This window comes from Micromonospora sp. DT229 (assembly GCF_049844505.1).
Lineage (GTDB): Bacteria > Actinomycetota > Actinomycetes > Mycobacteriales > Micromonosporaceae > Micromonospora.
This window is the reverse complement of sequence record NZ_JBNCLD010000002.1, coordinates 368,487-482,597: the sequence shown is the minus strand read 5'-3', so window position 1 is coordinate 482,597 and position 114,111 is coordinate 368,487. Positions and strand designations below refer to the sequence as shown.

The 114,111-nt window shown below is 71.6% G+C and carries 101 protein-coding genes and 1 pseudogene (1 of these 102 cut by a window edge); 62 read left to right on the top strand and 40 right to left on the bottom strand.

The window, feature by feature from the left end; translation table 11 throughout:
* Positions 1-2,111, bottom strand: the 5' portion of a protein-coding gene (locus tag ACLQ2T_RS05025) for a penicillin-binding protein (protein ID WP_425764779.1). The gene continues 346 nt to the left of window position 1, outside the view; 2,111 of the gene's 2,457 nt are visible here — the first part of the coding sequence; its start codon is at positions 2,109-2,111; its stop codon lies off the left edge, out of view.
* Between the two features lie 401 nt (positions 2,112-2,512).
* Between ACLQ2T_RS05025 and ACLQ2T_RS05020 the strand changes: the two genes are divergently transcribed.
* Positions 2,513-2,845 (top strand): WhiB family transcriptional regulator, encoded by a 333-nt coding sequence (locus tag ACLQ2T_RS05020; RefSeq protein ID WP_013736324.1) that lies wholly within the window; start codon positions 2,513-2,515, stop codon positions 2,843-2,845.
* Positions 2,846-2,902: 57 nt separating this feature from the next.
* Here ACLQ2T_RS05020 and ACLQ2T_RS05015 read toward each other — a convergent pair whose 3' ends face one another.
* Genes ACLQ2T_RS05015 through ACLQ2T_RS05005 form a run of 3 tightly spaced genes read right to left on the bottom strand, consistent with a single transcriptional unit; the run spans position 2,903 to position 5,736 of the window.
* Positions 2,903-4,054, bottom strand: coding sequence for an ArsA family ATPase (locus tag ACLQ2T_RS05015; RefSeq protein ID WP_425764778.1), 1,152 nt, complete (start codon positions 4,052-4,054; stop codon positions 2,903-2,905).
* A gap of 54 nt (positions 4,055-4,108) precedes the next feature.
* Positions 4,109-5,086, bottom strand: coding sequence for an ArsA-related P-loop ATPase (locus ACLQ2T_RS05010; RefSeq protein ID WP_425764777.1), 978 nt, complete (start codon positions 5,084-5,086; stop codon positions 4,109-4,111).
* A 26-nt stretch (positions 5,087-5,112) separates the two neighbouring features.
* Positions 5,113-5,736: a hypothetical protein gene (locus ACLQ2T_RS05005; protein WP_425764776.1), complete on the bottom strand. Its 624-nt coding sequence runs from the start codon at positions 5,734-5,736 to the stop codon at positions 5,113-5,115.
* A 326-nt stretch (positions 5,737-6,062) separates the two neighbouring features.
* Here ACLQ2T_RS05005 and ACLQ2T_RS05000 point away from each other — a divergent pair, with 326 nt between their 5' ends.
* The 7 genes from ACLQ2T_RS05000 (at position 6,063) to ACLQ2T_RS04970 (ending at position 13,839) form a co-directional block, all read left to right on the top strand.
* Positions 6,063-6,464 carry a hypothetical protein gene (locus tag ACLQ2T_RS05000; RefSeq protein WP_425764775.1) on the top strand — a complete coding sequence of 134 codons (402 nt, stop codon included), beginning with the start codon at positions 6,063-6,065 and terminating at the stop codon, positions 6,462-6,464.
* 77 nt (positions 6,465-6,541) lie between these two features.
* Positions 6,542-6,697, top strand: coding sequence for a DUF4177 domain-containing protein (locus ACLQ2T_RS04995; RefSeq protein ID WP_012184767.1), 156 nt, complete (start codon positions 6,542-6,544; stop codon positions 6,695-6,697).
* On the top strand, positions 6,694-7,155 hold the full coding sequence (locus ACLQ2T_RS04990) for a RidA family protein (protein ID WP_425764774.1): 462 nt from the start codon (positions 6,694-6,696) through the stop codon (positions 7,153-7,155). The genes ACLQ2T_RS04995 and ACLQ2T_RS04990 overlap by 4 nt, the downstream gene beginning before the upstream one ends.
* Before the next feature lie 135 nt (positions 7,156-7,290).
* Entirely contained in the window at positions 7,291-8,133 is an 843-nt protein-coding gene (locus ACLQ2T_RS04985) for an MBL fold metallo-hydrolase (RefSeq protein WP_425764773.1), read from the top strand.
* The gene (locus ACLQ2T_RS04980; protein WP_425764772.1) at positions 8,130-11,684 is read left to right on the top strand and encodes an adenylate/guanylate cyclase domain-containing protein; all 3,555 of its coding nucleotides are present in this window, start codon (positions 8,130-8,132) and stop codon (positions 11,682-11,684) included. The genes ACLQ2T_RS04985 and ACLQ2T_RS04980 overlap by 4 nt, the downstream gene beginning before the upstream one ends.
* Positions 11,685-11,852: 168 nt before the next feature.
* Entirely contained in the window at positions 11,853-12,329 is a 477-nt protein-coding gene (locus ACLQ2T_RS04975) for a hypothetical protein (RefSeq protein WP_425764771.1), read from the top strand.
* Between the two features lie 31 nt (positions 12,330-12,360).
* Positions 12,361-13,839: a serine/threonine-protein kinase gene (locus ACLQ2T_RS04970; RefSeq protein WP_425764770.1), complete on the top strand. Its 1,479-nt coding sequence runs from the start codon at positions 12,361-12,363 to the stop codon at positions 13,837-13,839.
* Positions 13,840-13,853: 14 nt separating this feature from the next.
* On the opposite strand, the gene ACLQ2T_RS04965 is transcribed toward ACLQ2T_RS04970, so the two are convergent.
* Positions 13,854-14,180, bottom strand: coding sequence for a hypothetical protein (locus tag ACLQ2T_RS04965; protein WP_425764769.1), 327 nt, complete (start codon positions 14,178-14,180; stop codon positions 13,854-13,856).
* 236 nt (positions 14,181-14,416) lie between these two features.
* On the opposite strand from ACLQ2T_RS04965, the gene ACLQ2T_RS04960 reads away from it, so the two are divergent.
* The gene (locus ACLQ2T_RS04960; RefSeq protein ID WP_425764768.1) at positions 14,417-16,195 is read left to right on the top strand and encodes an alpha/beta hydrolase; all 1,779 of its coding nucleotides are present in this window, start codon (positions 14,417-14,419) and stop codon (positions 16,193-16,195) included.
* Positions 16,196-16,266: 71 nt separating this feature from the next.
* On the opposite strand, the gene ACLQ2T_RS04955 is transcribed toward ACLQ2T_RS04960, so the two are convergent.
* The 6 genes from ACLQ2T_RS04955 to ACLQ2T_RS04930 all read right to left on the bottom strand — a co-directional run bounded on the left by ACLQ2T_RS04955 (position 16,267) and on the right by ACLQ2T_RS04930 (position 24,466).
* The gene (locus tag ACLQ2T_RS04955; protein ID WP_425764767.1) at positions 16,267-17,430 is read right to left on the bottom strand and encodes an acyl-CoA dehydrogenase family protein; all 1,164 of its coding nucleotides are present in this window, start codon (positions 17,428-17,430) and stop codon (positions 16,267-16,269) included.
* Positions 17,430-19,481, bottom strand: a complete 2,052-nt coding sequence (locus tag ACLQ2T_RS04950) for a biotin carboxylase N-terminal domain-containing protein (protein WP_425764766.1) — start codon at positions 19,479-19,481, stop codon at positions 17,430-17,432. Before ACLQ2T_RS04950 ends, ACLQ2T_RS04955 begins: the two co-directional genes overlap by 1 nt.
* Before the next feature lie 70 nt (positions 19,482-19,551).
* Positions 19,552-21,153: an acyl-CoA carboxylase subunit beta gene (locus ACLQ2T_RS04945; protein ID WP_425764765.1), complete on the bottom strand. Its 1,602-nt coding sequence runs from the start codon at positions 21,151-21,153 to the stop codon at positions 19,552-19,554.
* Positions 21,150-22,868 (bottom strand): acyclic terpene utilization AtuA family protein, encoded by a 1,719-nt coding sequence (locus tag ACLQ2T_RS04940; protein ID WP_425764764.1) that lies wholly within the window; start codon positions 22,866-22,868, stop codon positions 21,150-21,152. Before ACLQ2T_RS04940 ends, ACLQ2T_RS04945 begins: the two co-directional genes overlap by 4 nt.
* A gap of 73 nt (positions 22,869-22,941) precedes the next feature.
* On the bottom strand, positions 22,942-23,577 hold the full coding sequence (locus ACLQ2T_RS04935; protein WP_425764763.1) for a TetR/AcrR family transcriptional regulator: 636 nt from the start codon (positions 23,575-23,577) through the stop codon (positions 22,942-22,944).
* A gap of 211 nt (positions 23,578-23,788) precedes the next feature.
* Positions 23,789-24,466: a Crp/Fnr family transcriptional regulator gene (locus tag ACLQ2T_RS04930; protein ID WP_013736306.1), complete on the bottom strand. Its 678-nt coding sequence runs from the start codon at positions 24,464-24,466 to the stop codon at positions 23,789-23,791.
* A 212-nt stretch (positions 24,467-24,678) separates the two neighbouring features.
* On the opposite strand from ACLQ2T_RS04930, the gene ACLQ2T_RS04925 reads away from it, so the two are divergent.
* From ACLQ2T_RS04925 to ACLQ2T_RS04900, 6 genes are all read left to right on the top strand, one after another.
* Entirely contained in the window at positions 24,679-25,344 is a 666-nt protein-coding gene (locus ACLQ2T_RS04925; RefSeq protein ID WP_425764762.1) for an adenosylcobinamide amidohydrolase, read from the top strand.
* A 59-nt stretch (positions 25,345-25,403) separates the two neighbouring features.
* Complete coding sequence (locus ACLQ2T_RS04920) at positions 25,404-26,552, top strand: CapA family protein (protein WP_425764761.1); 1,149 nt, start codon at positions 25,404-25,406, stop codon at positions 26,550-26,552.
* A 28-nt stretch (positions 26,553-26,580) separates the two neighbouring features.
* Positions 26,581-27,390, top strand: a complete 810-nt coding sequence (gene nth, locus ACLQ2T_RS04915) for an endonuclease III (protein WP_425764874.1) — start codon at positions 26,581-26,583, stop codon at positions 27,388-27,390.
* Positions 27,387-28,007, top strand: a complete 621-nt coding sequence (locus ACLQ2T_RS04910) for a TlpA family protein disulfide reductase (protein WP_425764760.1) — start codon at positions 27,387-27,389, stop codon at positions 28,005-28,007. The genes nth and ACLQ2T_RS04910 overlap by 4 nt, the downstream gene beginning before the upstream one ends.
* A gap of 14 nt (positions 28,008-28,021) precedes the next feature.
* The gene (locus ACLQ2T_RS04905; protein ID WP_425764759.1) at positions 28,022-28,735 is read left to right on the top strand and encodes an NUDIX hydrolase; all 714 of its coding nucleotides are present in this window, start codon (positions 28,022-28,024) and stop codon (positions 28,733-28,735) included.
* Between the two features lie 63 nt (positions 28,736-28,798).
* Entirely contained in the window at positions 28,799-29,977 is a 1,179-nt protein-coding gene (locus ACLQ2T_RS04900) for a MarP family serine protease (protein WP_425764758.1), read from the top strand.
* Between the two features lie 3 nt (positions 29,978-29,980).
* Here ACLQ2T_RS04900 and ACLQ2T_RS04895 read toward each other — a convergent pair whose 3' ends face one another.
* The 3 genes from ACLQ2T_RS04895 to eccCa all read right to left on the bottom strand — a co-directional run bounded on the left by ACLQ2T_RS04895 (position 29,981) and on the right by eccCa (position 36,138).
* On the bottom strand, positions 29,981-30,736 hold the full coding sequence (locus ACLQ2T_RS04895; protein ID WP_425764757.1) for a phosphatase PAP2 family protein: 756 nt from the start codon (positions 30,734-30,736) through the stop codon (positions 29,981-29,983).
* 54 nt (positions 30,737-30,790) lie between these two features.
* Positions 30,791-32,101 (bottom strand): type VII secretion-associated serine protease mycosin, encoded by a 1,311-nt coding sequence (mycP, locus tag ACLQ2T_RS04890; protein WP_425764756.1) that lies wholly within the window; start codon positions 32,099-32,101, stop codon positions 30,791-30,793.
* Between the two features lie 86 nt (positions 32,102-32,187).
* Positions 32,188-36,138: a type VII secretion protein EccCa gene (gene eccCa, locus ACLQ2T_RS04885; RefSeq protein ID WP_425764755.1), complete on the bottom strand. Its 3,951-nt coding sequence runs from the start codon at positions 36,136-36,138 to the stop codon at positions 32,188-32,190.
* A gap of 100 nt (positions 36,139-36,238) precedes the next feature.
* On the opposite strand from eccCa, the gene eccD reads away from it, so the two are divergent.
* Positions 36,239-37,636, top strand: a complete 1,398-nt coding sequence (eccD, locus tag ACLQ2T_RS04880) for a type VII secretion integral membrane protein EccD (RefSeq protein WP_425764754.1) — start codon at positions 36,239-36,241, stop codon at positions 37,634-37,636.
* 31 nt (positions 37,637-37,667) lie between these two features.
* Here the strand turns inward: eccD and ACLQ2T_RS04875 are convergent, their stop codons facing one another.
* Positions 37,668-38,174, bottom strand: coding sequence for an inorganic diphosphatase (locus ACLQ2T_RS04875; RefSeq protein WP_425764753.1), 507 nt, complete (start codon positions 38,172-38,174; stop codon positions 37,668-37,670).
* A 153-nt stretch (positions 38,175-38,327) separates the two neighbouring features.
* Here ACLQ2T_RS04875 and dacB point away from each other — a divergent pair, with 153 nt between their 5' ends.
* Genes dacB through tilS form a run of 3 tightly spaced genes read left to right on the top strand, consistent with a single transcriptional unit; the run spans position 38,328 to position 42,163 of the window.
* Entirely contained in the window at positions 38,328-40,046 is a 1,719-nt protein-coding gene (gene dacB, locus ACLQ2T_RS04870) for a D-alanyl-D-alanine carboxypeptidase/D-alanyl-D-alanine endopeptidase (protein WP_425764752.1), read from the top strand.
* A gap of 50 nt (positions 40,047-40,096) precedes the next feature.
* Positions 40,097-41,164 carry a zinc-dependent metalloprotease gene (locus tag ACLQ2T_RS04865; protein ID WP_425764751.1) on the top strand — a complete coding sequence of 356 codons (1,068 nt, stop codon included), beginning with the start codon at positions 40,097-40,099 and terminating at the stop codon, positions 41,162-41,164.
* Between the two features lie 9 nt (positions 41,165-41,173).
* Complete coding sequence (gene tilS / locus ACLQ2T_RS04860) at positions 41,174-42,163, top strand: tRNA lysidine(34) synthetase TilS (protein ID WP_425764750.1); 990 nt, start codon at positions 41,174-41,176, stop codon at positions 42,161-42,163.
* Between the two features lie 2 nt (positions 42,164-42,165).
* Here tilS and ACLQ2T_RS04855 read toward each other — a convergent pair whose 3' ends face one another.
* Positions 42,166-43,131 (bottom strand): GlxA family transcriptional regulator, encoded by a 966-nt coding sequence (locus ACLQ2T_RS04855; protein ID WP_425764749.1) that lies wholly within the window; start codon positions 43,129-43,131, stop codon positions 42,166-42,168.
* 151 nt (positions 43,132-43,282) lie between these two features.
* Here ACLQ2T_RS04855 and ACLQ2T_RS04850 point away from each other — a divergent pair, with 151 nt between their 5' ends.
* From ACLQ2T_RS04850 to folE, 4 genes are all read left to right on the top strand, one after another.
* The gene (locus ACLQ2T_RS04850; protein WP_425764748.1) at positions 43,283-43,420 is read left to right on the top strand and encodes a hypothetical protein; all 138 of its coding nucleotides are present in this window, start codon (positions 43,283-43,285) and stop codon (positions 43,418-43,420) included.
* Positions 43,421-43,518: 98 nt separating this feature from the next.
* The gene (hpt, locus tag ACLQ2T_RS04845; protein WP_327023752.1) at positions 43,519-44,094 is read left to right on the top strand and encodes a hypoxanthine phosphoribosyltransferase; all 576 of its coding nucleotides are present in this window, start codon (positions 43,519-43,521) and stop codon (positions 44,092-44,094) included.
* Positions 44,095-44,435: 341 nt separating this feature from the next.
* Positions 44,436-46,451, top strand: a complete 2,016-nt coding sequence (gene ftsH / locus ACLQ2T_RS04840; protein WP_425764747.1) for an ATP-dependent zinc metalloprotease FtsH — start codon at positions 44,436-44,438, stop codon at positions 46,449-46,451.
* A gap of 38 nt (positions 46,452-46,489) precedes the next feature.
* Positions 46,490-47,146 carry a GTP cyclohydrolase I FolE gene (gene folE, locus ACLQ2T_RS04835; RefSeq protein ID WP_425764873.1) on the top strand — a complete coding sequence of 219 codons (657 nt, stop codon included), beginning with the start codon at positions 46,490-46,492 and terminating at the stop codon, positions 47,144-47,146.
* 73 nt (positions 47,147-47,219) lie between these two features.
* On the opposite strand, the gene ACLQ2T_RS04830 is transcribed toward folE, so the two are convergent.
* On the bottom strand, positions 47,220-47,936 hold the full coding sequence (locus ACLQ2T_RS04830) for a hypothetical protein (RefSeq protein WP_425764746.1): 717 nt from the start codon (positions 47,934-47,936) through the stop codon (positions 47,220-47,222).
* The gene (locus ACLQ2T_RS04825) at positions 47,933-50,488 is read right to left on the bottom strand and encodes an FtsK/SpoIIIE domain-containing protein (RefSeq protein ID WP_425764745.1); all 2,556 of its coding nucleotides are present in this window, start codon (positions 50,486-50,488) and stop codon (positions 47,933-47,935) included. Before ACLQ2T_RS04825 ends, ACLQ2T_RS04830 begins: the two co-directional genes overlap by 4 nt.
* Positions 50,489-50,676: 188 nt before the next feature.
* Between ACLQ2T_RS04825 and ACLQ2T_RS04820 the strand changes: the two genes are divergently transcribed.
* Positions 50,677-51,243, top strand: a complete 567-nt coding sequence (locus ACLQ2T_RS04820) for a hypothetical protein (protein WP_425764744.1) — start codon at positions 50,677-50,679, stop codon at positions 51,241-51,243.
* An 18-nt stretch (positions 51,244-51,261) separates the two neighbouring features.
* Here the strand turns inward: ACLQ2T_RS04820 and ACLQ2T_RS04815 are convergent, their stop codons facing one another.
* The 7 genes from ACLQ2T_RS04815 to ACLQ2T_RS04785 form a co-directional block, all read right to left on the bottom strand.
* On the bottom strand, positions 51,262-51,861 hold the full coding sequence (locus ACLQ2T_RS04815) for a hypothetical protein (RefSeq protein WP_425764743.1): 600 nt from the start codon (positions 51,859-51,861) through the stop codon (positions 51,262-51,264).
* A gap of 13 nt (positions 51,862-51,874) precedes the next feature.
* Entirely contained in the window at positions 51,875-53,044 is a 1,170-nt protein-coding gene (locus tag ACLQ2T_RS04810) for a M23 family metallopeptidase (RefSeq protein ID WP_425764742.1), read from the bottom strand.
* Positions 53,041-53,598 (bottom strand): hypothetical protein, encoded by a 558-nt coding sequence (locus tag ACLQ2T_RS04805; protein ID WP_425764741.1) that lies wholly within the window; start codon positions 53,596-53,598, stop codon positions 53,041-53,043. Before ACLQ2T_RS04805 ends, ACLQ2T_RS04810 begins: the two co-directional genes overlap by 4 nt.
* Entirely contained in the window at positions 53,595-55,535 is a 1,941-nt protein-coding gene (locus tag ACLQ2T_RS04800; protein ID WP_425764740.1) for an MFS transporter, read from the bottom strand. The genes ACLQ2T_RS04805 and ACLQ2T_RS04800 overlap by 4 nt, the downstream gene beginning before the upstream one ends.
* A gap of 1 nt (position 55,536) precedes the next feature.
* Positions 55,537-58,794 (bottom strand): ATP-binding protein, encoded by a 3,258-nt coding sequence (locus ACLQ2T_RS04795; protein ID WP_425764739.1) that lies wholly within the window; start codon positions 58,792-58,794, stop codon positions 55,537-55,539.
* A 121-nt stretch (positions 58,795-58,915) separates the two neighbouring features.
* A complete protein-coding gene (locus ACLQ2T_RS04790; RefSeq protein WP_327023761.1) occupies positions 58,916-59,278 on the bottom strand; it encodes a hypothetical protein in 363 nt (120 codons plus the stop codon).
* A gap of 13 nt (positions 59,279-59,291) precedes the next feature.
* On the bottom strand, positions 59,292-59,609 hold the full coding sequence (locus ACLQ2T_RS04785) for a hypothetical protein (protein WP_327023762.1): 318 nt from the start codon (positions 59,607-59,609) through the stop codon (positions 59,292-59,294).
* Between the two features lie 344 nt (positions 59,610-59,953).
* Here ACLQ2T_RS04785 and folP point away from each other — a divergent pair, with 344 nt between their 5' ends.
* The 7 genes from folP to ACLQ2T_RS04750 all read left to right on the top strand — a co-directional run bounded on the left by folP (position 59,954) and on the right by ACLQ2T_RS04750 (position 64,657).
* On the top strand, positions 59,954-60,865 hold the full coding sequence (gene folP / locus ACLQ2T_RS04780; protein WP_425764738.1) for a dihydropteroate synthase: 912 nt from the start codon (positions 59,954-59,956) through the stop codon (positions 60,863-60,865).
* Entirely contained in the window at positions 60,862-61,221 is a 360-nt protein-coding gene (gene folB, locus ACLQ2T_RS04775) for a dihydroneopterin aldolase (RefSeq protein WP_425764737.1), read from the top strand. Before folP ends, folB begins: the two co-directional genes overlap by 4 nt.
* A complete protein-coding gene (gene folK, locus ACLQ2T_RS04770) occupies positions 61,218-61,745 on the top strand; it encodes a 2-amino-4-hydroxy-6-hydroxymethyldihydropteridine diphosphokinase (protein ID WP_425764736.1) in 528 nt (175 codons plus the stop codon). Before folB ends, folK begins: the two co-directional genes overlap by 4 nt.
* Before the next feature lie 103 nt (positions 61,746-61,848).
* Positions 61,849-62,334, top strand: coding sequence for a DUF3180 domain-containing protein (locus ACLQ2T_RS04765; RefSeq protein WP_425764872.1), 486 nt, complete (start codon positions 61,849-61,851; stop codon positions 62,332-62,334).
* A 131-nt stretch (positions 62,335-62,465) separates the two neighbouring features.
* Positions 62,466-63,686, top strand: a complete 1,221-nt coding sequence (locus tag ACLQ2T_RS04760; RefSeq protein WP_425764735.1) for an ABC transporter permease — start codon at positions 62,466-62,468, stop codon at positions 63,684-63,686.
* A gap of 60 nt (positions 63,687-63,746) precedes the next feature.
* Positions 63,747-64,052: a hypothetical protein gene (locus ACLQ2T_RS04755; RefSeq protein ID WP_327023767.1), complete on the top strand. Its 306-nt coding sequence runs from the start codon at positions 63,747-63,749 to the stop codon at positions 64,050-64,052.
* A gap of 113 nt (positions 64,053-64,165) precedes the next feature.
* Positions 64,166-64,657, top strand: coding sequence for a hypothetical protein (locus ACLQ2T_RS04750; protein ID WP_425764734.1), 492 nt, complete (start codon positions 64,166-64,168; stop codon positions 64,655-64,657).
* 57 nt (positions 64,658-64,714) lie between these two features.
* On the opposite strand, the pseudogene ACLQ2T_RS04745 reads toward ACLQ2T_RS04750, so the two are convergent.
* Positions 64,715-64,876, bottom strand: a pseudogene (locus ACLQ2T_RS04745) (ABC transporter ATP-binding protein); the annotation flags it as partial.
* A 156-nt stretch (positions 64,877-65,032) separates the two neighbouring features.
* On the opposite strand from ACLQ2T_RS04745, the gene ACLQ2T_RS04740 reads away from it, so the two are divergent.
* Positions 65,033-66,772: a hypothetical protein gene (locus ACLQ2T_RS04740; RefSeq protein WP_425764733.1), complete on the top strand. Its 1,740-nt coding sequence runs from the start codon at positions 65,033-65,035 to the stop codon at positions 66,770-66,772.
* A gap of 47 nt (positions 66,773-66,819) precedes the next feature.
* On the opposite strand, the gene ACLQ2T_RS04735 is transcribed toward ACLQ2T_RS04740, so the two are convergent.
* A complete protein-coding gene (locus ACLQ2T_RS04735; RefSeq protein WP_425764732.1) occupies positions 66,820-68,001 on the bottom strand; it encodes an NADH-quinone oxidoreductase subunit D in 1,182 nt (393 codons plus the stop codon).
* An 18-nt stretch (positions 68,002-68,019) separates the two neighbouring features.
* On the bottom strand, positions 68,020-69,504 hold the full coding sequence (locus ACLQ2T_RS04730; RefSeq protein WP_425764871.1) for an SAM-dependent methyltransferase: 1,485 nt from the start codon (positions 69,502-69,504) through the stop codon (positions 68,020-68,022).
* A gap of 139 nt (positions 69,505-69,643) precedes the next feature.
* Between ACLQ2T_RS04730 and ACLQ2T_RS04725 the strand changes: the two genes are divergently transcribed.
* From ACLQ2T_RS04725 to ACLQ2T_RS04675, 11 genes are all read left to right on the top strand, one after another.
* The gene (locus tag ACLQ2T_RS04725) at positions 69,644-70,597 is read left to right on the top strand and encodes a Rossmann-like and DUF2520 domain-containing protein (protein WP_425764731.1); all 954 of its coding nucleotides are present in this window, start codon (positions 69,644-69,646) and stop codon (positions 70,595-70,597) included.
* A 26-nt stretch (positions 70,598-70,623) separates the two neighbouring features.
* Positions 70,624-71,472: a pantoate--beta-alanine ligase gene (gene panC / locus ACLQ2T_RS04720; protein WP_425764730.1), complete on the top strand. Its 849-nt coding sequence runs from the start codon at positions 70,624-70,626 to the stop codon at positions 71,470-71,472.
* Positions 71,473-71,497: 25 nt separating this feature from the next.
* Positions 71,498-71,917 (top strand): aspartate 1-decarboxylase, encoded by a 420-nt coding sequence (gene panD, locus ACLQ2T_RS04715; RefSeq protein ID WP_425764729.1) that lies wholly within the window; start codon positions 71,498-71,500, stop codon positions 71,915-71,917.
* 138 nt (positions 71,918-72,055) lie between these two features.
* On the top strand, positions 72,056-72,952 hold the full coding sequence (locus ACLQ2T_RS04710) for a septum formation family protein (protein WP_425764728.1): 897 nt from the start codon (positions 72,056-72,058) through the stop codon (positions 72,950-72,952).
* Between the two features lie 61 nt (positions 72,953-73,013).
* Positions 73,014-74,708 carry an L-aspartate oxidase gene (locus tag ACLQ2T_RS04705; protein WP_425764727.1) on the top strand — a complete coding sequence of 565 codons (1,695 nt, stop codon included), beginning with the start codon at positions 73,014-73,016 and terminating at the stop codon, positions 74,706-74,708.
* A gap of 26 nt (positions 74,709-74,734) precedes the next feature.
* Positions 74,735-75,631 carry a carboxylating nicotinate-nucleotide diphosphorylase gene (gene nadC / locus ACLQ2T_RS04700; protein ID WP_425764870.1) on the top strand — a complete coding sequence of 299 codons (897 nt, stop codon included), beginning with the start codon at positions 74,735-74,737 and terminating at the stop codon, positions 75,629-75,631.
* A gap of 33 nt (positions 75,632-75,664) precedes the next feature.
* Positions 75,665-76,423, top strand: a complete 759-nt coding sequence (locus ACLQ2T_RS04695) for a type III pantothenate kinase (protein ID WP_425764726.1) — start codon at positions 75,665-75,667, stop codon at positions 76,421-76,423.
* Positions 76,424-76,705: 282 nt separating this feature from the next.
* Entirely contained in the window at positions 76,706-78,214 is a 1,509-nt protein-coding gene (lysS, locus tag ACLQ2T_RS04690) for a lysine--tRNA ligase (RefSeq protein ID WP_425764725.1), read from the top strand.
* A 114-nt stretch (positions 78,215-78,328) separates the two neighbouring features.
* The gene (locus ACLQ2T_RS04685; protein WP_327023783.1) at positions 78,329-78,679 is read left to right on the top strand and encodes a histone-like nucleoid-structuring protein Lsr2; all 351 of its coding nucleotides are present in this window, start codon (positions 78,329-78,331) and stop codon (positions 78,677-78,679) included.
* A 485-nt stretch (positions 78,680-79,164) separates the two neighbouring features.
* Positions 79,165-81,705, top strand: a complete 2,541-nt coding sequence (locus tag ACLQ2T_RS04680; RefSeq protein WP_425764869.1) for an ATP-dependent Clp protease ATP-binding subunit — start codon at positions 79,165-79,167, stop codon at positions 81,703-81,705.
* A gap of 391 nt (positions 81,706-82,096) precedes the next feature.
* Positions 82,097-82,741: a C39 family peptidase gene (locus tag ACLQ2T_RS04675; RefSeq protein ID WP_425764724.1), complete on the top strand. Its 645-nt coding sequence runs from the start codon at positions 82,097-82,099 to the stop codon at positions 82,739-82,741.
* 178 nt (positions 82,742-82,919) lie between these two features.
* Here the strand turns inward: ACLQ2T_RS04675 and ACLQ2T_RS04670 are convergent, their stop codons facing one another.
* On the bottom strand, positions 82,920-83,822 hold the full coding sequence (locus ACLQ2T_RS04670; RefSeq protein ID WP_425764723.1) for an A/G-specific adenine glycosylase: 903 nt from the start codon (positions 83,820-83,822) through the stop codon (positions 82,920-82,922).
* 97 nt (positions 83,823-83,919) lie between these two features.
* Here ACLQ2T_RS04670 and ACLQ2T_RS04665 point away from each other — a divergent pair, with 97 nt between their 5' ends.
* The 3 genes from ACLQ2T_RS04665 to ACLQ2T_RS04655 all read left to right on the top strand — a co-directional run bounded on the left by ACLQ2T_RS04665 (position 83,920) and on the right by ACLQ2T_RS04655 (position 85,867).
* Positions 83,920-84,432, top strand: coding sequence for a glycine cleavage system protein R (locus ACLQ2T_RS04665; RefSeq protein WP_425764722.1), 513 nt, complete (start codon positions 83,920-83,922; stop codon positions 84,430-84,432).
* Positions 84,429-85,022 carry a peptide deformylase gene (locus ACLQ2T_RS04660; RefSeq protein WP_425764721.1) on the top strand — a complete coding sequence of 198 codons (594 nt, stop codon included), beginning with the start codon at positions 84,429-84,431 and terminating at the stop codon, positions 85,020-85,022. Before ACLQ2T_RS04665 ends, ACLQ2T_RS04660 begins: the two co-directional genes overlap by 4 nt.
* Positions 85,023-85,147: 125 nt before the next feature.
* Entirely contained in the window at positions 85,148-85,867 is a 720-nt protein-coding gene (locus tag ACLQ2T_RS04655) for a hypothetical protein (RefSeq protein ID WP_425764720.1), read from the top strand.
* Between the two features lie 13 nt (positions 85,868-85,880).
* On the opposite strand, the gene disA is transcribed toward ACLQ2T_RS04655, so the two are convergent.
* From disA to ACLQ2T_RS04635, 4 genes are all read right to left on the bottom strand, one after another.
* Positions 85,881-87,059: a DNA integrity scanning diadenylate cyclase DisA gene (disA, locus tag ACLQ2T_RS04650; RefSeq protein WP_425764719.1), complete on the bottom strand. Its 1,179-nt coding sequence runs from the start codon at positions 87,057-87,059 to the stop codon at positions 85,881-85,883.
* A gap of 107 nt (positions 87,060-87,166) precedes the next feature.
* Complete coding sequence (gene radA, locus ACLQ2T_RS04645; protein WP_425764718.1) at positions 87,167-88,618, bottom strand: DNA repair protein RadA; 1,452 nt, start codon at positions 88,616-88,618, stop codon at positions 87,167-87,169.
* A gap of 102 nt (positions 88,619-88,720) precedes the next feature.
* Positions 88,721-89,449 carry a hypothetical protein gene (locus ACLQ2T_RS04640; protein ID WP_425764717.1) on the bottom strand — a complete coding sequence of 243 codons (729 nt, stop codon included), beginning with the start codon at positions 89,447-89,449 and terminating at the stop codon, positions 88,721-88,723.
* Between the two features lie 139 nt (positions 89,450-89,588).
* The gene (locus ACLQ2T_RS04635) at positions 89,589-90,476 is read right to left on the bottom strand and encodes a UbiA family prenyltransferase (protein ID WP_425764716.1); all 888 of its coding nucleotides are present in this window, start codon (positions 90,474-90,476) and stop codon (positions 89,589-89,591) included.
* Between ACLQ2T_RS04635 and ACLQ2T_RS04630 the strand changes: the two genes are divergently transcribed.
* The 4 genes from ACLQ2T_RS04630 (at position 90,475) to ACLQ2T_RS04615 (ending at position 94,152) form a co-directional block, all read left to right on the top strand.
* Positions 90,475-91,212 (top strand): class I SAM-dependent methyltransferase, encoded by a 738-nt coding sequence (locus ACLQ2T_RS04630; RefSeq protein WP_425764715.1) that lies wholly within the window; start codon positions 90,475-90,477, stop codon positions 91,210-91,212. The genes ACLQ2T_RS04635 and ACLQ2T_RS04630 overlap by 2 nt on opposite strands.
* Positions 91,213-91,302: 90 nt before the next feature.
* On the top strand, positions 91,303-92,466 hold the full coding sequence (locus ACLQ2T_RS04625; RefSeq protein ID WP_425764714.1) for an acyl-CoA dehydrogenase family protein: 1,164 nt from the start codon (positions 91,303-91,305) through the stop codon (positions 92,464-92,466).
* A 34-nt stretch (positions 92,467-92,500) separates the two neighbouring features.
* A complete protein-coding gene (locus ACLQ2T_RS04620; protein ID WP_425764713.1) occupies positions 92,501-93,550 on the top strand; it encodes a type III polyketide synthase in 1,050 nt (349 codons plus the stop codon).
* Between the two features lie 26 nt (positions 93,551-93,576).
* A complete protein-coding gene (locus ACLQ2T_RS04615) occupies positions 93,577-94,152 on the top strand; it encodes a hypothetical protein (protein WP_425764712.1) in 576 nt (191 codons plus the stop codon).
* Positions 94,153-94,164: 12 nt separating this feature from the next.
* Here the strand turns inward: ACLQ2T_RS04615 and ACLQ2T_RS04610 are convergent, their stop codons facing one another.
* Entirely contained in the window at positions 94,165-94,839 is a 675-nt protein-coding gene (locus ACLQ2T_RS04610) for a hypothetical protein (protein ID WP_425764711.1), read from the bottom strand.
* A 491-nt stretch (positions 94,840-95,330) separates the two neighbouring features.
* Here ACLQ2T_RS04610 and ACLQ2T_RS04605 point away from each other — a divergent pair, with 491 nt between their 5' ends.
* Genes ACLQ2T_RS04605 through ACLQ2T_RS04590 form a run of 4 tightly spaced genes read left to right on the top strand, consistent with a single transcriptional unit; the run spans position 95,331 to position 98,276 of the window.
* Complete coding sequence (locus tag ACLQ2T_RS04605; protein ID WP_007073334.1) at positions 95,331-95,816, top strand: CarD family transcriptional regulator; 486 nt, start codon at positions 95,331-95,333, stop codon at positions 95,814-95,816.
* A 56-nt stretch (positions 95,817-95,872) separates the two neighbouring features.
* Complete coding sequence (ispD, locus tag ACLQ2T_RS04600; RefSeq protein WP_425764710.1) at positions 95,873-96,568, top strand: 2-C-methyl-D-erythritol 4-phosphate cytidylyltransferase; 696 nt, start codon at positions 95,873-95,875, stop codon at positions 96,566-96,568.
* Positions 96,569-96,581: 13 nt separating this feature from the next.
* Positions 96,582-97,067 carry a 2-C-methyl-D-erythritol 2,4-cyclodiphosphate synthase gene (gene ispF, locus ACLQ2T_RS04595; RefSeq protein ID WP_425764868.1) on the top strand — a complete coding sequence of 162 codons (486 nt, stop codon included), beginning with the start codon at positions 96,582-96,584 and terminating at the stop codon, positions 97,065-97,067.
* Between the two features lie 9 nt (positions 97,068-97,076).
* The gene (locus ACLQ2T_RS04590; RefSeq protein ID WP_425764709.1) at positions 97,077-98,276 is read left to right on the top strand and encodes a tetratricopeptide repeat protein; all 1,200 of its coding nucleotides are present in this window, start codon (positions 97,077-97,079) and stop codon (positions 98,274-98,276) included.
* A gap of 28 nt (positions 98,277-98,304) precedes the next feature.
* Here the strand turns inward: ACLQ2T_RS04590 and ACLQ2T_RS04585 are convergent, their stop codons facing one another.
* On the bottom strand, positions 98,305-99,495 hold the full coding sequence (locus tag ACLQ2T_RS04585) for a homogentisate 1,2-dioxygenase (protein WP_425764708.1): 1,191 nt from the start codon (positions 99,493-99,495) through the stop codon (positions 98,305-98,307).
* An 83-nt stretch (positions 99,496-99,578) separates the two neighbouring features.
* Between ACLQ2T_RS04585 and ACLQ2T_RS04580 the strand changes: the two genes are divergently transcribed.
* The 4 genes from ACLQ2T_RS04580 (at position 99,579) to ACLQ2T_RS04565 (ending at position 103,415) form a co-directional block, all read left to right on the top strand.
* Positions 99,579-100,445 carry a hypothetical protein gene (locus tag ACLQ2T_RS04580; RefSeq protein WP_425764707.1) on the top strand — a complete coding sequence of 289 codons (867 nt, stop codon included), beginning with the start codon at positions 99,579-99,581 and terminating at the stop codon, positions 100,443-100,445.
* Positions 100,442-101,650 (top strand): fumarylacetoacetase, encoded by a 1,209-nt coding sequence (gene fahA / locus ACLQ2T_RS04575; protein WP_425764706.1) that lies wholly within the window; start codon positions 100,442-100,444, stop codon positions 101,648-101,650. The genes ACLQ2T_RS04580 and fahA overlap by 4 nt, the downstream gene beginning before the upstream one ends.
* Before the next feature lie 168 nt (positions 101,651-101,818).
* Positions 101,819-102,025 (top strand): DUF397 domain-containing protein, encoded by a 207-nt coding sequence (locus tag ACLQ2T_RS04570; RefSeq protein WP_425764705.1) that lies wholly within the window; start codon positions 101,819-101,821, stop codon positions 102,023-102,025.
* Between the two features lie 145 nt (positions 102,026-102,170).
* Positions 102,171-103,415: a PQQ-binding-like beta-propeller repeat protein gene (locus ACLQ2T_RS04565; RefSeq protein WP_425764704.1), complete on the top strand. Its 1,245-nt coding sequence runs from the start codon at positions 102,171-102,173 to the stop codon at positions 103,413-103,415.
* 129 nt (positions 103,416-103,544) lie between these two features.
* On the opposite strand, the gene hisC is transcribed toward ACLQ2T_RS04565, so the two are convergent.
* From hisC to hppD, 4 genes are read right to left on the bottom strand one after another with little or no spacing between them, the layout of a single operon-like run.
* Entirely contained in the window at positions 103,545-104,645 is a 1,101-nt protein-coding gene (gene hisC / locus ACLQ2T_RS04560) for a histidinol-phosphate transaminase (RefSeq protein WP_425764703.1), read from the bottom strand.
* Positions 104,642-105,550, bottom strand: coding sequence for an RDD family protein (locus ACLQ2T_RS04555; protein WP_425764702.1), 909 nt, complete (start codon positions 105,548-105,550; stop codon positions 104,642-104,644). Before ACLQ2T_RS04555 ends, hisC begins: the two co-directional genes overlap by 4 nt.
* Before the next feature lie 22 nt (positions 105,551-105,572).
* Positions 105,573-106,373, bottom strand: coding sequence for an RDD family protein (locus ACLQ2T_RS04550; protein ID WP_425764701.1), 801 nt, complete (start codon positions 106,371-106,373; stop codon positions 105,573-105,575).
* A gap of 11 nt (positions 106,374-106,384) precedes the next feature.
* A complete protein-coding gene (gene hppD, locus ACLQ2T_RS04545; protein WP_425764700.1) occupies positions 106,385-107,590 on the bottom strand; it encodes a 4-hydroxyphenylpyruvate dioxygenase in 1,206 nt (401 codons plus the stop codon).
* Between the two features lie 138 nt (positions 107,591-107,728).
* Here hppD and ACLQ2T_RS04540 point away from each other — a divergent pair, with 138 nt between their 5' ends.
* Complete coding sequence (locus tag ACLQ2T_RS04540; RefSeq protein WP_425764699.1) at positions 107,729-108,232, top strand: Lrp/AsnC family transcriptional regulator; 504 nt, start codon at positions 107,729-107,731, stop codon at positions 108,230-108,232.
* Between the two features lie 6 nt (positions 108,233-108,238).
* Here ACLQ2T_RS04540 and ACLQ2T_RS04535 read toward each other — a convergent pair whose 3' ends face one another.
* Positions 108,239-109,225, bottom strand: coding sequence for an ArsR/SmtB family transcription factor (locus tag ACLQ2T_RS04535; RefSeq protein WP_425764698.1), 987 nt, complete (start codon positions 109,223-109,225; stop codon positions 108,239-108,241).
* A 66-nt stretch (positions 109,226-109,291) separates the two neighbouring features.
* On the opposite strand from ACLQ2T_RS04535, the gene ACLQ2T_RS04530 reads away from it, so the two are divergent.
* The 3 genes from ACLQ2T_RS04530 (at position 109,292) to ACLQ2T_RS04520 (ending at position 113,985) form a co-directional block, all read left to right on the top strand.
* A complete protein-coding gene (locus ACLQ2T_RS04530; RefSeq protein ID WP_425764697.1) occupies positions 109,292-110,599 on the top strand; it encodes an MFS transporter in 1,308 nt (435 codons plus the stop codon).
* A 103-nt stretch (positions 110,600-110,702) separates the two neighbouring features.
* Positions 110,703-112,157 (top strand): PQQ-binding-like beta-propeller repeat protein, encoded by a 1,455-nt coding sequence (locus ACLQ2T_RS04525; RefSeq protein ID WP_425764696.1) that lies wholly within the window; start codon positions 110,703-110,705, stop codon positions 112,155-112,157.
* Positions 112,158-112,323: 166 nt separating this feature from the next.
* Positions 112,324-113,985, top strand: coding sequence for a fumarate hydratase (locus ACLQ2T_RS04520; RefSeq protein ID WP_425764695.1), 1,662 nt, complete (start codon positions 112,324-112,326; stop codon positions 113,983-113,985).
* Positions 113,986-114,111 lie beyond the last annotated feature (126 nt).

The window sequence follows — 114,111 nt, the reverse complement described above, 5'->3', positions numbered from 1 at the left end:
CCGTTCATGGCGGCCTTCAGGGTCTGGAAGACCGGGGGGTTGATGCCGTCGGCGGGCTTGTGCTTCATCTTCACGTTGGTCTGCGGCCAGTCCGGGTCGGCCAGGATGCCGGCCACCGCGTACTGCTTGGTCATCGCGACCAGAGAGGCGCTCTTCTCCCCATCGGTGGTGCCGGACTTGCCGGCGATCGGCTTGCCCACGGTCCAGCGGCCCTCGCCGGCCGTACGGCTGCCGCCGCACTTGCTGGTGGAGGAGTTGTCACCGACCGGGCAGCGGGCGGCGTCGACGGCAGCCCGGGCCACCTCCGTGCTGACCCGCTTCTCGCAGCGCGGGTTGGCCACGTCCAGCTTGTTGCCGTCCAGGTCGCGGATCTCCTGCACCGGGATGGGCTCGCAGTACTTGCCGTCCGCGGCCAGGGTGGCGTACGCGTTGGCGAGTTCCAGGGGGGTGGTCTGCGAGACGCCCAGGGTGAAGGCGCCCCACTGGTTGGCGGCTTCCTTGTTGTTGGCGAACTTCGCGTCCTCGCTCTGCCGGAACTGGATGCCCAGGCGCTTGGCCGCGTCGACCACGTTCGCCGCACCGACCTGCTGTTGCAGTGGCACGAAGTAGGTGTTGGTCGAGGCCGAGAAGGCACTCCACATGTCCTTGATGCCGCCCGGCTTGCGGTCGGAGTTCGTCGGGCAGTAGAAGTGCGTGCCCGGGCAGGTGGCCGGGGCCCCCTGGCGGAGGATGTACTCGGACTTGAACTGCTGTGGCGCGTTGATGGAGTAACTGAGCGGGATGCCCTTCTCCAACGCGGCCACGATGGTGAAGATCTTGAACACCGAGCCGGCCTGGTAGCCGGTGATGCCGTCACCGCCGGTGAGCAGCGGGTTCACCGTGTTCGGATAGTTGCCGAGTTTGCCCTTGTTGCGCTGGACCGGGTCGCTGTGCGGGCGGTTCTTCGGCTTCTTCGGGTTGTCGAGCTTGAAGTTCCGGTTGACCGACAGGGCGCGCACCCGGCCGGTGCCGGGCTCGACCACGGCGATCATCACCGCTTCCGCGGAGGTCACCGGCTTGGCGGCGCGGACCGCCTTGTCGGCGCCGTCCTGGGCCTGCTTGTCCAGGGTGGTGACGATCGTGTAGCCGCCGCTCTTGAGCCGCCGCTCCCGGTCGTACGAGGTGGAGCCGAAGGTCTCCTGCGACATCCACCAGCGGTAGAAGTAGTCGCAGAAGAAGCCCCAGGCGTTCTTGTTGGTGGCCACACAGCCGTTCGGCGCCCGCTTGCCCTTGACCACCAGCTTGACGGCCTTGGCCTCGTCGGCCTGCTGCTGGGTGATCGCGCCGGTCTTGACCATGTTGTCGATGACGTAGTCGCGCCGGGCGACCGCCTGCGGGTAGCCGCTCTTGGTGCTCGGGTCGAACGAGGTGGGCGCCTTGACCAGACCGGCCAGCATGGCGGCCTCTTCGATCTTCAGGTCCTTGGGCTTCTTGTTGAAGTAGACCTGGCTGGCGGCGAAGACGCCGTACGCGCCGTTGCCGAAGGCGGCGAGGTTGAGGTAGCGCTCCAGGATCTCGTCCTTCGACAGCTCCTTGTCGAGCTGGATCGCGTAGCGCATCTCGCGCAGCTTACGAGCGCTGGTGTCCTCGGTGGCGGCTAGTACGTCGGCGGGATGAGTGGCCGAATAGGCGATGCTCATCCGGACGAACTGCATGGTCAGCGTCGAGGCGCCCTGCCGGTCGTTGGTGGCGGAGCTGTTGTTGACGAAGGCTCGAGCCACACCATTGAGATCGACTCCGTTGTGCTTGTAGAAGTCGTGATCCTCGGCGGCGATGATCGCGGCCCGCATGTGCGGCGAGATGTCGTCGAACTTCACTTCCCGCCGGTTCTCGTCGTACATGGTGGCCAGCGGGGTCTTGCCGTCGGAGGCGAGCAGATAACTGATCTGGGGAGGGCGGGCCAGGGTCAGTTCCCTGGGCAGGGCACCGAAGGTGTCCGCGCCGGCCTTCGCGGCCAGGCCTGACATCGCCACTGCGGGAAAGGCCGCGGCGGCGACCACCACGCCGGCCAACAGCCCGCAGATGAGCAGCGATGCGGCATTGGTCAGGACATTGTGGTCACGTTTCCGCATCCAGGTCACCTCGACAGAGTACGCGAACAGGTAACGAGGGGCGCTGGGGCGTCTTTTCCCCATTTCCTGCGCGCGCCGGCCTCGTTGTGCTAAACGCGTGACCCCGGGTGTCCGGTTGCGTGATCCAGTCGAGTTTCCTCCGTCCGGGGGCGACTCGCAGCGTTTTCGTGGACTCCGGTGGGGTAAGCGGGGGGCCCGAGCCCGAGAAGCCGGGAGTGTCCGGAATGATGGATTTGGCCGACAACGTTGCGTAATCGGGCAACTACAGAGCATGATGAGGGCGGCGACAGCGCCACATGAGTCGTTCGTGCCGCCCTGGGGTGAGGTGTGCCGGACGACCGGGGGAAAAGCCGGCTGGCCCGCGACGGCGTCGGTAGTACTGCAAGGGGGGACGAGTACAGATGGGCATGATCACTGACTGGCCGTCGCTGGCGGCGTGTCAGAACGGGGACCCGGACGCGTTGTTCGTACAGGGCGCCGAACAGAACGTGGCGAAGCGGATCTGCCGTAGCTGCCCAGTCCGGTACGAGTGCCTGGCCGACGCGCTGGACAATCGGATCGAGTTCGGCGTCTGGGGCGGCATGACCGAACGCGAACGCCGGGCCCTGCTGCGCCGCCATCCGCAGGTCGCCAGCTGGCGCAAGATGTTCGAGGCGGCGATGAAGAAGAACGCCAAGGACAAGAGCGGCAAGGACAAGATCCTGGTCACCACCGGCGCGGTCGGCAACGACTGATCGCCGTACCGGCCCCGGGGTTCACAGGCGGCTGATCGCCGCACCGACGCCCCGGGGTCAGGAGCGGCTGATCGCCGCTGCGATCGTGCGTAGCCCGTCGACGTCGTGCACGTCGGCGGGCTGCGCCGTCACCGACACGGTCGGCACCTGCGGAAACTCGTCCGTGAACCGCGCGGCCACCTGCTGTTCGCGTACCGACTGCTCGGCCAGAGCGGCGTGCGCGAGCAACACCTCGACGGTGCCCTCATGGCCGCCGACGGACCGCAGCCGGTCGGCGGCGGCCCGGCTGGTCTGCGCATCCAACTCCGGCACCGCCGGGCGGTGCACCCGGTTCAGCACCAGACCGACTAGTGGCATCTTCTCCTCGCGTAGCCGACCGGCGAAGTAGGCGGCCTCCCGGACCGCGTCCGGCTCGGGCGCCGCGACCAGCAGAAAGGCCGTCTCCCGGGCCTGGAGGATGCGGTACGTCTGCTCCGCGCGCTGCCGGAAACCCCCGAACATGGAGTCCAGGGCGGCGACGAAGCCGGACAGGTCGGTCAGCAGTTGGGTGCCGAGCACCTTCTGCACCACCCGGGAGAACATCCCGAACGAGGCCGTGACGAGACTGAACATGCTGCGTCCCCCGGTACGCGCCGGGGCCAGCAGCAGCCGGAGCATCCGCCCGTCGAGGAACCGGGACAGCCGGGCCGGTGCGTCGAGGAAGTCCAGCGCCGAACGGGACGGCGGGGTGTCCACCACGATCAGATCCCACTCGCCCCGGGCGTGCAACTGGCCCAGCTTCTCCATGGCCATGTACTCCTGGGTCCCGGAGAAGGTGGAACTCATCGCCTGGTAGAAGGGGTTCGCGAAGATCTCCGCTGCCTTCGCCGGATCGGTGTGCGCGAGCACCACGTCGTCGAAGGTGCGCTTCATGTCGAGCATCATGGCGTGCAACTCGCCACCGCTGGTCTCGACGTCGATCCCCTTGACCTGCCGAGGGGTGTTGTCCAGCTCGGTCAGGCCGAGCGACTGGGCCAGCCGTCGGGCCGGGTCGATGGTGAGCACCACCGTCCGCCGGCCGTGCTGTTCAGCCGCTCGGAGGGCGAGCGCCGCGGCCGTGGTCGTCTTGCCCACTCCGCCCGCCCCACAGCAGACCACGATCCGTACGCCGGGGTCGGCCAGGATCTGGTCGACGTCCAGCGGCGGCGCGGCGTTGTCGGAAGGCACCAATCGAGCGTATCGGGCCAACCCCGGCCGCGCGTGGGGCCGGCGTCAAGGTGTGAGTCAATCGCCTGGAACCAGCGCCGCGGCGAGCAGGTCCAGGCCGGCGCGGTCCACCCCGCCGGGCAGCAACGGCAACTCCAGGAGGGGTACCCCCACCTCCACCAGCTCGGCGCGCAGGGAATCCTCCAACTCCCGGCGAATCACCTGGTCGCGAGCCTCCTCGTGCAGACCGGAGACGATCCTGCCCTCGGTCGGCAGCCCGGCGGCACGCAGCCCACGCGTCAGCTCCGACTGGGTGACCAGCCCTCCCGTGGGTAGCGGCGGTCGAGCCCCGTTGATGATCACCTTGCCCACCGCGAAGCCCAGGGAGGTCAGCTCACCGATCGCGTCGATCGTCTCCTGCACCGGCATCTCCTCCAGCAGAGTCACCAGGTGCACGGCCGTCATCGGTGAGCGCAGCAGCGCCGCGACCCCCTCGCTCTGGGTCTTGATCGGGCCCACCTTCGCCAGTCGGGCGGTCTCGGCGGTGACGTTCAGGAAGCGGCCGATCCGACCGGTGGGGGGTGCGTCCAGCACCACCGCGTCGTACACCCGCCGCTTGTCGACCGTACGGGTGGTGGCCTCCTTGACCTTGCCGGTGAGCAACACGTCGCGCAGCCCGGGGGCGATCGTGGTGGCGAAGTCGATCGCACCCAGCTTGCGCAGTGCCCGCCCGGCCGCACCGAGCTTGTAGAACATGTCGAGGTACTCCAGCAGCGCCTCTTCGGCGTCCACCGCCAGCGCGTACACCTCACCGCCGCCGGGTGCCTCGACCAGGTGCCGCTCGGCGTACGGCAGGGGGTCGGTGCCGAACAGTTGGGCGATGCCCTGCCGCCCCTCCACCTCGACCAGCAGGGTGCGACGCCCACCGGCGGCCAGGCCCAGGGCCAGCGCGGCTGCCACGCTGGTCTTGCCCGTGCCGCCCTTGCCGGTCACCACGTGCAGACGAGCGGGCCAATCGGTGCCGACCCGCTCGGCCGGTCGCTGCTTCGCTCCCACCTGTCGAGCCTATCCACCCGACGGGCTCAGGCCACCTCGCAGACCCACCAGCCCGTCTTGCGGATCACGGTGAAGCGCAGTGCCTGGTCGGCGATCTTCTCGTCGGCCGTGGTCACCGTGACCGTGGCGGTGACCGTGGCCCGGTCGCCGGTCTCGTTGTTCACCGTCGGGGTGTCCCAGCGGAACCGGGGGCTCTGGTGGGCCGACAGGTACTCCTCGACCTCGGCGACCTTGGCGCGGATCTTCTCCTGGTCCCGGGCGGCCGAACACACCAGGCGGGCCGCCTTCGCCGCGTCCCGCTCCTGGTAGACGGCGGTGAGGAACTCGTCCACCGCCACCGAGGGCTCCGGCGCCCCCTCGCCGGCCTCGGCCTGGCGCAGGGTGAGGAAGGCGGTCACCCCACCGCCGGCACAGAGCAGCAGCACCACCGCGAGGGCCAGGGCGGCCAGCAGGGCGCCGCGCTTACGGGGCGGTCGCCCGGTCGGCGGGTACGGCGGCTGACCGGTCGGTGGGTACGGCGGCTGCCCGGTCGGTGGCTGACCGGTCGGCGGGTACGGAGGTTGACCGCTCGGCGGGTACGGCGGGTGACCGGGTGGGGTCGGCGGCAGGTTCACGGGGCCGGTCGGGCCGCTGGTGGGTGGCTGGGTCATCGCGTCCCCCCGGTGTGGGTGCGTCGCCGCGTGGCGCTGGCGAGCCGTGGGATCGGGCGGCCGGGCCGCGCGCCCGTCCAGACCGGAAGGGTAGCGGTCCGGACCGGGAGCGCGGGGGGCATGGTGCCTCCGGCGCCGGGGCGCGATCAGCAATCTGCTGGACGAGTGTCGCAAATGCGACCGAACGCAGTCGGATACGCGCGTCCTGTTGATGGGACCAGCAGGCCGTCCTACGGTCGCTCCGGCACGTTCGGGCCGGAGTCGCAGGCAACCGCTCCGGGCCGTCAGGCGGCGCCGTGACCAGGTACGACGCCCGGAGGAAGCGCATGCGCGACACGGAGAACACCCCCCGAACCCCCTTCCCGCCCCGGGCCCAGCGGGTCGGCTCCTCCGGCCGGCTGCCGGTCAACGAACGGTCGTACCGGCGTCCGGTCGATCCGCCCTGCCCGGAGCCGCTGGACGCACGGGAGGAGGACCCCGGGTACGTCATTCACCTGCCGATCAGGGTGACCGACCTGACCACGGCGACCAGCCTGGCCGGTTGGGTGGCCACCTCGTTGAACTTCCTGCCCGAGTTGGACGCGGGGGAGACCGAGGTGTCCACCGCCGACGACCAGAACAACCGACACCGGGTCTTCTGCGATCTGCCCCTGCCGGACCGCACCCGGTGTCCCCAGCCGTACGACCACCGGGGCCCCTGCGGGGAACTGCCGAACACCCCCGAGTAGCGTCCCGCCTCCCGGCCGACCGGTGAACCGTAGGCTGTGGCCGGAAGTGTCCATGCCACCGAGGGAGCTCTCCACCGATGCAGAAGTGGGAATACGCCACCGTGCCGCTGCTGGTCCACGCGACCAAGCAGATCCTCGACAACTGGGGCGAGGACGGGTGGGAACTCGTCTCTGTCGTACCCGGACCGAACCCGGAGCAACTCGTCGCGTACCTCAAGCGGGCTAAGGCATGAGCAACGGGCCGCACGCCAAGCTGGCCGAGCTCGGGTTGGCCCTGCCGGAGGTGGTTCCGCCGGTGGCCAGCTATGTGCCGGCGGTGCAGTCGGGTCAGCACGTCTACGTCTCCGGGCAACTGCCGATCGCCGCGGGCAAGTTGCTGGCCACCGGCAAGGTCGGTGCCGGCATCTCCGCCGAGCAGGCCAAGCAGTTGGCCCAGCAGTGTGGCCTCAACGCCCTGGGTGCGATCGACGCCCTCGTCGGCCTGGAGAACGTCGTCAAGGTCGTCAAGCTGACCGGCTTCGTTGCCAGCGCCCCGGGCTTCACCGGCCAGCCCGCCGTGATCAACGGCGCCTCGGACCTCTTCGGTGCCGTCTTCGGCGAGGCGGGCCGCCACGCCCGCAGCGCCGTAGGCGTGGCCGAACTCCCCCTGGACGCCCCCGTCGAGGTAGAAGCCATAGTCGAGGTCGCCTAACCCCACCCCACCTCACCCCACCCACCCTCGCGATCATGCAGTTTTGGTCGGGACGAAGGGCGCTTATCGGGCCGAATCGGCGACCGAAACCGCAAGATCGCGGGGGCGGGTGGCGGGGGTCGTACGATCGCAGCCATGGGAGGGCATGTGACGGGGGCGGTGACCGCCCTCGCCAGCGAACTTCCGGAGTGGGCGACGTTGCTGCGGGCACCCAATCCGGGCGTGATGACGCTGGAGGGCACCAACACCTGGCTGCTGCGAGCACCCGGTGCGGCGTACGGGGTCCTCGTCGATCCGGGGCCGGCTGACGAGGGGCACCTGGCGGCGATCGCCGCCCAGGGGCCGATCGGTCTGGTCCTGATCACCCACGGGCATCCCGACCACACCGAGGGCTCCCCGCGGCTGCACGAACTGCTCGGTGGGGTGCCGGTCCGTGCCGTCGACCCGGCGCACAGCATCGACGCCCCGCCCCTTACCGGCGACGGATCGGACGGCACCGAACTGGGCGGCGACGGGTGCGGGCTGTCCATCCGACTGGTGCCCACCCCCGGGCACACCGCCGACTCCATCTGCCTGCTGGTCGAGCAGGGTGGTCGACAGGTGGTGCTGACCGGCGACACGATCCTGGGTCGGGGCACCACGGTGGTCGGCCACCCGGACGGCCACCTCGGCGACTACCTGGCCAGTCTGGAACTGCTCTCGGGGTACCGGGGGATCCCGGCCCTGCCGGGACACGGCCCGGCGCTGGCCGACTGCGGTGCCGCCGCCGACTTCTACCTCGCCCACCGACGTGCCCGGCTGGACCAGGTCCGGGTGGCCCTCGACGAGGGCGCGGAGACCGCGGCGGAGGTGGTCGCGAAGGTCTACGCCGACGTGGACCGGTCGCTGTGGTGGGCGGCGGAGTGGTCCGTCCGCGCCCAACTGGAATATCTGGGCCGGGAATCCAGCACTGACACCCCGGGGTTGGAAACACCGTGACCTGCCCGGTCTGTGGAACCGTCGCCGTACCCGGTGCCCGGTTCTGCCACAACTGTGGTGCCGCGCTGCCGGCCGCCGCCACCCTGCCGGCCGCCGAACGCCGGGTGGTGACCGTACTCTTCGGCGACCTGTCCGACTTCACCTCCTGGTCGGAGGATCTGGACCCGGAGCGGGTCGGTGCGGTCACCGACCGGGTGCTGGCCTCCCTGGCCGGAGCGGTGAAGACCTTCGGCGGGCATGTCGACAAGCTGACCGGTGACGGGATCATGGCGGTCTTCGGTGCCCCGGTGGCCCATGAGGACGACGCCGAGCGGGCCGTGCGCGCCGCCCTGTCCATGCAGCGGGCGGTGCGCCGGGTGCTGGACGACGAGCGCGGTGGCGGCGCGCCGCTGGGGCTGCGGGTCGGGTTGAACACCGGTGACGTGATCGCCGGCATCCAGGCCGCCATCGAGTACACCGTCATCGGGGACACCGTGAACACGGCCGCCCGGCTGGCCGACGCCGCCGCCGTCGGCGCGGTCTACGCCGGGGCCCGCACCGCCGCGGCCACCCGACACGTGGCCAGTTGGCGAGCGCTGCGGCCGTTGCGGCTCAAGGGCAAGCGCGAGCCGGTCGAGGCGTACGAACTGCTCGGCCTGCTGGACGCCCCGGGGACCCGGTCGGGCCTCGGCGACGAGGCACCCTATGTCGGCCGGGAGACCGAGATCGGCCGGGTGGCCGGGCGGCTGGCCGAGGTGATCGACCGGGGCGAGCCCCGGGTGCTGCTGATGACCGCCGAGGCCGGCATCGGAAAGTCCCGGTTCGCCGCCGAGGTGGAACGGCTCGCCGCCGGCTACGACGTGGGTGCCGGGCGGTACGCCACCCACACCGGGGCCCGGGTGCTGTCGGTACGGTGTGCCGCCTTCGGTGAACGTCGCCGGCTGGCCCCCCTGGCCGACCTGGTACGCGCCGCCGCCGGCCTGCCCAACGACACGGCCACCGCGGTCACCCGGGCGGCCGTGGAGGAGCGGCTGCGTCGGCTGGGACAGCGTCTCAGCCGGTCCCGCTCCGAGCCCACCCCGGTCGCCGTCGACCAGTTGCTGGCCCTGCTCGGGTACGCCGAACTGCCCGCCGGCACCGACCAGGTCGACTGGAGCGGTGCCCCGCCGCCGGACGCCGACGCGGTGCCGAACGCGGTGGCGGACCTGCTCAGTGCGCTCGCCGCCGAGGCACCGCTGATGGTCGTGGTGGACGACCTGCACGACGCCACCAGCGAGACCATCCAGGCGCTGGAGATCACCCTGTCCCGGCTCAGCGGCCCGGTCCTGGTGCTGCTGCTCGGCCGACCCGAACTGGTAAGGACCGCCGGCACCCTGACCCGGGTGGCGGACGCCGAGGTGCACGCCCTGCCGCCGCTGCGGGGCGCCGACGCGGCCCGGCTGCTCACCAGCTATCTGGGCGGTGGGCGGCTGCCCCAGGCTGACACCGACCGACTGCTCGCCACCGCCCAGGGCAACCCCTTCTACCTGGCCGAACTGGTGACCCTGCTGATGGAGCGGGGGGCGCTGACCGCCGGGGCGGGCAACACCTGGCGGTTGGCACCCCGCTCGCTGGGCAGTCGGCTGCTCTCCCGGGACCTGGCGGCGGTGCTCGCGGCGCGGATCGACGCCCTGCCCCCGGAGGCCCGGGCCGTGCTGCGGGACGCGGCCGTGGTCGGTGACACCGTGCCCGACGGGGCGCTGGAGGTGCTGCGGGAACAGCGCGCCGGCCGGGACGGCAGGCCGGCGGCGGTGGTCGCGGTGGAGTTGGAACGGGCGGTGGAGGAGCTGCTGCAACGCCGCATGCTGCACCGCACCCGGACGGGGTACGCCTTCGCCACACCGCTGATGCGGGAGGCGGCGTACTCCGGGGTCAGCAAGGCGGAGCTGGCCGAACGGCATGCCGCCCTGGCCCGGTGGGCCGCACCTCAGGAGGGCGCGACCGGCGGCCCGGGTGGCTTCGCCGACGCGGCCCGGGACGACTTCGTGGCCGCCCATGTGGAACGGGCCACGGCCCTGGCCGACGCGGTGACCCTGCGCCCGGACGCCCCGGCCCGGGCGGTCCTGCCGCTGGGGGTGGCGGCGCTGGGCCGGGCCGCGCGCCGATCCTTGCAGGAGGGTGAGCCGGCCCTGGCGGTCGAGTACGCCGAGCGCGCGGCCGAACTGGCCCGTGGCGAGGTGCCGGGTGCGGACCGGGTGGTGCACGCCCGGGCCCTGTTCCAGGTCGGTAGGGCCGCCGACGCCTTGGCCTACGCCGAGAAGATCGCGGCCAACGCCGGGGACCAGGCGGCTACCCGGGTCAGCGCGCTGCTGCTGGCCGGGCAGGCCCAGCAGGTGATGGGTGATCTGCGTCGGGCGGAGAGCTGGTGGCGGGAGGCGTTGCAGGTGGCCACGGACGCCGACCTGCCCGCCCTGCGGGCCTCGGCGATGCGGCGACTGGGCATGGCGGACTTCATCTCCGGCCGGCTGGGTCAGGCCAGTAGCCGACTGGCCGCCTCGTACCAGGTCAGTCTGACCGCACAGGACCGCCGGGGGCAGGCCTGGTCCCTGCAGAATCTGGCCTGGGTGACCACCACCCGGGGGGACTTCGCCGGTACGGACGCCGTCCTCGGTCGGGCGGCGCGACTCTTCGCCGAACTCAAGGACCCCTACGGCCGGGCATGGCTACGGGGCACCACCGCCTTCGCCCGGCTGCTGGCCGGTCGGCTCCGGGAGGCACACCGACTGGCCCGGATCTTCCTGCCGTTCGGTGAACGGGTCGGCGAGGCGTGGGCGGTGGGCACCCTGCGGGCGGTCGACGCGTACGCCAAGGCCGAACTCGGCGAGCTGGCCGACGCCGATCAGGAGGCCCGGCGGGCGTACCGGGATTTCGCCGCCGCCTCGGACGACTGGGGGCAGGGCTTCGCCCTGGTCGTACGCGGGGTGATCGCCCGAGGGCTGGGGGAGCCGGAGCACGCCGCCGACCTGTTGACCGACGCACTGTCCTACGCCCGCCGTACGGGTCATCCGCTGCTCACCGGGATGGCCGGCACCCTGCGGGGCTTCGTGGCGTTGGACTCCGGTGACGGTGCCGCCGCCGAACGCGACGCCCGTGCCGTGCTGACCAGCGTCGAGCCGCACAATCCGCAGGCCCCGGCGCAGGTGGCGCCCCGGGTGCTGTTGGCGACCGCCCGACTGGCGGCCGGGGACTCCGCCACCGCGGTCGGGTTGCTCGCGCCGGTGGCCACCGCGGCGGCGGGTACCCCCTCGTTGCTGTTCTCCCGACGCCAGTCGATGGCCCGGTACGCCTCGGCGTTGCTCGCCCATGGACAGCCCGAGCAGGCGTTGGACTGGGCCCGGCGGGCGGTGCAGATGCCGGCCGAGGACGTGCGAAGCCAGGTGATCGGGCTCAGCGTGCTCGCCGAGGCGTTGGCCGCCTGCGGTCACGGGACCGAGGCGAGGACCCGCGCCGAGGAGGCGGTCCGCCTGGCGTACGCCACCGAGCAGCGCAGCGAGCGGGCCGCCGCCGAGGAGTTGCTAGGCCGCCTGCGCTGAAACTCCTCCCAGGGCGTACGACGAACTCCGTCGATGCTGCGGCGAGTTGGTACGGCAGATGCAGGTCTGTCGGTTTCGGTGATGTTGTCCGTCGGAGTCGGCCGATAGCGTGCACGCTGTACGCGGCCGTCGATGTGGACGGTCACGCCGACAGGGGGAGGGCACGAGATGAGGCTGCCGCGCTCGGTTGCCGGCTGGACGATCGCGGTGTTCGGTGTGTTGGCGCTGGTGATGGGTGTCGTCGGGCTGCTCTGGCCGGAGGCGCTGCTGGGGATGCTCGGCTTCGAGATACCCGAGACCAGGATGGCCGGCGACTACACGGGGGTCTTCGTGACCGCCTCGTCGATGGCCTCTTTCAACATGGGGGTCTACTACCTGCTGGCCACCGCCACCGAGTGGCGGGCCTTCTACCGTTTCACGGTGGTCTTCCGTCTGGTCACCTTCACGGTGTTCACCCTCGCGGTGCTGGCCGACGTGGCACCCGGCCGGTTCTTCGGGGTGGCGGCCTGGGAGGGTGTGGGCGCGTTGGCCACCGCCGCCGGTCTGTGGTGGGATGCCCGGCGTGGCGTCGGAGCTGCGGATTCGGGTGGGCGCAGCGGCACGGAGACGTCGAGCGTGGAACCGTCCGCCGATGCGGTTCATTGAGCCGCTGTAGCAGTTGGGTATTTTCGATACCGTGACCGACACGCCGCCCGGCTCCCTGCCGACGCCCATTGTGCCTGGTCTGACTGGTTTGCAGGTATTCGCCCGGGGTGGTTACGCGACGGTTTACCGGGCCACCCAGATCTCGGTGGACCGTGAGGTCGCGGTCAAGGTGGAGAACCGCACCCTGGCCAGCGAGCGGGACCAGGCGCGGTTCCTGCGCGAGGCGCGGGCCGCCGGCCGGATGTCCTCGCACCCGCACGTGGTGGACCTGTTCGACGTCGGCGTGACCATCGACCAGCACCCATACCTGATCATGGAGTTGTGTGACGGGTCGTACGCCGAACGGATGCGCAACTCGCGGCTGGACGCCGTCGAGGCCCGCGACCTCGGTGTCAAGATCGCTGACGCGATAGCCCACTCGCACGGCGCCGGGGTGCTGCACCGCGACGTGAAGCCGGCCAACATCCTGTACTCGCACTTCAACACCGCCGTGCTGGCCGACTTCGGGCTGGCGGTGGTAGCCGAGATGCGGGACGCCTCGGTCGCCCTGGAGGTGCTCACCCCGGCGTACGCGCCGCCGGAGATGTTCAACCACAGCCCGCCGTCCCCGGCCGTGGACGTGTACGCGCTCTGCGCCACCCTCTACGCGGTCATGCACGGGCGTCCGCCCCGGTGGCAGTCCGAGCGCAACCCGAGCCTGGTGACCGTGCTGGAGATGTTCCACCAGCCGATTCCCAGCCTGCCCGGGGTGCCGGAGGACCTGATGGCGGTGCTCCGCGCGGGGATGGCCAACGATCCCGGGGAGCGGCCGTCCGCCGCGGAACTGCGTGATCTGCTGGCCAGTCTCTCCCTGGGGACGCCCGGCGGGTACACCCAGGGCGGCTCGCTCGGGTACGGCGGTGGCCGGTACGACATCGTTCATCCCACGGCACGGGGCGGTCAGCCGGTCGAGGAGGTCTCCGCCGGCTCGACCGAGCGGCGGCGTCGGCGGCTCTGGTTCTTCGGGGTGGCGGGGGTGGCCGCGTTGGCCGCCTCGGCGGGGGTCGGCGCCTGGGCCGCCGGTGGCATGCCGTCGACACAGGCCACCCTGCCCCCTCGCCCCTCGGCTTCCGGTGTCCTCCGCCCGGGTTGCGCGACCGTGCCGGAGACGCTGCCCAGCGGTGTCCGGTGCGCGGAGGAGTTGGAGTGCTTCGGGCCGGTGCAGGTGCGTGGTCAGCGGGCCCAGGCCGGCCGGGTGCCGTGCGACACCCGGCACACCTGGGAGAGCTACGCCCTGGGGAAGTTGCCGGCGGCGCTGCTGGACGCCGGTCATGACGAGATCGTGGCCGATCCCGCTGTCCAGCGGGTCTGTAACGAGGAGACCTTCCGGCTGGTCACCGGGGGGCGTCAGCCGATCGGCTGGAACCTGGAGGTGCTGCCCCCGGCCGACCCGCAGGCCGACCGCACGTACCGCTGCCTGGCTGGTCGAGGGCTGGACGGACTGGCCTCCCCCACGCTCACCGGAGGTTGACGGGTAGGCGCCACTCATTGGTCGTCGTCGCGGCGGTAGCGGGCTCGCATGGCCCGGACCGCGTCACGGTCGCCCAAGGTCTCCAGGGTGTCGGCGTCCACCCCGGGAGGCGCGGGGTCGGCGGGCCCGAGCGGCTGCGGGGGAACGGGCGCAGCGGCGGTGTCCTGTTGGCGGGCGGCGGTCACGGCCACCCCGGAGATGACGGCGAGCAGGACGCAGAGCAGGGCCATCGCCACGCCGAGCAGATCCTGCCGGCCTCTGGCGATGAGTGACACCAGCAACCAGAGTGCCGCGGCGGCGGCGACCACCGCGACGGTGCGGGCGTCGGAGATGCGCTTCACCCGTCCAGAATGTCGGGGATCGCCGCGCTGTCAACCACGGGCTTCCCATCATTGGGAAAATCCTCGGCCTCCATCTGCTGAAGACAGCCCTCGCTCATGAACAGGTTGTTACATCCCTCGGGGTGGATGCCATGAAATGCTCTTATCTGTCCGGAAGGATGACGAGTTCCAAGTATCTAGAGTGATCGATGATCGAGCCTCGACTCGGCATGTCCCACTCACCGGAAGGCGTCCATATGTCACCAGTCCGGACACTGGCCGCGGCAGCGACGGCCGGCGTACTGCTTGCCGGGATGGCGGTCGCACCCGCCGCTGCCGCCCCGATCTCCATCGGCGGCGCGACCGTCTCGCACCGCACCAGCATCAAGGAGAGCCTCCGCGTCGACCGGGTACCGACACCCAGGATGAACTGGGCGGAGTGCGACGAGGGCGCCGAGTGCGCCACGGTCGACCTGCCACTGGACTACGACGACCCGAAGGGCCCCACGACCCAGGTAGCAGTCGTGCGGGTCAAGGCACGCGACCAGAAGCGCAAGATCGGCAGCCTCTTCATCAACCCGGGCGGCCCTGGGGTCCCGGCCATCGACACCGTCCTCGCCTCGCCGTACTTCCTCAGTGACGTGCTGCTGGAGCGGTTCGACATCGTCGGGATGGACCCGCGCGGGGTGGGTGCCAGCAACCCGATCAGGTGCTTCAGGTCGGCTGGGGAGCAGGCCCGGGCGTACGAGGGGTTGAACGTGGCCTTCCCGTACACCGAGGCGGAGGAGAAGGCGTACCTGGCCTCCTCGATCGCCGTGGGTAAGGCCTGCTCCACCACGGGCAAGCCGATCAGCGGCGCGATGTCCACCGCCCAGGTGGCCCGGGACATGGAGGTGCTGCGCCGGGCCGTCGGCGACAAGAAGCTGACCTACCTGGGATACAGCTACGGCAGCATCCTCGGGCAGTACTACGCGAACATGTTCCCCGACCGGGTCCGCGCCGTGGCGATCGACGGGGTGCTGGACGCGACCGCCTGGCTGGGCGGCGGGAAGTACGGCGACCTGGACCAGGAGTCGCGGATGCGCAGCGCCCAGGGCGCGCACAAGGCGCTCAGCGAGATCCTCAAGCGGTGCAAGACCGTCGGCCCCGACGTCTGCCCGCTCGCCCCCGGCGACCCGGCGGCCAAGTTCGAGTTGGCGATGCAACGGCTCAAGGCCGGGCCGGTGGTGATCGACCTCCCGTACCTCGGCCCGCGACCCTTCACCTACACCAGCTTCATCGGGTATGTCCTCAGGTTGATGTACTACCCGTGGAATGATTTCGACATCGTGTGGTTGACCGCGGAGGTGCTGCGGTTGACCGACCCGATGGCATCCGAGGCGGACCGCGAGCAGGCGCGGGCCGCGCTGGCCCAGCGGCTGGCCAGGGCCAACATCGACGACATCCCGTACGACAACATGATGGAGGCATTCCTCGGGGTGGATTGCACCGACGCCAACCACCCGAAGGACGTTGCTTCCTGGCCGGCACGGGCGGCCAGGGCCGACAAGCGGGACCGGTACTTCGGTCGGCTCTGGACCTGGACCAGCGCGCCCTGCGCCCGGGGCAGTTGGACGGTGCGCGACGAGGACCGGTTCACCGGCCCGTTCAACCGACGGACCGCCAACCCGGTGCTGGTGGTCGGCAACTACTGGGACCCGTCCACCAACTACAACGGGGCGGTGTCCACCTCGAAGCTGCTGCCGAACAGTCGGCTGCTGTCCAGCGACAGTTGGGGACACACCGCGTACGGGACCTCGGCCTGCGTGACCGATGCCATGGACGCGTACCTGCTGCGGGTGACGCTGCCCAGGAAGGGCACGGTCTGCAAGGGTGACATCCAGCCCTTCCAGGAGGTGCCGGAGTTCGCGGCGACCACCCGGGCCCAGGTGTCCGGCAGCGACATGGCCGCGCAGAGCGCGCCGCGTCGTGGCACCCCGAAGCAGCTACCGCCGGTAGTGGCACCGCTGCCGGTAGCGACACTGAGCGGCCGCTGAGTTACGTTCGATTCACCGGGGTACGGCCGGCGTTCGGGTCGCCCGCCGTACCCCGGCCCGTCTTTCCGGTCTCAGTAGGACTTGTCCTGGCCGAGGAGGTGTTGGGCGACGAAGTTGAGGATCATTTCGCGGCTGACCGGGGCGATGCGGCTGGCGCGTACCGCACCCAGCAGGGTGGCCACCCCGTACTCCGTGGTCATGCCGGCCCCGCCGAGGGCCTGGACGGCCGTGTCGACGGCCAGCGCCGCCGCCTCGCTGGAGGCGTACTTGGCCATGTTGCCGGCCACCCCCGCCTCCAGGTCCCGGCCGGCGTCGTAGAGGGCCGCCGCCTTCTGGATCATCAGCCGGGCCAGCTCCACCTGCACGTGGGCGTGGGCCAGGGGGTGGGAGACCCCTTGGTGGGTGCCGATGGTCCGGCCGCCCCAGACCTTCCGGGTGGCGGTGTACTCCGTGGCCCGCTCGATGGCGTACCGGCCGGTGCCGGCACCCATCGCGGCCACCGTGATCCGCTCCGGGTTCAGCCCGGAGAACAGCGCCGGCAGTCCGGCGTCCAGGGACTCACCGACCAGGGCGTCGGCGGGCAGCCGAACCTCGTCCAGGTAGAGCAGGAACTGGTTCTCCGGTGACACGATCTCCATGTCGAGCTTGGAGCGGGTCATTCCGGGCGCATCGGTGGGCACGAGGAACAGTGCGGGCTTGAGCTTGCCGGTCGTGGCGTCCTCGGTACGGGCCACCACCAGCACGTGCTGCGCCTCGTCGACCCCGGAGATGTAGCACTTGCGTCCGGACAGCAGCCAGTCGTCACCGTCGCGGCGGGCCACCGTGGCGAGGCGGTGGAAGTTCGACCCTGCCTCCGGTTCGGTGATCGCGAAGACGATTTTCTGGGAGCCGTCGGCCAGCCCGGGCAGGTGGCGTTTGCGCTGCGCCTCCGTGCCGTGCCGGTGGATCACCGTGGCGGCGATCGCGGGGGAGACCACCAGCAGCAGCAGGGGGCAGCCGGCGGCGGCCAACTCCTCGCAGACGATGGCCAGTTCGGTGATGCCGCCGCCACCCCCGCCGTACTCGGTGGGGATGTTGACGCCCAGGTAGCCGAGCCGGCCCGCCTCGTGCCACAGCTCGGTGGTGTGCTCACCGGCCTTGGCCTTCTCCACGAAGTAACGGTGACCGTACCGGCGGCCCAGCGCGCGTACCGCCTCGCGTAGCTGGTCCTGTTCCGGGCTGAGGTCGAAGTTCATCACGATGCCTCCTCAAGCGGGTTGACCACGGCCAGCACGGCACCCGTGTCGACCTGCCCGCCGGGCGACACCGGCAGCTCGGTGACCACGCCGTCGGTCGGGGCGTGAACGGGGTGCTCCAGCTTCATCGCTTCCAGGGTCAGCAGCAGGTCACCGGCGGCGACCTGCTGGCCGACCTCGACGTGCACCCGGGTCACCGCGCCGGGCAGCGGGGCCAGCAGCGACCCGGCGGCCAGCGCCGCGCCGGGCAACGGGAAACGCGGCGACTCGACCAGCCGCGCCGCCCCGTTCGGGCCGTCCACGAAGACCTCCGACCCGACCCGGTGTACGCGGTACCCCCGCCGTACCCCGGCCACCTCCAGCACGACCCGCTCCGGGCCCGCCTCGATCAGGGCGACCTCGTCTGTGCCGTCACCGGTCTCGGCGTCGTCGGACCCGCTCGGGGCGGCTGGGGCCGGACCGGCGTGGTTGGGTGAAGCGGCGGTCGAGTCGGTAGAGGTCGACCACTGCGCCAGCCGACCTGCCCGGTCCAACCGGTAACGGACCTCGATCTCGCCACCGTCGCCGCCGGTGAACCGGGTTACCTGCCCGACGGCGGGCACGTTGCGCCAGCCGGACGGCAGCCCGGCCAGTACCGGGGCGGCGGCGCGGCGGGCGGCGGCCGAGGCCAGGGCGCCGGCTAGGGCCACCAGGGGAAGCTCGGCGGGGGGCAACAGCGGGGCGAGGACCTCCGGGTGCCGGTCCAGGAAACCCGTGTCGACCTGCGCGGCGGCGAACTCCGGGCTGCGCAGCACCCGGACCAGCAGGTCCCGGTTGGTGGTGACGCCGTGCAGTTCGGCCCGGGCGAGCGCACCGGCCAGGGCGCGGGCCGCCTCGGCGCGGGTGGGCGCCCAGGCGATCAGCTTGGCGAGCATCGAGTCGTAGTGCACGCTGACCGTCGAACCGTCGATCACCCCGGAATCCAGCCGCAGCCCCTGGTGCGGGGTGAACTCGGCGGCCACCCCGGGCACCGTGAACCGGTGCAGGGTGCCGGTCGCCGGGCGGTATCCCTGGGCGGGATTCTCGGCGCAGAGGCGTACCTCGATGGCGTGGCCCTGCACCGGCGGGGTAGCCGACACCGGCAGGGGTTGGCCCTCGGCGACCAGCAGTTGCAGCCGGACCAGGTCCAGGCCGGTGACCGCCTCGGTGACCGGGTGTTCCACCTGGAGTCGGGTGTTCATCTCCAGGAAGAAGAACTCGCCCTCCTCGCTGAGCAGGAACTCCACCGTCCCCGCCCCGACGTAGTCGACCGCTTGGCCGGCGGCCACCGCCGCCTGGTGCAGGCGGTCCCGCAGCTCCGCGTCGAGCAGGGCCGGTGCCTCCTCGACGATCTTCTGGTGTCGGCGCTGGATCGAGCAGTCCCGCTCGCCGAGGGCGAGCACCGTACCGTTCCGGTCGCCGATGATCTGCACCTCGACGTGCCGACCCCGCTCGACGTACCGCTCGATGAAGACCGTGCCGTCGCCGAAGGCCGAGGCCGCCTCGCGACGCGCACTCGCGACGGCCTCGGGGAGCCCGGCCGGATCGCGGACCACCCGCATGCCGCGCCCGCCGCCCCCGGCGGCGGCCTTGACCAGCACCGGGAAGTCGGTCACCTGATCCGCCTCGGTCCAGCTGGGCAGCATGGGTACGCCGGCCTCGGCCAGCAGGGCCTTGGCGGCGAGCTTGTCGCCCATCGCGGCGATCGCCTTCGCGGGCGGGCCCACCCAGGTCAGGCCGGCGTCGGCCACCGCCGTGGCGAAGTCGGCGTTCTCGGCCAGGAAGCCGTAGCCGGGGTGGACGGCGTCCGCGCCGCAGCGCCGGGCCGCGTCGAGGATCAGGTCGATCCGCAGGTACGTCTCGACGGGGGTGTGACCGGGTAGGCGTACGCACTGGTCGGCCTCGGCGACGAAAGGCGCCTCGGCGTCCGCGTCGGAGTGCACCGCTACCGTCTCGATGCCGAGCGCCCGGCAGGTGGCGAAGATCCGGCGGGCGATCTCCCCCCGGTTGGCGACGAGCAGCCGACTGATCACGGGGCCAACCTTTCGTTCGCGACTGCGGGACTCCGCTTCGCTGCATTCCTCGCGCTCACGGGCATCTGCCTCACATTCGGAAGACGCCGAAGCCGTCGGCGCCCTTCACCGGTCCGTTGTGGATGGCCGACAGGCAGAGACCGAGGACGGTACGGGTGTCCCGAGGATCGATCACCCCGTCGTCGTAGAGCCGACCGGAGAGGAACAGCGCCCCGGACTGCGACTCGATCTGCTGCTCGACCATCATCCGCATCGCCGCGTCGGAGTCGGCGTCGAACTTCCGACCCCGGGCGGCGGCGGCCTGCCGGGCCACGATGGACAGCACCCCGGCCAACTGCGCCGGGCCCATCACGGCCGACTTCGCATTCGGCCAGGTGAACAGGAACCTCGGCTCGTACGCCCGACCGCACATGCCGTAGTTGCCGGCCCCGTACGAGGCACCCAGGTTGACCGTCAGGTGCGGCACCTTCGAGTTCGACACCGCGTTGATCATCAGGGCGCCGTGCTTGATGATGCCGCCCTGCTCGTAGGAGGTGCCGACCATGTAGCCGGTGGTGTTCTGCAAGAAGATCAACGGGGTGTCGGTGGCGTTGGCCAGCTGGATGAACTGGGCCGCCTTCTGCGCCTCGGCGCTGAACAGCACCCCACGGGCGTTGGCGAGCACCCCGACCGGGTACCCGTGCAGCTCACCCCAACCGGTGACCAGGGCGGTGCCGTAGGCCGGCTTGAACTCGTCGAACTCGCTGCCGTCCAGCACCCGGGCGAGCACCTCGCGGGAATCGAAGGGCACCCGAAGGTCGGCGCTGACGATGCCGAGCAACTCCTCCGGGTCGTACTTGGGGGGCTGCGGGTGCGGGTTGCGCGGCGGGGGGCCGAGCTTGCGCCAGTTCAACCGGCGTACGCACTGCCGGGCCAGCCGGATGCCGTCCCGCTCGTCGGCGGCGAGGAAGTCCGCCAGCCCGCTCGTCGTGGCGTGCATGGCCGCCCCACCCAGGGACTCGTCGTCGGCGTCCTCACCGGTGGCCATCTTCACCAGCGGCGGTCCGGCCAGGTAGACCTGGGACCGGTCCCGGATCATGATCGTGTAGTCCGACATCCCGGGCACGTAGGCCCCGCCCGCGGTGGCGTTGCCGAAGACCACGCTGACCGTGGGGATCTTCTCGGCCGAGAGCCGGGTCAGGTCGCGGAACACCCGGCCACCCGGAATGAAGATCTCCGCCTGGGTGGGCAGATCCGCCCCGGCCGACTCGACCAGGTTCACCATCGGCAGCCGGTTGGCCAGGGCGATCTCCCCGGCCCGGCGGGTCTTCGCCAGCGACCAGGGGTTCACCGCCCCGCCACGTACCGTCGGGTCGTTGGCGACCACCAGGCACTCGACGCCCTCGACCACCCCGATGCCGGTCACCACGCTGGCCCCGACCGGGAAATCCGTGCCGTATCCGGCGACCGGCGACAGCTCCAGGAACGGGCTGTCCTGATCCAGCAGCAGCTCGATGCGTTCCCGGGGGAGTAGCTTGCCGCGCCCGTGGTGCCGGGTCACGTACTTCTCGCCGCCACCGGCCCGCGCCTGCTGCACTGTGTCGTCCAGTTCGGCGATGCGTTCCAGCAACGCCTCCCGGTTGGCGCGGAACGCCGCCGAGGTGGGATCGACGGCGGTGTCCAGTGTGCTCACTGCGCTCCCTCCGATGCCGGTCCGGCGGTCAGCTCCGTCGGCAGGTCGACCACCCGGGCACGGAGCAGTTCGCCGAGCGCCTTGGCCTGCGGGTCGAACCGGGTGGAGGCGGCCACCCCGGCACCCAGCAGCCCTTCGATGACGAAGTTGACCGCCCGCAGGTTGGGCAGTTCGTACCGCTGCACCGTCAGCCCGGCGGTCTCCGGCAGCAACTCGGCCAACCGCTCGACGCTGAGCCAGCCGCGCAGCCAGGCCCAGGTCGCGTCGGTACGCGCCCACACCCCGAGGTTCGCGTCGCCGCCCTTGTCGCCCGAGCGCGCCCCCACCACCTCCCCCAGCGCCCCCCGCCGGGTCGAGTGAAAGGAAGGGCCCCCTGTTAACGCCTCGTGTTGTACAGGGGTCCCCTCCAAACAGGTCACCGGCGGCGGGGGAATCGGCATCCGGGAGCCGTCGGGCAGCACGGCGACATGCGCGACGTCGCCCTGCGGCACGGCGTCCGTGGTGAAGACCCCGTACGGGGTGGCGTCGCCGGGCAAAGTGGTCAACGTGCAACCCGGATAGGAGGCCAGCGCCAGCTCCACCGCCGCCGCCGAGAAGGCCCGCCCGGCCCGCGACTTGTCCCCGTCCCGCAGGTGTACGTGCAGCAGCGCGCTGGCCGTCTCGGTGTCCACGGCATCCGGATGATCCGTACGGGCCAGGGTGAACTCCAGCCCCTCCGGGCCGACCGACTCGGTCAACTGCGCCTCTACCAGGGCGGCCTTGGCCGGAATGTTCAGCCCGCAGAGCACGAAGGTCATCGAGTTGCGGAAGCCGCCCAGGTTGTTGATGCCGACCTTGAGGGTCTCCGGTGGGGGCGCACCCCGGACCCCGCAGACCCGGACCCGGTCCGGCCCTTCCTGATCCAGGGTCACCGTGTCCAACCGGGTCACCACGTCCGGCCCCAGGTACGCAGGCCCGCCCACCTCGTACAACAGTTGGGCGGTGACGGTCTCGACGGTGACCGCGCCGCCGGTGCCCGGGTGCTTGGTCAGCACCGCCGAGCCGTCCGGGTGCAGCTCGGCGATCGGGAAGCCCGGCCGGTGCCCGCCGTCGGGCAGCTCGGTGAAGAAGCTGAAGTTGCCGCCGGTCACCTGGGCCCCGCACTCGATCAGGTGCCCGGCGACGGTCGCCCCGGCCAGTGCGTCCAGGTCGTCGCGTCCCCAGCCGAAGTGGGCGATGGCCGGGCCGACGGCCAGGGAGGCGTCGGTGACCCGGCCGGTCACCACGATGTCGGCCCCACCCTCCAGGCAGGCGGCGATGCCGAAGGCCCCCAGGTAGGCGTTGGCGGTCAGGGCGTCCGGCCTGGCGAGGGCGTCGCCCTCCACGTACCCGACCCGCACGGTGAGCCCGAGCCGGTCGGCGAGGGACCGGACGGCGGCGGCCAGCCCTGCCGGGTTGAGCCCACCGGCGTTGGTGACGATCCGTACGCCCCGGTCCAGCGCGGTGCCGAGGGTGCCCTCCAGTTGCCGCAGGAAGGTCTTCGCGTACCCGAGATCGGGGTCGCGCATCCGGTCCCGGCCCAGGATGAGCATGGTCAACTCGGCCAGGTAGTCCCCGGTCAACACGTCCAACTCGCCGCCGTCGAGCATCTCCCGCCAGGCGGAGAAACGGTCGCCGTAGAAGCCGGAGGCGTTACCGACCCGCAGCACCGTAGCCGTGCCGGAGGTCCGACTCATGCGAGCCGTCCGGTGGCAGCCGGTGCGGTGAGCGGTACGGGCAGGTCGAGCATGATGCCTCCGGGCGGGATTGTCAGTGCCGCGCGCTCCCCGGCGGGTCGGCTGCGGGGGTGAGCAGGGCGGCGAGCTGGTGTTTCCAGGCGTGCAGCAGGGCGGTCCGCCGGGCCGAGTCGTCGCTGAGCAGGTTGGCCACGCCAAGCCCCCGCAGCAGGTCGAGGGTCGCCTGCACCGCCTCGCGTACGCCGGGCCGACGTTCGTCCACCCCGAGCAGTTCGACGGTCAGCCGGTACATCTCCCGGCCCACCCGGGCTTCCAACGGCAGCAGGGCGGCGCGTAGTTCGGTGTCGGTGCGGGCGGCCACCCAGAGTTCCAGGGCGGCGACGAACAGCGGCCCGGTGAAGGCGGCGGCGAGTAGGTCGACGACTCTGTCCAGCCGATCCGGGCCGGCCGGCAGCGCCTCGGCCTCGACCCGCAACTCCGCCGCCCGCCGCTCGCTGAGGTGCCCGACGGCGGCGGTGACCAGGGCCGCCTTGGTCGGGTAGTGGTGCAGTTGGGCACCCCGGGAGACCCCCGCCCGATGGGCCACGACGGTGGTGGTGGTGCCGGACCAGCCATGCTCGACCAGGCAGTCGAGGGTCGCCTCCAGCAGTCGGGCCTGGGTGGCGCGACTGCGTTCCTGCTGAGGGACCCGGGTCGATGCGGTGGACACGCGCACAGCCTGCCGCGCCAGAAACAAACAGTCAAGCCTGACTTTTTACCGGTCCTTCGGCTGCTCGGCTGTGCAACTCTGCGGCTGTCGGCCGAGTCCCCGGTTCCGAAACCGCGCCGACCGGCAGCTACCTCACCGCCGTGGGACGCCTGAGACACGCCACCCGCCCGGCCCAGGTGGCGGGCCGAGCGGGTGGGTTGAGCAGACGGGGTCAGACGCGGGCGCGGCGGGCCAGGCGCTCCGGGTCGAGGATGATGATGCTCTTGCCGTCCAGCCGGAGCCAGCCGCGCGAGGCGAAGTCGGCCAGGGCCTTGTTGACCGTCTCCCGGGAGGCGCCGACGAGCTGGGCGATCTCCTCCTGGGTCAGGTCGTGGGTCACCCGCAGCACACCGCCGTCGCGGGTGCCGAAGCGGCCGGCCATCTGGAGCAGGTTCTTGGCGACCCGGCCGGGCACGTCGGTGAAGATCAGGTCGGCCAGGGCGTCGTTGGTCCGGCGCAGTCGGCGGGCGAGCACCCGCAGCAGCTGCTCGGCGATCTCCGGCCGGTTGTTCAGCCAGGGGCGCAGGGCCTGCTTGCGCAGTCGGGCCAGCCGGCTGTCGGTTACCGCGGTGGCGGTGGCCGTACGCGGGCCCGGGTCGAACAGGGACAACTCGCCCACCATGTCCGACGGTCCCATGACCGCGATCAGGTTCTGCCGGCCGTCCGCCGCGCGGCGACCCACCTTGATCTTGCCGGACAGCAGGATGTAGAGACTGTCGCCGGGCTCGCCCTCGTTGAAGACGACCTCGCCCTTGCGGACCTCGATGGTCTCCATCTCCTTGGCGAGCGCCTCGGCAGCCTCCGGGTCAACGCCCTGGAAGATCCCGCTGCGGGCCAGTACCTCGTCCATCGCGCACACCTCCGGTTGCGCGTGCCGTCTGCTCGGCCGGGACTGCCGTCCGCTGATCCCCTCGCGCGCCGACCAGTCTAGGCGCACGTGAGCAGGAATCAGAGGTCCACCCCTGGAATCTTGATCGTTGGGCGTACCCGCCCGTTGCCGGAGCCCGCTACCATCGCCCGGCCCACCCGAGCGGGTGATGCCGCTGGTCGTAGGGTCACGGCGTGCTGAGCGACCCTGTGCTGACCAGCCGCCGTGAGGACGGACGGGACATTCCGCTACTCGTGTGGCGGGCGAGGCGACCCTTGCGAGCGGTCAGCAGCGCCCCCCTGGGCGGTGGCATCGGGGTACGGCGGTGGGTGCTGAACGCGACCGTGCCGATGTCGTACGACCGGGAGGACCCGGCCGCCCACCTGGTCGACATGGCCCGCCGGCTCGACCTGGACGGGCCCGGGGTGGGTCTGCTGACCGGAGTCGACGTCGGCGAGATGCTGACCCGTACGGACACCGGGGTGCGGGTGTGGGCCACCGTGGGCCTGGGCACCCCGATTCCCGCCGCGGCACCCACGGCACCGGCCGTGGCGGTCCAGCGGGTCGGCACGGTCAACATCGTGGCCTGGGTACCCGCCCGGCTCGGTGACGCCGCCCTGGTCAACGCGGTGGCCACGGCCACCGAGGCCAAGGCGCAGGCGATCGCCGACCTGGGACTGCCCGGCACCGGTACCCCCACCGACGCGGTCACCGTGCTGTGCCCGCCCACCGGGCCGGTCAGCGCGTACGGTGGCCCCCGCTCGGACTGGGGAGGCCCGCTGGCCCGGGCGGTGCACGCCGCCGTACTGGCGGTCGGGACCGGCACAGTGGTGCCATGGTCGGATCGGCTCCGGGTCTGAAACTCCCCGACCGATCGGCCATCGTCATGCGGCTTAACCGCGCGGTAGTGTCGCCCGCGATGTATGCTCCCGCCTCCCCTGCGTCCCGGCCACGTCGCTCCGCCGTGGCCGTGCTCGGTGCGCTGCTAGCCGCCCTCCTGCTCGCCGGATGTGCCCAAGCCGGGGAGAGGCCGCTGTGGCAGCCCGGCGCGGGCGGCGGCGACACCGGGGCCCCGGTCGAGTCGCCGACGCCGAAGGTCAAGAAGATCTCGCTCTCGGCCACCGGCGACATCGTGATGGCGATGGCCCCCAACCGGATGCCGCCCAACGACGGCAAGGGCTTCTTCGACTCGGTGAAGAAGGCCCTCTCCGCCGACCTGGTGATGGGCAACCTGGAAGAGCCGTTGACCGTGGACACGGGGGCCGGCAAGTGCGGGGCGGACTCCACCCGCTGCTTCCAGTTCCGGGCCCCGCCGGAGTACGCCGCCCACCTGGCCGACGCCGGGTTCGACCTGCTCAACCAGGCGAACAACCACGGCTACGACTTCGGGGAGAAGGGGTACGAGAACACCCAGAAGGCCCTGGAGGAGCACGGACTGGAGCACACCGGCGCCCCCGACCAGATCACCGTGGTGGAGGTCAAGGGCGTCAAGGTGGCGGTGGCCGGGTTCTCCTCCTACCGCTGGTCGAACAGCCTTACCGACATCCCGGCCGCCAAGAAGGTGATCGCCAAGGCCGCCACCATGGCCGACATCGTGGTGGTGCAGGTGCACATGGGCGCCGAGGGTGCGGAGATGACCCGGGTACGGCCGGGCACCGAGATGTTCCTCGGCGAGAACCGGGGTGACCCGATCAAGTTCTCCCGAGCCATGATCGATTCCGGGGCCGACCTGGTGGTCGGGCACGGCCCGCACGTGCTGCGGGGCATGGAGTTCTACAAGGGCCGACTGATCGCGTACAGCCTGGGCAACTTCGCCGGTGGGGGCAACTCGCTGAGCAACAACGGGCGGCTCGGCTGGGGCGGGGTGCTGAAGGTGTCGCTGGAGGAGGACGGCACCTGGGCGGGTGGCTCCTTCGTGTCGACGTACATGGACGGGGTGCGCAAGCCGGTGGTGGATTCCGACGACCGAGGGCTGGGACTGCTCCGGGAACTCACCAAGCTCGACTTCCCGGAGACCGGCGCCAGGTTCACCGACTCCGGCAAGATCAGCCCGCCCGACGAGGACTGAGCCGCTCGGCGTACGCGTGTCCGTGGCAGTGTCGTCGGGGCGACGTAGGCTGGCCGTCGTGACCAGAAGTGCCACCGAGACCGACCTCGGACGTACCCGGCGGGCCCGGCGGATCGGACGGGTGCTGACCGAGACCCACCCCGACGCGCACTGTGAGCTCAACCACAGCAGTCCGCTGGAGTTGGCCGTCGCCACCATCCTGTCGGCCCAGTGCACGGACAAGAAGGTCAACGAGGTCACCCCGAAACTCTTCGCCCGCTACCCGAGCGCCGCCGACTACGCCGGGGCGGACCGGGCCGAGATGGAAGAGCTGATCCGACCCACCGGGTTCTACCGCAACAAGACCAACTCTCTGATCCAGCTCGGTCAGGCCCTGGTCCAGCGCCACGAGGGTCAGGTGCCCGGCCGGTTGGTCGACCTGGTGACCCTGCCCGGGATCGGCCGCAAGACCGCCAACGTCATCCTCGGCAACGCCTTCGGGGTGCCCGGCATCACGGTCGACACCCACTTCCAGCGGCTGGTGCAGCGCTGGGGGCTCACCTCGGAGACCGACCCGGTCAAGATCGAGCACGCGATCGGAGCGATGTTCCCGAAGCGCGACTGGACCATGCTGTCGCACCGGATCATCTTCCACGGCCGGCGGGTCTGCCACGCCCGCAAGCCGGCCTGCGGGGCGTGCACCCTGGCGAAGCTCTGCCCGTCGTACGGCACCGGGCCGACCGAGCCGGCCGCCGCGGCGAAGCTGCTCAAGGGCCCCCGGGCCCGTGACCTGGCGGTCGCCGCCGGGATCGATCCGCAACTGGTGCCGGCGCAGGCGGTCCAGGCGGAGGCCCCATGATCCGCCGACTCGCCCTGCTCACCCTGCCGCTGCTGCTGGTCGCCACCGCGGCCTGCACGGCCGACACCGAGGCGCCCGCGCCCAGCCGACCGGATCAGGCCGCCGGCCGACCCTCCCCGTTCGCCGACTGCGCCGCGTTGACCAGCCCGCCGAACGGCTCGACCGAGGACCCTGCGGTCGGCGACACCGGCGGCAGCCGGCTGCCCGAACTCTCCCTCACCTGCTTCACCGGGGGCACCCCGGTCGCCCTGCGGGAGGTACGCGGCCCAGCCGTGATCAACATCTGGGCCTCCTGGTGCCCGCCCTGCCGCAAGGAACTGCCCGCCTTCCAACGGCTCAGCGAACGCGCCGACGGACAACTCCGGGTGATCGGGGTGAACACCCAGGACAGCCGCACCGCCGCCCAGGCCATCGGCGAAGACTTCGGCGTACGGTTCCCGATGCTCGTCGACCAGGGTCAGGCGATGCAGCGGGCGCTGCGCCGAAACGCCTTCCCGGTGACGGTGTTCCTGGCCGCCGACGGGCAGATCCGGCACATCGACACCTCGGGCGCGCTGGACGACGCCAGCCTCACCGCACTGGTCCAGCAGCATCTCGACATCGCGGTCGGAGCGTGATCGGAGGTGGCGAGATGACTCATCCGGTGGAGACGGCCGACACCCGACGGGCCCCGGCCTGGCTGCAACCCCTGCTGGTCCGCCTCGGCACCGCCCGTACCGAGGACTTCACCCAGCTGCGCACCCCGGAGCAGGGGGGCCGGGAGAGCGCCGTACTGGTGCTGCTCGGCGAAGCCGAGACCGGCCCGGACGTGCTGGTCCTGCAACGGTCCGCGACCCTACGCACCCACGCCGGCCAGCCGGCCTTTCCCGGCGGAGCCGCCGACCCGGAGGACGTCGACGCGGCGGCGACCGCCCTGCGGGAGGCCAACGAGGAGGTCGGGCTGGACACCAGCAGCGTGACCCTGCTGACCGAGCTGCCCCGGCTGTGGATTCCGGTCAGCGACTTCGTGGTCACCCCGGTGCTCGCCTGGTGGCACGCGCCCCACCCGGTGCACGCCCGGGAGCCGGCGGAGGTGGCCCATGTGGCTCGGCTGCCCATCGCCGAGCTGGTAGACCCGGACAACCGGATGCGGGTACGCCATTCGAGCGGTTGGATCGGCCCGGCCTTCTCGGTACGCGGGATGCTGGTCTGGGGATTCACCGCCGGGGTGCTGTCCGCTCTGCTGGACATGGGTGGGTGGAGTCGACCCTGGCCGCAGAACCGGATCGTCGAACTGCCGCCGACGGGGCAGACCCCGGCGCCGTCGGCCGGAACGGACGAGGCCGACGAGAGTGCGATGCGCTGATCAAGCGGTCACCTTCCGCTAGTGATCAGCCTTCCGCGTGCCGTCGGCCCGTACGCTTGACCCGTGTCGGCCGTGGATCTCGTCCTGCTCATGCTCATGCTCGTGTTCGCGATCAGCGGATACCGACAGGGGTTCGTCATCGGGGTGCTGTCGTTCTCCGGGTTCTTCCTGGGTGCCCTGATCGGGCTCCAGATCGGGCCGATGTTCGCCCAGCAGTTCGTCGACGGCGGCATCCGGGTCCTGGTCTCACTCGTCGCCATCTTCGGGTTGGCCGTGGTCGGTCAGGCACTGGCCGGTTGGTTGGGGTCGCATCTGCGCCGCACGATCAACAGTGACGTGGGTCGGCGGATCGACGACATCGGCGGCGCCTTCGTCTCGCTCTTCGCCGTGCTCCTGGTCGCCTGGCTGGTCGCGGTGCCGCTGGGCTCCTCCTCACTGCCCTGGCTGGCCGCCTCGGTACGCAGCAGCGCACTGCTCAACGTGGTCGACCGGGTGCTACCCGACCAGGCGCAACAGCTGTCGACCGCGTTGCGCGACACGGTCGACACCAACGGGTTCCCGGACGTCTTCGACGGCCTGCGGCGTACCCAGGCCCGGCAGGTCGAGCCCCCGGACCCGGCGCTGGCCGGCTCCGAGGTGGTGGCCAGCGGGCAGCGTTCCGTGGTCAAGGTGCTGGGGTCCGCTCCCAGTTGCTCCCGCCGCATCGAGGGCTCCGGTTTCCTGTACGCCAAGGACCGGGTGATGACCAACGCCCATGTGGTGGCCGGTACCCGTTCGGTGGCGGTGGAGTTGCGTGGCGACCGGTACGAGGGCGAGGTCGTCGTCTACGATCCGAACCGGGACCTGGCCGTGCTGTACGTGCCCGGGCTGCCCGGCCCCTCCCTGCGGTTCGCCGCCGGCAACGCCTCCACCGGGGCGGACGCCATCGTGCTCGGCTTCCCGCTGGACGGCCCCTACAACGCCCAGTCGGCGCGGGTCCGGGACGTCGACCGGATCACCGGGCCGGACATCTACTCCTCCGGCAGTGTGACCCGCGAGATCTACACGATCCGGGCGCTGGTGCGCAGCGGCAACTCCGGTGGGCCCCTGGTCTCCTCGAACGGCCTGGTCCTGGGGGTGATCTTCGCTGCGGCGGCGGACGATCCGAACACCGGCTTCGCGGTGACCGCCGCCGAGGCTCGCCCGGTGGCCCTGGAGGGGGCGCAGCGTACCCGGGGGGTCGACACCGGGGAGTGCACCTGACGGTCAGGAATGTGGTGGCGAACCTGGTCGGGGCCACACCTCCAGGGCGGTGGCGGTGGCGGTGAGCACCGCCAACCCGAGCAGCAGACCGGCCAGCACGTCACTGCTCCAGTGCACCCCCAGCGCTATCCGGCTGAACCCGGTGACCAGGGCGATCAGCAGGGCACCCAGCCAGATCGCGGCCTGCGCCAGGGGCCCGGCCCGGGTCACCGGCTGACCGGCTCGGGCCGGGGTGGGGGGCCTGGGCAGGAAGACCACCACGAGGACCCCGGCGGCGAGCATCGCGTTCAGAGCGTGCCCGGAGGGGAAGGCCAGTCCGGGCGCCTCTGCCACGGGATCCGGCAGCACCGGTCGGTCCCGGCCTACCAGCAGCTTCAGCAACGGCCCGAGCAGACCGCCGACCACCATGGTGGTGAGGACCCAGACCGCGAGCCGCCGGGCGCCCCGGCTGACCAGCCACAGCACCAGGAACAACGCTGCGGCCCGCAGCGGCCACGGCGCGAACACGTCGGTGCACACCCTCATCACCCGCACCCACAGCGGGTGGGCGACGGCGTACCCGTGCAGGTGTTCGGTCACGGTCGCATCGAGCCGGTGCAACGGCGACCATCCACCCAGCACCAGCCCGGCCAGCAGGGTGAAGGGCAGCAGGGGCAGCAGGGTGAGGGCCGGGGCAGGGCTGCGTGGGGTGGGGCTGACCGCAGGCAGGCTGCGCTCCCGCCATGACACCGGCGGGACACTGCGCCGATCGCTGCCCACGGCGATGTTGTACCCCCGACGACGCAGGCGTACCGGGGATTCGGGCAGATTTGGTCAGCGGTGCGACTGCCGGTACCGGCGCACCATGAGCAGGGCGCCGGTGAGCAGGGCCAGGAGGATGGCCGAGCCCATCCAGAGCCGTTCCGAGCCGGTCTCGGCGTGCACCCCGGCCGCCCGAGCCCGCCAGCGGGTCTCCTGCTGTGACCCGGTGAAACCGAGTTGGTCGGCCTCCGGAGTGGCCGTCGGGACGGAGCCCGGCGCCGGGCCGAACCCGGTGACCCCCGGAGTCTCGTTGTCGTCCAACGGGTTGTGTTCCACCAGGGGCACGTCCGCGGTCAGCGCCGCGATCGGATCCACCAGGCCGTAGCCGAACCGGTCGTCGCGGCCGGTGGGGCCGATGTCCTTGGCGGTGACCAGCAACCGGTTCACCACGTCACCGGCGGACATCTGCGGGTAGCGGGCCCGCACCAGGGCGGCGGTGGCGGCGACCAGGGGTGCCGCGAAGCTGGTGCCCTGCACCCGCCAGTAGCCACCGGGCGGGCGTGCGCCGACGAGACCGCTGGCGGGGGCGGTCAGCACGGTGGCCCGACCGGTGATCGCGCCACTCCACAGGTTGTCGCTGGCCCGCTCCAGACCGGAAACCGCGATCACCCCGGGCTCGCGAGCCGGATACCACACCTTCGCGTCGGGTGAGGTGGCCAGATTCCCGGTACACGCGACCACCACGACATCCCGGGCGAAGGCGTAATCGATGGCGGCGGCCAAGGCGGGGCTGTCTCCGCTGCCACCCAGGGACAGGTTGATCACCTGGGCGCCGTTGTCGACCGCCCACCGCACCCCCTGGGCGACGATCAACGCGTCGTCGTAGCGGTTCTCCTCGTCCAGGACCCGTATGGGCAGGATCCGGGCGTCCGGGGCCAGCCCCACCACACCCTGACGGTCGTCGTTGCGCCCGGCGATCAGGCCGGCCACGGTGGTGCCGTGCCCTACCGGATCCGGCTCGGCCGCCCCGTCGGGCGAGACCAGGTCGATCCCGGGCAGCACCCGCCCGGCCAGATCCGGATGGGAACCGTCCACCCCGGAATCGATCACGGCCACGGTCACCCCCCGGCCGGTGGAGGTGCGCCAGGCGACCTGTGCGCCGAGCTTGTCCAGCTGCCACTGCTCGTCGCGGATCTGGTCGGGACGGTCGGTCACATCGCCGGGCGCGAACGCCACCGGCGCGGCCAGGGCAGTGTTGACCGGCACGGCAGCGGCCGGCACCGCCGCGAGGACCGCCGACACCGTGGCGGCCGTCATCGTGAGCAGTGCCCGGCTGGCCAAGCGTCGGGGCACCGTGGAACCCCTGTGCCGCACCCTGGTCACATTCTCAGCCGTTCGGTCGCAGCAGACATGACGATCGGAGATTACCGCTTCCGTCCCGCTTGCAAAGACCTTCGCGAGACTCCATGTCACTGTGGCGGCAGGTACGCCAACTGCACCAGGCGTACCCCCTCCCGTCGGGTGAACAGTCGGCCGCGTCCGGGCGGTAGCGGACCGGGCCGTACCGGGCCCACCAGGGCACCCTCGTCCGGGCTGCCGGACATCACCAGGCCCGAGGTGGACAGTTCGCGTAGCCGCTGGACGACCGGCTCGTACTGGGCCCGGCCGGCCCCACCGCTACGGCGCACCAGCACCAAATGCAGCCCCACGTCCCGGGCGTGCGGCAGATGCTCCTCAAGTGACCGCAGCGGGTTCGCCGGGCCGCTGGCCACCAGGTCGTAGTCGTCGACCAGGACGAACAGTTCCGGGCCGGACCACCAGGACCGGTCGCGCAACTGGGCCGCGTTGACCTCGGGGCCGGGGATGCGGCCCTGCATGTAGCCCGCGGCGGACTCCATCAGGTCGGTGGTGTGCGCGGCCGTGGTGCCGTACCCGATCAGGTGTGGTTCCTCGACCGCGCCGAGCAGGCTGCGCCGGTAGTCGACCAGGATCACCCGGGCCTGCTCCGGGGTGAACCGGGTGACGATCGTGGTGGCCAGGGCGCGCAGGAAGGACGACTTGCCGGACTCCGCGTCGCCGTAGACCACGAAGTGCGGTTCGGTGGTGAAGTCGAGTACGACCGGGCGCAGGTCCGCCTCGGCGATCCCGATCGGGATACGCAGCCCGGTGGTGGTGTGAACGTCCAGGTCCGGGTAGGGCAGCACCGCGGGCAGCAGCCGTACCCGGGGAGCGGTCGGCCCGGTCCAGGCTCCGCTGATCTGTTTGACCAGGGTGGCCGGGTCCGCCTCGGTGGACTGTGGCAGAGCGGTGAGAAAGTGCAGACCGGCGGCGGTGATGCCCCGCCCCGGCGTCTGCTCCGGAACGTCCGCCGCAGCCCGCCGGGCGACCAGGGAGTCGGAGGGATCACCCAGGCGCAACTCCAACCGGGAGCCGAACAGGTCCCGGATGGCGGGGCGGAAGTCCAACCAACGCACCGCGGTCGCCACGACGTGCAGGCCGTACGACAGGCCACGGGTGGCCAGATCGGTGATCAGGGGCTCCAGGTCGTCGTACTCGCCGCGCAGGGTCGCCCAGCCGTCGACGACGAGGAAGACGTCACCGAAGGGATCGTCGTCCGGGGTCGCGGTGGCCAGGTGGGCGGCACGTCGCCGCCGCCAGGCGGTGATCGACTCGATGCCGGACTCGGCGAAGGCCCGCTCCCGGTCGGCCAGCAGGGTGGCCATCTCGCCCACCGTCCGGCGTACCCCGGTCGGATCGGCCCGGCCGACCACCCCACCGACATGCGGCAGGTCGCGTACCGCCGCCAACCCGCCACCGCCGAAGTCCAGGCAGTAGACCTGCACCTCGGCCGGGGTGTGGGTGAGCGCCAACGCGCAGATCAGGGTACGCAGGGCGGTGGACTTGCCGCTCTGGGTGCCGCCCACCACGGCCACATGGCCGGCCGCCCCGTCCAGGGACAGCCAGAACAGGTCCCGGCGCTGCTCGTACGGCTTGTCGACCACGGCCACCGGCACCTGGAGGGCGCCGTGCAACTCCGGATTGCCGAAGGTCAGGCCCCGGGCGGGGTCGACCGTCAGCGGCCCGACCAGCTCGTCCAGGGCGGGGGCGCCGTCCAGCGGGGGCAGCCACACCTGGTGGGCCGGCGGACCCTGCCCGGCCAGCCGACCGATCAGCAGGTCGAGCAGGGTCTGCCCGGTCTCCTCCTCCGGTTCGGCGGTGATGGCCGGGGTGGGTGCCGGCGCAGCGGGCGTGAAGTGGGTGGAGAAGGCGAGCAGCCGGGGCCGGTCCGGGCCGGCCGCCGAAGCCGACGTTCCCCGCCGACGTACCGGCCCGGAGACGTACGCGGCCTTGAAGCGCAGCAGCGGCTCGGTGCCGAACCGCAGGTACCCGTGCCCCGGTGAGCGGGGCAGTTCGTGGGCGTCCGGCACCCCCAGCACGGTGCGCGACTCCAGCGAGGAGAAGGTGCGCAGACCGATCCGGTACGACAGGTGGGTGTCCAGCCCGCGCAGTCGCCCCTCCTCCAGGCGCTGGCTGGCGAGCAGCAGGTGCACCCCGAGGGACCGCCCCAACCGGCCGATCTGGACGAATAGATCGATGAAGTCGGGCTTGGCGGAGAGCAGTTCGGAGAACTCGTCACAGATCAACAGCAGGGACGGCAGCGGGGCCAGTGGGCTGCCCGCCGCGCGGGCCCGCTCGTAGTCACGCAGGCTGGCGAAGTTGCCGGCCCGGCGCAGCAACTCCTGCCGGCGGACCAGCTCACCGTTGATCGCATCGACCATGCGGTCGACCAGCGGCAGGGCGTCCGCCAGGTTGGTGATCACCGCTGCGGTGTGCGGCAGTCGGTCGAACGAGGCGAAGGTGGCCCCGCCCTTGAAGTCGACGAGTACGAAGTTGAGCTGCTCGGAGGAGTGGGTGGCGGCCAACCCGAGCACCAGCGTACGCAGCAGTTCGGACTTGCCGGAGCCGGTGGCGCCGATGAGCAGCCCGTGCGGGCCCATGCCGTCCTGCGCCGATTCCTTCAGGTCCAGCTCGATCGCGCCGCCGTCGACGCCGACCCCGATCGGCACCCGCAGTCGGCCGCGTGCCGACCGGGGGGCCCAGCCCTGCTCGGCGGTGAAGCCGGTCGGGTCACCCAGGCCGAGTAGCTCCGGCAGGCCCGGCTCGACACCGGGCACCGCCTCCGTGCCGCCGGTGGCGGTGGCCAGCCGCAGCGGCGCCAGCCGACGGGCCACCGCCTCCGCCTCGGCGATGCTCAGGGCGTCCGCGGTGCCGACCTCGGCGGCCTCCTCCGTCGAGTGCGAGTGCAGTCGCCCTCCGCGCAGCTCCAGCAGCAGCGTGAACCGATCGAGCAGTCGGGGCGGCGGGGTGTCCAGGTCGATCAGGGTGACCGCGTCGATGCCGCCGTCGCCGGCCAGTTCGGTGGCCCCGGTGAGGTCGCCGTCGTCCAGCACGACGACCAGGTGCGGCCCGTCCGTGCTGGGCCCGGCCGGACTGAACCGGGGGCGGCTGGCCAGCACCTCGTCGAGCAGCCGCTCCAACTCCACGGCCGAACTGGTGACCAGGCGTACCGGGCCGAGGGCGTCGCTGCGGGTCGGATGCCGGGCGTGCGGCAGCCACTTGGTCCACTCCCAGAGGCTGCGGCGCTCCGGCCCGGCGCAGACGGCGATGAGCAGCTCGTCCGGGGCGTGGAACACCGCCAGTTGGGTGAGCATCGCCCGGACCAGTGCCTGCGCGGACGGCGAGCCGGTGGGGGTCGACGGCAGGCCGCGGACGAACACCCGGGCGAAACTGCGCAGCGACAGCGCCACCGGCAGGTCCGGCACCACCGAGTACGCGTCGAGGAACCGGCGCAGCGCGCCGGCGGTCATCGGCTCCAGCTCCTCCAACGGACGGGTCACCGGCGGAACCAGGGGGGTGGCCAGGGTCTGTGGCCCGACCGCGACCCGCACCACGGCGAAGTCCGCATCGCTGGGCCGGCGCTCCCACACCCGATGGCTGTCCACGGTCGACCAGAGCAGGGTCGGGTCCGGGTGCCGGTAGCAGAGCCCGGCCCGCTGCCTCGTCGCGGCCTGCCGCACCTGTCGCCGCAGGGTGGCCAGGTGTCGCAGGTACTCCCGCCGGGCCGCCATCATCTCGGACTTCCTCGGGCTACCCGAAGCGCTGCCCCAGGAGGTGACCAGCATGGCCAGCGAGGAGAGCCCGAACATGGCACCCACCACGTACGAGTAGGCCCCACCGCCTCGGCCGAACATCATCGCCATGGCCACCGTGCCGCCGAGCATCGGCAGCACCATCAACATCTGGTGCCACCGTCCACCGGTGACGGCGGGGATCTCCGGTGGCGCCTCGACCGGCAGCTCACCCACCGGGATCTGCGGTGCCGGACGCCGGGGTGGCCGCCGGATGACGACAGTGGACACTCGACCTCCTGACCGCGCTCGGTAACCCGAAGCTGGCTCATCGTAGGTAAAGTCCTCCCGATCGCGCAGCCGTCGCCCCGCTGGATATGGAGTTCGGTCGATGACAATCGGGCTGACCCGGATCACCGTCAGCACCGCACAGCGCCGGGTCGACGTGGCCCTGCCGGAACATGTCCCCCTGGCCGAACTGCTGCCGGAGGTGCTGCGACACGCCGGAGACGGGTTGGCCGACGACGGGGAACGGCACGGCGGATGGCTGCTGCGGCGGGCCGACGGCAGCGCGCTGACCGCCGGGCAGGCGTTGCTGGCCCAGGGCGTCCGCGACGGTGAGCTGCTGCATCTGGTGCCGGCCAGTATCCAGTGGCCGGAACTGGAGTACGACGACGTCGTCGAGGCGATCGCCGAGGGTGCCCGCCGTCGCGGTGGTGCCTGGTCGCCCGGCGCCACCCGGGCCGCCGCCCTGGGTGGGGCGGCTGTCCCGCTCGCCGTCGGGCTGCTCGCCCTCCTGGCCGCCGGCCCCCGACAGTCGGCCGGCTGGCTGGCGGCGACCCTGCTGGCGACCCTGCTGCTGCTGGCGGGCACAGTGCTGTCCAGGGCACAGGGAGACGGTCCCGCCGGGGCCACCCTGGGTGGCTACGCCCTGCCGTTCGCGGCGGCGGCCGGTGCCCTGGCCGTCGGCTCGGGCGACCCGGTCGGCCCGTTCGGCCCGCTGCCCTGGATCGGTGCCCCGGAACTGCTGGCCGCCTCGGTGGCGTTGCTGCTGGCCTCGACGTTAGGGCTGGTCGGGGTGGCCACCCGGTTACGGATCTTCGTGGCCGGAGTGGTGCTCGGTGCGGTAGGGATACCGGTCGCTCTGGGTGGCCTGTGGCTGACCCCGGCCGGGGCCGCGGCCATGCTGCTCTGTGTGCTGGCCTTCGGGATCGGGGCCATCCCGCTGCTGGCCATCCGGCTGGGCAAGGTTCCGTTGCCGCCGATCACCCTGCCCACCGGCGCCCCGAACGACCCGGACCGGGTTCGGGACCTGCCCGACCGCAGCCGGGTGTACGCGGCGGTGGCGCGCACCGAGGAGATGCTCACCGGTCTGCTGATCGGGCACGCTCTGCTGGCGGCGACCGCCGCGCTGGTGCTCAGCGGCTCCGGTACCGCCGGTCGGCTGCTCGTCGCGGTCAGCGCGGCCGTGCTGCTGCTGCGGGCCCGACTGTTCGTGGCGGTACGCCACCGGGTGCCACCCGTGCTCGCCGGGCTGGCCGGTTACCTGCTGCTCGGCCTGGCCCTGGCCGGAACGGCGGGACGGAACGGTCAACTGGTCCTGGCCGCCGGTGGGCTGCTGATCGCCCTGCTGGTCGTGGCCGGTGGCACCACGTACGCCCGCCGCCCGGTCTCTCCGTACCTGGGTCGGCTGGCCGACCTCAGCGACACCCTGCTGGTGGTCTCCGTGGTGCCGATCACCTGCGCCGTGCTCGGCCTCTACGAACAAGCCCGGGGACTGCTCGGCTAGAGCGGTTCCCGGGCTGTGCGAAAGCCGTAGGTCAGTGCGCGGACTCGCCGCTCTCGGCAGCTTCCCGGGCCCGCCGGTACGACGCGTGGATCTCGGCCTCGGCCTCGGTACGCCCCACCCAGGTCGCACCCTCGACCGACTTGCCCGGCTCCAGGTCCTTGTACACCTCGAAGAAGTGCTGGATCTCCAGCCGGTCGAACTCGCCGAGGTGGTGGATGTCGCGCAGGTGCTCCTGCCGCGGGTCCTCGTAGGGCACGCAGAGGACCTTGTCGTCGCCGCCCTTCTCGTCCGTCATCCGGAACATGCCGATGGTGCGGCAGCGGATGAGGCAGCCCGGGAAGGTGGGCTCGGGCACCAGCACCAGGGCGTCCAGCGGGTCGCCGTCCTCGCCCAGGGTGCCCTCGATGAAGCCGTAGTCGGCCGGGTACTGGGTGGAGGTGAAGAGGGTGCGGTCCAGCCTGATCCGGCCGGTCACGTGGTCCACCTCGTACTTGTTGCGGTGACCTTTCGGGATCTCAACCGTGACGTCGAAATCCATCTGCACGCTCCTCGTTCGCCCACGCTGGCTTGACGGAATCGGCGGCAGCACCCCCGGACAGGCGAATACCTGCCCGTCGACTCCGACCGCCGCATAGTCTTCGGACCGAAGTAGTGTCACCCAGGCCGGGTTCCGGGTGCGGAGGAGGGGGTCGTGGGGAGGGAAGACTCACACTATCGACCCGAGGGTGCGGGCGAGGGTGGTTCCGCCCAGCCGACCCCGAAACCAGCAACCGGCCGGGTGCCGGTGCCCGAGGCGCAGATACTCCGACCCCAGTCGGCCCCTGATGCCACCGCCGAGCGGGATCCGGCGGAACAGACCCAGCCCTTGACGGTCGGCGCCGGCACCACTATGCCCGCTGACCCGCCCCCGTCGAACCCCACCTCCGGCGGTGGGCCTCCCGACCCCGTCGACGTACCTGCCGAGCAGCCCCGACCGGCGCGGCGCCGGCTGCCCATCCTGCTGGCTGTCGTGCTGGTCCTGGTGCTGGCCGTGGTGGGGCTGGTCGTGGTGCGTCCCGGTCCGGTCGAGGGGTGGTTGGCCGACGAGCCGACCGCCACCGAGACCCTGCCGGTGGAGCCGTCGCCGAACGCCGTGCTGGCGGGCACCGACATCGGCGCGCCGATGCCCGACACCGCCCGGCTGCGGACCGTACTGGCCCCGCTGATCGCCGACCCCGCCCTCGGCGGCCGGGTCAACGTGTCGGTGACGGACGCCCTGACCGGGCAGCAGTTGTTCGAGCGCGGTGGCGGCACGGGGACCGTGCCGGCCTCGGTGACGAAGCTGCTGACCGCGGTCACCGTACTCACCGCGCGCGGCCCCGGGCACCGGATCCCGACGAAGGTCGTCGCGGGCACCGAACCGGGGGAGGTGGTGCTCGTCGGCGGCGGCGACCCCACCCTGACGGCCGGCGCCAAGGGCTTCTATCCGGGGGCGGCCAGCCTGAAGGACCTGGCCGAGCAGGTGCGGACCGCGCTGGGCGGCACCGCGCCGACCCGGGTGCTCGTCGACTCCTCGCTCTATTCCGGCCCACGGTTGGAGCCGGGCTGGGACGACGACATCCCCACCGGCGGATACGGTGCCCAGATAACGGCGTTGATGCTCGACGGCGCGCGCAAGGATCCGAAGGCCGGCCAGGGCTGGGCCGAGCGGGTCACCCAGCCGGAACTCGTCGCCGGGCGAACCTTCGCCCGGCTGCTGGGGGTACCGGAGAGCGCGGTGCGCAGCGGCACCGCCCCCGCCCCGCCGCCGGAGACGACCGAGGCGACTGAGGCGACCGGGGCCAGCGGCCCGGGTGCCGAGCTGGGAGTGGTGCACTCCCCGCCCCTGATCCGGCTGGTCGACATCATGATCAGCGACAGTGACAACATCCTCGGCGAGGCCCTGGCCCGCCAGGTGGCCCTGGCCCGAGGGCTTCCGGCGTCCTTCGCCGGCGCCGCCTCGGCGATGACCGAGGTGGTCGCCGACCTGGGCCTGCCGACCGAAGGGCTGACCCTCGCCGACGGCAGCGGGCTGTCCCGGCGGAACCTGATCAGCCCCACCCTGCTGACCGAACTGTTGGCGCTGGCGGCCAGCCCGGACCGCCCCGAGTTGGGCGGCATCTTCGGCGGACTCCCGGTCGGCGGCTGGTCCGGCACCCTGCGCGACCGGTACGGCTCGGTGCCCGGTACGGCCGCCGGGGCCGGGACGGTCCGGGCCAAGACCGGCACCCTGACCGGGGTGCACGCCATCGCCGGGGTGGTGACCACGGCCGAGGGTAGGCCGCTCACCTTCGCCGTTCTCACCGATCGGGTCCCGGCCGACGGGATGGAACCGGCCCGGGGTGCCCTGGACCGGATCGCGGCCGCCCTGGCCACCTGCGGCTGCCGCTGACCGCCGTCGAGGACGTGGACTGCTGTCCCGACGCGGGTACGGTGGGTGGCATGGCGCAGTTCGTGGACTGGGATCTGGCCGTCGCGACCGCGGGGGCACTGGGCAAGACGGGCCCCCGGGTGTCGTACGACGAGGCCACCGAGGTGGTCGCCGACCTGCGCCGGTTGACCGACGAGGCGGCCGGGCACGTGGCCGACTACACCGGGCTCACCTCGCAGGTGGCTCACCCGCCGGTGCGGGTGGTCGACCGGCGGGACTGGGCCGCCACCAACATCGCCGGCCTGCGTGAGGTGATCACCCCGCTGGTCGGTCGGCTGGCCCCGGACAAGCAGCCCGGCGCGCTGACCGAGGCGGTCGGCTCCCGGGTCACCGGGGTGCAGGCGGGCACCGTGCTGGCGTACCTGTCCGGCCGGGTGCTCGGCCAGTACGAGGTCTTCTCGGCCGACCCGGGGCAGTTGCTGCTGGTCGCGCCGAACATCGTCGAGGTGGAGCGCAAGCTTCAGGCCGACCCCCGCGACTTCCGGCTCTGGGTCTGTCTGCACGAGGTGACCCACCGGACGCAGTTCACCGCGGTGCCGTGGATGCGGGGCTACTTCCTCGGCGAGGTGCAGGCCTTCGTGGATGCCTCGCAGGGCGGTGAGCACCTGCTCGACCGGCTGCGCCGGGGGGTGGGCACCCTGGCCGACGTGGTGCGCAACCCGCAGAGCCGCTCCAGCGTGCTGGACATCGTGCAGACCCCCGGGCAGCGGGCGGTGCTGGATCGGTTGACGGCGCTGATGACCCTGCTGGAGGGGCACGCCGAGTTCGTCATGGACGGCGTCGGTCCGCAGGTCATCCCGAGTGTCGAGCGGATCCGGGCCGGGTTCAACCGGCGTCGGGAGGCCGGCAACCCGGTGGAGAAGGCCGTCCGCCGGCTGATCGGCCTGGACGTCAAGATGCGGCAGTACGCCGAGGGCCGCACCTTCGTGCACGCGGTGGTCGAGCGGGTCGGCATGGCCGGTTTCAACCGGATCTTCGAGTCCCCGCTGACCCTGCCCCGACTGGCCGAACTGAGCGACCCGGCGGCCTGGGTGGCGCGGGTACACGGCCCGGTCGGGCCGGTGCCGCCGGCCAGCTGAGCGATGCCGATGGCCGCGATCTTTCCGCCGGTCGCCGCGATCCGGGTCGCGGTGCGTCGCGCGTTGGCCGACCTGCCGGCGGAGGGACCGGTGCTGGTGGCCTGCTCCGGAGGGGCCGACTCGCTGGCCCTGGCCGCCGCCGCCGCGTTCGTGGCACCCCGGGTGGGTCACGTCGCCGGGCTGGTGACGGTGGACCACGGTCTACAGACCGGGTCGGCCGAGCGGGCCCAGACGGTGGCCCGCTGGGCCGAACAGGCGGGCCTGTCGCCGGTGGAGGTGATCCGGGTGGAGGTCGCCGGCCGGGGCGGGGGGCCCGAGGCGGCCGCGCGTGAGGCCCGCTACCAGGCCCTCGTCGAGGCGGCCCGGCGCCATCGGGCCGCCGCCCTGCTCACCGGGCACACCCGTGACGATCAGGCTGAGACGGTGCTGCTGGCGCTGGCCAGGGGGTCGGGCCCCCGCGGGTTGGCGGGTATGCCGCCGCGCCGGGAGTTGGACGGGGTGCCCCTGGTCCGGCCCCTGCTGGAGATCAGCCGTGGGCAGACCCGGTCGGCGTGCACGGCACTGCGTCTGACCCCGTGGGAGGACCCGCACAACGTCGACCCCGCGTACGCCCGATCCCGGGTGCGGGCCGAACTGGTGCCGGCGCTGGTCCAGGCCCTCGGCCCCGGTGTGATCGACAACCTGGCCCGCACCGCGCGGCTGGTGGCGGCGGACAACGCCGTACTGGACGAGTTGGCCGGCGCGGCGCTGCTCGCGGCGCGGCATCCCGACGGCGGCCTGACGGTCAAGACCCTGGTCGACCTGGCCGACGCGGTACGCGGCCGGGTGCTGCGTACCTGGGCCCACGAGTTGGGCGCCTCGCCGGCCGCGCTGTCGTACCGGCACATCGCCGCCCTGGACGCCCTGGTCATCGGCTGGCGGGGGCAGGGGGCGACCTACCTGCCCGGAGGACTACGGGTGGTCCGCCGGGCCGACCGGCTGTTGCCGGTGCCCGGCTGAGTTCAACCGGCGGGCACCCGGTCGCGGAAGGTGACCCGGTAGGCGTTCGGGGTGGTACCCACCCGGCGGGTGAAGTGGTGGCGTAGGGCGGCGGCGTTACCGAAGCCGGCCCGGTCGGCCACCTCGTCCACGGTCAGCCCGGTCTCCTCCAGCAGCCGACGGGCCAGCAGCACCCGCTGGTTGGTCAGCCAGTCGTGCGGGGTGGTGCCGGTCTCGGCGCGGAACCGGCGGGCGAAGGTACGCGCAGCCATGCCCGCCCGGGCGGCCAACTCGTCGACGGTGACCTGCCGGTCCAGCCGCCCGATCAGCCACTGCAACACCGGCTCCAGGGTCGGGGCCTGTGGCGCCCTGGCGATCGGGGTCTCGACGTACTGGGACTGCCCGCCGTCGCGGTGCGGGGGTACGACCATCCGCCGGGCCAGCCGGGTGGCGGCGGCCGAGCCGTGCTCCTGGCGTACCAGATGCAGGCAGGCGTCGATGCCCGCCGCGGTGCCCGCGCTGGTGAGCAGCCGACCGTCCTGGACGTAGAGGGAGTTGCAGCGGACCCGGGCGTGCGGGTGTCGGCGTTGCAGCTCCTCGACGTGTCGCCAGTGGGTCGTGCACTCCCGGCCGTCCAACAGACCCGCCTCACCCAGCAGGTACGCCCCGGTACAGACGCTGAACAGGTACGCCCCGCGATCGGCGGCCCGGCGTAGCGCCGCATGCACCTCGCGGGGTACGGCGGTGGTGTCGCAGTGGTGGGCGGGCACCGCCACCAGGTCCGCCCGCTCGATCGGGCCGAGGTCGGCGTTGGGCACCAGGTGGAAGCCGGCGGAGGTGCGCACGGTGGCGGCCTGCGGGCTGCACACGTCGAAGCGGTAGCCGGGCAGGCCGTCGGCGGTGCGGTCGGTGCCGAACACCTCGGCGAGCACCCCCAGCTCGAACGGGGCCACCCCATCCAGCACGAGTACGGCCACCGAGTGCAGCATGTGACGAGGGTAACCGCGCCACTGGCGGAAAATCGAGGGGGAGTGGCATTCCTGCCACTGTCGGGCCCGTCCACGGACGCGCAGACTCAGAGGTGCCCGGTGCGCACCCGGCGGCGAAAACACCACCAACCGCAGGAAAGCGAGCGCCGCCATGGAACTCCTCTTCGTCCTGTTCCTCCTGGTCGTTCTCGCCGTCGCCTCGGCCGCCGGCCTGACCGCCGACAGCCGCGACTCGGCCGACTGGAAGCCCACCGATGGTGGTCGTCGATGGAGATCACGACCGAGCTGAGGCGATTGGCATCTTCTGCCGGAAATCCCGGTCGGGGTCGTTTCACAAAGGGGCGGCCCCGCCGACGATCCACCCACGGCGTACGGCAGGCTAGGGTCATGGCTGACGGCTCCTGGTACGACGCCGACATCGACCACGTGATCATTTCCGAGGCGCAGATCCGCGAGAAGACCGCGGAACTGGCCAAGCAGGTCTCCGCGGACTACGCCCACGTCACCGACGGGCTGCTGCTCGTCTGCGTGCTCAAGGGTGCGGTCATGTTCATGGCCGACTTCGCCCGGGCGCTGGGCCGGGAAGGCCCGCCCGCGGAGCTGGACTTCATGGCCATCTCCTCGTACGGGCAGGGCACCACCTCCTCCGGGGTGGTGCGCATCCTCAAGGACCTGGACCGGGACATCGCCGGGCGGCACGTCGTCGTGGTGGAGGACATCGTCGACTCCGGGCTGACCCTCTCCTGGTTGCTGCGCTACCTGGAGTCCCGTTCGGCGGCCAGTGTCGAGGTGGTGGCGCTGTTCCGTAAGCCGGAGGCGGTCAAGGTGACCGTGCCGGTCAAGTACGTCGGCTTCGACATCCCGACCGCCTTCGTCGTCGGATACGGTCTCGACTTCGGTGAGCGCTACCGCGAGTTGCCCTACGTCGGTGTCCTCAAGCCGGAGGTGTACGCCCGCAGCTGACCCGGCTCGCGGGCGATCGCGGGCCGATTCCGCTCGCCCGTCCCCGGGCAACTTACAGCCGCCTTTCAGGTGCTCGGGCTACCGTTGAGCACGGTGGTGGGGAGCCCCGCTCCCGACCACGCCGGTCGACTCCCGGGTTCGCCGTGCGCGTAAGTGCTGGGCTCGCCAGCTCACATCCGTCTCGCACGGTGTACCGTCGAATGACCGTGGCGCGGCAATTCGCGCCTCGGGGTCGAGGCCGGCCCGCACGGCGGCTACGGCAGCCGCCCCGGCGGCGACACCCAACAGTCGGTCAGGACGTCGATCAGGAGGATGCGGGCGTCTCGGCGCTCGACAAAAGCATGGAACGTACGCGTTTCTTCCGCCGACCGGTGTTCTGGGTCATCCTGGTCATCCTCGGCGCCGTCGTGCTCAGTCAGTTGTTCACCTCTGGTCCCAGCTACCACCGGGTGGACACGTCAGTCGCGCTCGACCAGCTCAACAAGGGCGGCATCGAGAAGGTCGTGTTCCAGGACAAGGAACAGACGATCCAACTCGAGCTGGCCGAGGAGGCCGAGTTCGGCAAGACCACCACCAAGCTGATCGAGGCCCAGTTCCCGTACGAGGTCGGCAACGAGGTCTGGAACCAGGTCCTCGACGCCAAGGCGAACAACCGGGTCACCGGGCCGGCCGACACCGAGGTGTCGTCCGACAGCATCTGGGTCAGCCTGCTGGTCAACCTGCTACCCATCGTGCTGCTCGTGCTGCTGCTGCTGTTCTTCATGTCGCAGATGCAGGGCGGCGGCTCCCGAGTGCTCAACTTCGGCAAGTCCAAGGCGAAGATGATCACCAAGGACACGCCGAAGACCACCTTCGCCGACGTGGCCGGGGCCGAGGAGGCCGTCGAGGAACTGCACGAGATCAAGGACTTCCTGCAGAACCCGGGCAAGTACCAGGCCCTCGGCGCCAAGATCCCGAAGGGCGTACTGCTGTTCGGTCCGCCCGGTACCGGTAAGACCCTGCTCGCCCGAGCGGTCGCCGGCGAAGCCGGGGTGCCCTTCTACTCGATCTCCGGTTCCGACTTCGTGGAGATGTTCGTCGGTGTCGGCGCCAGCCGGGTCCGTGACCTGTTCGAGCAGGCCAAGACGAACGCCCCGGCGATCGTCTTCGTCGACGAGATCGACGCCGTCGGTCGGCACCGTGGTGCCGGCATGGGCGGTGGCCACGACGAACGTGAGCAGACCCTCAACCAGTTGCTCGTGGAGATGGACGGCTTCGACGTCAAGGGCGGGGTCATCCTGATCGCCGCGACCAACCGGCCGGACATCCTCGACCCGGCGCTGCTGCGTCCGGGGCGGTTCGACCGGCAGATCCCGGTGGACGCCCCCGACATGGAGGGCCGCAAGGCCATCCTGCGGGTGCACGCCAAGGGCAAGCCCTTCACCCCGGATGTCGACCTCGACTCCGTGGCGAAGCGGACCCCGGGCTTCAGCGGCGCCGACCTGGCCAACGTGATCAACGAGGCCGCCCTGCTGACCGCCCGGAAGGACCAGCGGGCGATCAGCAACGAGTCGCTGGAGGAGTCCATCGACCGGGTCATCGCCGGCCCGCAGCGGCGTACCCGGGTGATGAGCGACCAGGAAAAGAAGATCACCGCGTACCACGAGGGTGGGCACGCCCTGGTCGCCTGGGCCCTGCCGCACGCCGCGCCGGTGCACAAGGTGACGATCCTGTCGCGTGGCCGCTCCCTGGGTCACACCCTGGTGCTGCCCACGGAGGACAAGTACACCCAGACCCGGGCCGAGATGATCGACACCCTGGCGTACGCGCTGGGTGGTCGGGCCGCCGAGGAACTCGTCTTCCACGAGCCCACCACCGGGGCCGGCAACGACATCGAGAAGGCCACCGCACTGGCCCGGGCGATGATCACTCAGTACGGCATGAGCTCCAAGCTCGGTGCCATCAAGTACGGCACCAGCGGTGACGAGCCGTTCCTCGGCCGCAACATGGGCCACGAGCGGGACTACTCCGACGTCGTCGCCGCCGAGATCGACGGCGAGATGCGGGCGCTGATCGAACTGGCCCACGACGAGGCCTGGGAGATCCTGGTCGAGTACCGGGACGTCCTGGACAACATCGTGCTCGAGCTGATGGAGAAGGAGACCCTCTCCACGGCCGACATGGCCCGGATCTGCGCCCGGGTGGTCAAGCGGCCCCCGATGGCCCCCTACAACGGCTTCGGCAAGCGTCAGCCCTCCACCGAGCCGCCGGTACTCACCCCGGCGGAGAAGGAGGCGCTCAAGATCCAGGCCGAGGCGGACGGGGCGCAGGCCACCGTCGGCAGCCCGAACTCCAACAACTCGGACGGCCCACACTGAGCACCAACGACCCGGCGGCCAGTCCCTCGCAGCGGGGGCTGGCCGCCTCCTCTACCGAACCCGACGACCTCGACTACATCGCCGCACGCCTGGTCAACGGCCGGCTGACCGGACGCCCGGTCGAGGAGATCGTCGACCTGGCCCGCATCGAGAAGGCGGTCCGCGAGATCCTGATCGCGGTCGGCGAAGACCCCGACCGGGACGGCCTCCAGCAGACCCCGGCCCGGGTGGCCCGCGCCTACGCCGAGCTCTTCGCCGGTCTGCGGGTGGACCCGGCCACGGTGCTCACCACCACCTTCGAGGCCAATCACGAGGAACTCGTGCTGGTCCGGGGCATCGACGTGATGAGCCTCTGCGAGCATCACCTCCTGCCCTTCCGGGGCAGCGCGCACATCGGCTACATCCCCGGCCCCGACGGGCGGATCACCGGCCTGTCCAAGCTGGCCCGCCTGGTCGAGGTGTACGCCCGTCGCCCGCAGGTGCAGGAACGGCTGACCTCGCAGATCGCCGACCTGCTGATGGATCGGCTCGCCCCGCGGGGGGTGGTGGTCGTGCTGGAATGCGAACACATGTGCATGGCCATGCGCGGCATCCAGAAGTCCGGCGCCATGACGATCACCTCGGCGGTACGTGGCACCCTTCAGCGGGACGCCAAGTCCCGTGCCGAGGCGATGGCACTGATCCACCCCCGCTGACCGGCCTGGACGGCTGCCCGCCTGCCGGTCAGCCGTCCCGATGGAACCGGTCAGGTGTGGTCAGCGGTGCTGGTCAGGTGGCCAGCATGGCCAGGAGGATTCCGGCGGTGGCGACCACCGCCGGAACCAGGCAGGTCAGAGCACCGAAGCGCGGAGTCCGGTCCACCCGCTGCCCGGGATGGGACGGAAACAGCCGCCCCACCGCCAGCCAACCCGCGCCGAAGGCGACGGCCGGGCCCGGCAGCCCCACCACCAGGGCCAGGATGGTCACCGGGCCGGTGCCGGCAGCCAGATAGATCGCGATCAGCAACAGCGGAACCAGCAGCCCCAGGGGCCCGTACACCAGCAGGTTGCGCGGGCGGGGCGGCCAGTGCGCCACCCGCGAGAGGCCCCGTGCGGCGAGGATGTCATCGACCCCGTACGCCCTCCGCCGGGCCTCCCGCAACGCGGCCAGCACCGCCCCAGGCCCTCCCGACATCGCCCGGGTGGCCTCGGACAGCTCCGGTGGAGTCGGCTTCAGCGAGATCGGCGGTACGCCCTGCTCACAGAGCTGGGCCTCCTGCGCGGCCAGGTGGGTACGGACCGCGACCAACTCGTCTCGCGCCGCCTGGACGGTACGCGCCTGCTCACTCGCGGCGATCGCCGCGTCGCGGCGTACTCCGTCGAGTTGGCGGGCGGCGGTCAGGTAGTCCGACCACGCGGCCGACAGGGCCTCCCCCGGCTCGGGCGGGGTGGTCGTCCGCTGTCGACCGGGGCGCACGGCGGTGCTCTCCGCCTCGCTGATCGTCATGATTGTTCCCCGTCCTCCGGCAGGTCGTACGGCACCAGCACGACTCCCCGCTCATCGGGGCCGTCCCAGAGCACCACCCGATCCCGGCGGGGCCGCCACTCCACCGACCGGCCGAAGACCGGCGTGAGTTGGGCGCCCGGTACACCCGCCACCGCCACCGCGGTCAGCTTGTCGACCGTCTCCTCGGCCTCGATGAGGGCCGCGAACGACGGCACCGTACGCCACCAGCCCAGCAGATGCTGCCCGGTCGGTGGGCCCTCGCGCAGCAACATCCGTAGCCGGGCCGGCGGCAGCTGCTCGGCAGGCGCCACATCCAGCCCGAACACCACCAGGTAGGCCGCCGCCCCGGTGTCCAGCGCGGTCACCAACCCGGCCAGGTCGACTCTCTCGACCGGATGCCTCGCGGCCAACTCGGTGGCCAGGGCGTCGGCCGTCGGCCGAGACTCGGGGTCCGGAACGGCGATCACGAAGCGGGCCGTCCCGGGTGGATGGTGGGCTGCGGTACTCCGGGCGGCCATGGCCAGCAGGCGACTGCCCTCGGGCCGGGGACCCAGCACCGCGAGGTTACGTCCGGCAGCCGGGCCCAGCGGCACCGCCGCGGTGGTACGCGCGACATCCACCGCCCTACCCAATAGCGCCGCCGGTGCCAACGCCCGCCCGGCCAGAGCCGACCGGTAACGGGGATCATTACCCAGCAGCGGACGGGCGTACCCGGCGAAGACCACCGGGGCGGCGGCACCCTCCGGACGGGCCGCCCAGAGCCGGTGCCGTAGCCCCGCCACGACCTCCGGCTCATCCTGTGGATCAGGGAACCGGACCATCCGCTCGTGGCCCCGGATCGCCCCCCGGGGTCCACCCAGGCCGCCGGCGGTGTTGACCACCGCGCTGCCGGCCGGCAGCCCGGCCGCCGAATCATTCGTCGGTTCCAGCACCGCCCCGCCGCCCGGCAGTGCCACCCGGACCGGGAACTGGCCGAGCAGGGAATCCCGCTGCCCGCCCTCATTCCGTACCCCCAGGCCCAGATCAGCCTCACCGGCGAGGATCAGGTGTACGCCGTGCAGCCGACCGGTCCTGGCCAACACGTCCAGCCGGGCCAGGGTGTCGGCGGTCAGTCGATCCCGCTCGGTGAAGAGCAGCGGCAGATTGTCCACCACGCAGACGATCCGGGGCAGCCGATGATGCTGCCGCAGCTCGGCGAAGCGTTGCCCGCCCGCCCGGGCCGCGGCCCCGGCGCGTCGCTGCACCTCGACGATGAGTTGCTCGAACAGGTCGAGTAGATACTCCCGGTCGGCGGCCATCGCCGCCGCCCGCACCTGCGGGATCCAAGACCGGTCGCGCTCGGTCTGTAGGAACTCCGCGAAGGACTCACCCTCCCCGAGGTCGACCAGGTACAACGACAACTCGTCCGGGCCGTACCGGGCGGCGAGGCCGAGCAGCGCGGTGGTCAAAAATGTGGACCGGCAGGCCCGCGAGCGCCCGCTGACCAGCCAGTGTGGCGTCAGCTCGGTGAAACCGAGGGGCACCGCCCGGCCGCCGGCGTCCCCGACGCTGGTGCTCAACCCTTCGGTCGCGTCCGCCTGCCACAGGTCCTCCTCCACCGAGGGCAACAGGCTGGCCAGGGACAACCGGGTACCGGCCTCGATCTGCGCGGCGAGTCGCCGGCACACCGCCTCCACCAGCTCGGCCGATGGGTCCGCCTCGACGAACACCGGGGAGTTCAACCCGCCCTCGGAGCCCGCCGCCGCGAAGGTGGCCCCAGGCGCATCGCCCAGCAGTGCATAAGCGGTACGCATGGCCAACGGGATCGCCCCCGGCAGCGGAGCACGGTCCTCAGTCGGCCAGCCCGCCACCACCAGATGCAACCCTGCGGTCGGTCCCTGCTCGGCCAGGAACTCGATCCGGGAGAGATCCTCGCCGTCGGTCCCCTCGGGCAGCCCGGCGAGCACCACCAGCAGCAGTCGCTCATGCCGGCGCGGCCCGGCCGAGCCGGGCGTCACCCACCGCTCCGCCTCGTCGAGCAGAGTGCGTAGCCCGGCCAGGTCGGTGGCAGGCGGCGACAGCAGCCCGGCATCACCCAGGGCCCGGAAGGAGGCCAACACCTCGCCGGTCGCATCCATCGCCCGGACCAGCAGGGTCCCCGCCGGGGTCGCCGCGACCAACCGCAGCACCAACGCCCGCAACAGCCCGGCCACCCGGGGATCCTGCGCGTCGGTGTCCACAGTCAGGTGACCGGCACCGAGCAACGGAACCAGAGCGGGGAAGCGCGCATCGTCCAGCGGCGCGGCGGTGCCCACCCGCACGAAGGGCGGCGGGGCATCCCCGGCGCGGGTCGTCGGCTCGACGCTGTCCAGCGCCTCGCCCGCCCACCCTGGCGCGAGTACGGCCGCAGCGGTACGCAGCCGTTCGGCCAGCGCGTACTGACGACGTTGGTCGGCCGGGGCCGGACGGGTGTCGTCGAGGCTGGCAGCGGCAGCCGCCACCGTCGCGGCGGCCCGACGGTGCAAAGCGGCGGCGCGGAGCGCCCGTGCCTTCGGACCGCTCACCGGCTCCACCTCCTCCGCCCGAGGTCGGCGCCCACTCGCCGAGCAGGACGACGGTATCCCAGCGGCAGCCGGACCTCGGGGACGCGTGGCGGTGCTGCGCCGGTGTTGTCGTGAATCTCACCGGTCGGCAGTGATCCGTCACGATCTGCTGAATCTGGGGCATTGGGTCCGCAGCCTCCAGCCGATAGCCTCAGGGGGTGGAATCAGTGCCGCCCTCCGCCGGTTCCCAGGTCTCCCGCGTACCGGCGCAACGGACCCCGCCAGAGGAACTGGCGCCGCCCACGATCGCGCCCGTGCCACAGCGGCCACGCCGACCGCTCCGGACGGTGTTGTCGGTGGTCGCCGGGGTGCTCGTGGCGCTGTGTCTGGGCGGCGGCGTAGTCGGCTACCTCGTCTACGACCGCGCCACCACCCCCGACCGCAGCTCCCCGACAGTGGTAGTGGACAGCTATCTCCGCGCATTCCTCGTCGAACACAACGATGTACGCGCGGCGATCTTTACCTGTACAGCTGACGCCAATTTTGATCAACTTTTGAAACTCCGCAGCGACTTGCAAGCGCGCGAAGCGCGATTTGATACAACAATGCTTGTTAGCTGGGAGGAGCTTCAGGTAACGGATAACGGCAACATTTCCCAAGTTTCGGTAGATCTGGTTTTCGCAGCTCAGGTTGATGGCATCCGTCAGACAGATCGCCAGTCGTGGAGCTTCGATCTAAGGCTGAGCGACGACTGGCGGGTCTGCTCCGCAGAACAGCGGAGTTAATCCTCAGAACGCCCTCCGCTATTCAAGCCACAACAGATGCACGGGGACCTCCAGGGTGGTCGGTGACTGGCCGCGCCAGGCCCAGCGGTACCACTCCATCTCAGGGGCGACCCGTACACAGATGTCGCCCTCTGCGCCGGAGTAGGTCTCCGTCACCGCGCGCAGGTCGCGCTGCTCCACGGAACCCATCATGTGCACGACCCGGCGCCCGATGACCGAATCCGCCTCGAAGACCGGTGTCGGCGGCCGGTGCGCCGGCGCGTCCAGCGAGACCAGCCGGAAGCCGCCGCCGTCTGGGATGGCGGGGGTGACCGGTGGGCCGACGGTCTCGACCCAGACCCGTTCGATGGGTACCAGCGGGGCGAAGACCTCCACCTGGTCGGACTCGGCCCGGTACCACTCGTGTTCGGGGATGACCGGCACGTAGGTGCGGCTGTTCTGCACCACCTTCTCGTCTGCCCGCAGGTCACCTCGCCAGCCGAAGCCGGGCAACCCGACCAACACCCGTCTGCCGCGCAGGTCCAGTCGGCCGGCAGCCGGGACGATCTCGATGGGCCGGGGCGGTTGCGGTGCCCAGTCCGGCTGGTCGGCGAACGGGTCCGGTAGTGGCTCGGTCATGACGGGAACGAGGCTACTCCGCGCCCTTGAGTGGGGCGCCCTTCGACCGCATGAACGGCACCGGGTCGATGGCGCTGCGGCTGCTGCGGTCACCGTCGGTGTGCACCTCGAAGTGCAGGTGCGGGCCGGAGGAGTTGCCGCTGCTGCCCACCTCGCCGATCACCTGACCAGCCTCCACAGTCTCCCCTACGGCGACCCTGGGGCGACTCACCATATGGCAGTAGCGGGTGACAATGCCCTGAGCGTGCAGGACGTCGACGAACCAGCCGCAGCCACCCTTGTTCGGCCAACCGTCCACGTCGCAGCTGAGCCTGCCTCTGCGGTCCGGGTCGCAACGCGAGACCAGGACCCTGCCGGTGGCCGCTACCCGAATGAGGGTGCCCTTCGGGGCAGCGATGTCCACCCCGTTGTGGCCGGGCCGGCTGGCCGTGCGGAATCCGGAGCCGACACCGCCCGGAATCGGGGCGGTCCAGCCGGAGGCGGCGATGTCGCCCGCCGAGGCCGCGTCGCATACCTCCTGCCCGGCGATCAATGCCGTCCGGGCCGCACCACCGGCCAGCGCGTCCACGATCCGGGCGGCGATCTCCTCGTGTTTGGCGTACGCGTCCGGGAAGGCGCTGATCTGCACTCGTTGGGCGGCCACGGTGAGCGGCAGTTTCTGCCAGTCGGGCACGTCCACGAGCTTCTCGTAGAACTTGCGAGAGGCGTACTCGGGATTCATCCGCTGCCGCACGGAGCCCCAGGAGGCACGTTGCTGGAACAGCCCGACCGAGTCGTGGTCGGCACCGATGCCCTCGTGGGGAATGTCCTTGGACTCGGCGACGGTGCGGTTGGCCAGGTTCAGCAGGCGGGACTCCTGCATGGCGGTGGCCACGGCGATCACCCAGCCGCGCGCCGGCACCTTCATCTCCTGGCCGACCTTGATGATGACGGCCGCGTTTCGGAGCTGGCGTTCCCCGTACTGCGGGATTCGGGGCATCTTGCCGGTCACGTCGACCGTGAAGTCTCCGGTGCATTCCAGGCTCGCCGGGGTGATCTGCTCGGCCGCCTCGCCGCCCAACTCGGTCAGGAAGAAGGCGCCGGCGCCGCCGGTACAACACAGGAACGCCAGTGTCGCGGTCAGTGCGGCAGCCAGGGCGCCCACCCGCACCGGCCGGCGACGGGGCGTACTCGGATCGGTCATGATCGCTCCCAGTCCACGGCGTCCACCAGCCACCGCCCCTGCGGTGCCACCAGTTCGAGACGCAGCCGTCCGGTGTCGAGGGCGATCATCGCCTCCACGAAGGTCTCGCTTCGGGGCCGGATGGTCACCTCGTCCGTGATCTGCCCCGACGGCACCCTGGCCGGATCGGCTCCGGCCAGCTTGTCCATCAGATTGGCGGTGGACATCGGGCGCAGTCCCTCGTGCCACTCCTCGACGCCCAGACCGGGTCGGCCGAGCCAGGCCACCACGAAGCGCTCCGCGACCTGTTCCGGTTCAGCCTCGCCGGGGCCGGTCTTCGGAGTCGGTGTGCTGGTGGTCGAGATCGCACCGTCGTCACCCGTGGTCGGATGCACCGTGGTGATCGGCTCGGCCGGACGGTTGCTCAAACCTGTGGTCGGGTCACCCGGGCCGGCTACCAGCCTGGCCGCCCCGACTACGCCGAGCACCAGCACGGCGATGCCCACGGCGACCCCGAGCCGGGAGCGCAGCAGCCGGGTTGCCAGGAATTCGATGGCCCGCCGCACTGCGGTCACCGGGCCTCGGAGCGGATCCGGGGCGCCGTCTTCTCAGGTGCCTTCTCGGACGATCCCGGACGGTAGATGGCGAAGGAGGGGTTCTCCTCGGGTACGTCCGGCTCGGTCCAGGAGGCCGGCTGCCGACGCCGGGGCCGGGGTGCGACCGGTCGGGTCTCCGGCCGCTGCTCCTCCTCGGCCCTTGCCCGCCCGGTGTCGGTCTTGCCGCTCTCCGGACGTTCCAGGGTGGGGGGTGCGCCGGTCGGCACCGGGTCCGGGCGGGCCTCCGGCCGCACCTTGGGTGGTTCCGCCCCGAGGGTGCGACGCCGCCCCACCGTGGGCTCGGCGGTGCCGCCGGGCTCGGCGACATCGAGCCGGGCCGCGGTACGCATGTCTCGGAAGAACCGCCGATGCCAGGAACCGGCCGAGCTGACCGCTTCGCTGCCGTCCTTGCCGCCGAGTTGGGTGATGCGCCGGTACGGGCGCAGCAGCAACCAGCCCACCACGCCGCACAGCCAGACCAGCACCACCTGTAGCCAGCCGGGCAGGGTGGGAGTGCTCATGATGAGGTCCACCGCGAAGAGGTAGACCGCCGCACCGGTCCCGAAGATCGCGATGTTGAAGAGAGCGGCCACCACCGCGTTGCCCAGCCGCCGCAGGCCGGCACTGGCCGGTCGGAGCAGGCCGATCGTGCCCAGGATCGGCGCGGCGATCACCGCCCACCGGAAGATCAGGAAGCCCAGCAGCACGAGCAGGGAGGCGGTCAGATCGAACATCGCGAACAGCAGTGCGGCCAGCACCGCGATGAAGCCCGCGCCCACCCGGTCCATGTCCCGAACACCCTGCAGGTACTCGTAGGCCTCCGGGTCCTCCCGCTCGATCTGGGCGGCCACCGTCATCCACTGCTGCTTCTTAGCGTTGATCGTGGCTTCGCGGAGCTCGGGATTAGTGCGAATCCTTTGCGCCTCACCCCACGACAGCGACTTGGCGTCGTAGAGTGCGGCGCCGTACTTGCGGGCGGTCTCGCTGTCGGCCGAGCCGAGCACGCCCCGCAGCCAGTTCCGGTAGAGCATGCCCTCGGTGGCGGTGTCGCTCGCCCGTACCGCCGGCGGGCGTTTGTCCGTACAGGCATCCGGGTTGGGCATCGCACACCGGTCGGGCGGCACGTCCTTGCTCGCCGGGCCGACGGCGTCGTGTACGACGCCGAGGGTGGAGATGAGGGCACCGTCGGCCAGGTTGGCGGATTTGACCGGCCAGGCGGCCAACGCGGTGATCGCCACCATCACCACCAACGCCCAGCCCGCCGTGGTCATCGCGCTGCTCATGTCCGACTGACGTGAGCGCCAGAGCAGGTAGAGGCCGACCACACAGAGGGTGACTATGCCGAAGACACTGAACACCTTCTGGTAGATCGCCTTGGTGGCCTGGTCCACCAGCGGGTCAGCCCAGCCCCACATCGTCCCGGGGTCCCAGGCCCGCTCCCGCAACGCGTTCGAGGCGCCGACGATCGCCGTGGCGATCATGAACTCCCCGTTGGCGATGGTGTTGGTGAACTTGTAGTCCGGGTGCAGCAGCGTGGTCGCGCAGCCGGTATCGATCTTGTAGGTGGTGTAGCTGTACCCGGCGTAGCCGTAGTCGCTGTAGTAGCCCTTGGGGCCGGGAAGCTTGGCCGCCTCGGGCCGGGCGGCGAACCAGCCGGCGATGCCGGAGTCCGGGGCAGTCGGGGTCGGGGGGTTCAGGCAGGTCGCCTCGCTCTCCGCGACCTGCTGGAGCTTGCTGACGCAGGCGCGGAAGTCTGCCTGCCATTCCTCCGTGGTGCAGAGGTCGGTGGGGGCCTGGTACGCGACCGGGGCGGCGTACGCGGGTGTGGCGGTGAGCCCTGGCCAGCTGATCGTGGCCACGGCGAGTACGCCGAGTGCCAGGAGGAGCGCCGCGATCCGAGTCCGGGCCCTCGCCATGTCACGCCTCCAGGTCGGGCAGCACGGTCGGCAGCACCCCGGCGGCGGCAGCGATGGCGGCAGGGGTGGTGTCGAGGTGCGCCAAAAGTCCATCCACATAGGACACGTCGACTCGGACCTTCTGCACCCGGCCGTCGACGTCGCGCATGACGAATTCCCGGAAGCCGAGCCGATGGGAGGAGGTCGCGTCGGCGGTGGAGAGTGAGGCCAGGGTCGCCTCGTACCCGTCGTCGACCGGGACCCGCAGCAGGCGCAGCGCCTCCGAGGCGATCTCGGCGTCCTCGGCGATCCGGCCGACGAAGACGGTGGAGACCAGGTTCTGTACGTCGAGGCCGAGGATGTCTCGGGGGTTCTGCGAGGCGACCAGAGCGGCGAGGTTCCACTTACGCGAGTCCCGGGCGAGCCGTACCAGGAAGGAGCGACCGGAGCGCCACCCTTCCATGAAGTGTGCCTCGTCCAGGCCCACAAGCTTCCGGGACGACATCGAGCCGCCGTAGCAGCGGCGTACCGCCAACCGGTGCGCGGTGTGCAGCATCGGCAGGGCCAACGCCTCCTCGGCCGACCAGTACTCTCGCTCGATCTTGAGGTCGGGCAGCCGCAGGCCGGCCATGGTGATCACGGTGAGGGCCGCGTCCGCGCCCAGCAGTCCCTCCGGTGGCCGGCCGAAGAAGAGCATGGCCAGTGGCATCTCGGCGGTGTCCAGCAGCAGGTTGGCCAGTTCCCGGCCGGTGTCGTCGTCGAGTCGACCGAGGCAGGTGACCACGTCGTCGAGGGTGGAGGTCTCCTCGGCCGGCACCTGGCGGACGGCGTGCCGGAACAGGGTGGCGGTGGAGGCCTCGCGGGCCACCTGGGGCGGCACCAGCATCATGCAGATGTCCTGCACCAACATCCGGCGTTCGGCCCGAGCGTTGGAGACGGCGATCTCGAACTCCCGATCCCCGGCGGGCCCGGCGCTGAACTCACTGCGCAGCGGCGTCGGAATCAGGGAGTACGGAGCCAGGGTGCCGTGTTCGGACCCGGTCAGGTTGAGCACCCGGGAGTACGGGCGCAGTTCCGGCATCGCGCAGAGGCGGGCCAGCGGGCCGGACGGGTCGAGCAGGGTCACCTGCACACCCCTCCGGGCCGCCAGGTAGCCCAGCGCGCCGAGCAGTGTCGACTTGCCACCACCCGGCTCGGCCACGAAGACCGCGAGACCGGAGCGTTCCCGTACCTCCATGGGGAAGTGCAGGTCGAGGAAGACGGGCCGGCGACAGGTGCCGGCGGTGCGTCCGATCAGGTCCCCGCGGCGGTCACCCACGGTCGAGGCGGCCTGCGGCAGCGCCGCCGCCAGCAGGGGCACCGGCATCCGTCGGACATAGCCGGTGTTGGCGATCGGCTCGCCGGGGATGAACTCCCGGGCCAGCCAGTCCTGGTTCTTCGGATGTTGCAGCGAGATGCGCAGTTCTCGCGAGTAGAGCTGGATCAGGCGCCGAGCCCGCTCCAGGCATTCCTCCCGGGTACGCCCACCCACCGCGATCCGGTGCCAGCCGTGGGCCCGGGCGGAGTCCACCGGCAGGCCGGTGGTCATCTCGTCACCGATCACCAGCGCCCGCTTGGCCAGCCGTTCCAGCTCCGGTGGGGCGTCGATGCCGTGCTCGGCGTAGTCGAGCTGTTGGGACCGGATCATCCGCAGCCGGTGCTCCAGGTTCCGGAAGGAGTCCCCGGAGCCGAGGATGTCGACCCGGGTGGAGAGCTCCATCGGCCACGGCAGCCGCTCGTGGAAGTGCAGCCAGGGTTCGTGCCGCTCGGGAATCTCCAGGGGCTCCATCCGACCCACCGCGAGCACGGCCACATGCCGTTCCTCGCCGGTCATCCGGTTGACCAGCTTGACCGTCGAGCCGTACGGGGTGCGGTAGCGCTCCACCTGCTCGGTGAGGGCCAGCAGGTCACCCCGCTCCCAACGCCCGTCGGTGATCGGCGAGAGGGCACCTGGGGGTGACATGCACAGCGCCACCGAGCGGTAGAGCAGCCATTCCAGTTCCTGGGCGGTGACCCGCCGGCCACGCATGCCGAAGGCGCCGAGCACCTCGTCGAACTGTTCGACCGTGCGGCCCAGCTTGCGGCGCTCGCCTTCGGCGACTCCCCGCCCGAAGGTGCGCAGCACCCGCTCGGTGAGTGAGTCGCCGAGGGAACGGCGGGCGAAGGTGACCCCGAGGTAGGTCTGCCCCTCGGCGTGGTTGACCGACAGCAGGTGCCGTTGGGCCGCCACCAGGTGATCCGCCCAGCCGGTCGTGCCGGGCACGTCGGGCAGCGGGGAGGCGGTGTGGGCGTCGATGGTGCGGGCCCACTCGTCGGCCGGGAAGGGGCGGGTGGTGCGCCGCAGGTGCAACCGGAACCCGGCCAGGCCGGCGTACTGCTCGGAGATCGCCGAGAGCAGGGCCTCGCGTTCCGCGTCCGGGCGGAAGGCCCAGCGCACCTCGGGGAGCCAGTACCAGGCGGTGACGGTGTTCGGGGTGAAGGTCAGGTGACCGGCGATCTCGGTGATCGCCAGCTCCACGGCCGGATCACGGTCGCCGAACTTGATTTTGGGTGCGCGGACCCGGGCCGGCTTGATCGGTCGGTCCCGGCGGCCACCCGAGCGCTGTCGGGGCGGGGTGGCGGTGCGGGTGGCCGGCGCGGAGGCACGACGGTCCGGGGTGGCCTCGACCGCAGGGCCCTCCGCGGGGCGCGGCTGGTCGTCGGCCGGGGGCCGGGCGTTCGGCAACCTGTCGCTCGTGGGCGGGAGGACCGGCACGGGCGGGGGCGGCGGTATGGGGGGTGCGGCCGCAGGTTCCACCGGAAGGTGGGCACCTTCCAGGGGGCGCTCCGGTGCGATGGGTAGCGCGGACGGTGCCGAGCGCCGGGCGACCGGCGCCGGTGCCGGGGCCACAGGGGTCGCCTGCTGCGGCAGGGCCCGGGTCGGCTGACCGTTGCCCCGGGAGGCGGAACCCGGCCGGGGGTAGGCGCCACCGAACAGGTCCAGGAAGGGCGAGTCGATGTCGGCCCCGTCCCGGGTGGCCGGTACAGCCGAGGCAGGCTCGCCCGGTACCGCCAGGCGCTGCGGCGGGCGTGGGGCCTGGAAGACCCCGACGCCGCCGTGTCCCGGCGCGGTGACCAGGGCCGGATCCAGCGAGGCGTCCTCGGGATCCTCGGATTGAGGGTAGTCGAATGATCGCGCACGGTTACCGTGCGGCGCGGTCGAACGCCCGGCCGGGGATCCCGGCGTGGAGGAGCGGCTCATGCGATCGCCCGACCCGTGTCCGCAGCCCTCGCCCGATGGCCACGGGGCGGCTGCGGCTCCGCCTCGCTTACCGCCGGGGTCACCGGCAACCCTTCCGAAGGCCGGTACGGCGTGCAGCCGGTCATGCCAGTTCCTCCCGGATCCTGATCCCGCTGCCGACCAGGCGCGGATCGCGCTGCTCGGCGGCCGGCTCCCGGGTGCGTCGCCAGTCGGTCAGCGCGGTGCGGATCACCATGCGCGCCGGTCGGTCCGGATCGACGTACCGGAAGACGAACGAGGTGGTCACGATGGCGAGGGCGATCTCCCACGCGGGGAAGAGTTCGACCTGCAACGTGAACAGCCAGTGGATGAACATGTAGAGGGGAACGAGCAGCAGGAACAGTCCGTACTGGGCGTACGGCAGGTGGACCGGAAGGGTGTAGCCGGGTGGCCCGAGATAGACCAGGCGGGCCCGGTAGATGTCGTCGTCGGTGCGCAGCCGCATCTCGTGCCCGCGCCTATTCGAAGATCAGGTTGATCAGGAAGTCGCCGATGAAGAAGAGGGTGGCGGCTCCGGCGATGAAGGCCAGTCCGACGATCGCGATGGCGGAGCTGGTCAGCACCTTCGAGATCTCGCCCCGGCTGGCGCGGCCGATGAAGATGACCCCCAGCACGGCCAGCAGGATCGGAGCGATCTTGCTGGCGAAGAAGGTGACTACGCCCTCGGTGTTGATCCCCTTCGGCTCCTCGGCCGCGAGTGGAATCGACGATGCCAGGGCGGAGAGCAGGTGGGCGGCGTTGCTGGACGCCGATTCCATCAGCTCGATGGCGATCACTGGAACCTCCCCAAGTCGCGGCCGGCGGCGCCGCGGTGGTGCAGTAGGCAAGCCTTGCGGGATGGGTGCTTACGCTGCGCAGCGCCCGAGACCCTGCGTGCATAGCTCGCCACGGTAGGTGGCGATTTTTGGGCGGATTAACCCCGCTTTGGCCCTCCCTCCAAGCGTCGCCATCTCGATGCTGGGCAATTCCACAGCGTACGGGCCGCCCCCCTTTGCGACAACCCGCGAAGAGTCTGCCCGATACCGCCCAGACGACCGATCGTACACATGTTTCAATTGCCTTGTCAGTGCCCTGGCCCCGGGCTGATCGCGGCGGTCCCGGCGACCGGTACCGTCTAGTCGTGACCGATCTGGTACGGGCCCCGGCCCCGGTGGTGATGGGCGTCCTGAACGTCACGCCCGATTCGTTCTCCGACGGCGGACGCTACGCCGACGTCGGAGCCGCTGTCGCACACGGCGTCCGGCTGCGCGACGAGGGCGCCGGGTTGGTTGATGTCGGTGGAGAGTCGACCCGGCCGGGTGCGGAACGAGTCGACGCCGAGACCGAGGCGGCCCGTGTGGTGCCGGTGATCCGGGAGTTGGCCGAGGTCGGCGTACCGGTGAGCATCGACACCACCCGGGCCCGGGTGGCCGAAGCCGCCCTCGCGGCCGGTGCGGTGGTGGTCAACGACGTCTCCGGTGGGCTCGCCGACCCGGACATGGCCCGGGTGGTCGCCGACGCCGGCTGCCCCTGGGTACTGATGCACTGGCGGGGCCACTCGCAGCGGATGACCGAACTGGCCCGGTACGACGACGTGGTCGCCGAGGTACGCGCCGAACTCGGCCAGCGGGTGGAGGCGGCCCTCGCCGCCGGGGTGGCCGCCGATCGCATCGTGATCGATCCGGGGCTCGGGTTCGCCAAGACGGCCGCCCACAACTGGCAGCTCAGCGCCCGGCTGTCGGAGTTGCTGGACCTCGGTTATCCCCTGCTGTTCGGCGCCAGCCGCAAGTCGTATCTCGGTCTGCTGCTGGCCGGACCGGACGGCGAGCCACGACCCATCGGTGGCCGGGAGGCGGCCACGGTCGCCACCAGCCTGCTGGCGGTCGCCGCCGGCGCCTGGGGCGTACGGGTGCACGACGTCCGCGCCACTGTGGATGCCCTGGCCGTCTGGCGGGCCAGCGGTAGCCCTCGACTGGCCTCCGGCGGCCCGCGGTCCGACGCCGCCGCAGCGGACCTGGCCGCCGTCGGCGAGCCGCAGGGGGTGCGGTCGTGACCGACCGGATCGAATTGACCGGGCTGCGCGCGCACGGGCGGCACGGGGTGTACGACTTCGAACGCGTGGCCGGGCAGGAGTTCGTCGTCGACGCGATCCTGGAACTGGATCTCTCGGCGGCGGCCCGCTCCGACGAGGTGAGCGACACCGTGCACTACGGCGAACTGGCCGAGCGGCTGGTCGAGGTGATCACCGGGGAGCCGGTCAACCTGATCGAGACCCTGGCCGACCGGCTGATCACGGTGTGTCTGGCCGACCTGCGGGTGAGCGCCGTGACGATCACCGTGCACAAACCTGAGGCGCCGATCCCGCACACCTTCGCCGACGTGGCCGTCACGATGCGTCGGGCCCGATGAGCCGCGCCGTGCTCTCCCTCGGGAGCAACCTGGGAGACCGGATCGCCAACCTGCGTACCGCCGTTCGGGTGCTCGGCGACCACCTGCTGATGGCCTCCGGGGTGTACGAGACCCCACCCTGGGGAGACACCGACCAACCGGCGTACCTGAACGCGGTCCTGCTGGTGGCGGATCCGGACGCCGACCCGCACGACTGGTTGACCCGGGCGCAGGCCGCGGAACGGGCGGCCGACCGGGTCCGCGACCCGCGACGGCGGTTCGGCCCCCGCACCCTCGATGTCGACGTGATCGCGGTCTGGACCCCCGAGGGCCAGCCGGTGATCAGCGACGATCCGGAGCTGACCCTGCCGCATCCCCGGGCTCACCTGCGCGCCTTCGTGCTGCGGCCGTGGATCGACATCCAGCCCTACGGCGAGCTGCCCGGACACGGCTGGTTGACCGATCTGCTGACCAGCGGGCCGGCGGCGGCCGAGGTCGCGGAACTGCGTCCCCGACCGGATCTGGCGTTAGAGTCGGGGACATGAGCCAGCGGCAGCGAGCGAATGATCAACGCGGTGCCGTGGCGCCTTTCGGCACTGCCCGCAGGCGGCCGACATGACGCAGACCCCACCGCCCGACGGGTCGCGGATGCGACCCACCCGCCTGTCCACCCTGGTGGTGAGCGCCCTGGTCGCCGCGGCGGTCGCCTGGCTGCTGATCAGCAGCATCTACTACGACCGGCTGCCGCCGCTGCCGTGGTTGCCGGTGGTCACCCTGGCCGGGCTCGCCGTCCTGGAGGCGTACGCCGCGATCAACACCCGGGGTCGGATCGAACGCCGACCGGGCCGCGACCCGGTCAACCCGCTGATGGTCGCCCGGTTCGTCGTACTGGCCAAGGCCTCCGCCCTGGTGGGTGCGATCTTCGCCGGTTTCTACGCGGGACTGACCGGCTGGTTGCTGGTGCAGCCGACCCGGGCCGCTGCTGACGACCGGCCGGCGGGCATCGCCGGGCTGCTGGCCTCGGTCGCCCTGGTGGCGGCGGCGCTCTGGCTGGAGCGGTCCTGCCGGGTGCCGGACCGGCCGGACGACGAGCGTGAGCCCGACGACTGGGAGCCGCACCCGGGTCGACGCTGAAGCCGGCCGCCGCACGGGGGTTACGTCCGGCTGCGGGCGCGGGTACGGTGCCAGCGACCGCAGGGCAAGCGGTCACCACCTATATGCCCTCTCGTCGAAGCAGTCCGGGCGGCCGCTGGAAGGCAGGCATGATGGCGTACGACGAACCAGGCCGCAGTGGGCAGTCGGAGTCGACCCTGGTCGGGCCCAACCCCGGCGCGGAAGCCGTCGCCGACGACCTCCAGAACGGTGAGCCGGGCCGTGACCGGTTCGGGGTCTACGTGTTCTGGGAGACCCTCCTGCTGCTCGGTTTCAGTGCCCTGGTCTATCTGCTCTGGCAGGAGAACCCGGCCGCGCTGCGCGGTAACGGGTTGCGTGCCCTCATCGTCGATGTGGTCGCCCTGGGCCTGCTGGCGTTGGCGGCCGGGCTGAGCCTGCGTACCGCTGCGGTGAACCTTGCCATCGGCCCGGTGGCGGTCGCCGCCGGGTTGCACTTCGCCGAGCAGAGCGACCGGGGCCTGCTCGTCGCCGTGGGCACCCCCGCCGCGGTGGCCGCGGTCGGTGGCCTGCTGCTGGGGCTGACGGTCGTGGTGCTGCACGTTCCCGGGTGGGCCACCAGCCTGGGCGCGGCGGCCGGGGTCGTCGTCTACATCGAGCAGCGTGCCGCGCCGGTGCTGGTGCAGGGTGACTACGACCCGCGCGGCATCGCCGGGCAACTCTTCGTGGGCTTCGCCGCGGTCACCGTGATCGGAGGGCTGTTCGGCGCGATCGGACCGGTCCGCCGGCTGGTCGGCCGGTTCCGTCCGGTCGCCGACCCGGCGCGTCGGCGTGGGGTGGCCGCCGCAGTCGTCACCGCCGGGGGGTACGTCTGCTCCACCGTGCTGGCGATGCTCGCGGGCGCCCTCCTGGCGTCGGTCGACGGGGCGGTCACCCCGGCGGACGGGCTGGACTGGACCGTGCTGGCCGTCGGCGCGGTGCTGCTGGCTGGCACCAGCGCCTTCGGTCTGCGCGGCGGGGTGTTCGGCACCCTGCTGACGGTCGGCGCGGTCGGCCTGTTCCTCGCGTACGCGCAGGCACGGGGCTGGACGGTCAGCCGGTGGCTGATCGGGGGGGCCGTGCTGGCGGTCGGGCTGGGGGTCACCCGGCTGGTCGAGAGGCACGGGCGGCCCGCCTCGGAACCGGCCCGCCCGGTGTCGCCGCCGGCCGCCGGGGAACCGACCGGGGGCGCCGGCGGCTGGGCGATGTCCCAACCGGAGCCGGTCGGCGACTGGCCACCCGTCCTACCCGCCCAGTCGGCCGACAACCCCACCGACCCGTGGGGGCCGCGCCGGTGGGAGACCAACTCGCCGATCTGGCAGGCCGACGACCGGTAGGGGGCGGTTCAAGGGTGTCGTCGGCGCGCCGAATGTGATCTCGGCGGTTAGGCTCGGCCCATGACCGACACATCATCGAGGTCCGGCGGCCGGTCGTTCGAAGAGTTGGACGTCCTCAGCACGGAGGAGCTGCGCGAACAGGCGTTCGCGGTGGCTCGGGAACGCCGGGACGTGAAGTTCTTCTGGTCGGTGCTGCGGCACCTGCCGAACGCCGACGAGGCCGCCGCCCTCGACGGGGCTCCCAACTCCGTGGGGCCGACGGTCGACGAGGCGGTGGCCCTGTGGCGGGAGATGACCGGCCACGGCTACGAGGAGTCCGCTCCGCTGCTGCGTGCCGCCTTCATCGACTACCTGATGAAGCACTGACCTGCCGGACCTCTCGGTCTGCGGCGACAAGGGGCCGTCGGCCGGTCTCGGCATACCGCCATAAACCGCGCCCCGGCGTTTGCTGCCGTCGATGCGCTGGGAACTAGCGGGCCATGGCTCTCACCAATCGATACAAGTCCGCACCCGGGGCCGGCACTCTCGCCGCCCTCCTGCTCGTCCTGGTCTTCGGCAGCCCCTGGTACGCCGACTGGGCCGCAGACAACACCGATCCCGACAGCGCCGGCGGGTGGTTCCTCAGACTGCTCGCCTGGCCCGCCTGGCGGTTCGACTCGTCCGACTCCATTCAGGAGATCATCGCGGCGGACCTAAAGGCGATCCTCCTGGTCGTCCTGACCTTCGTCTTCCTCTACCTGCTGCCGGGCTCCCAGTTGGCCCGCGCCCGGGGCACCCTCAGTCAGTTCTTCGCCGGCTGGGCGGCGTACATCTTCGCAGCCGCCCTGGCGGCCCTGCTCACCACGTTGATCCGGACCAACCCCTCGCTGCTCGGTGCGTTGCAGGCCGCCGGCGACGGGGCGGAGTACGGGCTGTTCACCGGCTGGATCATCGGCATCGCCACCCTTGGTGGCTGGCGGGGACGTCGTTGACGCCGTGGCCGGCCCGGTGAGCCGTCTTCCGTGGCCGGCGCGGCGCCAGCCGGCAAGTCAGCCGGTCGGATCCGACAGTGCCAGGACCTGTTCCCGGCGGAGGAGTCCGACCGGCCGACCCTGTTCGGTGACCACCACGGCGGGCGCACCGGTCGAGGTGAGCAACGCGGCCAGGGCGTCGTACGCCGAGCCGCCGAGGGCCACCGTCGGCAGTGCGGCCAGATCCTCGCCGGGCAGCGGCCGCCCCGGCTGCCCCGGCCGGGGCAGCGGCTTCGCCGCTCCGGGCTGGTCAGCGGTTACGGTCGAACTTCGGCATCAACTGTCGCCGTTGCCCCCGGTTCCCTGGTAATCCAACTCTCGGTAGGCTGCGGACCCATGCCCGCAACGGTGCCCACCGATCCGCGCAGCAAGCAACTGTTGACCGCCCTCTTCTGGGGTGGGGTGGCGCTGGCCCCGGTAGCGGCGCTGATCCTGCTGGTTGCCGACGGCAACGGTCCACTGCGGTTCGCCGCGCTGCTGGCCATCATGGCCGTGGTGTTGATCGGGCTGTCCATCACCCTGCGCGCCGACAACGGGGGCCAACAGCACACCGAGGAACTGCGCGCGGAGATCGAGCAGCTGCAGCGGGAACTGCGTAGCGAGATCGTCGCCGCCGCCCAGCGGAGCAACCAGGCGTTGAACGAGGTCGAGCGGGTCCAGCAGGCGCTGGCCGGGCTGCGCCATGCGACGGCCGTCCCGGCTTCATCGACCGGGAGCGCCCCACCCGTCAGCGGAGAACCGGTCGGCGCAGGCCGGGCCCGGGTGGCGATGGAACCCGAGGCACCACCCCCGGCCGGGGAACACCCCGCCCCGCCCTCTCCAGAGGACCGGCCGGCACCGACTCCCCACGCCGACCGGCCGGCGTCGGCTCCCTACGCCGACCGGCCGGCGCCGGCTCCCTACGCCGACCGGGCCGCGTCCGTGTCCTTCGGGGAACGGGCCGCGCCCGGCGCTCCCGGGAAGCGGCCGGGCAGCCCCGGCGGGGTGTACGGCTCGACCCAGCCGGCAGGCCAGGGCGTGGTCCGGCACACCGAGACCGTGCACGTCACCACTCGACACACCATCGTGGATGGTGGGGTGCTGGGTGAGCCGGCATCCCGCTTCGGCGGCTACGCCCCGTCGTGGTCGGCGCCGCAGGGGGAGCGGGGTGGCCCCGGGGCGGATCGTGACGACCGACCCTGGTCCGAGGGCGACGAACGCCCCCGCCACGACGACGACCGGGCCTGGTCCGGGCCGGGCCGCGAGGAACAGGGCGTCTGGTCGGACGGACGGGACGGACGGCCTTGGCCCGGCCCGGGCGACGACCGGTCAGCACCGGTCGATCCGGTCGCCCACCGCGAGGACCGCCCCGGATACCGCGAGGACCGTCCGGCATACCGCGACGGTGGTCCCGGGTTCCGCGAGGAGCGTCCCGGGTACGGCGAGGACCGCCCGGTGTACCGCGACGGTGGTCCGGGGTTCCGCGAGGAGCGCCACGGCTACCGGGACGAAGGCGACTGGGCGGTGCCCCGCGACGAGCGCAACTGGGGCGAGAGCGGACAGCAGTGGGGGTCCGCCGCCGAGGCGGCACCGGACCGGTCACCCCGTGCGGACGACACCGGCGAGTACTGGGCCGAGTTGCGGGCCGGGGACCGTTGGGCGGCCGTCCGCGACGACGAGCGGGGACGTGAGTTCCGGGCTGGTGAACGTCGCGCCGAGATGCACGCCGACCACGCCGGCACGGAGTACCGGATGGCGGACCGCTGGGCCAGCGTCCGTCACGGCGAGCCGCGTCGGGCGGCCGACGGCGACGAGGGATGGCGGGACGGCCCGGCCGAGGAGCGGCGTCCGGCTCTGCCGCCCGGCGGGGTGCCGGTCCCGGAGGAGTGGCGTGCACCGCGACAGCGCGGACACCACCCCGAGGCTGGTCGGGGGCAACATGCCGAACCGGTTCGGGGATACCAGCCCGAGCCGGTGCGGGGACACCAGGCCGAGCCGCCTCGGGGACATCAGCCGGAGCCGTACGGCCGGCGGCACCGGGCCGAGGACACCGGGTACGGTCCGCCGGTCCAGGATCCGGGCAACCGCTGGCACTGACCAGGCCCGGCGAGCCGTCCGGAAGGATCGCTGTCGGGTCAGCCGGATCACTTGTCGATGTCGCCGACCACGAAGAACATCGAGCCGAGGATGGCGATCAGATCCGGCACCAGACAGCCGGGCAGCAGGGTGGCCAGGGCCTGCACATTGGCGTACGAGGCGGTGCGCAGCTTCAACCGCCAGGGGGTCTTCTCCCCCCGGGACACCAGGTAGTAGCCGTTGATGCCGAGCGGATTCTCCGTCCAGGCGTAGGTGTGCCCCTCGGGGGCCTTCAGCACCTTCGGCAACCGGGTGTTGATCGGCCCGGTCAGCCGGTCGACCCGATCCAGGCACTGTTCGGCCAGGTCCAGTGAGGCGTACACCTGGTCCAGCAGCACCTCGAACCGGGCGTGGCAGTCACCGGTGGTGCGGGTGACCACCGGCACCTCCAGCTGGTCGTAGGCCAGGTACGGCTCGTCGCGGCGCAGGTCCAGGTCCAGCCCGGAGGCGCGGGCGACCGGGCCGGAGGCACCGAAGGCGGCGGCCTCGGCCGCGGAGAGCACCCCGACGCCGACCGTACGGGCCAGGAAGATCTCGTTGCGCCGGATCAGATTGTCCAGATCGGGCATCCGGCGGCGTACCTCACCGATGGCGGCCCGGGCCCGGCCAGTCCACCCGGAGGGCACCTCCTCCTTCAGCCCACCGACGCGGTTGAACATGTAGTGGATCCGCCCGCCGGAGACCTCCTCCATCACCGCCTGAAGCGTCTCCCGCTCCCGGAAGGCGTAGAACATCGGCGTGATCGCGCCGATCTCCAGGGGGTACGAGCCGAGGAACATCAGGTGGTTGAGCACCCGGTTCAACTCGGCCAGGGCCATCCGCAGCCAGGTCGCCCGCTCCGGCACCTCCATGCCCATCAGCCGTTCCACGGCCAGCACCACACCCAGCTCGTTGGCGAACGCCGAGAGCCAGTCGTGCCGGTTGGCCAGCACGATGATCTGCCGGTAGTCGCGTACCTCGAACAGCTTCTCCGCGCCCCGGTGCATGTACCCGACGATCGGCTCGGCGGAGATCACCCGTTCGCCGTCCAGGACCAGCTTCAGCCGCAGCACCCCGTGGGTGGAGGGGTGCTGGGGTCCGATGTTGAGCACCATGTCCGTGCCGAGTTGCTCCCCGCCGGTGCCCGCCACCAGCCCAGCGCCGGTGCCGACGGTCAGCTCACGCAGGTCGCCCGTGGTCATGCCCGCCATCGTGCCATGACCGGCCGGTCAGGACGGCGCAGCGGTGTCGATCGGCCCGAACACCCCAGGCGGCAGCCGGTCGGTGGACAGGCCGACGGGTTGCCACAGCCACCAGTGCCCGCCGAGCCCGGCCGGGTCGGTCAACTCGGCCGCCGCCGAGGCCGCCGCCAACGCCCGCACGTACCCGACCGGGTCACTGCCGGCCAGGCTGAGCGGCGGTCGCCCCCCGTCGGCCCCCAGCGCCCGCAGCCCGTCCCGCTGCGACCCCAGGGCGTACGCACACCGAGCGACCTCCCCACCGGCGGAGGCGACCGAGTCCATGGCCACGTGGGCGGTGATGTCACACGACCCGTCCGGCACCGGCGGCACCTGTCGCCCAGCCCGGTACCCGGTCAAGGTCCCGTCCACCGGTCTGGTCGCCCGCAGATGGCCGTAGTCCACCGCCAACGCCAGCCCTCGTTCGAGGCTGCCTACCGCTTGCGCCCAGGCTTCGTCCCTGGTCCTGCCTATCTCCGCTCGTGCGCTGGCTGTGGGGGTGCGGTCCGTGGGGGTGCGGTCCGTGGGGGTTTCCGGGCAGCCCGACCGGCTCCGGGCGGTCAGGCTTGATCCCTGCGCCGGTCGGGCTGCCCGGAAACCCGACCCGGTCGAGCTGTCAGTGTCTGGTGCGGTCGCGGGTGGGGAGGAGGGGTCCGTCGCAGGGTTCGCCGACTCCGGAGCGGTCGGGGCTGGCGGGGTGGTGAGGGCTGACTGGGTGGTCGCCGCAAGCTGGGTGGTCGCCGCTAGAGAGCGTTGGGTGGTCGTGGCGAGAGGGCTGGGCCACCAGGTGGACAGCCAGTCGAGGTCCGCTCGGCTGACCGGAGCGCCGATCGTCTCCTCGCCGGAGGTGGGGTCGACCAGGAGGTAGTGCCAGCCGGTTTCGGTGTGCACGGCGAGGTCCAGCGGGACGTTGTCGAGCCACTCGGTGGCCAGGAGCAGACCCGTGATGCCAGCGGGAATCCGATCGGTCCAGGCGATCTGTTCGGGCAGGTCGTCGGGGCGCGGAGCCAGCTCGACAGCAGTGAACCGCACCCGCTCAACCAACGGCACCGACCCGCCCCCGATGAGCTCCGACGCACCCTCGCTGAGCTCCGACGCGAAGCTGGCGCCGTACCCCCTCGTGATCTTCAGCGGGTTGACGAGTGAGGGCCGGACGTCGGCCGTGGTGGTCAGGGTTTCCGGGGAGCCCACCCGCGCAGGGATCAAGCCTGACCGCCCGGAGCGGGTGGGCTCCCCGGAAACCCCCACGAACAGAGAGCGAACCAACTCCCCCCGCCCCGCCCCCACGTCGACCACATCGAAGACGGCAGGATGACCGAGAACCCCGTCGAGATGATGGATCAACCGGAGCAGCGCACCAGCGAAGACCGGGGAGGCGTGCACGCTGGTACGGAAGTGCGCCGCAGGCCCCGCGCCGGAGACGAAGAAGCCGTCCGGCCCGTAGAGCGCCCGCTGCATCGCCTGATGCCAACGCATTGCCATTCGGTCCTCGCTTTCGGCGCTTCCACGCACCGATCCAACGGCGGTGAACGATTTCACACATCCTTGTTTCGGATCCGTGTCAGCGACGCATACTTGCCTCGACCGGTACCCATCTCGAGGACTGGATCGTGACATGAGCGCACCGCTGCGCACGTATTCGCCCGCCCGTCGGCGGTCCGCGACCGTGCCGATCGCCAATCATGCCGCCCTCACCGTCGGCGTGATCGGCGCCGGACGGGTCGGAGCCACCCTGGGTGCCGCGCTCGCCGCCGCAGGCCACCAGGTGGTCGCCACGACCGGCAGCTCCGGGGCCTCCCGGGCCCGGGTGGCGCTGCTGCTGCCCACCGTCTCCCGCCGCCGGGCCGTCGAGGTCGCCCGGGCGGCCACTGACCTGCTGTTGATCGCCGTACCGGATGACGCCCTGGCCGGGGTGGTGGCCGACCTGGCCGCCGAGGGCGCGCTGCGACCCGGCCAGGTGGTCGCGCACACCTCGGGGGCCCACGGTCTGGGGGTGCTGGCCCCGGCCGCCGCGGCGGGCGCCCGTCCGCTGGCCCTGCACCCGGCGATGACCTTCACGGGTTCGCCCGACGACCTCAGCCGGTTGCCCGGCATCTCGTACGGGGTGACCGCGCCGACCGACCTGCGCCCGTTGGCCGCTCGGCTGGTGGCCGATCTCGGCGGGGTACCGGAGTGGATCGGGGAGTCCGACCGACCGCTCTACCACGCGGCGTTGGCGCACGGCGCCAACCACCTGGTGACCCTGGTCAACGAGGCGGCCGACCGGCTGCGTGACGCCGGGGTGACCCAGCCGGAGAAGGTGCTGGCCCCGCTGCTGCGGGCCGCCCTGGAGAACGCCCTGCGGCTGGGTGACGACGCCTTGACCGGGCCGGTGGCCCGGGGTGACGCCGGTACGGTGGCCCGGCACCTGACGCAGTTGGCGACCATCGCACCCGAGTCGGTGGAGGCCTACCTGGCGTTGGCCCGGCGTACCGCCGACCGGGCGGTGTCCGCCGGCCGACTGCGGCCGGCGGAGGCGGAGCCGCTGCTCGGGGTGCTCGACCGGGAGCAGAGCCGGGTGGCGGCGTGAGCGGATTGGTGAACGACATGGATCGCGTGACGAGGCTCGTGCACACCCGTGCCGAGTTGGCCGAGGCCCGGTCCGCCCTCACCGGAAGGGTGGGGGTGGTGATGACCATGGGTGCCCTGCACGAGGGCCACGAGGCCCTGCTGCGGGCCGCCCGGGAACGGGCCGATCACGTGATCGTCACGGTCTTCGTGAACCCCCTCCAGTTCGGCCCGAACGAGGACTTCGACCGCTACCCCCGGACCCTGGACGCTGATCTTGAGGTGTGCCGGCGGGCCGGTGCCGACCTGGTCTTCGCCCCGGCGGTGTCGGACATGTATCCCGAGGGGGCACCGCAGGTACGGCTCGACCCGGGCCCCCTGGGCGAGGACCTGGAGGGGCTGAGCCGGCCCGGCTTCTTCCACGGGGTGCTCACCGTGGTGTTGAAGCTGCTCCAACTCACCCGGCCCGACCTGACCTTCTTCGGCGAGAAGGACTACCAGCAGTTGACCCTGGTCCGGCGGATGTGTCGGGACCTTGAGGTGCCGGTCGAGGTGGTCGGCGTACCCACCGTCCGGGAGTCCGACGGGTTGGCGTTGTCCAGCCGCAACCGCTACCTCTCCGACCCCGAGCGGCAGGTGGCGCTCAGTCTGTCCCGGGCCCTGCGGGCCGGGGCCGAGGCCGCCGAGGCGGGCCGCGACGCCGGGGCGGTGCTGACGGCCGCGCACGCCGCCTTCGGTGCCGGGGACCCCGGGGCCCGACTCGACTACCTGGTCCTCACCGACCCCGAGCTGGAGCCGGGGCCGGTCCAGGGGCCGGCTCGGCTGCTCGTCGCCGCCTGGGTGGGCCGAACCCGGCTGATCGACAACGCGCCCGTCCTGCTGCACCCGGTGTCCTGACCAGACCTGCGCGAGAGGCGTCCCGATGTACCGCACCATGCTCAAGTCCAAGATCCACCGGGCCACGGTGACCCAGGCGGATCTGCACTACGTCGGGTCGGTGACCGTCGACGAGGATCTGCTCGACGCCGCCGACCTGCTCCCCGGGGAACAGATGGCGATCGTGGACATCACCAACGGTGCCCGGCTGGAGACCTACGTGATTCCGGGGCGGCGGGGCAGTGGGGTGATCGGCATCAACGGCGCCGCGGCCCACCTGGTGCACCCGGGGGACCTGGTCATCCTGATCTCGTACGGTCAGATGGACGACACGGAGGCCCGCACCTACCGCCCTCGGGTGGTGCATGTCGACGCCGACAACAAGATCGTGGACCTGGGCGCCGACCCCTCGACGGCCGCCCCGGGCACCGCCGGCACCCCCATCCCCAACCCCCTCTCGGTGTGAGGAAGGGCCCCTCTTGACGCCTGGAAGGGTCGCCTGCCCCACCCTGCGCCCCGGAATCCGCTCTGTCACCGGAAGGTCATTTCTGGTTACGCTGTGACCGCCGTCAGGAGACGGCCGCTGGCTGGGGGAGGCGGCGTCATGCAGCGTGCGACGAGAACCCTCACCGCGGCTCTGGCCGTCGCGGTGCTGCTGGTGGGCTGCGGTGCGCCGCACGGGCTGGACGGGGACCTGACCGACGACTGGGCGGCCCTGGTCGCGCCCGGCGCCTTCACCCCGGCCGCCGAGGTCTGTCACGAGGCGGACTTCGCCGACGCGGTGCCGTTGGCGGCGTACGCCCCGGTGGACTGTGCCACCCCGCACCGGGTGGAGACCGTGCACGTCGGGACCTTCCCCGCCGAGCGCAAGGAACCACCCCCGGTCGCCTCACCCGAACTGCGTACCGCCTTCGCGGACTGCGACAAACGGGCCAACGGTTACGTGGGGGACGACTGGCGGGCCGGTCGACTGCGGCTGGCGGTGGCGGTCCCCTCCGGACCGGGCTGGGCCGCCGGGTCGCGGTGGTACCGCTGCGACCTGATGGAGGTGACCACGGCCGAGGCGGGCGCCAAGGTGGTGTCCCGCAGCGGCTCCCTGCGCAACGCGCTGCGGCCCCCCTCCCCGCTGTGGTTGGGGTGCCAGCAGGCCCGCACGGACCGTTCCAGGGTGGTGCGATCCCTGGTGCCGGTGGACTGCGCCGAGCGGCACGACGCCGAGTTCGCCGGAGTGTGGCAGGCACCCGACCGCCCGTACCCGGAGAACAGCGCACAGTGGGCCCCCTTCTACGCCGGGTGCCGCACGGTGCTCGCCCGCTACGCCGGGGTACCGGACGACGGCGACCTGATCTACCGCAGTGACCTGGTGGTCCGTCCGCCCAGCGCCGGTCGGTGGCAGGTGGGTGACCGGGGAGTGCGTTGCTACCTCTGGCTCGGTGACCGGAAGGTGACCGGTTCACTCAAGGGGGCCGGCCCGGCCGGACTCCCGGTTCGGACGAAGTAGCGGGAACCACTCGTCCCGCCCCCGCCGCCCGAGCCGAGTGACCTTCGGGTTGACTGGGGGGATGCAGCTACCGACCGTCGGCTTGCCGGCGCTGCCCCGCCTGCTGTCCGCTCCGGCGCCGGGTTGGGTGGAGACCACCGACGTGATCGTGGTCGGCTCCGGGGTGGCTGGGCTGACCGCCGCCCTGCACCTGCGGGAGGCCGGCCTGCACGTCACCGTGGTCACCAAGGTCAACATCGACGAGGGTTCGACCCGCTGGGCCCAGGGGGGCATCGCGGCCGTCCTCGACCCGGCGGACACCCCGGCGATGCACGCCTCCGACACCGAGATCGCCGGGGTGGGTCTGTGTGATCCGGCGGCGGTGCGGGTGCTGGTGGAGGAGGGGCCGACCCGGCTGCGGGAACTCATGCGGATCGGGGCCGCCTTCGACCGCAACCTGGACGGTTCGTTGGCGCTGACGCGGGAGGGCGGGCACCGGGCCGACCGGATCGTGCACGCCGGTGGCGACGCGACCGGCGCCGAGGTCCAGCGGGCCCTGCACGAGGCGGTCCGCCGCGACCCGTGGATCCGCCTGGTCGAGCACGCCCTGGTGCTGGATCTGCTCCGGGCCCCCGGTGACGGCCCGGACGGGCTGGGCAGGGCGTGCGGCATCACCCTGCACGTGCTCGGTGAGGGCAGTGAGGACGGTGTGGGTGCCATCCTGAGTCGGGCCGTGGTGCTGGCCACCGGCGGTCTGGGGCAGGTGTTCGCGGCGACCACCAACCCCCCGGTCTCCACCGGCGACGGGGTGGCCCTGGCCATGCGGGCCGGTGCGGCCGTGACCGATGTGGAGTTCGTGCAGTTCCACCCGACCGCGCTGATCGTTCCGGAGCAGGCCCGTACCCCCGACGCCGGTCACGCCCAGCAGCCACTGGTCTCCGAGGCGCTGCGCGGCGAGGGCGCGCATCTGGTGGACGCCGACGGCAAGCGGTTCATGCTCGGCCAGCACGAACTGGCGGAGCTGGCCCCTCGGGACGTGGTGGCCAAGGGCATCCACCGGGTGTTGCTGGCCACCGGTGACGACCACGTCTACCTGGACGCCCGCCACCTCGGCGGCGAGTTCCTGGCCCGCCGGTTCCCCACCATCGTCGCCTCCTGCCGGGCCATCGGGGTGGACCCGGCCGAGGACCTGATCCCGGTGGCGCCGGCCGCCCACTACGCCTCCGGCGGGGTCCGCACCGATCTGCACGGCCGTACCTCCATCCCCGGCCTGTACGCCTGCGGCGAGGTCGCCTGCACCGGCGTGCACGGCGCCAACCGGCTGGCCAGCAACTCCCTGTTGGAGGGGTTGGTCTTCTCCCGACGGATCGCCGACCACATCGCCGCCGGTCTGCCCGAGCAGGCCCGCCCGGCGGACACCGGGGCCTGGCGTGGGGGTGCGGGCTGGGTGGTGCCGGCCGCCACCACACCCGTCCTGCAACGGGCGATGACCCGGGGGGCGGGAGTGCTCCGCTCGTCGGCGACCCTGGCCACCACCGCCGCCGAACTGGTCGAGCTGAGCGCCGGTCGGGGTACCCCCCGGACCGCCGACTGGGAGGCGACCAACCTGCTCACGGTGGCGAGCGCCCTGGTCGCCGCTGCCTACGCCCGGCAGGAGACCCGGGGCTGCCACTGGCGGGAGGACCACCCGGAGGCGGACGGACGGTGGCACGGCCACCTGGTCGGCGCGATCGGTACGGAGAACCAGTTGACCATGCGGTGGGAGGAGACCCGATGAGCGACGGTGGTGCCGCGGCGGCCGGCCTGAGTGCCCAGACCGAAGGGCTGCTGCGTGCGGCCGGACTGGAGCCGGAGCAGGTACGCCGGATCATCGAGACCGCACTGGTCGAGGATCTGGGTCCGGATCTGCTCGACGTGACCAGCGTGGCGACCATCCCGGCGACCCAGATGGACACCGCCGACGTGGTGGCGCGGGCCGACGGGGTGGTGGCCGGGCTGGCCGTGGCCGCCGCCGTGTTCGAACTCGCCGACGAGCTGACCGGTTCCGGTCGTACCGTCGAGGTGTCCGTGGTGGCCCGCGACGGCGATCGGGTGGCCCGCGGCGATGTACTGGCCACGGTGACCGGCCCCACCCGGGTGCTGCTCACCGGCGAACGCACCGCCCTCAACCTGCTGAGCCGGATGTCCGGGGTGGCCACCCACACCCGGGCCTGGGCGGATGCCCTGGCCGGCAGCAAGGCGATGGTCCTGGACACCCGCAAGACCACCCCGGGCCTGCGGATGCTGGAGAAGTACGCGGTCCGCGCGGGCGGCGGCACCAACAAGCGGATGGGCCTGTACGACGTCGCCATGATCAAGGACAACCACAAGTACGCCGCCGGCGGGATCACCGCGGCCTACCGGCGGGTCCGCGAGGCCTTCCCGGAGGTGCCGGTGCAGGTGGAGGTGGACACCCTCGCCGAGGCGGTGGAGGCGGTCGAGGCCGGTGCGACCTTCCTGCTGCTGGACAACATGTCCCCCGCTCTGCTCACCGAGGTGGTGGCGGCCGTCGGGGACCGGGCCGAGTTGGAGGCCACCGGCGGACTGACCCTCGCCGACGCCGCCGAGGTCGGGGCGACCGGAGTGGACTTCCTCTCCGTCGGCGCGCTAACCCACTCCTCGCCGATCCTGGACATCGCCCTGGACCTGCGTACGGAGTGAGCCCGGCAGGAGCGGCCGTCTAGGCTGCGGGGCGTGCTGCTCTGCATCGACATCGGGAACACCAACACCGTGCTGGCGACCTTCGACGGCGACCAACTGGTGCACTCCTGGCGGATCAAGACCGACGCCCGCTCGACCGCCGACGAGCTGGGGCTGATGTTCCGAGGGCTGCTGGCCGGGGACGCCGTCGAGATCACCGGGGTGGCGGCCTGCTCGACCGTGCCGGCCGCCCTGCGGTCGCTGCGGACCATGCTGACCCGCTACTACGGGGAACTGCCGAGCGTGATCGTGGAGCCGGGGGTACGCACCGGCGTGCAACTGGCCATCGACAACCCGAAGGAGGTCGGCGCCGACCGGGTGGTGAACACCCTGGCCGCGTACAGCCTCTACGGAGGGCCCTCGATCGTGGTCGACTTCGGTACCACCACCAACTTCGACGTGATCAGCGGTCGGGGCGAGTTCCTCGGCGGGGCCTTCGCCCCCGGCATCGAGATCTCCTTCGACGCCCTGGCGGCCCGCGCCGCCCAACTCCGCAAGGTCGAGGCGACCAAGCCGCGTTCGGTGATCGGCAAGAACACCGTGGAGTGCCTTCAGGCCGGGCTCTATTTCGGCTTCGCCGGGCAGGTGGACCGGATCGTCGAGCGGATGGCCGAGGAGATGGGCGAGTTGAAGGCGGTGATCGCTACCGGTGGGCTGGCGTCGTTGGTGCTGAACGAGTGCCGGACGATCACGCATCATGAGCCGATGATCACTTTGATGGGGTTGCGCATGGTTTATGAGCGGAACGTCTGACTGCTTGTTGCGCTTGGGGGTTTCCGGGCAGCCCGACCGGCTCCGGGCGGTCAGGCTTGATCCCTGCGCCGGTCGGGCTGCCCGGAAACCCGTCGGTGTGCGGGGTCAGCCGTTCCTTGCGGGCTTTCTTGAGGGTGGGTTTTCGGGACGGGTCCGGTCGTGCCGTCTTTCTGGGTGGTGGGGTGGGTCATGGGGGGTGGGCTATCCGGTGATGGGGGATCGGGGGCTTGAGTACGCTCTGGGCTTGACCCCGCCCGAATTCTCCTTCTGAGGAAGCGTGCCGTGACCCAGCAGAGCCCCGTGCCAGTCGACCCCGCCGACGACCTTCCCGAGCAGATGAAGGTCCGCCGGGAGAAGCGGGAGCGGATGCTCGCCGACGGCGTCGAGCCGTACCCGGTCAGCTTCCCGCGTACCAGCAGCCTCGCCGAGGTACGGGAGCGCTACGCCGACCTGCCCACGGACACCGCTACCGGCGACCGGGTCGCGGTCACCGGTCGGGTGATCTTCGTACGGAACACCGGCAAGCTCTGCTTCGCCACCCTGCGGGACGGGGACGGCACCGAGTTGCAGGCCATGCTCTCCCTGGACCGGGTCGGCGCCGAGCGGCTGGAGGACTGGAAGCGCCTGATCGACCTCGGGGACCTGGTCGGCATCACCGGCGAGGTGATCACCAGTCGGCGGGGGGAACTGTCCGTGCTCGCCGAGCAGTGGGCGGTCACCGCCAAGGCGCTGCGCCCGCTGCCGGTGGCGCACAAGCCGCTCAGCGAGGAGGCTCGGGTACGGCAGCGGTACGTCGACCTGATCGTCCGGCCGCAGGCCCGCCAGATGGTGCGTACCCGGGCGGCTGCCGTGCGCAGTCTGCGCGATTCGTTGCACGGTAAGGGATTCATCGAGGTCGAGACCCCGATGCTTCAGTTGCTGCACGGTGGCGCGACCGCCCGGCCTTTCGTGACCCACAGCAATGCCCTCGACACCGACCTGTATCTACGAATCGCGCCGGAACTGTTTCTCAAGCGCGCCGTGGTGGGTGGTGTCGAGCGGGTGTTCGAGATCAACCGCAACTTCCGTAATGAGGGCATCGACTCTTCGCACTCACCGGAGTTCGCGATGCTGGAGGCGTACGAGGCGTACGGCGACTACAACACGATGGCCGAGTTGACCCGCAATCTCGTCCAGCAGGCGGCGATCGCGGCGACCGGATCGACCGTGGTGACGCACGCCGACGGGCAGGAGTACGACCTGGGTGGTGAGTGGCGTTCGGTGAGCCTCTTCGGTGTGCTTTCCGAGGCCCTCGGCGAAGAGGTCACCGTCCGCACCGAGCGAGCCCGTCTGGTCGAGTACGCCGACAAGGTGGGGGTCAGCGTCGACCCCAAGTGGGGGCCGGGCAAGTTGGCCGAGGAGTTGTTCGAGGAGTTGGTCGTACCGGGGCTTCAGGCGCCTACTTTCGTACGCGACTATCCGGAGGAGACCAGCCCGCTGACCCGGGGCCATCGCAGTGAGCCGGGTGTGGCCGAGAAGTGGGACCTGTACGTGTTCGGCTTCGAGTTGGCCACCGCGTACTCGGAGTTGGTCGACCCGGTGGTGCAGCGGGAACGGCTGATCGCCCAGGCGCAACTGGCCGCGCGCGGCGACGACGAGGCGATGCGACTGGACGAGGACTTTCTCCGGGCGATGGAGTACGGAATGCCGCCGGCCGGTGGCATGGGAATGGGAATCGATCGACTCCTGATGGCGCTGACCGGGCTGGGAATTCGGGAAACCATCCTGTTCCCGTTGGTTCGCCCCGAGTAGTCGCTAGGAAGCTCTTCGGGTCTTTACCGTATCCTATTGACGGGGCAAGCATCTGGCAGGTTATTGTTGCCCTGCAGATGGCAGTACCAGCCCTGCTCGAAAGGAATGTGGGACGTGGCCAAGCAGATCATTCACAAGCTGGTCGATGACCTGGACGGCGGGGACGCGGACGAGACCGTCAAGTTCGCGCTCGACGGCGTGCAGTATGAGATCGATCTCTCGAGTTCCAACGCCGAGAAATTGCGTGATGCATTCGCGCAGTACATCGCCAACGGCACCAAGGTGGGTCGTGGCGGTGTGGTCGTGGGTGGGCGTGCCGCCCGCGGTCGGGGCGGGGCGACCGCCGACCGTGAGCAGAACAAGGCCATCCGGGCCTGGGCGCGTAAAGCCGGCAAGGACATCTCCGACCGGGGTCGGATCCCCCAGGAGATCGTCGACGAGTACCACGCCAAGGCGGGGCACTGAGACGACCCTGCGAAGGTCATCGGTCGACGCCGGCCCGGAGGAACCTCTGGGCCGGCGTCGCCGTCTCTCGGCACGGTCGCTCGGCGCCGGCCGGCCCCTCGCCGGGTTCGGGACTAAACCCGAGGGGCCGGACGTTGTCCACAACCGGTGGATGTCTTGTCCACAGCCTGTGGATGGCGTCACCCCTGGACGGTGTCGGACGGTCTCCGGAGCCCCTCCGTGCGCGCTCCGGACGGCTTGTGGCTGCCCGTCGAATTTCGCTCTGCGCGTACAGACCCCCCGCCCGGAACACCCGTTGAGCGCGGAGGGTTGTGCAAAACGACGCGTACCGGGCCCACCGCGCAGACACACGAGGTCAGCCGAGCCCGTTCGCGGCGATAGAGTAATGAGGCGCGGACGTCCGTCCCGGGCGCTCGCGCACCGGCCCCGCCGAGAGTCTTGACCACCAAGATCGAGTGCGCACGGCACGTGAGGAGCACGAGGGCATGTTCGAGCGGTTCACCGACCGAGCGCGACGGGTTGTCGTCCTGGCCCAAGAAGAGGCCCGGATGCTCAACCACAACTACATCGGTACGGAACACATCCTGTTGGGCCTGATCCACGAGGGTGAGGGCGTCGCGGCCAAGGCCCTGGAGAGCCTCGGGATCTCCCTGGAGGGCGTCCGCCAGCAGGTGGAGGAGATCATCGGCCAGGGCCAGCAGGCGCCGAGCGGGCACATCCCGTTCACGCCGCGGGCCAAGAAGGTGCTGGAGCTGTCCCTGCGCGAGGCGCTGCAGCTCGGCCACAACTACATCGGCACCGAGCACATCCTGCTCGGCCTGATCCGCGAGGGTGAGGGCGTCGCCGCCCAGGTGCTGGTCAAGCTCGGCGCCGACCTGAACCGGGTCCGCCAGCAGGTGATCCAGCTGCTCTCCGGCTACCAGGGCAAGGAGCCGGCCGCGGCGGGCACCGCGCCGGGTGAGGCCGCGCCGTCGACCAGCCTGGTGCTGGACCAGTTCGGCCGGAACCTGACCCAGGCGGCCCGGGAGGGCAAGCTCGACCCGGTGATCGGGCGCGAGAAGGAGATCGAGCGGGTGATGCAGGTGCTCTCCCGCCGTACCAAGAACAACCCGGTCCTGATCGGTGAGCCCGGCGTCGGCAAGACCGCCGTGGTCGAGGGGCTGTCCCAGAAGATCATCAAGGGCGAGGTGCCCGAGACCCTCAAGGACAAGCAGCTCTACACCCTCGACCTGGGCGCCCTGGTGGCCGGTTCCCGCTACCGCGGTGACTTCGAGGAGCGCCTGAAGAAGGTGCTCAAGGAGATCCGCACCCGCGGTGACATCATCCTGTTCATCGACGAGATCCACACCCTGGTGGGTGCGGGTGCCGCCGAGGGCGCGATCGACGCGGCGAGCATCCTGAAGCCGATGCTGGCCCGGGGTGAGCTCCAGACCATCGGCGCGACCACCCTCGACGAGTACCGCAAGCACCTGGAGAAGGACGCGGCGTTGGAGCGCCGGTTCCAGCCGATCCAGGTGGGTGAGCCCTCGCTGGCGCACACCATCGAGATCCTCAAGGGCCTGCGCGACCGCTACGAAGCGCACCACCGGGTGAGCATCACCGACGCCGCCCTGGTGGCGGCGGCGACCCTGGCCGACCGGTACATCTCCGACCGGTTCCTGCCGGACAAGGCGATCGACCTCATCGACGAGGCCGGCGCCCGGATGCGGATCCGCCGGATGACCGCGCCGCCGGACCTGCGTGACTTCGACGAGCGCATCGCCCAGGTGCGTCGCGACAAGGAGTCCGCGATCGACGCGCAGGACTTCGAGCGTGCCGCCCAGCTGCGCGACAAGGAGAAGCAGCTGCTGGGTCAGAAGGCGCAGCGGGAGAAGGAGTGGAAGGCCGGTGACCTGGACGTCGTCAGCGAGGTCGACGACGAGCAGATCGCCGAGGTGCTGGGCAACTGGACGGGCATCCCGGTCTACAAGCTGACCGAGGAGGAGACCTCGCGCCTGCTGCGCATGGAGGACGAGCTGCACAAGCGCGTCATCGGCCAGGAGGACGCGGTCAAGGCGGTCTCGAAGGCCATCCGGCGTACCCGGGCCGGCCTGAAGGACCCCAAGCGCCCGTCGGGCTCGTTCATCTTCGCCGGTCCGTCCGGTGTGGGTAAGACCGAGCTGTCCAAGGCCCTCGCCGAGTTCCTGTTCGGCAGCGAGGACGCCCTCATCCAGCTGGACATGTCGGAGTTCCACGACCGGTACACGGTCTCCCGGCTCGTCGGTGCCCCTCCCGGGTACGTCGGCTACGACGAGGGTGGGCAGCTGACCGAGAAGGTGCGGCGCCGGCCGTTCTCGGTGGTGCTGTTCGACGAGATCGAGAAGGCCCACCCGGACGTGTTCAACACCCTGCTCCAGATCCTGGAGGACGGTCGGCTCACCGATGGTCAGGGCCGGATCGTGGACTTCAAGAACACGGTCATCATCCTGACCACCAACCTGGGCACCCGGGACGTGGCCAAGGCGGTCTCGCTGGGCTTCCAGGCCTCGGAGGACTCCGAGTCGAACTACGACCGGATGAAGCAGAAGGTCAACGACGAGCTCAAGCAGCACTTCCGGCCCGAGTTCCTGAACCGGATCGACGACACCATCGTCTTCCACCAGCTGCGTCAGACGGAGATCCTGTCGATCGTCGACATCATGATCGCCCGCATCGAGACCCAGCTGCGCAACAAGGACATGGGCCTTGAGCTGACCGACAACGCCAAGAAGTACCTGGCCGCCAAGGGCTTCGACCCGGTGCTGGGCGCACGGCCGCTGCGCCGCACGATCCAGCGCGACATCGAGGACAACCTCTCCGAGCGGATCCTGTTCAACGAGCTGATCCCGGGTCAGATCGTCGTGGTGGACTGCGAGGGCGACCCGAACGACATCGACAAGTCCAAGCTCGTCTTCCAGGGCTCCGAGCGCCCGGTCGACGTGCCGGACGCCGTTCCCGCTGATCTCGGTGGCACCGCTACCACCGGTGCGGACGAGTCGGCGGCCTGAGTCCTACCGGCTCACATCGACGGCGGCCCGGTGGCAGATGCCACCGGGCCGCCGCTTTGCGTACCCGGGTCGGCGGCTTGTAGCAGCCCAGGCCACTACCGCCGGGGATTATCGGGTGGTTTATGCCCTGACGGGCGGTGGTGCGAAGACTGCCGGCCCCGGATCGGCTGCCGGGTGGCTGCCGTCACGGTGCGCCGGGGGCATGACCGAGCACCAGGAGCGGTTGTACGAGGAGTAACCACGGCGGCACTCCATGAACATGTCGCTGCTCCGCTGGCGCTCGCCTTGCCGAAGAAGGCCGAGGTGGGCTGCTACTTCCCCCCGACGCGGTTCGCACCCCTGCCCTTTGCCGGGTGTCGTGTCGATCCCCCGAGATGGAAGGCGCTGACCCATGACGACTCTGATGCACAAGGCCGCCCTGACCGTCGCCGGTGCCGTCTTCGCCGGTGGAATGGTCGCCGGTCCGACCGGTGCCCTCGCCGCCCCGCAGACCTCCAGCCCTCTGATCGCCGACCGTGATCAGGTCAAGGGCGAACGGCAGCTCGAGGTGCGCTATCAGGCCCAGTCGAACTACTACTACTGTGGCCCCGCCGCGGTGCGCAACGCCCTGACGGCCATGGACAAGGACGTCTCCCAGGACGACCTGGCCCGGGAGATGGGCACCACCGAGCGGGGTACCGACTCCGCGCACGACATCACCGAGGTGCTCAACAAGCGGGTCGGCAAGAAGGTCTACCGCACGGTGGAGGTCCCGGGTCGTTCCGCCGACCGGGCCGAGACCGACCGGCTGCGGGCCGACATCGTCCGCGCGGTCGACGAGGGCCGCAGCGTGGTGGCCAACGTGGCCGGCACCGCGGTCGACCTCAGCGGCCAGACCCACTCCTTCGAGGGCGGCCACTACATCTCGGTGACCGGCTACCGGGACGGCGGCGCCCAGGCGAAGATCGCCGACTCCGCCGACCCCGTTAAGGCCGAGTACTGGATCAACACCGAGGCGCTGGCCGACTGGGTAGCCACCCGCGGCTACTCCGCCTGATCGGCCACCCCGGACCGATCCGCCGAACATGCAGCCCAGGGCCGGCCTCCATCGGGAGGCCGGCTCTGGCGCGTCACGGCGGGCTTGGCTCGCGCCTCGACGGGCCGGCGGCCGCAGGTCTGCCAGCGGCTCAGCAGCGTCCGCAGGCGATTAAGCCCGGCACGCCATCTCGTCAGGGTCAGCCCGGCACGGGTGCTGGTGGGCCGTCGCCGATCAGGCGGAAGGAGGCCTCGCCGACCGGCTCGACCAGACCGTCGGTGATCAGGCCGGCGAGGGCCCGGGTCCGTTGCACCTCGTCCGCCCAGACCTGGTCCAGCCGCTGGTGCGGCACCGGACCGGTCGCCTCCTGGAGCACCCCGAGCAGCAGCCCGCGTACCTGGCGGTCGGTGCCCGCGTACCGCTGGGGGCGTCGGGTCGGCCCGGCCGGGGCGACCTGCCCCGAGGCCCGCCAGGCGCAGCTCGCCTCCACCGGGCAGGCCGCGCAGCGCGGCGACCGGGCGGTGCAGATCATCGCCCCCAGCTCCATGATCGCGGCGCTGGCCAGTGCCGCGGCGGCCGGATCAACCGGCAGCAGCTCCTCGGTCGCGACCAGGTCGGCGGGCCGGGTGGCCGGGCCGGCGTCCGGTTCACCGGCGATGGCCCGGCACACCACCCGGCGTACGTTGGTGTCGACCACCGGGTGCCGCTGGCCGAACGCGAAGGCCGCCACCGCCCTGGCCGTGTACGTACCGACGCCAGGTAGGGCGAGCAACTGGTCCAGGCGGTCCGGCACCTGCCCACCGTGCCGCTCCACGATCGCCACCGCGCAGTCGCGCAGCCGTACGGCGCGGCGCGGGTACCCGAGCCGCCCCCACATGCGGATGGCCTCGGCCGGGCTGTCCTGGGCCAGGGCGGCCGGGGTGGGCCAGCGCGCCAGCCAGGCCTGCCAGGCGGGCAGCACCCGGACCACCGGGGTCTGCTGGAGCATGACCTCGCTGACCAGGATCGCCCAGGGGCCGATCTCGGGTTCACGCCAGGGCAGGTCCCGGGCGTTGCGCTCGTACCACCGGCTCACCTGGCCGGCGAATGTCGATTCCGTCATCGCGCCGCTGATGATGTCACGCGCCTCGGTTCCGCCGTTTGGACGCCTCCGGGCGGGCCGTGGCCAGTGGCGCTCGACGATCGGGGAGAATGCCCGGATGAACGAGCTCGCGATCACCGTCATCGGCCGGGACCGGCCCGGCATCGTGGCCGACGTCGCCGAGGTGCTCGCTCGGCTCGGGGCCAACCTCACCGACAGCACCATGACCCGGCTGCGTGGACACTTCGCGATGACCCTCATCTGCGTCGGTCCGACCTCCGCGGCGGTCGAGGACGCCCTGGGCCCGCTGACCGCCGACGGCCAGCTGCTGGCGACCGTACGTGAGGTGCGGCCGGACGGGGAGATCGCCTCGGCCGGTGAGCGGTACGTGATGTCGGTGCACGGCGCGGACCGGATGGGCATCGTGGCCGCGATGACCCGGGCGGTCACCGAGGCCGGCGGTAACGTCACCGACCTGAGTACCCGGCTGGCGGGAACCCTCTACGTGGTCGTCGCCGAGGTCGACCTGCCGGCCGGGGCCTCCGACACCCTGACGGGCCGGTTGGCGCAGGTAGCCGCCGACCTGGGTGTGGAGGTCACTCTCCGTCCCGCCGACCCGGATCTGCTGTGACCGGGCAGACGGGCGGGCCGGAGTCGGACCCGCGGACGGAGACATCGACCGGCCTCGGTGACTGGACACCGGAACTGCTCGGTGCGGGCCAGGTGTTGCCGGTGGTCTCCGCGCCGCATCCGGTGCTCAGCCGGGCCGGTGACCAGGTCGACCCGACCGCCGAGGAGACCGTACGGCTGGCGGCCGACCTGGTCGCCACGATGCGGGTGTCGCCCGGCTGTGTCGGCCTGGCCGCGCCGCAGGTGGGGGTGGGTGCGCAGGTGTTCGCGGTGGACGTCACGGGACACCCCAAGGCGGTCACCGTGCACGGCACCTTCGTGCTCTGCAATGCGCGGGTGGTCGAGGCGACCCGGTGGAAGGCCGGCCGGGAGGGGTGCATGTCCGTCCCGGACCTCACCGGGGACGTCAAGCGTGCCAGTCGGCTCGTGGTCGAAGGGGCCTTGCCCGGCAGCGGCAAGCAGGTACGCCTGGTGACGGACGGTTTCGAGGCGCGTGCCCTGCAACACGAGATCGACCACTGCTCCGGTCTGCTCTTCCTGGACCGGGTGGCGGGGGCCCACGCGATCTACCAGCGCAAGGTCTATCTCTGAGCCGCCCCTGACAGCACTCAGAGTGACGGAACTGTCGATAGTGGAGGGTGGGTTCCGGTGGCTCCGGTACGCCTCGGCGCGTCGTTACCGTCCGTCGCACACGGCGCCGCTACGGTGGGGGCATCATGCGTCTGACGGTCGGCCCCCTGCCTCCCGCCGTGTACTGGCGGCGTCGCGCCGTCGTGCTCGGCGCGGTCCTGCTCTTCCTGGTTGTCCTGCTCTACTCGTGCAACGGTCCGCGTGGCGGCAACGATGCCACCGGGCAGGGGCAGCCCGATCCAGGCGTCTCCGGCACACCGGAGCCCACCGGCTCGGTGTTGACCCCGCAGACCGGCTCACCGCCGCCCTCGGGTGACGCCGGTGCCGGCCCGGCCAGCCCCACCAGCACCCCCGCGCCCGGTACGAGCCTGACCAACGATCCACCGGCCGTCGCCCCGGTGGCCGACGAGGGCACCTGCACGGACACGGAGCTGGCGGTGACCGCGCAGGCCGCGCCGAACCGGGTGGTCCGCGGTGCGGCGGTGGACCTGCACCTGAAGGTCCGTAACCGGGCCGACCGGACCTGCAACCGGGATGTCGGGGCGACCGCCCAGGAGATCTACATCAAGTCCGGTGCCGATGTGGTGTGGTCGTCGGACACCTGCGGCACCGCCGCCGGGTCGGACGTGCAGTCCTTCACCCCGGGCTTCGAGCGCGCCTACCAGGTCGGTTGGAACGGCAAGGACAGCAGCCGGTGCGCCAACGGGCTGGCCAGCGGCGACACCCCGCCAGCCGGAACCTACGAGGTGTTCGCCCGGGTGGGCACCAAGCTGAGCCAGCCGGCCAAGCTCGTCCTCACCGACTGACCGCCGTAGCCCCTCAGACGTAGCGCTCCAGGATGGACGCCTCGGCCAGCCGGGACAGTCCCTCGCGTACGCCTCGGGCCCGGGCGTCGCCGACCCCCTCGACGGCCTGCAGGTCCTCCACGGTGGCCCCGAGCAGCCGCTGAAGGCTGCCGAAGTGCACCACCAGCCGGTCCACCACGGTCACCGGCAGTCGGGGCACCTTGGCCAGCAGACGGAAACCGCGTGGGCTGACGGCCGCGTCCAGCGCGTCGGAGGCGGCCGGGTAGCCGATGGCCTTGGCGACCGAGACCAGGTCGATCAGCTCGGTGGCACTGAGCAGGTCCAGCTCGACCAGGGCCTCGTCGAGGGTGCGGGACTTGCGGCCGGTGGGCAGATAGTCCCGGATGACCAGGGTGCGGTCCGCGTCCACCCCGGCCATCAACTCGTCCAACTGAAGGGCCAGCAGTCGACCGTCCGTGCCCAGTTCCACCACGTACCCGGCGATCTCGTCGGCGATGCGGCGGACCATCTCCAGCCGCTGCACCACCGCCACGGCGTCACGTACGGTGACCAGATCCTCGATCTCCAGGGCGGAGAGGGTGCCGGAGACCTCGTCCAGCCGGAGCTTGTACCGCTCCAGGGTGGCCAGGGCCTGGTTGGCCCGGGACAGGATCGCCGCCGAGTCGTCCAACACGTGCCGTTGCCCGTTGACGTAGAGGCTGATGATCCGCATCGACTGGCTTACCGAGATCACCGGGTAGCCGGTCTGCCGGGCGACCCGTTCGGCGGTGCGGTGTCGGGTGCCCGACTCCTCGGTGGGAATGGTCGGGTCGGGCATCAGATGCACCGCCGCGCGGACGATCCGGGTGCCGTCACTGGACAGCACGACCGCGCCGTCCATCTTGCACAGTTCACGGACCCGGGTCGCGGAGAACTCCACGTCGAGCGGGAAGCCGCCGGTGCACAGGCCCTCGACCACCTTGTCGTAGCCGAGCACGATGAGCGCGCCCGTCCGGCCGCGCAGGATGCGCTCCAAGCCGTCGCGCAGCGCGGTGCCGGGCGCCATCAGGGCCAGGTTGGCGCGCAGCGGATCGCCGGTGCTGCCGCCCCCGGTCACGCTGATGCTGATCGGACGGGCGGGCGAGCCCACGGCGCCGGTGCGGGCGTGGGGAGTCGCGCCGGCAGGCTTGGTGGTATCGCGGTCGACTGGCACGGGCACAGTCTACGGACTGCCCTGCGGTGGGTGCTCCTGTGGTTACTGTGATGTGTCATGATCCGCCTGTCCAGTCCCTCCCGGGCGGATCGCCCGGAACGTGGCATTCATTCCGCCGAGGCCCGAGCCGCAGCCTGAAGGGCTGAACGGACGTTGTCGACCTCGATCACCCGCATCTGTTCCGGCCCGGCACCGGTGCTGCTCGGCCCGCATCCGGGGGGCACCAGGGCCAGCCGAAAGCCGAGCCGGGCCGCCTCGGTCAGCCGGCGGGGCACCGCACCGACCCGGCGTACCTCCCCGGTCAGGCCTACCTCGCCGATCGCCACCAGGTGGGGTGCGATCGCCAGGTTCAGGCCGCCGGAGGCGACCGCCAAGGCGACTGCCAGGTCCGCGGCCGGTTCCACCACCCGGATGCCCCCGACGGTGGCCGCGAAGACCTCCCGGTCGTGCAGGGTCAGCCGTTCGGTGCGGCGCTGGAGCACCGCCAGCACCATCGCCAGACGGGCCGAGTCCAGGCCGGAGACGGTACGCCGGGGGGAGCCGGCCACGGTGGCACCGATCAGCGCCTGTACCTCGGTGACCAGGGCCCGCCGTCCCTCCATGGCCACCGTCACGCAGGTGCCCGGCACCGGCTCGGCGTAGCGGGTGAGGAACAGCCCCGAGGGGTCGGCGAGGCTGCTGATGCCGCCCTCGTGCATCTCGAAGCACCCCACCTCGTCGGCCGCACCGAAACGGTTCTTCACCCCGCGCACCATCCGCAGCGACGAGTGCTTGTCGCCCTCGAAGTGCAGCACCACGTCGACCAGGTGCTCCAGCACCCGAGGGCCGGCCACCTGGCCGTCCTTGGTGACGTGGCCGACCAGCACGGTGGCGATCCCGCGCTCCTTGGCGACCGAGACCAGCGCGGCGGTGACCGCCCGGACCTGGGTCACCCCGCCGGGTACTCCCTCGGTGCCGGTGGTGGAGATGGTCTGCACGGAGTCGAGCACCAGCAGGCCGGGCTTGACCGCGTCGAGGTGACCCAGCACCGCCGCCAGGTCGCTCTCGGCGGCCAGGTAGAGCTGGTCGTGCAGGGTGCCCATCCGCTCGGCGCGCAGCCGTACCTGGCTGACGGACTCCTCGCCGCTGACCACCAGCGAGGGGCTGCCAGCACCGGCCGCCCACTGCTGGGCCACGTCGAGCAGCAGGGTGGACTTGCCGACCCCGGGCTCACCGGCCAGCAGCACCACCGCCCCTGGTACCAGTCCGCCACCGAGCACCCGGTCGAGTTCGCTGACCCCGGTGGGTCGGGCCCGAGCCGGTGCCGCGCTGATGGTGGCGATCGGTCGGGCCGGCTCGGCGGGCATCCGGGAGCTGACCACCCGCCCGGCGACCGTGGGGCCGGTGACGGTGCACTCGACCACCGAACCCCATTCGCCGCATTCCGGGCAGCGCCCCACCCACTTCGGTGGCTGGTGGCCACAGGCGTCGCATTCGTACGCGGGTCGGGGCTCACGGGCGGAAGCCTTGCCGCGCCCACCGGTGCCGCCTCGGGCCGGAGTCGATCGGGAGATGCTCACCCCAGCGACGCTAACCCCCGGGTATGACGACGGCGCCGCCGGCATGGGGTCACCACGCCGACGGCGCCGCACGATCGGGCGGGCTGGCTACCGCCCTGGGGTTCAGTGGCCGCCTTCGCCCTCGTACTCCGTGTGACGCTCGATGATCGGCGAGGGCGGCGGCGGCGGGGTGAGCGGCACGGCCACCGGCGCCGGGCTGGTGATCTGGTCGCCGCCACCGAAGTCGAAGTTGACTGTGATGTTCTGGCCGGCGAGCGCGGCCACGTCCAGCCCGATCAGCTGGAGCACCCGGTCACCCTCGGTGTTCAGCTGCACGTAGCTCAGCGGCGGGATCTCGATGCGGGCCGGCTGGTTGGTCGGCGACGAGGTCGGCTCCGGCGACGGCGATTCGTCCGGGGAGGCGGAGTCGTCCGGGGAGGCGGAGTCGTCCGGGGACGGGGTGCCGGTCGGGGAGGGGGAGCCGGTCGGCGAGGGGCTGCCGGTGGGGGTCGGGCTGGTCGCCGCGCGGACCGTGGTGAGCACCACCTCGCGGGCGTCCGGCGAGGTCACCGTCACGGTGATCGGCTCGTGCGTGTCGTTGTAGAAGACCGCGTTCAGCACCGCGTTGTCGCCGGGGCGGTAGCCCTCGACACCGGGGTAGTCGACCAGTACGCCCAGCACGCCGTACTTGCCCTCGGTGCTCTTGAGGTTGATGCCCTGCACCGACGGCACCTTGTTGGCCGTCTCGGAGATCTGGCCGGCGCCGCACCCGGACAGCAGCAGCGCCGCTGCCGCCGCGATTCCGGGCAGCAGTACGGCAGCTCGCCGGGAACCCCTGATCGAGCGCGTCACGTCGGTCCTCCTCGTCACGATCACACCCGGCTACGCCGCCGGACCCGCTGGCCATGCCCGCGCAGACCGCGCTCCAGGGTAGTTGGAGCTGATCGTGGCCCGCACGCCGACCCGGTGCAGCCACCTGCCCGGGTGAGGTTCAGATCAGCCGACCGCTCGTGACCAGCAGTACGACGTCGAGCAGGGCCACCAGCATCATCGCCCGGAAAGCGGCCACCGGACGGGTGCCTGCGCGTTGCGCGTTACGCCCGGCGTACCCGGCGGAAATGGTGATCATCACGGCGGCGGCGATCGCCGCCAGGCCCACTCCCGAGGGCGGCCCGGGCGGCCCGAGCACCAGGGTGCCGGTCGCCGCCATCAACAGGCCGACGGCGGCCCACCGGCTGCCCGCCGGCCCCAGCCGGTGCGGCAGCCCGCGTACCCCGGTGCGGGCGTCGTCGGCGAAGTCGGGCAGCACGTTGGCGAAGTGTGCCCCCGCGCCCAGCAGGGCGGCGGCGGCGACCAACCAGACCGGCGGGGCCGGTGCGTCGGGGCGGGCCAGCACCACGAAGGCGGGCAGGCTACCGAAGGAGATCGCGTACGGCAGCACCGAGATCACGGTGAACTTCAGGGGCCAGTCGTAGAGCAGGGCCGAGACCAGCCCGATGCTCGCCCAGAGGGCGGCCACCGGTGTGGTGGTCAGGGCCAGGGCCACCGTGGTGACGGCGGCGATCACCGCGGCCACCCCCACCAGGCGACGGCTGACCAGCCCGGCCGCCACCGGTTTGTCGGCGCGCCCGACCAGGGCGTCCCGGTCGGCGTCGACCAGGTCGTTGGTCCAGCCGACCGCGAGCTGACTGGCCGCCACGGTCAGCGCCACCGTGGCGATGCCGCCGGGTGGATGGTCGGTGCCGGCGGCGAGCAGGGCGGCCACTGTGGTGACTGCCGCCGTAGGTTCCGGATGGCTCGCCCTGACCAGCCCTAACACCGTCGACGACATAACGGAAGTCTGGTCGTTACCCGCGAGTCGTGCCACGCTCGGTGCCATGCGCGATGCTGGCTTGAGCCTGCCCCGCAACGATCCACGTCAGTACGACGAGTTGGCCGACGAGTGGTGGCGGCCGGACGGCGTCTTCGCCATGCTGCACTGGTTGGCCGAGGCCCGGGCGATGCTGGTGCCGCCGGCGAGGCGTCCCGGGGCGGTCCTGGTGGACCTCGGTTGCGGCGCCGGCCTGATGGCCCCCCATCTGGTCGGCAAGGGCTACCGACACATCGGGGTGGACCTGACCCGTTCGGCCCTGACCCAGGCGGCCGACCACGGCGTGACCGTGGTCAACGGTGACGCCATGGCGGTGCCGCTGGCCGATGGCTGCGCCGATGTGGTCACCGCCGGTGAGCTGCTGGAACACGTCCCGGACTGGCGGATGGCGGTCGCTCAGGCCTGCCGGCTGCTGCGCCCTGGCGGCCTGCTCGTGGTGGACACCCTCAACGACACCGCCCTGAGCCGGCTGGTCGCCGTCCGGATCGCCGAGCGGCTGCCCACCGTGCCGCGTGGCATCCACGACCCACGGTTGTTCGTGGACGATCGTGAGCTGGTGATCGAGTGTGCCCGGCACGGCGTGGACCTGCGGGTCCACGGTGTCCGCCCGGGGGTGCCCGGCCTGCTGCGCTGGCTGCTCCGCCGGGCTCGCGGCCGGGCCACCGCACCCGGCCAGGCTCCGCGCATCGTGCCGACCGGCTCGACGGCCGTGCTCTACCAGGGACGCGGGGTGCGCGACGGGTAGCGGAACTGCACGGGGGTATGACGATGGTCGAGGAGGGTGCCATGAACGTGCGTCAGCGGATGGATCGTCGACCCGGCGTGGAGCGCCGACATGGGTGACGGGGTGGCCGAGGCCCGGAGGTTGGCACCCCGGTTGGCGGCCAGGGCCGCCGCACACGACCGGGAGGGCTCCTTCCCGGCCGAGGACTTCGCCGATCTGCGTTCGGCCGGGCTGTTCGGGCTGATGGTGCCCGAGGCCCTGGGTGGCTCGGGTGCCACCTTCGCCGAGTACACGGCCGTCGCCACCGAGCTGGCCCGGGGCAACGGGGCTACCGCCCTGGTGTTCAACATGCACGCCTCCGTCACCGGCGCCCTGGGCGCGGTGACCGAGGAGTTGGCCGAGGCCCTCGGCGTACCGCAGGAGGCACTTGCCGCCCGGGACCGGCTGCTGCGGGCGGCGGCCGAGGGGGCCTGGTACGCCGTGGCGATGAGCGAACGCGGCGCCGGGGCCCGGCTGTCGCAGCTCAGCACGGTGTACGAGGCGGTCGACGGCGGCTGGCGGATCAAGGGCAGCAAGACCTTCTGCTCCGGCGCCGGTCACGCCGACGGCTACCTGGTGGCCGCCCGGAGTGCTACCGACCCCTCCCTGGTCTCCCAGTTCCTGGTCCCGGCGGGCGAGGGTCTCACCGTCGAGCCGACCTGGGATTCCCTCGGTATGCGGGCCACCGCCTCGCACGACCTGCACCTGGACGGCACCGTCCCGACCGACCGGCTGCTCGGCGGGGTGGAGGGGCTGGCCCTGGTGGTGGCCCAGCTCATGCCGCACTGGCTGGTGGCCAGCTACGCCGCCGTCTACGTCGGGGTGGCCAGGGCGGCGGTGGAGGCGGCGGCCGAGCACCTCAACGCCCGCGACCTGGCCGGTCTACCGGCGGTACGCGCCCGCCTGGGCCGCGCCGACGCCGCCGTGGCGGCAGCCCAGTTGACGGTGGCCGAGGCGGCCCGGCGGGTCGACGAGGCACCCGGTGACGCCGAGACCAACCGGTGGGTGTGGCGGGCCAAGCTGCTGGCCGGTACGACCGCCGCCGAGGTGGCCGCCTCCATGCTGGAGGCGGCCGGTACCTCCGCCACCCGACGTGGCCACCCCTTGGAGCGTCTCTACCGGGATGCCCGGTGCGGATCGCTGCATCCGGCCACCTCGGACGTCTGCGCGGACTGGCTCGGGGTCGCCGCCCTCGGCGGTGACCCGGACCGTGCGGGATCGGCCCCTCGTTGGTGAGGGTGGAAGTCCGGAGCAGAGGGAGGGAGCAGCCGTGTCGGTACCGGTGATCGCGGGCCTGGGCACGGCTTCGCCGCCCTCGGCCCACCAGGATGAGTTGTGGGAGCGGTTCTTCTCCCGGCATTACTCCGGCGCCACCCGTGCCCTGGCCCAGCGGATCTTCGCGAACTCGGGGGTGGAGCGGCGGCAGGCCGCCGTCAACCCCCTGATCGAGGATGTCTCCGACTGGCCGACCGAGCGGCGGATGCGTCGGTACCAGGTCGAGGCGTTGCCGCTGGGCAAGGAGGCGGTGGGTCGGGCGTTGACCTCGGCGGGGCTGGCCGCCGGTGACATCGGGTTGTTCGTGGTCTGTTCCTGCACCGGGTACGCGACGCCGGGGTTGGACATCCTGCTGGCCCGGGATCTGGGCATGGCCCCGTCGACCCAGCGGATGTTCGTCGGCCATATGGGCTGCTACGCGGCGCTGCCCGGGCTGGGGGCGGCGAGTGACTTCGTGACCGCCCGGGGGCGGCCGGCGCTGCTGCTCTGCACCGAACTGACCAGCCTGCATCTGCAACCGTCGTCGGCCCGGGTGGACACCCAGCAGATCGTCTCGCACGCCCTCTTCTCGGACGCGGCCGTCGCTGCGGTGGTGGTGCCCGGGGGGCGCGGGTACGCAGTGCGCGCGGTCACCTCGGTCACCGACTCATCCACCGCCGACCACATGACCTGGGACGTGACCGACACCGGGTTCCGGATGGGGCTGTCCCCGAAGGTGCCGCAGGTGCTGGCGACCCATGTCCGGGGCCTGGTGGATGAGCTGTTGGCCGGCCACGGCCGCACCCTGTCCGAGGTGGACGGCTGGGCGGTGCATCCGGGCGGGCCCCGCATCCTGACCGTGGTGGAGCGGGAGTTGGCCCTGGCCCCGACCGCGTTGGCCGCTTCCCGGCAGACCCTGGCGGAGAACGGCAACTGCTCGTCCCCCACCGTGCTGCTGATTCTCGACCGGCTGTTGCGGGTCGCCCCGTCGCCGCGTCGGGTGGTGATGCTGGCCTTCGGACCCGGATTGACCCTTTACGCGGCGCTGTTGGAGCGGCACGTCTGAAGCGGCCTGAGGGCTACCCTTTAGGGGTGAACGTCGATTCCCTCTATCGCCTGCGGGGAGCCCTGCTCGCCGGGGTGGGGGTCATCGCGCTGGTTGCCGGCGGCTGGTGGTGGCGGGGGGAAGCCCCAGCGGGGTCGGACGCCTCGATGGCTCCCCCGTTGGCCGCCGACTGGCAGGAGTCGGCTGCCTCCGCGCGCTACGACATGGCACCGGCTGGCAGCAGGGTGATGCTGGACCCGCGTACCGGGCGGGTGGTGGGGTTGGCCACCGAGAGCCCGGGGGATCGTGGGATGGCCCGGGAGGGGGGCCGCGGGGCGGTGGTGTGGACCGATCGCGCGTCGCTCAGCGCGGGCAGCGCCCTGGTCCGGGAGGCCCGGCTGACCCGCGGCGAGCGGAATCTGCTGCTCTTCAGCTGCACCGGTCCGGGTGAACTGCTGGTCACCGTCATCGGTGCCCGGGCGGCCGACCCCCTGACGGTGGGCTGCGACGGCACAGTGATCACCACGGAGATGACCGGCACCGGCGCCCCGGTGACCGTCTCCTTCTCCACCGCCGGTGCGGACTCGCTGATGCTGGTGGCCCGCCTGATCGACCCCTCCTGAGGGGGTACGGATTCAGCCGGCCAGGCCGGCCAGTTCACGCTGGTAGTCGGCGACCGAGCCGACCTCGCTGACCACCAGCACGATTCGGCCGGTGCGGTCGGCCAGCAGGGCGGTCACGGCGTCGGCGCGGGCCGGCAGGTGCAGAAAGGCCCGCAGTCCGCCGGCCGGGTCGCCGAGCGCGCGTACCTCGGTGCCGACCGGCGCCGCTGGTGGGGTTCGCGCGCCGACCGTGACCACGGTGACACCGACCGGGGCCGTCGCAGCTGCCTCGACGACCCGGTGCGGGCAGGCACATCCGTCCACCAGCAGCACCAGCGCCGGCAGCAGTCCGCGCAGCGGCACCGGCGACTGCCCGGCGTCGACGAGATCCAAGGCTGGCAGGGCCCGCCCGATGAACTGCGCGGGCGCGGGATCGGGTCCGGCCGCAGCCGGCTCGGGAGTGCCCCGTCCGGCCCGCGGCCAGGTGACGGTCACCAGGCCGGCGACCGCGGCGATCACCGCCACGAGCAGCAGCACCACCGGTAGGGCGGCGGGTGGCCACCGCCGGGACCGGTTGGCCATCCGCAGCTCGCGGCGGAGCTGTTCGGCCTCCTCGGCCAGGGCGGAGGCATCATCCGGTACGACCACCCGGCCCCACTCCGGCGGGAGGTCGGGCAGCCCGGGACCATCGGCGTCAGGCTTGCCCATAACGACCCCCTGGTGCTCACCGGGTGCGCGGACAGTGGCCCCTCCAGCGTCCCGCACTGCGCCCGGTCTCGCTACCGCTGCCCACACTCGGGTACGGCGAGATATCATGGGGTGGATGCGTAGCCCTTGATCTCCTGGCACTCGATCTCCGGACCTCGATCTCAGAGATCTCGTTCCTCGGAATCTTGATCACCGAGTTACTTGATCTTTGACGTGGGCCTAATCGTGGCTTGGGGGTATTGGTCCACCGAAAATTGATCATTACTTGGTCGATCATTGACGGCTGCGCTGGCGATCACGGCGTTTTCGTCGTCCATGCCGGGGGGTCATCTTCAGATTACAGAGCGTGTTTGAATCATCGACTCGGTCATCTGTCAAGCCGAAGAAATACCTCTCACAGGGCCCCTGAGCTGCGCCAACGGTCAGGACAGCGGTGAGACATCGGTGCCTGAGCGTGTTACCCTAGACACAGCGAAAGGGGTTTCGAACCTATGGTTTTCAGTGTCGGCGAGACCGTTGTCTACCCCCACCACGGGGCCGCACTCATCGAGGCAATCGAGACTCGGGTCATCAAGGGCGAGCCCAAGCAGTACCTCGTCCTGAGGGTTGCACAGGGTGACCTGACGGTCCGGGTGCCTGCCGAGAACGCCGAGATCGTGGGTGTGCGCGAGGTGGTCGGCGAAGAGGGTCTTGGCAAGGTCTTCGACGTTCTCCGGGCTCCGCACACCGAGGAGCCGACCAACTGGTCGCGACGTTACAAGGCGAATCTGGAGAAGCTGGCCTCCGGCAACCCGCTGAAGGTGGCCGAGGTCGTCCGCGACCTGTGGCGCCGGGAGCGGGAGCGGGGCCTTTCCGCAGGTGAGAAGCGCATGCTCGCCAAGGCCCGCGACATTCTCGTCGGCGAGGTGGCGTTGGCCGAGAAGAGCACCAAGGACGAGGCGGAGACGCTGCTCGACAAGGTGCTGACCGAGGCCTAGTCCGCACAGCATCGTCGTACCCACTTCGTAGCGAAGAAACCATCGAGGACCGCGACGTGACCGCGCAGCTGAATCCGTGCGGTGACGTCGCGGTCCTCGTGCCTGCGGCCGGTGCCGGGGTACGCCTCGGCCCCGGTCGACCCAAGGCACTGCGGCTGCTGGCCGGGGAGCCGCTGCTGGTGCACGCGGTCCGCCGACTGGCAGCCGCCACCTCGGTGCACACCATCGTGGTGGCCGCCCCGATCGCGGAGATCACGGCCGTGCGCGACCTGCTGGCCCCGATCGCCCCGGTGACAGTGGTGCCCGGCGGGGCCGAACGGCAGGAGTCCGTGGCCGCCGCCCTGGCCGCCGTACCGGCCGGACCGGACATCATCCTGGTGCACGACGCGGCCCGGGCACTGACCCCGCCCGCCCTGGTGGACTCGGTGGCGGCTGCGGTGCGCTCGGGTCACGACGCGGTGATCCCGGTCCTGCCGGTGGTCGACACGATCAAGGAGGTCGACGCGGGGGAGCTGGTGCTCGGCACGGTCGATCGTCGGGCCCTGCGGGCGGTGCAGACCCCACAGGGCTTCCGCCGATCCGTACTGACCGCCGCCCACGCCGCTGCCGGTGACGCCTTGACCGACGACGCCGGGCTGGTGGAGAAGCAGGGGGTACCGGTGTTCTGTGTTCCCGGGTCGGACCTCGCTCTGAAGATCACCCGGCCCTTCGACCTGGCCCTGGCCGAGCACCTGCTGGCTACCGGGCTCTGACGCGTACCCTCGAATCATGATCGTTCCTAGGGTGGCCATCGGCACGGACGTGCACGCCTTCGCCGCCGGGCGACCCTGCTGGGTGGCCGGCCTGCACTGGCCGGACCAGGACGGTCTGGCCGGGCACTCCGACGCCGACGTGGTCGCGCACGCCGCCTGCAACGCCCTGCTGTCGGCCGCCGGGCTGGGCGATCTCGGCGCCAACTTCGGGGTGGACCAGCCGGAGTGGGCCGGGGCCAGCGGAGTACGCCTGCTGGTCGAGTCCGCGCGCCGGGTCCGCGCCGCCGGCTTCACCATCGGCAACGTGTCCGTGCAGGTGGTGGGGGTACGGCCCAAGATCGGTCCACGTCGGCAGGAGGCCGAGCGGGTGCTGTCGGAGGCGGTGGGCGCCCCGGTCACCCTGGCCGCCGCCACCACCGACGGACTGGGCTTCACCGGCCGCGGCGAGGGACTCGCCGGCATCGCGGTGGCCTTGGTGTACGCCCAACCAACCGCCTAGGCTCGCGCGATGTCCGCCGACGTTCCCACCGACCCGCCCACCGCCGACGGCTACCTGCAACGCGCCACCCTCCTCGCCGAACTGGGCCGCTACGACGAAGCCGTCGATGAACTCGGCTTCGCGCTGGCCCTGGACCCCGGGCACCCGCAGACCCTGGCCATGCTCGCCCGGGTGCACCTGGCCGCCGAACGGCCCCTTGAGGCGCTGGCCGCCGCCGAGTCCGCCGTCGCCGCCGCCCCGGGGCAGATCCCTCCGCTGGTGCTGCGTGGCCTGGCCCTCGGTGACCTGGAACGTTACGGCGAGGCCGCGCGTACCGCCGACGAGATCATGGCCCTGGGGCCGCAGGACGCGTACGCCCAACGCAGCGGGGCGGCGATCCTGGCCGGCTCCCGCAACGGTCAGCCGGCGTTGAACGCCGCCTGGCATGCCGTGGAGTTGGCACCGCAGGACCCGCAGGGGCATCTGGTGCTCGGTCTGGTGGCGGCGAACATGCGGATGTTCGATCTGGCCGAGCGGGCCTACCGGGAGGCGTTGCGGCTGGACCCGAGGCTGGCCGAGGCGGGTGAGGAGGTCGGGGTGCTGCGGCTGGAGCAACGGCGGTGGACCACCACCCTGGAGCGGCTGGCCGAGGCGGCCGTGCCGATCCTGCCGCCGACCGAACCCCGCCCGGCCGAGGGCCCCCGCCCGGAGCAGACTCCGGGTGATCCGGGCAAGCCCGACGGCCAGGCGCTCCCGCCCACCGGCCCGGGCGAGCAGCCGGGCTGGCCGACGGAGGAGCCGGCCAGGCCGGGTGGGCCGGTGACGGCCGGACGGGCCGACACGGGCCCGTTCGCCGCGCGTCGCCCGGTGCCGGCGGCGCTGCGGCAGTTCGTGCTCTGGGGTGCCGGCTGGTCGATCGTCGCCGCCCTGGTGATCGCCTGCTCGGCCACCACCGGTTCCGGATTCTCCCGGTTCATGGCGGTGCTGGCGGCCGCCGGTGGGGCGATCGTGCTCTGGCGGCACGCCTCCCGGTTGCCCGGCCTGACCCGGACCGTGTTGCCCGTCCTGCGGCGAACCGACCGTCCGCTGGTTCTGGCGGTGTACGCGGCCGCTGCCGCCCCCGCGTTGATCCTGCTCTACGCCCTGGTCGGTACGCCCTGGCCGCTGGTGTTGGCCATCGGCATCGCCACGGTCGCGCAGTTGACGATCGTCACCCGCCCGGTCGCCTGAAGCCCGCTGCCGGGTGGGCAGCGAGGCGTCAGGCGGTTGACGAGGGGCCCTCCGGCCAGCGGCGGGACCAGGTCCAGGCGTAGGCGTCGTCCTCGCAGTCCGCTGCCGCGTCGCACAGGTCCAGCGGGCGGAAGGTGTCGACCATGACGGCCAACTCGTCGAAGAAGTCGATCCCGATCGAGCGTTCCGCCGCCCCGGGCTGGGGACCGTGGGTGAAGCCGGAGGGGTGCAGGGAGATCGAGCCCTGTTCGATGCCGGAGCCGCGCCGCGCCTCGTAGTTGCCGCCGGTGTAGAAGAGCATCTCGTCGGAGTCGACATTGTGGTGGTGGTACGGCACCGGGATGGCGTCCGGGTGGTAGTCGACCTTGCGGGGGACGAACGAGCAGATCACGAAGTTCGGGCCCTGGAAGGTCTGGTGCACCGGTGGCGGCTGGTGGATCCGGCCGGTGATCGGCTCGAAGTCGTGGATGGAGAAGGCCCACGGGTACAGGTGACCGTCCCAGCCGACCACGTCGAAGGGGTGGTTGGCGTAGACGTGGCGGGTCCAGCCGCGACGGTGGCGGACCAGCACCTCCACATCGGTCTCCTCGACCAGCAGGGGCGCGTCCGGTCCCCGGACGTCCCGCTCGCAGTACGGGGAGTGCTCCAGGAACTGGCCGCGTACCGACAGGTAGCGCTTGGGTGGGCCGATGTGACCGGAGGCCTCGACGGCCAGCAGCCGGGTGGGGGTGTCGCCGGTGGGCACCAGTCGGTGCACCGTCGAGGTGGGAATGACCACGTAGTCCCCGGCCACCGCGTCCAGTACGCCGAAGGTCGACTCGACCCGCAGGTTGCCCGCCTCGACGTACAGGCAGTGGTCGCCGGTGGCGTCACGGAACAGCGGAGAGGGCTGGTCGGCCAGCACGTAGGCGATCCGTACGTCGTCGTTGGCGAGCAGGTAACGCCGACCCAGGATCGGGTCGGCCCCGGTGCCGTCGAGTTTGTGGGTGCGCAGGTGCCGGGGCTTGAGCGGCAGGTTGGGCACCCGGGTCACGGTCGGCGGGGTGAACTCCTCGGCGGCGACGATCGCGGTCGGCGCGTACCGGTGGTAGAGCAGGGACGAGTCGGAGGAGAAGCCCTCCTGGCCCATCAGCTCCTCGGTGTAGAGGCTGCCGTCGGGCTGCCGGAACTGGGTGTGGCGTTTGCGTGGCAGTTCGCCGACGCTGCGGTAGTACGGCATGTCGCCTCCCGGTCACCAGCTTGTGCGTCCGATTATCGGACGCTGTTGTCCGCTCCTTGTAGCGTCCCGTACATTCTTGTCTCGTGTCAACGCAGCTGCCCGCACTCGTCGCCGGTCTGGTCGACGATGCCGCCGTCTTCCCGCCGGGCAGCGCCTCGCTGCCCGACGCCGTGACCGCCCACCGAGGCCATCGCACCGCCTGGTACGCCGACCTGGTCGGCCCGCTGCTGCTGCCCGCCTCGAAGGTGACGGCGGGCGACCTGGACGGCCTGGTCGACCCGGCCGAGGGCTTCGTGATCGGGCTGATCGGCGACACCGGCCTGGACCGGCTGCCCTATGCGCTGTCGTTCCTGCCTCCGCTCGGGGTGACCGTCCGACAACTGGAGGCACCGGTCGCCAGGCGCGGTGAGGACCCGCAGCCCGGTCTGGGTGAGCTGATCATGCTTACCGAGCGGCTGGACGACGTCGCCGTGTTCGCGGAGATCCCGTTGACCTTCGGGCTGATGGCTGCCCTGGACACCCTGGCCGAGGCGAGATCCCGTGGCCTGACGGTGGCCGCCAAGTTCCGTACCGGCGGGCTGGCCGCCGAGCTGTTCCCCAGCCCGGCCGAGCTGGCCGCGGTCATCTGCGCCTGCCGGGACCGGGAGGTGCCGTTCAAGCTCACCGCCGGGCTGCACCACGCGGTGCGGCACCTGGACCCGGAGACCGGCATCACCCATCACGGCTTCGCCAACGTGCTCGCCGCGACGCTTGCCGCCGCCGAGGGTGCCGGGGTGGACGCGGTGACCGAACTGCTCACCGTCCGCGACGAGCGACCCCTGGTGCAGCAGATCGAGGGCCGGCACGACCTGGGGCGTCCGCTGTGGGTGGGCTTCGGCTCGTGCAGCATCGTGGAACCACTTACCGATCTGATCCGGCTGGGACTGGTGAACGGGGGATATCAGGCATGAGCGCGCAACAGAGCTGGGTGCCCGGGGCGCAGGATTCCGGTTTCGGGATCCACCACCTGCCGTACGGGGTGTTCCGGGTCGGCGACGGGGAACCACGCATCGGGGTACGCATCGCCGACCTGGTGCTGGACCTGACCGCCGCCGAGGAGGCCGGTCTGGTGCTGGCCGGTGGGGCACTGGGCCAGCCCACCCTGAACACCTTCCTGGCGCTGGGCCGCCCGCAGTGGACGGCGGTCCGCCAGCGGATCACCGAACTGCTCACCGACCCGGCCCACCGCCAGGCCGTGGAGCCGCTGCTGGTGCCGTTGGACCAGGTGCGGATGGAGTTGCCCATCGAGGTCGCCGACTACGTGGACTTCTACTCCTCGGAGCAGCACGCCTCCAACGTCGGGCAGATCTTCCGGCCCGGCCAGCCGGCCCTGTTGCCCAACTGGAAGCATCTGCCGATCGGCTACCACGGCCGCGCCGGTACCGTCGTGGTCTCCGGCACCCCGGTGGTACGCCCGCAGGGTCAGCGGCCGAGCAAGGAGGGGCCGGTCTTCGGCCCGTCGGCCCGGCTGGACATCGAGGCCGAGGTCGGGTTCGTGGTCGGGGTACCCAGTCCGCTCGGGTCCCGGGTGGCCGCCGCCGACTTCGCCGAGCACGTCTTCGGGGTGGTGCTGGTCAACGACTGGTCGGCCCGGGACATCCAGGCGTGGGAGTACCAGCCCCTGGGCCCCTTCCTGGGCAAGTCCTTCGCCACCTCCATCGCCGCCTGGGTGACCCCCCTGGAGGCGTTGGGGCACGCCCAGGTCGCCGCGCCGCAGCAGGATCCTGCGGTCCTCGACTATCTGCGCGACGAGCCGCATCTCGGACTCGACCTGCGGTTGACCGTGCACTGGAACGGCGAACAGGTCAGCCGGCCGCCGTTCGCCCAGATGTACTGGACTCCGGCCCAGCAGTTGGCCCACCTGACCGTCAACGGCGCCTCGCTGCGTACCGGTGACCTCTACGCCTCCGGCACCGTCTCCGGTGACCGGCGGGACCAGGTCGGCTCGTTCCTGGAGCTGACCTGGGGCGGCGCCGAGCCGGTGACCGTGGGGGGCGAGGAGCGCACCTTCCTGTTGGACGGCGACACCGTGACCATCACCGCCACCGCGCCCGGCCCGGACGGCACCTCCATCACCCTGGCCGAGGTCACCGGCACGATCGTGGAGGCCGGCTGACTTCATCCCGACAGGCCGTTGTCGCACCGGCTGTGCGATCAAGGTCGGGGGCCCGTCTCGTTGATCGCCTCGGATTCGTCGCCACGCGGCACCTGGCCGACCGGAACCCCGGTTCCGGTCGGCCAGGGAGCGGCGGGCGGCATGTCGAAGCCGAGGGAGATGACGACGATGCAAGATCTCGTGGGTGCGGTGTGGCGGACCAGTAGCCGCTCCAATGACCAGGGCCTCTGCGTGGAGGTGGCCGACAACCTGGCCCGCCTCGGCGTGGTGGGGGTACGCGACTCCAAGGACCAGGGCGGGCCGTTGCTGGTGGTCGGCACACGGGGCTGGCGCGCCTTCGTCGGTGCGGTCCGCGACGGCGACCTGGCTCGCTGAGGACCCCAGGGTCTCCGGGGCGGCAGCGCTGCCCCGGGGCCCGCACAGCGTGATCTCCTCGCACCGACCACCCCGCAGCGGGGCCTGACCGCAGCTAAGGGGTAGTTCCGACCGGTGGGTAGGGTGCCGGGCTGGGAGGTACGGCATGGGGTGGACGAGCAGTCGGCGGCGGATCGTGGCCGCGGTGGCGGCGACCGGGGTGGCCGGGACGCTGGCGCTCGTGGGATACCGGGTCCTGGCCCCGGCCGAGGTCAGCACCCCCGCTCGGGGCGACTATCCCGCCCTGAGCCGGCCGGAACCGAAGGTGGTGGGTCGCCTGCCGGTCGCCCCGTTGATCGTCGACGGTCGACTGCGGGTGTACGCGGCCGAGCGCCAGGTCTATGCCGACCAACCGGCCGACGGCCGGCACCGCAGCACCCCGTACTGGTCGTACCGTCGTTGGCCGGCGACCCTGGACGCGGTGGTGGCCAGCGGTACGACCGTGGTCAGCCGATGGTCCGACGGTGACCTGGTGGCCCTCGACGCGCGTACCGGGCGGGTCGCCTGGCGCGCACAGGGGCCGGAACCGGACGGCAAGCGCAGCGCCCGACGCACCGGGAGCGAGGTCGTCTGGCAGCCGCAGGGTCTCTCCGTGATCAGGACGGCCGAGGGCCGGGAAGCTGTGGTCAGCTCCGGGGCGGGCGAGGTGCGGGCCGTGGACCTGGCCGACGGGGGGCAGCTGTGGCGGGCCGAGGTGGGGCGTGGTTGCCGGGAACCGGTCGGCGGCAGCACCAGCGGCCAACTGCTCAGCCTGGACCGCTGCGCCGGACCGACCGTGGTCGAGTTCCGGGATGCGGCGACCGGTGTGGTGGCCGCCCGGTGGCGTCCCCCGGAGGCCGGCGAGGAGCTGACGGCGAACCTGATCGGCTGCGTTCCGACCGGCTGCGCCGGGCTGCGTACCGCCGGTCCGGGTGACGGGGCGGCCCGGGGCTGGCTGCTCGGCTCCGGCGAGCCGGTGGCCGCTGCGGCGCTGGACGGCGCGGAGGTCGAACTGCTCGACGGGACGGCCGTGACCCTGGCGGAGGGTGTGGTGGTGGGCCGGGCGGTGCGCGACGGCACCGAACGCTGGCGGACACCGGTGGGGCCGGGGCGGTTGATCGCTGTCCAGCCCGGCCGGGTGCATCTGGTGACCGAGGAGAACGAGCTGGTCACCTTGGAGCCGACCACCGGCCGTCAGATGTCGCGGTTCGTGCTGAATGTGGGTGCCGACGGCACCGGATGGGTGCCGGGCCGGGCGTACGCGGTCGACGGATACCTGGCGGTGGAGCGGCTGCGACCTTCGGTCGACCTCGAGGCCGACGATCACGGCTACTACTTCACGGCCGAGCCGTTGATCCTGGCGGCGACCTGACCGGAATTAACCACGAATCGGACAAAAGCCGCTTAAGCTATCTTCCATGGGCTTCCGGGCCGGTCCGCAGGGGGATGGCGGACCGGCCCGGCTCAGCTCGACGACCCGGTAGGCCGGGGCCTGTTCCGGTCAGGCCAGCGCCGACTCGGCCGCGGCCAGGAAGGCGTCGTTCTCGGCCGGGGTGCCGATGGTGACCCGGACCCCGTCGCCCGGGAACGGCCGGACGATCACGCCCCGGGCCTCGCACGCCTTGCCGAACTCCAGCGCCCGCTCGCCCAGCGGCAGCCAGACGAAGTTCGCCTGGCTGGCGGGCACGTCCGGGATCAGCTTGCCCAGCGCCTCGGTGACCCGCTCCCGCTCGGCCACGACCAGGGCGCACCGTCGCTGCATCTCGTCGGCCTGCGCCAGCGCGGCCAGCGCCCCGGCCTGGGCCGCCATGCTGCTGGAGAAGGGGGTTACGACCTTGCGTACCGCCGCCGCCACCTGCGGCTGGGCGACCAGGAAGCCGATCCGCAGGCCGGCCAGCCCCCAGGCCTTGGACAGGGTGCGCAGCACGGCCACGTTGGGCCGGTCCGCGTAGGTCAGCCCGTCGGGCACCTCCGGGTCGGTGACGAACTCCCGGTACGCCTCGTCGATCACCACCAGCACGTCGTCCGGCACATCGTCCAGGAAGCGGTCCAACTCCGCCCGGCGCAGGGCGGTGCCGGTCGGGTTGTTGGGGTTGCAGACCAGGATCATCCGGGTCCGGTCGGTCACCGCCGCGGCCATCGCCGCCAGATCGTGCCCGTGCCCGGTGTCGTTGGGCACCTTCACGCTGGTCGCGCCGCTGGTCGCCGCGATGATCGGGTACGCCTCGAAGGACCGCCAGGCGTAGATCAACTCGTCACCGGGCAGGCAGGTGGCCCGTACCAGGTGTTCGGCCAGGGCCACCGAACCGCAGCCGGTGGCGATCCGGTCGGTGTCCACCCCGTACCGGTCGGCCAGGGCCTGACGCAGCGCCACCACCCCCATGTCCGGGTAGCGGTGCACCCCGGCGGCGGCCTCGGCGACCGCCTCCACCACCCCGGGCAGCGGGCCGTACGGCACCTCGTTGCTGGCCAGCTTGATCGCCTCCGGCAGACCCAGTTCCCGAGCCAGGTCGGCCGGGCTGCGGCCGGGCACGTAGTTGGGCAGCACGTCCAGGTCGGCGCGGGTCAGCCGCACTGTCGGCTGGCGTCCGGTGTCGGTCATGAGGCATCTCCGGGTGGGTTGGTGCGATCGGCAGGGGTACGGGGAACCTTGACCACCACGGTCTGCGCCCGCTTGTCGTGCAGCGCCTGCCGCAGCGGGTGGTCGAAGAGTGGGGAGAGGGCGTCGAACAACTGGAGCAGCAGACCGAGCCCGCAGCAGTACCAGAGCAGGGTGGGCAGGCCCAGGGTGTTCCACCGCCGCAGCGCGCGGGCGAAGCCCAGCGGGGCGTCCGCCTCGACCGGCACCGCCCGGATGCCCACCAGTCGCTTGCCGAAGCTCTGCCCGCTGGCCGCCATCGACGGCACCTCGTACGCCAGCCAGAGCATCGTGGCGATCAGCAGGATCACCACGATCAACGAGCCGGTCTGGTCGCCCGCCTGCGGCAGGGGCTCGGTGTTGCGTTCCGGATTCTGAAGTCGTCGCCCGAACTCGTTGAGCGGCGCCGAGACCTCGTCCAGCAGACGTGCCACGAACCAGCCGTTGACCAGCACGTTGAGCAGGAACACGATGCCGAAGTCGATGAGCCTGGCACTGAGTCGAGCGCCGAAGCCGGCCAGCGGCATACCGTGCGGCCGGGGCTCCGGAGGGCGTCCAGGCCAGGTCGGGTACGGCCAGCCGGGCGGTGGCCCGTGCCGAGGATCACCGACCGGTGGCACCTGCTGCCAGCCACCCGGCGCGGGGTAGCCCGGGGGTGGGCCGGCGGGCGGTGTGGGAGGCGTGAGGGCGGGCGGCGTCGGCTCGGGTTCCGGTTCCGGTTCCGGTGCCGGTTCGGGCTCGGGCGGGGGTGGGCCCTCGGGTGGTGTGGCGTCCACCGGGATGGGCGCGCCGATCCAGCCCTCGCCGTCCCAGTATCTGCGGGTTTGCGGGTCGGCGGGGTCGACGTACCAGCCGGGTGCCACGCTCACGGCGCGGCCTTGTTGTGCTCGGTCACCTGGCCACCTTAACGACGACGGTCCCGGCGAACTTGTCGTGGAGGCACTGCTGCCAGGGCTTGTCCCACAGTTGCCAGAGGCCGTCGACGTAGCTGCCGCCCGGCACCAGCGACCCGCCGACGAACTCCACGAGGTACCGCTTGCCGGCCATCCGTCGATCGAGGGTGGCGGTCGGATCGAGCGGAACCACCTGCAGGTCCATCACCTTCTTGCCGAGGGTCTGCCCGGTCCGCTTGAGGTACTCGACGTGGTACAGCCAGTAGATCCCGAACATGAACACGAGGAGCGCGGCCTGGAGCAGCAGCATCGGCAGCAGGATCTCCATGAAGAACGACCCGAGATCCGCCACGGTGCCGTCCGGGTTGGTCTCCGGATTCACGGCCAGGATCCGGGCCATGAAGATCACGAAAAGTGGCACGAACACCACCGCCAGGGCAGCCATCACGACGGCGGTGTCGATCAGGTAGGCCAGCAGCCGGTCACCGAAGCTGGCCAGCGGCTGCCCGCCCGGTCCCCGTACCGGCGGGGGCGGCCCGACCTTCCAGCCCGGCGGTGGTGGCCCCGGTGCCCAGCCCGGCGGCGGGGGGCCGGGTGCCCAGCCCGGTGGGGGCTGACCCGGGGACCAGCCCGGCGGGGGAGGCGGGGCGGCCCGGTCCGCAGCGGGCGGGGCGTACTGGGGTGGGGGACCGGTGGGCGACGGGGCGCCACCGGCGGTGGGCGGCGGCTCACCGGAGGGCGAGCCGCCGTGCTGCGGCCCACCGGCCGGCGACGTCGGGTGCGGCGAAGGCTGATTCACCCTTGAGATTGTTACAGGTTTCCGCGCTTCTCCTGCTCACGCTCGATCGCCTCGAAGAGGGCCTTGAAGTTGCCCTTGCCGAAGCCGAGCGAACCGTGCCGCTCGATGAGCTCGAAGAAGACCGTCGGGCGGTCCTGCACCGGCTTGGTGAAGATCTGGAGCAGGTAACCGTCCTCGTCCCGGTCGACCAGGATCTTGCGGGCCTTCAGCTCCTCGATCGGCACCCGTACCTCGCCGATGCGGGCCCGCAGCTCCGGGTCGTCGTAGTACGAGTCCGGGGTGTCCAGGAAGTCGACACCGGCGGCCCGCATCGCGTCGACACTGGCCAGGATGTCGTTGGTGGCCACGGCGATGTGCTGGGCGCCGGGGCCCTGGTAGAACTCCAGGTACTCGTCGATCTGCGACTTCTTGCGGGCGATGGCGGGCTCGTTGAGCGGGAACTTCACCTTGCGGGTGCCGTTGGCGACGACCTTGCTCATCAGCGCCGAGTAGTCCGTGGCGATGTCGTCACCGATGAACTCGGCCATGTTGCTGAAGCCCATGACCCGCTTGTAGAACTCGACCCACTCGTCCATCCTGCCGAGTTCCACGTTGCCGACGATGTGGTCGACGGCCTGGAAGAAACGCTTCGGCTGGAGGCCGGCGTCGATCATCGGCTGCCGGTTCACGATCGGGCCCCGGGCCACGAAGCCGGGCAGGAAGGGGCCGGTGTAGCGGGACCGGTCGACCAGGGTGTGCCGGGTGTCGCCGTACGCGGCGATGGCGGCCATCCGGACGGTGCCGTGCTCGTCGCTGACGTCGTGCGGCTCCAGCAGACCGGCCGCACCCTGCGCGGTGGCGTGCGCGTACGCGGCGTCCACGTCCGGCACCTCCAGCGCGATGTCGCTGACCCCGTCGCTGTGCTTCGCCACGTGGTCGGCGCCGTCGGCGTCCGGGCGTACCGCCCCGGTCAGCACGAACCGGGCCGAACCGCTGGTCAACACGTACTGGGCGTGGTCACGGTAGCCCTGCTCCGGGCCCCGGTACGCGACACAGGTCATGCCGAAGGCGGTGGAGTAGTAGTGCGCGGCCTGCTTGGCGTTGCCGACCAGGAAGTGCACGTGGTCCAGACCCTTGACCGGGAAGGGGTCCTTGGTGATGTCGTGGTTGACGGCGCCGACTAGGGCATCGACGTCGACGTCGTCGGTCGACTGGGGTCGGTCGATCGCCTGGGTCATGGTGGCCTCCCTTGCGTACCGGCCGGCCTGTTCGGCCGACGCTGTGCTCCTTCCCCGGACTATCACGGTGAGGCCGCTCACTGGGCAACTGTCAGTCACACGGCTGGTCAGGTTGCACAACAAGTAGGGTGTCAAGCCGTGAACCCTGGACAGGATGTACAGCTTGATGCCTTGGACGTCAGCTTGATCGAGCTGCTCGCCGCGGAACCCCGGATCGGGGTACTGGAGTGCTCCCGTCGGTTGGGGGTGGCCCGGGGCACCGTCCAGGCCCGACTGGACAAACTGGTCGACCGGGGGGTGATCGGCGGCTTCGGGCCGGAGGTGTCGCCGGCCGCGATCGGGTTCACGGTGACCAGCTTCGTCACCCTGGAGATCAGTCAACGGCACGGGCACGACCCGGTGGCCAACCACCTGGCCGGGATTCCCGAGGTGCTGGAGGCGCACACCATCACCGGCTCCAGTGACCTGCTCTGCCGGATCGTGGCCCGCTCCAACACCGACCTGCAACGGGTGATCGACCAGATCGTCGCGTACGAGGGCATCCGCCGGGCCTCCACGATCATCGCCCTGGCCGAGCAGATCCCCTACCGGGTCCTCCCCCTGGTCCGCTCCGCCCTGCGGGAGGCAAAGGCCCCATATTGACGTCGATCAGTCGGCGGCCAGGGCGTCGCCCAGGGGGGTGCGGCGGTAGCGCACCGCCCGGCCGGTACGGATCCGGCTGACCAGCCCGGCCTCGCGCAACACCGTGAGATGGTCGCCGACCCCGCCCAGGCTGAGCCCCAGCTGGGCGACGAGTTGACTGGTGGTGGCGGGCAGGGCCAGGGCCCGCAGCACGGCCGCCCGCGAGCGTCCGACCAGCCGGTCCAGGGCGTCGTCGGGCCGGGCCGGGTCGGGCGGCCCGAGCAACTCGGCCACCCCGGAGGCCCGGTAGACGATTGCGTACGGCCAGGGCTGCTCCACGTAGGTGATCAGGGTGCCGAAGACGGTGGGCACGAACAGCAGGCCTCGCCCGGCCAGTGAGTGGGTTTCCGGGTCGTCGCCGCTGATCTCGATGACCCCGACGTCACCGGGGATCCAGCGCAGTCGGGGGTCCAGGTCCGCGATGGCCGCGCCCCAGCCGTAGGCGAGCAGGCGGCCCGCCCGCCGCACCAGATCACGTTCCAGGATGGCACGCAGGCGCGGCCAGTCCGGCTCGACAAGCGCCTGCCAGGCCGCCTCGATGGCGTCCGCGATCAGGTCGACCACCTCCGGCGAGGCGTAGATCTGGCGGGCGTACGCCGGTGGGGTGGCCCGGGGACCGGCCAGGTTGCGGGCCAACTCGTCGCGGGCCTGGGCCAGCGGGGTGGCCCGGACCGCGGCCAGTTCCCCGTGGAAGTCCCGGGCCGAGCCGTCCGGCGGAGGCTGGATGAAGTCGGCGTTGTAACCGCCGCGACGCAGCAGCGCCAGCAGGGCACCGACCGCCGGTACCTCCCGACGCAGCCGGTCGTAGGCGGGTCGGGTCCGGGCCACCCACGGCCCCAGGCCGTCGGTGGACCGTTGACCGGCGTGCAGCCGCAGGGCGGACACCGTCTCGCCCAGCGGGGAGATGGCGTACCGACTGGCTGCCAGGTCGGCGGGGGTGACCTCGATCCGCACGGCTCCACCTTTCGTCCTCAAGCGAAAGGATAGAGCGGACCGGGGCTTTCGGACCAGGCTGACGGCGTGAGCGACACGAGTACCCCGGCCCTCGACCGACCGGCGACCTTCGGCGACGTCTTCGCGGTGGCCGAGTTCCGGGTGATCTTCGGCGGCTTCGGGATCTTCATGATCGGCGAGACCGTGAAGATGCTCGCGCTGTCCGTGTTGGTCTACGAGCGCACCGGCTCGGGGTTGCTGGCCGCCCTGGCGTACGTGACCGGGTTTCTGCCGCACGCCCTCGGTGGGGTGTTCCTGCTGGCCCTGGCCGACCGGATGCCGGCCCGAGCCCTGATCGTCGGGTACGACCTGCTGCGGCTGGTGATGGTCGCGGTGCTCGCCACCGGGATGCTGTCGCCGCCGGTGATGCTCACCCTGGTCGCCGTCGTGGCCCTGTTCGGCCCGGTGAGCAGCGCCGCCCGCACCGCGCTGCTGCCCGAGGTGCTGCACGGCGACGCGTACGTGCTCGGGCGGTCCCTGCTCTCGGTGGCCGCCGGGGGCACCCAGGTCGCCGGCTTCGCCGTCGGTGGGCTGCTGCTGGGGCTGGTAGGTCCCTACGGCGCGCTCTGGCTGACCGCCCTGACCTGCGGCCTCTCCGCCCTGCTGGTGCGACTGGGCCTGGCCGCCCGCCCCGCCCGGATCCGCCGGGCCGCCGAGGGTGCTGATCGGGCGGCCGAGGGTGCTGATCGGGCGGCCGAGGGTGCTGATCGGGCGGCCGAGGGCAAGCGGCGGAGCAGGGGCGGTGCGGTCCGGGAGACCCTGCGGGTCAACCGGGAACTGCTGGCCGATCGCCGCATCCGAGGGCTGTTGCTGGCCCAGTGGCTGCCCGGCTCCCTGCTGGTCGGGGCGGAAGGGGTGGCGGTGCCGTACGCGGCGGATCTGGGGCCGGGGGCCAGCGCCGGGGTACTGCTGATGGCCGGTGCGGGCGGAATGCTGGTCGGTGACCTGCTGGTGGGTCGGTTCGTGTCGCCGGCCGGCCGGGAACGGTTGACCCCCTGGCTCTCGCTGCTGCTCGGCGTACCGATGCTGGCGTTCGTGGCCCGACCCGGGCTGGTGCCGGCGGCGGCGCTGTTCGCGGTGGCCACCGCGGGCTTCGCCTACCAGTTGGGGCTGGCCCGGCGCTTCCTGGAGGCGGTGCCGGAGCTGCGTCGGGGGCAGGCCTTCGGGCTGGTCAGCACGGGGATGATGGCGATGCAGGGGCTGGCGGCGGCGGGCGCGGGCGGGCTGAGTGAGCTGCTCGCCCCGGGCATCGTGATGGCGGTGGCCGGGGCGGCCTCGATCGCCGCGACGCTGACCCTGTGGCCGGTCCTGAAGCCTGCCGCCAGGCAGTGTTAACAAGGGGCCCTGCTACTACCGCAGGCGTTAATAAGGTGCCCTTCCTTTCCCGACACGCGGTGTGGTGCGGGCGGTCAGGGGTGCGGGTGGCTACCGTGTTCCGGTGGCGAAGGGCAGTGGCCTCGGCGTGCGTGGCTGGCTGTTGCTTGCCCTGACCGCCGTCGTCGTGCTGGCCGCCACCGGAGTCTGGAACCCCTTCCCGGGGGTGTGGGACTGGGTCAACCGACGATCCCCGATCTCCGAGCCGGATGTGCTCTGGCAGCAGCGCATCGGAGGCACCCCGCGCAGCGTCACCATCGCCGGGCAGACCGTCGTGGTCGAGCAACGCACCCGGGTCGAGGCCCGCAGCCTGGCCAACGGCAGCCAACTCTGGGAGCGCAAGGCCGACTGGAGCGCGGTGGCCGGCGGCGGTGCCGAGGCCGTGGTGGCCGTCGGTCGCCTGCTGGTCAAGGGGTACGAGGTCCTGGATCCCGGTACCGGGGCTACCCGTCGGCGGGACAACGATGCCGTGGCCGTCTGGACCTACCGCAACCTGCTGCTGGACGCCCGCTGTGTGGAGGCCACCGACTGCACCCTGAGCGCCTGGGAACCCCGGGGGACCGCGCCGCTGTGGACGGCCTTCCTGCCCGGGGTCAGCAGTGGCCTGCTGGCCGACAACCCGAACCTGCTGGACAGTCGTCGACTGACCAGCGCCCGGATCCACGGGCAGGTGGCCGGCCCGGAGGCCGTACCGGCGCTGCTCGGGTTCCCGGTCGACGGGCGGGTGCACGTGGTCGACACCGCGACCGGTCGGGTGTTGCAGGACGTGGAGCCGGGACGCGACGAGCGGCTGGCGGTGATCGGTGGACGCCTGTTGCGCATCGTCGCCCGCTCCCAGGACGGCAACTGCTACTTCACCATCTCCGGCCGGGACGCGGTCACCGGTCAGGAGATCTGGCAGCGCTCCGGGCTCAACCTGCGTACCGCCGACAGCGCGGGATGTGTGCAACGGGAGGACCCCTACGGTGCCCGTAACGTGCTGGTAGGGGTGGCGCCGGACGGTCGGGAGGCCGTCATCGACGGGTACGACGGGCGGCTGCTGCTGGCCACCGAGAACTCCGAACGGGTGCTCGCCGTGGACGACCGGTACGCGGTGGTGCGTACCGCCGGTCGGGACGGGCTCTCCGGCCGTGAACTCAGCTCCGGGCAGGTCCGGTGGAACCGGCCGGCCGGCGAGAAGGCCGGCGCGGCCCTGACCCCGTACGCGGCCGTGGTGACCGAGGAGAAACCGAACCGGCTGGTGGCCCTGGATCCGCGTACCGGCCGGGAACTTCTCGGGTTGCGGACCTCCGCCAACGCGCTGGCGGTCGGCCCGGCGGGGATGGTGATCGGGGAGGGCCGCGAGATCGGGTACATCCGGTTCGGTACGACGACCGGTGACCCGGCAGGTGACGGCGGTCCGGCCCGCGATCGGGACGGGAACGGACCTGATCCGGCAGGCACCGGCGGGGTGCCGGGACCCCAGGGCAGTTGCGGGCCGAAGAACGAGTTGTGCAGCGCCCCCGATTCCGGCAAGTGACCTGGCCGGTACGGAGAAAGGGCGAGCGTCACCATCACCGGCGGCGGGTAGGAGTGATCGAACCTTCTGCCCTAGGCTTTGCCGTCATGAGCGAGCGTCAGCGAGCGAGTCACGGGTGTGGTGCGGTGGTGTCCGACAGCGGCACGGAGCGCAGCGGAGTTCCGGCATGAGCACGGAGTTCTCGTACTCTCCGCTGCTGCCCACCGGGCCGGACCAGACGGAGTACCGCCTGATCACCGACGAGGGCGTCGACGTGGTCAACGGCCCGGGTGGCCGTCGGTTCCTCACCGTGGACCCGGCCGCGTTGACGGCGTTGACCGCCGAGGCGATGCACGACATCGCCCACTTCCTGCGGCCGGCGCACCTGGCCCAGCTGCGGTCGATCATCGATGACCCGGCGGCCTCGCCGAACGACCGGTTCGTCGCCCTGGATCTGCTGCGCAACGCCAACATCGCCGCCGGCGGGGTGCTGCCGATGTGTCAGGACACCGGCACCGCGATCGTGATGGGCAAGCGGGGTCGGCACGTGCTCACCGACGGCAGCGACGCCGAGGCGATCTCGCGTGGGGTGTGGCAGGCGTACACCCGGCTGAACCTGCGCTACTCGCAGCTCGCCCCGCTGACCATGTGGGAGGAGCGCAACACCGGCAGCAACCTGCCCGCCCAGGTGGAGCTGTACGCCGAGGACCCGGACGGGCACCCGGACGCCTACAAGTTCCTGTTCATGGCCAAGGGGGGCGGCTCGGCCAACAAGTCGTACCTCTACCAGGAGACCAAGGCGCTGCTGAACCCGACCCGGATGATGCAGTTCCTGGAGGAGAAGCTGCGGCTGATCGGCACCTCGGCCTGCCCGCCGTACCACCTGGCCGTGGTGATCGGCGGCACCAGCGCCGAGTACGCCCTGAAGACCGCCAAGTACGCCTCCGCCAAGTACCTCGACGCGTTGCCCACCTCCGGCTCGATGACCGCGCACGGCTTCCGTGACCTGGAGCTGGAGGCGGAGGTGCTGGAGCTGACCCGCAACTTCGGCATCGGGGCACAGTTCGGTGGGCGCTACTTCTGCCACGACGTACGGGTGGTGCGGCTACCCCGGCACGGCGCCTCCTGCCCGGTGGCGATCGCGGTCTCCTGCTCGGCGGACCGGCAGGCGGTTGCCAAGATCACCCCGTCGGGGGTGTGGCTGGAGCGCCTCGAAACCGACCCGGCCCGCTACCTGCCGGAGGTCACCGAGGCGCAGCTGGACACCACCGAGGTGGTACGGGTCGACCTGAACCGGCCGATGGACGAGATCCGCGCCGAGCTGTCCAAGTACCCGGTCAAGACCCGGCTGTCTTTGACCGGCCCGCTGGTGGTGGCCCGGGACATCGCCCACGCCAAGATCGCCGAGTTGTTGGACGCGGGCGAACCGATGCCGCAGTACCTGCGCGACCACGCGGTCTACTACGCCGGCCCGGCGAAGACCCCGGAGGGCTACGCCTCCGGCTCCTTCGGCCCGACCACGGCCGGGCGGATGGATGCCTACGTGGAGAAGTTCCAGGCCGCCGGCGGGTCGATGGTGATGCTCGCCAAGGGCAACCGGTCCGCTCAGGTGACCCGCTCCTGCGAGCAGCACGGCGGCTTCTACCTGGGCTCGATCGGTGGCCCGGCGGCCCGGCTGGCCCAGGACTGCATCAAGCACGTCGAGGTCCTGGAGTACGCCGAGCTGGGCATGGAAGCGGTCTGGAAGATCGAGGTGGAGGACTTCCCGGCCTTCATCGTGGTCGACGACAAGGGCAACGACTTCTTCGCCGAGGTGACCAAGCCGGTGCTGACCATCGGCCGCCGCTGAGGGAGTGACATCGGTGCGCCCGCCTTTCGCAAAGCGGGCGCACCGCCCCCGTCGAGGGGCCCCCCCCGGGGGGAACCCGGGGTAGTCAAACGCCAGCCGCCCGTGTTAACAACAACAATAACAAAC

Excerpts from the sequence above, each read along its gene's own strand:
- ACLQ2T_RS05020 (WP_013736324.1), top strand. The coding sequence starts at position 2,513 with ATGGGCATGATCACTGACTGGCCGTCGCTGGCGGCGTGTCAGAACGGG.
- ACLQ2T_RS05005 (WP_425764776.1), bottom strand. The coding sequence starts at position 5,736 with ATGACCCAGCCACCCACCAGCGGCCCGACCGGCCCCGTGAACCTGCCG.
- ACLQ2T_RS05000 (WP_425764775.1), top strand. The coding sequence starts at position 6,063 with ATGCGCGACACGGAGAACACCCCCCGAACCCCCTTCCCGCCCCGGGCC.
- ACLQ2T_RS04995 (WP_012184767.1), top strand. The coding sequence starts at position 6,542 with ATGCAGAAGTGGGAATACGCCACCGTGCCGCTGCTGGTCCACGCGACC.
- ACLQ2T_RS04990 (WP_425764774.1), top strand. The coding sequence starts at position 6,694 with ATGAGCAACGGGCCGCACGCCAAGCTGGCCGAGCTCGGGTTGGCCCTG.
- ACLQ2T_RS04985 (WP_425764773.1), top strand. The coding sequence starts at position 7,291 with ATGGGAGGGCATGTGACGGGGGCGGTGACCGCCCTCGCCAGCGAACTT.
- ACLQ2T_RS04975 (WP_425764771.1), top strand. The coding sequence starts at position 11,853 with ATGAGGCTGCCGCGCTCGGTTGCCGGCTGGACGATCGCGGTGTTCGGT.
- ACLQ2T_RS04960 (WP_425764768.1), top strand. The coding sequence starts at position 14,417 with ATGTCACCAGTCCGGACACTGGCCGCGGCAGCGACGGCCGGCGTACTG.
- ACLQ2T_RS04955 (WP_425764767.1), bottom strand. The coding sequence starts at position 17,430 with ATGAACTTCGACCTCAGCCCGGAACAGGACCAGCTACGCGAGGCGGTA.
- ACLQ2T_RS04940 (WP_425764764.1), bottom strand. The coding sequence starts at position 22,868 with ATGAGTCGGACCTCCGGCACGGCTACGGTGCTGCGGGTCGGTAACGCC.
- ACLQ2T_RS04930 (WP_013736306.1), bottom strand. The coding sequence starts at position 24,466 with ATGGACGAGGTACTGGCCCGCAGCGGGATCTTCCAGGGCGTTGACCCG.
- ACLQ2T_RS04920 (WP_425764761.1), top strand. The coding sequence starts at position 25,404 with ATGTATGCTCCCGCCTCCCCTGCGTCCCGGCCACGTCGCTCCGCCGTG.
- ACLQ2T_RS04910 (WP_425764760.1), top strand. The coding sequence starts at position 27,387 with ATGATCCGCCGACTCGCCCTGCTCACCCTGCCGCTGCTGCTGGTCGCC.
- ACLQ2T_RS04905 (WP_425764759.1), top strand. The coding sequence starts at position 28,022 with ATGACTCATCCGGTGGAGACGGCCGACACCCGACGGGCCCCGGCCTGG.
- eccD (WP_425764754.1), top strand. The coding sequence starts at position 36,239 with ATGACAATCGGGCTGACCCGGATCACCGTCAGCACCGCACAGCGCCGG.
- ACLQ2T_RS04875 (WP_425764753.1), bottom strand. The coding sequence starts at position 38,174 with ATGGATTTCGACGTCACGGTTGAGATCCCGAAAGGTCACCGCAACAAG.
- ACLQ2T_RS04865 (WP_425764751.1), top strand. The coding sequence starts at position 40,097 with ATGGCGCAGTTCGTGGACTGGGATCTGGCCGTCGCGACCGCGGGGGCA.
- tilS (WP_425764750.1), top strand. The coding sequence starts at position 41,174 with ATGGCCGCGATCTTTCCGCCGGTCGCCGCGATCCGGGTCGCGGTGCGT.
- ACLQ2T_RS04855 (WP_425764749.1), bottom strand. The coding sequence starts at position 43,131 with ATGCTGCACTCGGTGGCCGTACTCGTGCTGGATGGGGTGGCCCCGTTC.
- ACLQ2T_RS04850 (WP_425764748.1), top strand. The coding sequence starts at position 43,283 with ATGGAACTCCTCTTCGTCCTGTTCCTCCTGGTCGTTCTCGCCGTCGCC.
- hpt (WP_327023752.1), top strand. The coding sequence starts at position 43,519 with ATGGCTGACGGCTCCTGGTACGACGCCGACATCGACCACGTGATCATT.
- ftsH (WP_425764747.1), top strand. The coding sequence starts at position 44,436 with ATGGAACGTACGCGTTTCTTCCGCCGACCGGTGTTCTGGGTCATCCTG.
- ACLQ2T_RS04830 (WP_425764746.1), bottom strand. The coding sequence starts at position 47,936 with ATGACGATCAGCGAGGCGGAGAGCACCGCCGTGCGCCCCGGTCGACAG.
- ACLQ2T_RS04815 (WP_425764743.1), bottom strand. The coding sequence starts at position 51,861 with ATGACCGAGCCACTACCGGACCCGTTCGCCGACCAGCCGGACTGGGCA.
- ACLQ2T_RS04810 (WP_425764742.1), bottom strand. The coding sequence starts at position 53,044 with ATGACCGATCCGAGTACGCCCCGTCGCCGGCCGGTGCGGGTGGGCGCC.
- ACLQ2T_RS04800 (WP_425764740.1), bottom strand. The coding sequence starts at position 55,535 with ATGGCGAGGGCCCGGACTCGGATCGCGGCGCTCCTCCTGGCACTCGGC.
- ACLQ2T_RS04795 (WP_425764739.1), bottom strand. The coding sequence starts at position 58,794 with ATGAGCCGCTCCTCCACGCCGGGATCCCCGGCCGGGCGTTCGACCGCG.
- ACLQ2T_RS04790 (WP_327023761.1), bottom strand. The coding sequence starts at position 59,278 with ATGCGGCTGCGCACCGACGACGACATCTACCGGGCCCGCCTGGTCTAT.
- folK (WP_425764736.1), top strand. The coding sequence starts at position 61,218 with ATGAGCCGCGCCGTGCTCTCCCTCGGGAGCAACCTGGGAGACCGGATC.
- ACLQ2T_RS04765 (WP_425764872.1), top strand. The coding sequence starts at position 61,849 with ATGCGACCCACCCGCCTGTCCACCCTGGTGGTGAGCGCCCTGGTCGCC.
- ACLQ2T_RS04760 (WP_425764735.1), top strand. The coding sequence starts at position 62,466 with ATGGCGTACGACGAACCAGGCCGCAGTGGGCAGTCGGAGTCGACCCTG.
- ACLQ2T_RS04755 (WP_327023767.1), top strand. The coding sequence starts at position 63,747 with ATGACCGACACATCATCGAGGTCCGGCGGCCGGTCGTTCGAAGAGTTG.
- ACLQ2T_RS04750 (WP_425764734.1), top strand. The coding sequence starts at position 64,166 with ATGGCTCTCACCAATCGATACAAGTCCGCACCCGGGGCCGGCACTCTC.
- ACLQ2T_RS04740 (WP_425764733.1), top strand. The coding sequence starts at position 65,033 with ATGCCCGCAACGGTGCCCACCGATCCGCGCAGCAAGCAACTGTTGACC.
- ACLQ2T_RS04735 (WP_425764732.1), bottom strand. The coding sequence starts at position 68,001 with ATGGCGGGCATGACCACGGGCGACCTGCGTGAGCTGACCGTCGGCACC.
- ACLQ2T_RS04730 (WP_425764871.1), bottom strand. The coding sequence starts at position 69,504 with ATGCGTTGGCATCAGGCGATGCAGCGGGCGCTCTACGGGCCGGACGGC.
- ACLQ2T_RS04725 (WP_425764731.1), top strand. The coding sequence starts at position 69,644 with ATGAGCGCACCGCTGCGCACGTATTCGCCCGCCCGTCGGCGGTCCGCG.
- panD (WP_425764729.1), top strand. The coding sequence starts at position 71,498 with ATGTACCGCACCATGCTCAAGTCCAAGATCCACCGGGCCACGGTGACC.
- ACLQ2T_RS04710 (WP_425764728.1), top strand. The coding sequence starts at position 72,056 with ATGCAGCGTGCGACGAGAACCCTCACCGCGGCTCTGGCCGTCGCGGTG.
- ACLQ2T_RS04705 (WP_425764727.1), top strand. The coding sequence starts at position 73,014 with ATGCAGCTACCGACCGTCGGCTTGCCGGCGCTGCCCCGCCTGCTGTCC.
- ACLQ2T_RS04680 (WP_425764869.1), top strand. The coding sequence starts at position 79,165 with ATGTTCGAGCGGTTCACCGACCGAGCGCGACGGGTTGTCGTCCTGGCC.
- ACLQ2T_RS04675 (WP_425764724.1), top strand. The coding sequence starts at position 82,097 with ATGACGACTCTGATGCACAAGGCCGCCCTGACCGTCGCCGGTGCCGTC.
- ACLQ2T_RS04670 (WP_425764723.1), bottom strand. The coding sequence starts at position 83,822 with ATGACGGAATCGACATTCGCCGGCCAGGTGAGCCGGTGGTACGAGCGC.
- ACLQ2T_RS04665 (WP_425764722.1), top strand. The coding sequence starts at position 83,920 with ATGAACGAGCTCGCGATCACCGTCATCGGCCGGGACCGGCCCGGCATC.
- ACLQ2T_RS04655 (WP_425764720.1), top strand. The coding sequence starts at position 85,148 with ATGCGTCTGACGGTCGGCCCCCTGCCTCCCGCCGTGTACTGGCGGCGT.
- ACLQ2T_RS04630 (WP_425764715.1), top strand. The coding sequence starts at position 90,475 with ATGCGCGATGCTGGCTTGAGCCTGCCCCGCAACGATCCACGTCAGTAC.
- ACLQ2T_RS04635 (WP_425764716.1), bottom strand. The coding sequence starts at position 90,476 with ATGGCACCGAGCGTGGCACGACTCGCGGGTAACGACCAGACTTCCGTT.
- ACLQ2T_RS04625 (WP_425764714.1), top strand. The coding sequence starts at position 91,303 with ATGGGTGACGGGGTGGCCGAGGCCCGGAGGTTGGCACCCCGGTTGGCG.
- ACLQ2T_RS04610 (WP_425764711.1), bottom strand. The coding sequence starts at position 94,839 with ATGGGCAAGCCTGACGCCGATGGTCCCGGGCTGCCCGACCTCCCGCCG.
- ACLQ2T_RS04605 (WP_007073334.1), top strand. The coding sequence starts at position 95,331 with ATGGTTTTCAGTGTCGGCGAGACCGTTGTCTACCCCCACCACGGGGCC.
- ACLQ2T_RS04590 (WP_425764709.1), top strand. The coding sequence starts at position 97,077 with ATGTCCGCCGACGTTCCCACCGACCCGCCCACCGCCGACGGCTACCTG.
- ACLQ2T_RS04585 (WP_425764708.1), bottom strand. The coding sequence starts at position 99,495 with ATGCCGTACTACCGCAGCGTCGGCGAACTGCCACGCAAACGCCACACC.
- fahA (WP_425764706.1), top strand. The coding sequence starts at position 100,442 with ATGAGCGCGCAACAGAGCTGGGTGCCCGGGGCGCAGGATTCCGGTTTC.
- ACLQ2T_RS04570 (WP_425764705.1), top strand. The coding sequence starts at position 101,819 with ATGCAAGATCTCGTGGGTGCGGTGTGGCGGACCAGTAGCCGCTCCAAT.
- ACLQ2T_RS04565 (WP_425764704.1), top strand. The coding sequence starts at position 102,171 with ATGGGGTGGACGAGCAGTCGGCGGCGGATCGTGGCCGCGGTGGCGGCG.
- hisC (WP_425764703.1), bottom strand. The coding sequence starts at position 104,645 with ATGACCGACACCGGACGCCAGCCGACAGTGCGGCTGACCCGCGCCGAC.
- hppD (WP_425764700.1), bottom strand. The coding sequence starts at position 107,590 with ATGACCCAGGCGATCGACCGACCCCAGTCGACCGACGACGTCGACGTC.
- ACLQ2T_RS04520 (WP_425764695.1), top strand. The coding sequence starts at position 112,324 with ATGAGCACGGAGTTCTCGTACTCTCCGCTGCTGCCCACCGGGCCGGAC.